Annotated in this window: 73 protein-coding genes, 3 tRNA genes and 1 pseudogene (1 of these 77 cut by a window edge); 42 read left to right on the plus strand and 35 right to left on the minus strand. The window is 71.2% G+C overall.

Annotated features, from left to right (window positions below; genetic code table 11):
* From ACFXJ5_RS16110 to ACFXJ5_RS16125, 4 genes are all read right to left on the minus strand, one after another.
* Positions 1-1091: the 5' portion of a Gfo/Idh/MocA family protein gene (locus ACFXJ5_RS16110; RefSeq protein WP_384631010.1), read on the minus strand. Its footprint begins 76 nt before the window's first position; 1091 of the gene's 1167 nt are visible here — the first part of the coding sequence; it begins with the start codon at positions 1089-1091; the stop codon falls past the left edge of the window.
* A 209-nt stretch (positions 1092-1300) separates the two neighbouring features.
* A complete protein-coding gene (locus tag ACFXJ5_RS16115; RefSeq protein ID WP_384631011.1) occupies positions 1301-2011 on the minus strand; it encodes a cupin in 711 nt (236 codons plus the stop codon).
* Positions 2005-2928, minus strand: coding sequence for a PmoA family protein (locus ACFXJ5_RS16120; protein WP_384631012.1), 924 nt, complete (start codon positions 2926-2928; stop codon positions 2005-2007). The genes ACFXJ5_RS16115 and ACFXJ5_RS16120 overlap by 7 nt, the downstream gene beginning before the upstream one ends.
* On the minus strand, positions 2925-4100 hold the full coding sequence (locus ACFXJ5_RS16125) for a Gfo/Idh/MocA family protein (RefSeq protein ID WP_384631013.1): 1176 nt from the start codon (positions 4098-4100) through the stop codon (positions 2925-2927). The genes ACFXJ5_RS16120 and ACFXJ5_RS16125 overlap by 4 nt, the downstream gene beginning before the upstream one ends.
* A gap of 155 nt (positions 4101-4255) precedes the next feature.
* Here ACFXJ5_RS16125 and ACFXJ5_RS16130 point away from each other — a divergent pair, with 155 nt between their 5' ends.
* The 3 genes and pseudogenes from ACFXJ5_RS16130 to ACFXJ5_RS16140 form a co-directional block, all read left to right on the plus strand.
* The gene (locus ACFXJ5_RS16130) at positions 4256-5323 is read left to right on the plus strand and encodes a LacI family DNA-binding transcriptional regulator (RefSeq protein WP_384631014.1); all 1068 of its coding nucleotides are present in this window, start codon (positions 4256-4258) and stop codon (positions 5321-5323) included.
* A 70-nt stretch (positions 5324-5393) separates the two neighbouring features.
* Positions 5394-6305, plus strand: coding sequence for a GNAT family N-acetyltransferase (locus tag ACFXJ5_RS16135; protein ID WP_384631075.1), 912 nt, complete (start codon positions 5394-5396; stop codon positions 6303-6305).
* A 10-nt stretch (positions 6306-6315) separates the two neighbouring features.
* Positions 6316-6987, plus strand: a pseudogene (locus tag ACFXJ5_RS16140) (sugar phosphate isomerase/epimerase family protein); the annotation flags it as partial.
* Here ACFXJ5_RS16140 and ACFXJ5_RS16145 read toward each other — a convergent pair.
* A complete protein-coding gene (locus ACFXJ5_RS16145) occupies positions 6974-7948 on the minus strand; it encodes an EamA family transporter (RefSeq protein WP_384631076.1) in 975 nt (324 codons plus the stop codon). The pseudogene ACFXJ5_RS16140 and the gene ACFXJ5_RS16145 overlap by 14 nt on opposite strands.
* A 160-nt stretch (positions 7949-8108) precedes the next feature.
* On the opposite strand from ACFXJ5_RS16145, the gene ACFXJ5_RS16150 reads away from it, so the two are divergent.
* The 3 genes from ACFXJ5_RS16150 (at position 8109) to ACFXJ5_RS16160 (ending at position 10704) form a co-directional block, all read left to right on the plus strand.
* Positions 8109-9014 carry a LysR family transcriptional regulator gene (locus ACFXJ5_RS16150; RefSeq protein ID WP_384631015.1) on the plus strand — a complete coding sequence of 302 codons (906 nt, stop codon included), beginning with the start codon at positions 8109-8111 and terminating at the stop codon, positions 9012-9014.
* Between the two features lie 17 nt (positions 9015-9031).
* Positions 9032-9970, plus strand: a complete 939-nt coding sequence (locus ACFXJ5_RS16155) for a hypothetical protein (RefSeq protein ID WP_384631016.1) — start codon at positions 9032-9034, stop codon at positions 9968-9970.
* 98 nt (positions 9971-10068) lie between these two features.
* A complete protein-coding gene (locus ACFXJ5_RS16160; RefSeq protein WP_384631017.1) occupies positions 10069-10704 on the plus strand; it encodes a hypothetical protein in 636 nt (211 codons plus the stop codon).
* A 25-nt stretch (positions 10705-10729) separates the two neighbouring features.
* On the opposite strand, the gene ACFXJ5_RS16165 is transcribed toward ACFXJ5_RS16160, so the two are convergent.
* The 5 genes from ACFXJ5_RS16165 to ACFXJ5_RS16185 all read right to left on the minus strand — a co-directional run bounded on the left by ACFXJ5_RS16165 (position 10730) and on the right by ACFXJ5_RS16185 (position 19897).
* A complete protein-coding gene (locus ACFXJ5_RS16165; protein ID WP_384631077.1) occupies positions 10730-14530 on the minus strand; it encodes an ABC transporter ATP-binding protein in 3801 nt (1266 codons plus the stop codon).
* Positions 14531-14673: 143 nt separating this feature from the next.
* Complete coding sequence (locus ACFXJ5_RS16170) at positions 14674-15708, minus strand: esterase-like activity of phytase family protein (RefSeq protein ID WP_384631018.1); 1035 nt, start codon at positions 15706-15708, stop codon at positions 14674-14676.
* Positions 15709-15758: 50 nt separating this feature from the next.
* Positions 15759-17372: a thiamine pyrophosphate-binding protein gene (locus tag ACFXJ5_RS16175; protein WP_384631019.1), complete on the minus strand. Its 1614-nt coding sequence runs from the start codon at positions 17370-17372 to the stop codon at positions 15759-15761.
* The gene (gene speB, locus ACFXJ5_RS16180) at positions 17369-18334 is read right to left on the minus strand and encodes an agmatinase (protein WP_384631020.1); all 966 of its coding nucleotides are present in this window, start codon (positions 18332-18334) and stop codon (positions 17369-17371) included. Before speB ends, ACFXJ5_RS16175 begins: the two co-directional genes overlap by 4 nt.
* Before the next feature lie 84 nt (positions 18335-18418).
* The gene (locus ACFXJ5_RS16185) at positions 18419-19897 is read right to left on the minus strand and encodes a sodium:solute symporter (RefSeq protein WP_384631021.1); all 1479 of its coding nucleotides are present in this window, start codon (positions 19895-19897) and stop codon (positions 18419-18421) included.
* 123 nt (positions 19898-20020) lie between these two features.
* Here ACFXJ5_RS16185 and ACFXJ5_RS16190 point away from each other — a divergent pair, with 123 nt between their 5' ends.
* A complete protein-coding gene (locus ACFXJ5_RS16190) occupies positions 20021-21490 on the plus strand; it encodes a helix-turn-helix domain-containing protein (protein WP_384631022.1) in 1470 nt (489 codons plus the stop codon).
* 90 nt (positions 21491-21580) lie between these two features.
* Positions 21581-22378: a phosphatase gene (locus ACFXJ5_RS16195; protein WP_384631023.1), complete on the plus strand. Its 798-nt coding sequence runs from the start codon at positions 21581-21583 to the stop codon at positions 22376-22378.
* Between the two features lie 40 nt (positions 22379-22418).
* Here ACFXJ5_RS16195 and ACFXJ5_RS16200 read toward each other — a convergent pair whose 3' ends face one another.
* Positions 22419-22706 carry a hypothetical protein gene (locus ACFXJ5_RS16200; protein ID WP_384631024.1) on the minus strand — a complete coding sequence of 96 codons (288 nt, stop codon included), beginning with the start codon at positions 22704-22706 and terminating at the stop codon, positions 22419-22421.
* Between the two features lie 263 nt (positions 22707-22969).
* Between ACFXJ5_RS16200 and ACFXJ5_RS16205 the strand changes: the two genes are divergently transcribed.
* The 3 genes from ACFXJ5_RS16205 to ACFXJ5_RS16215 are packed head-to-tail and all read left to right on the plus strand — an operon-like array spanning position 22970 to position 24728.
* Positions 22970-23242 (plus strand): LytR/AlgR family response regulator transcription factor, encoded by a 273-nt coding sequence (locus tag ACFXJ5_RS16205; RefSeq protein ID WP_384631025.1) that lies wholly within the window; start codon positions 22970-22972, stop codon positions 23240-23242.
* Positions 23239-23625: a response regulator transcription factor gene (locus ACFXJ5_RS16210; RefSeq protein WP_384631026.1), complete on the plus strand. Its 387-nt coding sequence runs from the start codon at positions 23239-23241 to the stop codon at positions 23623-23625. Before ACFXJ5_RS16205 ends, ACFXJ5_RS16210 begins: the two co-directional genes overlap by 4 nt.
* Entirely contained in the window at positions 23622-24728 is a 1107-nt protein-coding gene (locus ACFXJ5_RS16215; protein ID WP_384631027.1) for a sensor histidine kinase, read from the plus strand. Before ACFXJ5_RS16210 ends, ACFXJ5_RS16215 begins: the two co-directional genes overlap by 4 nt.
* A gap of 21 nt (positions 24729-24749) precedes the next feature.
* Here the strand turns inward: ACFXJ5_RS16215 and ACFXJ5_RS16220 are convergent, their stop codons facing one another.
* Genes ACFXJ5_RS16220 through ACFXJ5_RS16230 form a run of 3 tightly spaced genes read right to left on the minus strand, consistent with a single transcriptional unit; the run spans position 24750 to position 27465 of the window.
* A complete protein-coding gene (locus tag ACFXJ5_RS16220) occupies positions 24750-25634 on the minus strand; it encodes an acyl-CoA thioesterase (protein WP_384631028.1) in 885 nt (294 codons plus the stop codon).
* Between the two features lie 16 nt (positions 25635-25650).
* A complete protein-coding gene (locus ACFXJ5_RS16225; RefSeq protein WP_384631029.1) occupies positions 25651-26808 on the minus strand; it encodes an acyl-CoA dehydrogenase family protein in 1158 nt (385 codons plus the stop codon).
* 45 nt (positions 26809-26853) lie between these two features.
* Positions 26854-27465, minus strand: a complete 612-nt coding sequence (locus ACFXJ5_RS16230; protein WP_384631030.1) for an SACE_7040 family transcriptional regulator — start codon at positions 27463-27465, stop codon at positions 26854-26856.
* Positions 27466-27563: 98 nt separating this feature from the next.
* Between ACFXJ5_RS16230 and ACFXJ5_RS16235 the strand changes: the two genes are divergently transcribed.
* The 6 genes from ACFXJ5_RS16235 (at position 27564) to glmS (ending at position 35531) form a co-directional block, all read left to right on the plus strand.
* Positions 27564-29192 (plus strand): carboxyl transferase domain-containing protein, encoded by a 1629-nt coding sequence (locus tag ACFXJ5_RS16235; protein WP_384631031.1) that lies wholly within the window; start codon positions 27564-27566, stop codon positions 29190-29192.
* Between the two features lie 14 nt (positions 29193-29206).
* The gene (locus tag ACFXJ5_RS16240; protein ID WP_384631032.1) at positions 29207-31198 is read left to right on the plus strand and encodes an acetyl/propionyl/methylcrotonyl-CoA carboxylase subunit alpha; all 1992 of its coding nucleotides are present in this window, start codon (positions 29207-29209) and stop codon (positions 31196-31198) included.
* Entirely contained in the window at positions 31195-32127 is a 933-nt protein-coding gene (locus ACFXJ5_RS16245; protein ID WP_384631033.1) for a hydroxymethylglutaryl-CoA lyase, read from the plus strand. The genes ACFXJ5_RS16240 and ACFXJ5_RS16245 overlap by 4 nt, the downstream gene beginning before the upstream one ends.
* Positions 32128-32147: 20 nt before the next feature.
* The gene (locus ACFXJ5_RS16250) at positions 32148-33314 is read left to right on the plus strand and encodes an acyl-CoA dehydrogenase family protein (RefSeq protein WP_384631078.1); all 1167 of its coding nucleotides are present in this window, start codon (positions 32148-32150) and stop codon (positions 33312-33314) included.
* Between the two features lie 88 nt (positions 33315-33402).
* A complete protein-coding gene (locus ACFXJ5_RS16255; protein ID WP_127357974.1) occupies positions 33403-33678 on the plus strand; it encodes a hypothetical protein in 276 nt (91 codons plus the stop codon).
* Between the two features lie 38 nt (positions 33679-33716).
* On the plus strand, positions 33717-35531 hold the full coding sequence (gene glmS, locus ACFXJ5_RS16260) for a glutamine--fructose-6-phosphate transaminase (isomerizing) (RefSeq protein WP_384631034.1): 1815 nt from the start codon (positions 33717-33719) through the stop codon (positions 35529-35531).
* 108 nt (positions 35532-35639) lie between these two features.
* On the opposite strand, the gene ACFXJ5_RS16265 is transcribed toward glmS, so the two are convergent.
* Both ACFXJ5_RS16265 and ACFXJ5_RS16270 read right to left on the minus strand, forming a co-directional pair.
* Complete coding sequence (locus ACFXJ5_RS16265; protein ID WP_384631035.1) at positions 35640-36236, minus strand: acetate uptake transporter; 597 nt, start codon at positions 36234-36236, stop codon at positions 35640-35642.
* 178 nt (positions 36237-36414) lie between these two features.
* Positions 36415-36936, minus strand: a complete 522-nt coding sequence (locus ACFXJ5_RS16270; protein WP_384631036.1) for a universal stress protein — start codon at positions 36934-36936, stop codon at positions 36415-36417.
* Between the two features lie 832 nt (positions 36937-37768).
* On the opposite strand from ACFXJ5_RS16270, the gene ACFXJ5_RS16275 reads away from it, so the two are divergent.
* The 3 genes from ACFXJ5_RS16275 to ACFXJ5_RS16285 all read left to right on the plus strand — a co-directional run bounded on the left by ACFXJ5_RS16275 (position 37769) and on the right by ACFXJ5_RS16285 (position 39739).
* Entirely contained in the window at positions 37769-38992 is a 1224-nt protein-coding gene (locus tag ACFXJ5_RS16275; RefSeq protein ID WP_384631079.1) for a helix-turn-helix domain-containing protein, read from the plus strand.
* A gap of 5 nt (positions 38993-38997) precedes the next feature.
* On the plus strand, positions 38998-39600 hold the full coding sequence (orn, locus tag ACFXJ5_RS16280; protein ID WP_127357978.1) for an oligoribonuclease: 603 nt from the start codon (positions 38998-39000) through the stop codon (positions 39598-39600).
* 66 nt (positions 39601-39666) lie between these two features.
* Positions 39667-39739: transfer RNA gene (locus tag ACFXJ5_RS16285), tRNA-His, on the plus strand.
* Between the two features lie 47 nt (positions 39740-39786).
* On the opposite strand, the gene ACFXJ5_RS16290 is transcribed toward ACFXJ5_RS16285, so the two are convergent.
* Complete coding sequence (locus tag ACFXJ5_RS16290) at positions 39787-40257, minus strand: pyridoxamine 5'-phosphate oxidase family protein (RefSeq protein ID WP_384631037.1); 471 nt, start codon at positions 40255-40257, stop codon at positions 39787-39789.
* 66 nt (positions 40258-40323) lie between these two features.
* On the minus strand, positions 40324-41814 hold the full coding sequence (locus ACFXJ5_RS16295; RefSeq protein ID WP_384631038.1) for a cellulose binding domain-containing protein: 1491 nt from the start codon (positions 41812-41814) through the stop codon (positions 40324-40326).
* A gap of 230 nt (positions 41815-42044) precedes the next feature.
* Here ACFXJ5_RS16295 and ACFXJ5_RS16300 point away from each other — a divergent pair, with 230 nt between their 5' ends.
* Both ACFXJ5_RS16300 and ACFXJ5_RS16305 read left to right on the plus strand, forming a co-directional pair.
* Positions 42045-44957: a glycoside hydrolase family 48 protein gene (locus ACFXJ5_RS16300; protein WP_384631039.1), complete on the plus strand. Its 2913-nt coding sequence runs from the start codon at positions 42045-42047 to the stop codon at positions 44955-44957.
* 107 nt (positions 44958-45064) lie between these two features.
* The gene (locus ACFXJ5_RS16305) at positions 45065-45244 is read left to right on the plus strand and encodes a hypothetical protein (protein WP_384631040.1); all 180 of its coding nucleotides are present in this window, start codon (positions 45065-45067) and stop codon (positions 45242-45244) included.
* A 102-nt stretch (positions 45245-45346) separates the two neighbouring features.
* Here ACFXJ5_RS16305 and ACFXJ5_RS16310 read toward each other — a convergent pair whose 3' ends face one another.
* Positions 45347-46375, minus strand: a complete 1029-nt coding sequence (locus tag ACFXJ5_RS16310; RefSeq protein WP_384631041.1) for a LacI family DNA-binding transcriptional regulator — start codon at positions 46373-46375, stop codon at positions 45347-45349.
* A 169-nt stretch (positions 46376-46544) separates the two neighbouring features.
* Between ACFXJ5_RS16310 and ACFXJ5_RS16315 the strand changes: the two genes are divergently transcribed.
* The 4 genes from ACFXJ5_RS16315 (at position 46545) to ACFXJ5_RS16330 (ending at position 51357) form a co-directional block, all read left to right on the plus strand.
* Positions 46545-47888, plus strand: a complete 1344-nt coding sequence (locus ACFXJ5_RS16315) for an extracellular solute-binding protein (RefSeq protein ID WP_384631042.1) — start codon at positions 46545-46547, stop codon at positions 47886-47888.
* A 5-nt stretch (positions 47889-47893) separates the two neighbouring features.
* Positions 47894-48928 (plus strand): carbohydrate ABC transporter permease, encoded by a 1035-nt coding sequence (locus tag ACFXJ5_RS16320; protein WP_384631043.1) that lies wholly within the window; start codon positions 47894-47896, stop codon positions 48926-48928.
* Positions 48929-49023: 95 nt separating this feature from the next.
* Complete coding sequence (locus ACFXJ5_RS16325; protein WP_384631080.1) at positions 49024-49836, plus strand: carbohydrate ABC transporter permease; 813 nt, start codon at positions 49024-49026, stop codon at positions 49834-49836.
* Between the two features lie 54 nt (positions 49837-49890).
* Positions 49891-51357 (plus strand): GH1 family beta-glucosidase, encoded by a 1467-nt coding sequence (locus tag ACFXJ5_RS16330; protein ID WP_384631044.1) that lies wholly within the window; start codon positions 49891-49893, stop codon positions 51355-51357.
* A gap of 46 nt (positions 51358-51403) precedes the next feature.
* On the opposite strand, the gene ACFXJ5_RS16335 is transcribed toward ACFXJ5_RS16330, so the two are convergent.
* Positions 51404-52735 (minus strand): tetratricopeptide repeat protein, encoded by a 1332-nt coding sequence (locus ACFXJ5_RS16335; RefSeq protein ID WP_384631045.1) that lies wholly within the window; start codon positions 52733-52735, stop codon positions 51404-51406.
* 217 nt (positions 52736-52952) lie between these two features.
* On the opposite strand from ACFXJ5_RS16335, the gene ACFXJ5_RS16340 reads away from it, so the two are divergent.
* Both ACFXJ5_RS16340 and ACFXJ5_RS16345 read left to right on the plus strand, forming a co-directional pair.
* Positions 52953-53375, plus strand: coding sequence for a hypothetical protein (locus tag ACFXJ5_RS16340; protein ID WP_384631081.1), 423 nt, complete (start codon positions 52953-52955; stop codon positions 53373-53375).
* A gap of 95 nt (positions 53376-53470) precedes the next feature.
* Positions 53471-54331 carry a spermidine synthase gene (locus ACFXJ5_RS16345; protein WP_384631046.1) on the plus strand — a complete coding sequence of 287 codons (861 nt, stop codon included), beginning with the start codon at positions 53471-53473 and terminating at the stop codon, positions 54329-54331.
* Here ACFXJ5_RS16345 and ACFXJ5_RS16350 read toward each other — a convergent pair.
* The gene (locus ACFXJ5_RS16350) at positions 54328-54849 is read right to left on the minus strand and encodes a hypothetical protein (RefSeq protein ID WP_384631047.1); all 522 of its coding nucleotides are present in this window, start codon (positions 54847-54849) and stop codon (positions 54328-54330) included. The two genes, ACFXJ5_RS16345 and ACFXJ5_RS16350, sit on opposite strands and share 4 nt — an antisense overlap.
* Positions 54850-54910: 61 nt before the next feature.
* Here ACFXJ5_RS16350 and ACFXJ5_RS16355 point away from each other — a divergent pair, with 61 nt between their 5' ends.
* The 4 genes from ACFXJ5_RS16355 to ACFXJ5_RS16370 all read left to right on the plus strand — a co-directional run bounded on the left by ACFXJ5_RS16355 (position 54911) and on the right by ACFXJ5_RS16370 (position 59890).
* Positions 54911-55597 (plus strand): response regulator transcription factor, encoded by a 687-nt coding sequence (locus tag ACFXJ5_RS16355; protein ID WP_384631048.1) that lies wholly within the window; start codon positions 54911-54913, stop codon positions 55595-55597.
* On the plus strand, positions 55594-56973 hold the full coding sequence (locus ACFXJ5_RS16360) for an ATP-binding protein (protein ID WP_384631049.1): 1380 nt from the start codon (positions 55594-55596) through the stop codon (positions 56971-56973). Before ACFXJ5_RS16355 ends, ACFXJ5_RS16360 begins: the two co-directional genes overlap by 4 nt.
* A 164-nt stretch (positions 56974-57137) precedes the next feature.
* A complete protein-coding gene (locus ACFXJ5_RS16365) occupies positions 57138-58637 on the plus strand; it encodes a cellulose binding domain-containing protein (RefSeq protein ID WP_384631050.1) in 1500 nt (499 codons plus the stop codon).
* A gap of 251 nt (positions 58638-58888) precedes the next feature.
* A complete protein-coding gene (locus tag ACFXJ5_RS16370) occupies positions 58889-59890 on the plus strand; it encodes a phosphatidylserine/phosphatidylglycerophosphate/cardiolipin synthase family protein (protein ID WP_384631051.1) in 1002 nt (333 codons plus the stop codon).
* 17 nt (positions 59891-59907) lie between these two features.
* On the opposite strand, the gene ACFXJ5_RS16375 is transcribed toward ACFXJ5_RS16370, so the two are convergent.
* Both ACFXJ5_RS16375 and ACFXJ5_RS16380 read right to left on the minus strand, forming a co-directional pair.
* A complete protein-coding gene (locus ACFXJ5_RS16375; protein ID WP_384631052.1) occupies positions 59908-60507 on the minus strand; it encodes a histidine phosphatase family protein in 600 nt (199 codons plus the stop codon).
* 55 nt (positions 60508-60562) lie between these two features.
* Positions 60563-61255 (minus strand): TetR/AcrR family transcriptional regulator, encoded by a 693-nt coding sequence (locus ACFXJ5_RS16380; protein WP_384631053.1) that lies wholly within the window; start codon positions 61253-61255, stop codon positions 60563-60565.
* 329 nt (positions 61256-61584) lie between these two features.
* Here ACFXJ5_RS16380 and ACFXJ5_RS16385 point away from each other — a divergent pair, with 329 nt between their 5' ends.
* The gene (locus ACFXJ5_RS16385; protein WP_384631054.1) at positions 61585-62469 is read left to right on the plus strand and encodes a phosphatase PAP2 family protein; all 885 of its coding nucleotides are present in this window, start codon (positions 61585-61587) and stop codon (positions 62467-62469) included.
* 32 nt (positions 62470-62501) lie between these two features.
* Here ACFXJ5_RS16385 and ACFXJ5_RS16390 read toward each other — a convergent pair whose 3' ends face one another.
* Genes ACFXJ5_RS16390 through ACFXJ5_RS16400 form a run of 3 tightly spaced genes read right to left on the minus strand, consistent with a single transcriptional unit; the run spans position 62502 to position 66576 of the window.
* A complete protein-coding gene (locus ACFXJ5_RS16390) occupies positions 62502-63821 on the minus strand; it encodes an AAA domain-containing protein (protein WP_384631055.1) in 1320 nt (439 codons plus the stop codon).
* The gene (locus tag ACFXJ5_RS16395; RefSeq protein ID WP_384631056.1) at positions 63818-65392 is read right to left on the minus strand and encodes a hypothetical protein; all 1575 of its coding nucleotides are present in this window, start codon (positions 65390-65392) and stop codon (positions 63818-63820) included. The genes ACFXJ5_RS16390 and ACFXJ5_RS16395 overlap by 4 nt, the downstream gene beginning before the upstream one ends.
* Entirely contained in the window at positions 65383-66576 is a 1194-nt protein-coding gene (locus tag ACFXJ5_RS16400; protein ID WP_384631057.1) for a hypothetical protein, read from the minus strand. The genes ACFXJ5_RS16395 and ACFXJ5_RS16400 overlap by 10 nt, the downstream gene beginning before the upstream one ends.
* Here ACFXJ5_RS16400 and ACFXJ5_RS16405 point away from each other — a divergent pair.
* The 3 genes from ACFXJ5_RS16405 to ACFXJ5_RS16415 all read left to right on the plus strand — a co-directional run bounded on the left by ACFXJ5_RS16405 (position 66575) and on the right by ACFXJ5_RS16415 (position 67778).
* A complete protein-coding gene (locus tag ACFXJ5_RS16405; protein ID WP_384631058.1) occupies positions 66575-66955 on the plus strand; it encodes a hypothetical protein in 381 nt (126 codons plus the stop codon). The genes ACFXJ5_RS16400 and ACFXJ5_RS16405 overlap by 2 nt on opposite strands.
* 171 nt (positions 66956-67126) lie before the next feature.
* Complete coding sequence (locus ACFXJ5_RS16410; protein WP_384631059.1) at positions 67127-67687, plus strand: bifunctional DNA primase/polymerase; 561 nt, start codon at positions 67127-67129, stop codon at positions 67685-67687.
* Positions 67688-67705: 18 nt separating this feature from the next.
* Positions 67706-67778: transfer RNA gene (locus ACFXJ5_RS16415), tRNA-Lys, on the plus strand.
* Positions 67779-67861: 83 nt separating this feature from the next.
* Here ACFXJ5_RS16415 and ACFXJ5_RS16420 read toward each other — a convergent pair.
* The 4 genes from ACFXJ5_RS16420 to ACFXJ5_RS16435 all read right to left on the minus strand — a co-directional run bounded on the left by ACFXJ5_RS16420 (position 67862) and on the right by ACFXJ5_RS16435 (position 72597).
* Complete coding sequence (locus ACFXJ5_RS16420) at positions 67862-69508, minus strand: protease pro-enzyme activation domain-containing protein (protein ID WP_384631060.1); 1647 nt, start codon at positions 69506-69508, stop codon at positions 67862-67864.
* 194 nt (positions 69509-69702) lie between these two features.
* Positions 69703-70074 (minus strand): STAS domain-containing protein, encoded by a 372-nt coding sequence (locus tag ACFXJ5_RS16425; RefSeq protein WP_384631061.1) that lies wholly within the window; start codon positions 70072-70074, stop codon positions 69703-69705.
* Positions 70075-70180: 106 nt separating this feature from the next.
* Positions 70181-71401, minus strand: coding sequence for a M6 family metalloprotease domain-containing protein (locus ACFXJ5_RS16430; protein WP_384631062.1), 1221 nt, complete (start codon positions 71399-71401; stop codon positions 70181-70183).
* 2 nt (positions 71402-71403) lie between these two features.
* The gene (locus tag ACFXJ5_RS16435) at positions 71404-72597 is read right to left on the minus strand and encodes a M6 family metalloprotease domain-containing protein (RefSeq protein WP_384631063.1); all 1194 of its coding nucleotides are present in this window, start codon (positions 72595-72597) and stop codon (positions 71404-71406) included.
* A gap of 435 nt (positions 72598-73032) precedes the next feature.
* On the opposite strand from ACFXJ5_RS16435, the gene ACFXJ5_RS16440 reads away from it, so the two are divergent.
* Positions 73033-74778: a putative bifunctional diguanylate cyclase/phosphodiesterase gene (locus ACFXJ5_RS16440; protein ID WP_384631064.1), complete on the plus strand. Its 1746-nt coding sequence runs from the start codon at positions 73033-73035 to the stop codon at positions 74776-74778.
* Positions 74779-74781: 3 nt separating this feature from the next.
* On the opposite strand, the gene ACFXJ5_RS16445 is transcribed toward ACFXJ5_RS16440, so the two are convergent.
* The 3 genes from ACFXJ5_RS16445 to ACFXJ5_RS16455 form a co-directional block, all read right to left on the minus strand.
* Positions 74782-76476, minus strand: coding sequence for a glycosyl hydrolase family 18 protein (locus tag ACFXJ5_RS16445; protein ID WP_384631065.1), 1695 nt, complete (start codon positions 76474-76476; stop codon positions 74782-74784).
* A 216-nt stretch (positions 76477-76692) separates the two neighbouring features.
* Complete coding sequence (locus tag ACFXJ5_RS16450; RefSeq protein ID WP_384631066.1) at positions 76693-77757, minus strand: LLM class flavin-dependent oxidoreductase; 1065 nt, start codon at positions 77755-77757, stop codon at positions 76693-76695.
* A gap of 513 nt (positions 77758-78270) precedes the next feature.
* On the minus strand, positions 78271-79746 hold the full coding sequence (locus ACFXJ5_RS16455) for an NAD-dependent succinate-semialdehyde dehydrogenase (protein WP_384631067.1): 1476 nt from the start codon (positions 79744-79746) through the stop codon (positions 78271-78273).
* Positions 79747-79862: 116 nt separating this feature from the next.
* Here ACFXJ5_RS16455 and ehuB point away from each other — a divergent pair, with 116 nt between their 5' ends.
* From ehuB to ACFXJ5_RS16480, 5 genes are all read left to right on the plus strand, one after another.
* Positions 79863-80747 (plus strand): ectoine/hydroxyectoine ABC transporter substrate-binding protein EhuB, encoded by an 885-nt coding sequence (gene ehuB / locus ACFXJ5_RS16460; protein ID WP_384631068.1) that lies wholly within the window; start codon positions 79863-79865, stop codon positions 80745-80747.
* A 4-nt stretch (positions 80748-80751) separates the two neighbouring features.
* Positions 80752-81423: an ectoine/hydroxyectoine ABC transporter permease subunit EhuC gene (gene ehuC, locus ACFXJ5_RS16465; protein ID WP_384631069.1), complete on the plus strand. Its 672-nt coding sequence runs from the start codon at positions 80752-80754 to the stop codon at positions 81421-81423.
* Positions 81423-82058: an ectoine/hydroxyectoine ABC transporter permease subunit EhuD gene (gene ehuD / locus ACFXJ5_RS16470; protein WP_384631070.1), complete on the plus strand. Its 636-nt coding sequence runs from the start codon at positions 81423-81425 to the stop codon at positions 82056-82058. Before ehuC ends, ehuD begins: the two co-directional genes overlap by 1 nt.
* Before the next feature lie 22 nt (positions 82059-82080).
* Positions 82081-82830 carry an amino acid ABC transporter ATP-binding protein gene (locus ACFXJ5_RS16475; RefSeq protein WP_384631082.1) on the plus strand — a complete coding sequence of 250 codons (750 nt, stop codon included), beginning with the start codon at positions 82081-82083 and terminating at the stop codon, positions 82828-82830.
* Between the two features lie 216 nt (positions 82831-83046).
* Positions 83047-83802, plus strand: a complete 756-nt coding sequence (locus ACFXJ5_RS16480; RefSeq protein WP_384631071.1) for an IclR family transcriptional regulator — start codon at positions 83047-83049, stop codon at positions 83800-83802.
* A 66-nt stretch (positions 83803-83868) separates the two neighbouring features.
* Here the strand turns inward: ACFXJ5_RS16480 and ACFXJ5_RS16485 are convergent.
* Positions 83869-83941, minus strand: a tRNA-Lys gene (locus ACFXJ5_RS16485).
* The gene (locus tag ACFXJ5_RS16490) at positions 83904-85118 is read right to left on the minus strand and encodes a LuxR C-terminal-related transcriptional regulator (RefSeq protein WP_384631083.1); all 1215 of its coding nucleotides are present in this window, start codon (positions 85116-85118) and stop codon (positions 83904-83906) included. The genes ACFXJ5_RS16485 and ACFXJ5_RS16490 overlap by 38 nt, the downstream gene beginning before the upstream one ends.
* Between the last annotated feature and the right edge of the window lie 436 nt (positions 85119-85554).

Below are 85554 nucleotides of genomic sequence, written 5' to 3' on the forward strand. Positions count from 1 at the left end.
CCGCGGGCGCCGGCCAGCAGGTCCCAGGTGTAGGACTCGTCCAGGTAGACGTGCCGCAGGAAGAGCTCCCACTGCGCCTTGAAGCCGTTCGTGAAGCCGTCGTCGCCGGTGTTGTCCGGGACCTCCTGCCACTGGTCGCGGAACGCCTCGGTCGCCGGGATGTCCGGGTTCCAGACCGGCTTGGGGGTGGCGGAGCGGTGCTGCACGCGGCAGTTGCGCAGGCCTGCCACGGCCGAGCCGTGCGTGCCGTCGACCTGGAACTCGACGAGTTCGTCGCGGTTGACGCGGACGGCCCAGGAGGAGTTGATCTGGGCGACCGCGCCGCCCTCCAGCTCGAAGACGCCGTACGCGGAGTCGTCGGCGGTCGCGTCGTACGGCTTGCCCTGCTCGTCCCAGCGCTGCGGGATGTGCGTGGCGGTGAGCGCCTGCACGGTGCGGATCCGGCCGAACAGCTCGTTCAGCACGTACTCCCAGTGCGGGAACATGTCGACGACGATGCCGCCGCCGTCCTCGGCGCGGTAGTTCCAGGACGGGCGCTGCGCGGACTGCCAGTCGCCCTCGAAGACCCAGTAGCCGAACTCACCGCGGACGGAGAGGATCTGGCCGAAGAAGCCGCCGTCGATGAGCCGCTTGAGCTTGAGGAGGCCGGGGAGGAAGAGCTTGTCCTGTACGACGCCGTGCTTGATGCCTGCGGCGGTGGCGAGACGGGCGAGGTCGAGAGCGCCGTCGAGGCCGGTGGCGGTGGGCTTCTCGGTGTAGATGTGCTTGCCGGCGGCGATGGCCTTGCGGATCGCGTCCTCGCGGGCGGCGGTGGCCTGGGCGTCGAAGTAGATGTCGACGGTCGGGTCGGCGAGGACAGTGTCCAGGTCGGTGGAGACCAGGGACGGGTCGAGTGCGTGCTTGTCCGCGAGCGCGCGAAGGGCGTGTTCGCGTCGGCCGATGAGGATCGGCTCCGGCCACAGCGTCGTGCCGTCGCCCAGGTCCAGCCCGCCCTGCTCGCGGATCGCGAGGATCGACCGGACGAGGTGCTGGCGGTAGCCCATGCGGCCGGTCACGCCGTTCATGGCGATCCGCACTGTCTTGCGTGTCACGTGGGGTTCCTCTCGATCGACCGGCCTCGCGTGCCGTGATCTAGCCGATAGCAAGCGCTTTCTCGCTGCTCAGCGTAGCCGGAGTCGAACGAGTTCGACAAGAGCGCGGTAGGGGCGGCGTAAGCGCTTGCTGCCGCTGCGCGGGATGACCCGGGGCGCCCGAGGTTCGTGGTGGGGTCGGGGGCGTGTCGGGGTGGGTCGTGGAAGGTCTACTCGGTCCCGTCGAGGGCGTACTCGTCGCGTCGGCCGCACATGCCGTAGCCGGAGCGGCGGGAGGGGGTCGTGGCGGTGACGGTCGCCTCGGCGAGGTGGGCCGGGTCGGCGGCAGCGAGGGCTGTGAGGTGTTCGCCCGTGCGGTGGGCGGCGGCGAGGGGGCCGGCGCGCCAAGGGGCTTGCCAGGTCCGGGCCTTGGGGGCGACGAGGCGGGCGGCGGCGTGGTGGAAGGCGAGGAGGGGCTTGGGATCGCCGGCCGCCGAGGCGTCGCGGAGGGGGAGGTAGCCCTCCATGGCCAGGTCGCGGCGGCGGCGGGCGGCCGTGTCGTCGGCCGGGGATGCGGCGGCGCGGGCGTAGGCGTCCGGGTCGGCGAGGACGGCGGGCGGGAAGGTGAAGACGGCATCGCCTGCTTCGGGGAGGCCGGAGTTCTCCATGAGGACGGTGACGCGGAGGTCCGCGCCCTGCACCATGCGGTGGACGGTGCCGGGGGTGAACCACACCACGGCGCCCGGTTCCAGCGGAGTGTCGCGGTAGCCGTCGGCGACGGTCAGGGTCTGGACGGCTCCGCGGCCGCCGGTCACGACGTACGCCTCCGTACAGGCGAGATGCAGGTGCGGGCTGCCGCCGCAGAGGCCGTCGGCGGCCTCCCAGTCGTACGGGCGCAGGTGGGAGAGACCGATGGCGCCGGGCAGTGGCGGGGTCACCACGGGATGCCCTTGAGATGGCGTTCGGTGCGCTCGGCGTCCCAGGCGCCGTCGGCGATGATCACTCGATAGCGGTACGCGAAGCACTCGCCGGGCGGCAGTTCGAACTCGTCGTGGAAGGCCCAGGAGAAGGCGACGGTGGGCGTGGGCTGCTCGCGTACGAACCAGTGGGATGCGTGGATCGCGTCCACGTTCTCGGGCGCGTGCGCGAAGACGAGGGTGGAGGAGGCGTCGACCTCGTCGTGGAGCGTGCTGAAGGAGAGCCAGGGGGCTTGCTGCCCCATGGTGGCGCCCTCGCCGGTGAGGCCGCCACCCGCGAGGACGGTGCCCTCGTTGAAGTCGCGGGGGCCACGCCAGTGGAGACCGGTGTAACCGGCCAGTTCGCGGCCGGCGGTGGTGGGGCTGCCGAAGCGCAGGGGTTCGGCGCGGACGTTGGTGAGGTGGATGGACCAGTCCAGGGCCCAGGCGCCTGCGGTGGCGTCGACGGAGTGGGCGGTGATCTCGCGGCGTTCGTCGCACCAGTGCTCGCCGTGGTGGGAGAGCCAGCTGAGGCGTTCGGTGAAGCTCAGGCGCTCTGCGGTGACGTCGAGCTTCTCGAAGCCGTCGTGCCGCATCGAGCCGACCCTCTCCGGGACCCGCTGGTAGCCCTGGTCGGGACCGAGGTAGGAGTTGCCGCCCCAGAAGTTCTGCCCGGACAGGTGGCTGGCGGTCATCTGCAGACCCTTGTGCCAGCGGTGGTCGTTGGGGCGGTAGCCGGTGACGACATGTCCGGCGAGGGTGCGCAGCGGGTGGGCGTAGGGCTTGCGGGACTCGTACGGATCGGGATCGGGCCGGTAGACGTAGGCCAGCAGTTCGGTGCCGCCGGACGCGACGCGGATCCGGTCGCCGTGGACGTGGGTGACGGTGATCGGGTCGCTCATCCGGTCTCCTCTCCGGTCCTCTTCGGGGCCCACTGCGGGTGGTCGCCGTGCAGGTGGCTGTAGTACGGGTCGCCGGGGCCGATCTCGCCCGCGAACACGGGCTGTCCGGTGAAGGCGGACTTGTAGAGCGCGGACACGAACTCCAGGCTGGTGCGGCCGTCCGGGCCCGAGGCGCGGGGGCGGCGCCCCTCGGCCATGGCGTCGAGGAATTCACCTATCTGGGCGATGTGGGAACTCGGGACGTCGGTGGCCGGGTTGCGCCAGCGGTCCACGCGCCCGCTGTCGGTGATGTGGGCGGCCGGGGTGTAGCGCCAGTGGTGGTTCTCGTGGCCGTAGAGGTGGGTGAGCTCCAGGGTCGCTTCGGCGCAGTCGATACGAATGTGGCTCACCTCATCCGGCGAGTGGACGCTGTTGACGACCGTGCCGAGGGCGCCGCCGGGGAAGCGGACGGTGGCGACGGAGACGTCCTCGGTCTCGACGTCGTGGACCAGGCGGGCGGCCATCGCGCGGATCTCGGACCAGCCGCCGAGGAGGTCGAGCATCAGGTCGATCTGGTGGATGCCATGGCCCATGGCCGGGCCGCCGCCCTCGCTGGCCCAGGTGCCGCGCCACGGGACGGCGTAGTAGGCGGTGTCGCGGTACCAGGTCGTCTGGCAGTGGACGACCCGGGGCGCGCCCAGTTCACCGGAGGCGAGCAGTTCGCGGGCGTGGACGGCGCCCGAGCCGAAACGGTGCTGGAAGACGATGGCGGCGTACGGGCCTGATGCGGCGCCTTCGGCCGCCATGATCTCGTCGTACTCCTGGAGTGAGAGGCAGGGCGGCTTCTCGCACAGCACCCAGGCACCGGCGCGCAGCGCGGCCACGGTCTGGTCGCGGTGGAAGGCGGGCGGGGTACCGATGAGCACGAGGTCGGGGCGCTCGGCGGCGAGCATGGCGTCGAGGTCGGTGTAGCCGGTGACGTCGGGGCCGGCCGTCTCGCAGAAGGCCTTGAGCCGGTCGGTGTCGACGTCGACGGCGGCGACGAGCTCGACGCGGTCGCCGTGGGCGCGCAGCGCCGGGAGGTGGGATCCGGTGACGATGGCGCCGGTGCCGACCACGGCGGCGCGGAGGCGGGGGGCGGGGTCGGCGGCGGGCACGGGCGGCTCCTCGGCCTCGACAGTAAGCGCTTGCACGTAGACTGACCCTAGGCGCGGCGAGCCCGTCCGACAAGGCCCTTCCCGCCGGACCACTCATACGGAGATCGACCGGGCGGGCCCTAGGTGAGAGCATGTGCCGCTATACGGGCGGAGGGCCCGGGGGTGAGACCGACCCGGAGGAATCAGAACCGATGGCAGTGACCCTGGCCGATGTCGCGGCGCGCGCCGGAGTGTCGGCAGCGACCGTGTCCCGCGTGCTGAACGGCAACTATCCCGTGGCGGGCAGCACGAAGGAGCGGGTGCTCCGGGCCGTCGAGGACCTGGACTACGTGGTGAACGGACACGCGCGGGCCCTGGCCGCCTCGACCTCCGACCTGGTCGGCGTGCTGGTCAACGATGTCGCCGACCCGTTTTTCGGCCTCATCGCGAGCGCCGTGCAGGGCGAGATCAGCAACAGCGATGTGCCTGGCGGCGGCAAGCTCGCCGTCGTCTGCAACACGGGCGGCTCCGCCGAGGCCGAGCTCAACTACCTGACCCTGCTGGAGCGGCAGCGGGCGGCCGGTGTCGTACTGACCGGCGGCGCGGTCGAGGGCACCGAGCACACGGGGGCGGTCGCCGTGCGGCTGGCCCGGCTCGCCGCGTCCGGCACGCGGATCGTGCTGTGCGGGCGGCCCCCGCTGTCACCGCTGGCGGAGGCCGTCATAACCGTGGCCTTCGACAACCGCGGCGGCGCCCAGCGGCTCACCGAACATCTGCTGGCCCTCGGCCACCGCACGATCGGTTACGTCGCCGGCCCCGCCGAGCGGACCACCACCCGGCACCGCCTGGAAGGCCATCGGGCGGCGCTCACCGCCGCAGGCCTCGCCGGGTCCCCCCAGGAACTCGAACGCCTCACGGTGCACGGCTACTACGACCGCTCCTCCGGGTACGACGCCGCCCTCGAGCTCCTGCGCCGCGAACCCGGGCTCACCGCGGTCGTCGCCGCGAACGACTCTGTGGCGCTGGGCGTCTGCGCCGCCCTGCGGGACCAGGGGCTGCGGATTCCGGAGGATGTGTCGGTGGCCGGCTTCGACGATCTTCCCTTCAGCGTCGATGCCGTACCGGCGCTCACGACCGTACGGATTCCCCTGCACGAGGCGGGTGCCCGCGCGGGCCGGCTCGTCATGGGTCGCCAGGCGCCGCCGCCAGGTGGCCTGGCCACGATCCGTACGGAGTTGATGGTGCGGGCGTCCACGGGCGCGCCGCGCACAGGGCGCTAGCGGGACCCGGCCGGGAGGAATACCTTTGACGGAGTCAAAGGTATTCGGAGGTGGCCCGGTGCAGACGGAGATGAACCCCGTGCAGGAGGTCCGCGCGTTCAACCGGTTCTATACGAACCGCATCGGCGCGCTGGACTACAGCCGCCGGCTGCACACGCCGTACACGCTGACCGAGGCGCGCGTCCTCTACGAGCTGGCGCACACCGGCCACACGGACGCCGCCGATCTGCGGGCGGAGCTGTCCGTCGACGCGGGGCAGCTGAGCAGGATGCTGGCCAAGTTCGAGGAACGGGGACTGGTGAGCCGGGGCCCGTCGGACCGGGACGCGCGGCGGCAGCGGGTGGAGCTGACGGCCGGGGGGCGGGATGCGGCGGCGCTGCTGGAGGAGCGCGCCCGGGAGGCCGTCGGGGAGATGCTGAGCGGCGTGGCGGCGGAGGACCGGCGGCGGCTGACCGAGGCGATGCGCACGGTGCGGGACGTGCTGGGGCATGAACCTCGGGCTGAGGTCCGGCTGCGTGGGCCGCGCGCCGGGGATCTGGGCTGGGTGATCCAGCGCAACGCGCAGGTGTACGCGGCCGAGTTCGGCTGGAACGAGGAGTACGAGGCGCTGGTCGCCCGCATCGTTGCCGACTTCGCGGCCGGATTCGACCCGGAGCACGAGGCGGCGTGGGTGGCCGAGTTGAACGGCGAGCCCGTCGGCTGGGTCATGTGCGTCAAGGACGACGCGCCGGGGACGGCGAGGCTGCGGCTGCTGCTGGTCGAGCCGGGCGCTCGGGGCCACGGCATCGGCAGGCGGCTGGTGGACCAGTGCGTCGGCTTCGCGCGGGCCACCGGGTACCGGGAGCTGGTGCTGTGGACCAATGACGTGCTGGTGGCGGCCCGGAGGATCTACCAGGGGGCCGGTTTCGAGCTGGTGGGGCAGGAGCCGCACCACAGCTTCGGCAGGGACTTGGTGGGTCAGGACTGGCGCTTGCTGTTGTAGCGTCCGAAGGATGAAGCTCGCGTTCTCGACTCTCGGTGTGCCAGGCCTGCCCGTTCCGGAGGTGGTGCGGCTCGCCGCCGACCACGGCTTCCACGGCGTGGAGTTGCGGGCGGCGGCGGACGAGGAGCCCGTGCACACCGGTTTGACGGCGGATCGCAGAGCCGAGGTGGCCGACCGGTTCCGCGCGGCGGGCGTCGAGGTCGCGGGCATCGCGTCGTACGCGAAGGTGGCGGCGCCGGGCGCGGACGAGCCGGTGCTGGCCGACCTCCGCGCACACGTCGACCTCGCCGCCGACCTGGGGAGTTCGTACATCAGGGTGTTCCCCGGCGGCGACGGCCCCGAGGGGGACGTCATCGCCGCGCGCAGGCTGGCGGCAGCGGCGGAGTACGCCACGGACCGGCGCGTACGGGTGCTGCTGGAGACGCACGACTCGCACCGCACGGGCGCCGATGTGGCCCGGGTCCTCGGCCTGGTGGGGCACCACAACGCGGGGGCCCTGTGGGATGTGATGCACACCTGGCTCGGCGGCGAGCAGCCGTCGACCTCGTACAAGGTGCTGGCCCCCTACCTCGGATACGTGCAGGTCAAGGACATCGCGTCGGCCGGGGACACGACGCCCCTGCCGCTGGGGGCAGGGGCGCTGCCGCTGGCGGAGACGGTGGAGCTGCTCAGCCGAGCGGGCTGGGACGGCTGGCTGTGCTGGGAGTACGAGAAGCGGTGGTATCCGCAGGCCCAGGAGCTGCCGGAACTGCTGGGGCCGGGGCGGGAGTATCTGCTGCGGCTGCTCGACGACTCGGCGTGAGGGACGTGACGGCCACGCCGCCGACGAGAAGGACGGCCGCGCCCCAGCGCAGCGGGCTGACGGACTCGCCGAGGAGCAGGGCGGCGGACGACATCCCGAAGACCGGGACGAGGAGCGAGAAGGGGGCGACGGCGGAGGCGTCGTACGTCCGCAGCAGGAAGCCCCAGACGCCGAATCCGAAGACCGTGGTGACCCAGGCGACGTAGACGATGGCGCCGGCGCCGCTCCAGTCGAGGGCGCGCAGGGCGTCGAGGTCGGCGCCGGGGCCTTCGAAGAGCAACGAGAGGGCGAACAGGGGCAGCGGGGGCACGAGGCTGACCCAGACCATCCAGCTCAGCGCGTCGGGCGGGGCGGCCTTACGGGTGAGGATGTTGGACACGCCCCAGAAGACGGCGGCCACAATGACCAGCGCGAAGGCGCCGAGCGGGCCCGAGGCGCCTTCGTCGATGGCGGCGAGGACGATTCCGCCGAAGGCGACGGCCATGCCGATGAGGCGGGCCCGGCCCAGGCGTTCACCCAGCAGGGTGATCGCCAGCAGAGCGGTGAAGACGGCCTGGATCTGCAGGACGAGGGAGGAGAGCCCCGCGGGCATCCCCTGGTTCATCCCGATGAACAGCAGGCCGAACTTCGCGACGCCGAGCGTGAGTCCGACGGAGACGACCCAGCGCAGCGCCACCTTGGGGCGGCGGACGAAGAAGACGGCGGGCACGGCGGCGACGAGGAAGCGCAGAGCGCAGAAGAGCAGCGGCGGGAAGTGGTCGAGCCCGACGTCGATGACGACGAAGTTGACCCCCCAGAGGGCGGCGACGAGGACGGCGAGGGCGAGGTGGGAGGGGCGCATGGCGGCGGCTTGCGGTCGCATGTGACTCAGCTTCGGGGCCGCGTAGTGTTTAGCACCAGCGATGATTTCTTCATCGTCGGATTCATGTCTGCTACATGGTCTGCTTCACGGTCTACATGATCTACATGATCTAGATGGTCTACCTGGTGGTGATGAGCCGATGCTCGATCTGGCCCGGCTGCGTGCCCTGCACGCGGTGCACGCTCACGGATCGGTCGGCGCCGCCGCGGCCGCGCTGGGATACACGCCGTCCGCCGTCTCCCAGCAGATCTCCAAGCTGGAGCGCGAGACCCGGACCCGGTTGCTCGAGCGACAGGGGCGCGGGGTCGCGCTGACGGACGCCGCGCAGCTGTTGGTCGCGACCGCGCAGCAGCTGATGTCGCTGGTGGAGGAGGCGGAGGTGGCGCTGGAGGAGCAGCGCGGCCGGCCCGCCGGGCGGCTGACGGTGGCCGCCTTCCCGACGGCGGCGTGCGGGCTGCTGCCCGGGGTACTGGCCGAGCTGACGGCCGCTCATCCGACGCTGGAGCTGCGGCTGGTGGAGGTCGACCCGCATCTGTCGGTGGACCTGGTGGCGCGGGGCGTGGTGGACCTGGCCGTGGCCCACGACTGGGACATCGCCCCGCTGCCCGCCCCCGAGGGCCTGGAGCGGGCGGTCATCGGCGACGACCGGTGCGATGTACTGGTCCCGGCCGGGCATCGGCTGGCGGCGCACGATTCGGTGGGACGGGAGGATCTGGCCGACGCGAGGTGGATCTGCCAGCCGCCGGGGACGGTGTGCCACGACTGGCTGGTGCGAACGCTGCGCGAGTCCGGTTCGGAGCCGGAGCTGGCCTTCCAGGTGGCGGAGTACCGGACCCAGCTGGCGCTGGTGGCCGCCGGGCTGGGCATCGCGCTGGTGCCGAGGCTCGGGCGCGGGCCGGTGCCGGAGGGGGTCGTGGTGGTGCGGCTCGACCCGATGCCCGTGCGGCGGCTCTACGCCGTATGGCGTACAGGAGCGGCGAGGCGCCCGGCGATCACCGAGACGGTCCGCGTGTTGCGTGCCCACTGGGCGCCGGAAACCGTCTGATATCCGACCATGAGTACATGGAACCGACCAGGAGCCGCCCCCGTCCAACCGGCATGCTGCTGGTGAGTCTCCGCAGAGCGGTGTCGGTCGCGCTGCTGGCTGCGTCGCTGACAACCCTCTCCGCCGCCTGCGGCCGGCAGCAGTCCGCCACCGGCGCGCCCCCCTATGACGGCGCCGGTGGCGGCCCCTCTTCCTCGCAGGGCGCCTTCCGCCTGGTTCATCTGGCGGCGACGACGCGCAGTGTGCCCGATGTGCACACGGTGCTCGACAGCGAGGGTGATCTGGCCAGATTCCCGGGCTACTTCGCGAGATCCGCGCCGGAGATCGCCCAGCAGATCACAGCCAAGGCGGCGAGGACCGATTTCTCGCGCAGCGTGCTGGTGGGCTGGTCCAGGACCACCGGCTGCAGCGCGGCCACGGACGCCGTGTTGTCTCTCGACGCGGGCAGGCGGCTGCATCTCGGGGTGGTACAGCCCAGGCCGCCGGGCGAGTGCTTCGCGGCGAATCACGTCGTGACGCTCTTCGAAGTGCCGCGCGGCAGCCTGCCGGACCACCCGCGCTTCGCGCAGGAGGCGAGCGAGGAGGCCGATCCGCCGGGGCCGGGCACGACCCTGGCCTTCGTCCATCTGGACACGGTGCCCAAGGACGCGGCCGAGGGCGGCGCGGACGGCGACAGCACCGAGGTCACCCGGTCGAGTGAACTGGAGGCGTTCCTGGCCCAGTTGTCCCGGCATGGCGCGGCCACCGTGCGTAAGCAGCTCGCCGCACATCCCGTGCGGGCCGGTGAGCGGCGGTTCGGGTACATCCTGTCGGGCTGCAGGCCCACGGGAGCGGCACTGCTGATCAGTCCGGGGCAGGCGGCGGTGAACGCCGTGCCGACCGGGGACGAGAACATCCGCTGCATCCAGGCCCAGCACTACGTGGCCGTGGTCGGCGTCGCCGGGAGCCTGCTGTGATCACGTGATCACGTGACGGAGCCCGGCCGCGTCCCCTATCCTCGCGAATGGGGGCGCAGCAGCACATTTGGCTCCTGGGGATGCAATGGGGGACGGTCATGCGCATATATGCGGTTTCCGGGCGGCTGTTGGGGGCGGCGTGGCTGGCCGCGCTGTTGTTGACCGCCTGCACACCGGCGTCCGGCGGCACCGACCACTCCCGGGGCGCCACCAAGTTCCCGGGCAGCCCTTCGCGCACCACGGACGACGGAGTCTTCCTGGCCAGGGGCGAGTGCGCGACCGCGGATCCGGTCGGCGCCTACCGGGAGACCAGCTGCTCCGACCCGGCGGCGACCGCCCGCGTGGTGTCCCGGCTGTACGGACTGCTGCCCGCCTCGCCCACCCCCTCCGCCCCGGCCGCCATCGCCCGCGCGGGCGACCGGTGCCCGGCGAACACCGACTTCGTCCTCACCGTCTCCGCCGGCAGCCCCCAGGGCTACGCCTGCATGCGCAACCTCGGCCCCCCGCACCCCGGCGACCCCGGCGCGGGCGGCGGCCCGCGCACCGTCACCGGCGACTGCGTCTACACCTCCCGGGAGGGCGAGGTGCGGGAGACCTCCTGCGACGGCTCCCACAAGCACAAGCCGCAGTACCGAATCCTCGCGGTCGCCCGGAAGCGCTCCGGCTGCCCACCCGGGACGGCGCTCTACGTCGGCCTCGGACCGGCGGGCGTGGGCTGCGCCCGCCGGCTCTGACCTGCCTACGACAGCCGGGCTCCGCCTAGGCGACCGCCTCGCTGCTCTCGTCCTCGCCGACGAAGGCCCGCCAGAGCGAGGCGTAACGGCCGTCGCGTGCCAGCAGTTCCTCGTGCGTGCCGTCCTCGACGACGCGGCCGTGGTCGAGGACGACGACACGGTCGGCCCGGGCGGCCGTGGTGAGCCGGTGGGCGACGACGAGCGTCGTGCGGCGCGACGCGAGGCGGTCGGCGGCCTGGTTGACCAGGCCCTCGGTGGCGAGGTCGAGGGCGGCGGTGGCCTCGTCGAGCAGCAGGATGCCGGGGTCGACGAGCTCCGCGCGGGCGAGGGCGATCAACTGCCGTTGCCCGGCGGAGAGATTGCGGCCGCGTTCGGCGACGGTGTGGAGATAGCCGCCGTCGAGCGTCGCGATCATCTCGTGAGCGCCGACCGCCCGCGCGGCGGCCTCGACCTCCGCGTCGGTCGAGTCCATCCGCCCGTACGCGATGGCGTCGCGCACCGTCCCCGCGAACAGATACGGCTCCTGCGGTACGACGCCGAGCCTGCGCCGGAATCCCGTGAGGTCCAGGTCCCGCACGTCGTGGCCGTCGACGAGGACCGCGCCCTGGGTCGGGTCGTAGAAGCGGGCGACCAGCTTCACGAGGGTGGACTTGCCCGCGCCGGTCTCCCCGACGAAGGCGACGGTCTGCCCCGCGGGTATGCGGAGGTTGACCCCGGACAGCGCCTCGGCGCTGTCCTCGACGTACCGGAAGTGGACGTCGTCGAAGGCGATCTCACCGCGCAGCTCTCCGACGTCGCCCGGGTCGGCGGCGACCGGGGTCGTGGTCGGGGTGCGCAGCAGTTCGCGTATCCGGCCGAGGGACACCGCCGCCTGCTGGTAGCCGTCGAAGACCTGGGAGAGCTGCTGCACGGGCGAGAAGAACAGGTCGATGTAGAGCAGATACGCGACCAGGGCGCCCGCGCTGAGGGTGCCGGCGCTGACCCGGTTGGCGCCGACGATCAGCACCAGGGCGGCCGCCACGCTGGACAGGAACTGGACGAAGGGGAAGTAGACCGAGATCAGGAACTGCCCCCGGAGGCGGGCCTGCCGGTAGGCGTCGCTGCGGCCGGCGAAGCGCTCGGCGCCGCCCTCCTCACGACGGAAGGCCTGCACGATGCGCAGTCCGGCGACGTGCTCCTGCAGGTCCGCGTTGACGATACTGACCCGTTCGCGCGCGAGCTCGTACGCCTGGCGGGACTTGCGGCGGAAGACCCAGGTGGCGGCCAGGAGAACGGGCAGGGTCGCGAAGACCATCAGCGCGAGTTGGATGTCGATGGCGAGCAGCGCGACGAGGATGCCGAAGAAGGTCAGCAGGCTGACCAGGGCGGTGACGAGGCCGGTCTGCAGGAAAGTCGACAGGGCGTCCACGTCGGTGGTCATCCGGGTCATGATGCGGCCGCTCAACTCGCGCTCGTAGTAGTCGAGTCCGAGCCGGTGGAGGTGGGCGAAGATCTTGACGCGGAGGGTGTAGAGGACACGTTCGCCGGTGCGGCCGGTCAGCCGGGTGGAACCCCACTGCGCGGCCCACTGACCGATGACGATCAGCAGACCCAGGAGGGAGGCGGCCCAGACGGCGCCCAGCGCGGCCTGCCGTACGCCGGAGTCGATGCCGTGCCGGATCAGAACCGGTAGCAGCAGCCCGGCGAGGGCGTCGACAGCGACCAGGAGCAGGCTGAACACCAAGGGCCTGCGGAAGCCGCTGAGCAGGCTGCGCAGGCCGAAGTCACGGTCGGCGGTGCGGGCCGCAACGGCGTCCACCTCCGGGGTATCGGCGGCGGGCGGCAACGCGGCGACCTTGGCGAGCAGTTCGGGCGTGGCGGGCATGCCGGCCATGGCGGCGGCCATCCCGCCTCCTCCCGTCACGTTCGCGGCAGCAGCCGTCCCCTGGTCCTGGTCGGCCCCCGCCTCGCGGCGGTCGCGCGGCCACAGCTCAGGGGTGACGCCGCCGTCCGTCGTGGCCGGGGCGACGGCCAGTCCCGTCGCCGACGCCTCGCCGTCCCGGAAGCCGATCAGCCCGGCCGGGTCGTGGGTCACGACGTCCGCGCCCAGCTCGTCGGGGTCGGTGAGCAGCCGCCGGTAGAGCGAGCAGTGCGCCTCCAGCTCCTCATGGGTGCCGAAGTCCACCAGCCGTCCCGCCTCCATGACGGCAATCCGGTCCGCCAGGGCGAGCGTGGAGCGGCGGTGGGCGATCAGGAGGGTGGTGCGGCCGGCCATGACCTCGCGCAGGGCGTCATGGATGTCGGCCTCGACCTGGGCGTCGACGGCGGAGGTGGCGTCGTCGAGGAGCAGCAGGCGCGGGTCGGTGAGGATGGCACGGGCCAGGGCGATGCGCTGCCGCTGGCCGCCGGAGAGGGTGAGGCCCTGCTCCCCGACGACCGTCTCGTACCCGTCGGGCAGGGCGGTGATGAACTCGTGGGCCTGCGCGTGCCGGGTGGCGGTGAGGATCTGTTCGTCCGTGGCATCCGGGTGGCCGTAGGCGATGTTGGCGCGGACGGTGTCGGAGAAGAGGAAGCTGTCCTCGGGCACCAGCCCTATGGCGTCGCGCAGCGAGTCGAAGGTCAGCCCGCGGACGTCCTCGCCGCCGACCTTCACCGCGCCGCCCGTGGCGTCGTAGAAGCGCGGCAGCAGCAGCGAGACCGTCGACTTGCCACTGCCGGAGGCACCGACGACGGCGACGGTCTCGCCGGGTTCGATCCGCAGCGAGAAGTCGTCGAGCACGGGTCGTTCGGGGTCGTAGCCAAAGCTCACATGGTCGAACTCGACCGTCGCCGGGGCCTCGCGCGGCAGCTCCCGCAGGCCCTCGGCCAAGGTGGGCTCGGTGTCGATCAGCTCCAGCACGCGCTCGACGCCGGCCCTCGCCTGCTGTCCCAGGGTCAGCATCATCGTGAGCATCCGTACGGGCCCGGTGAGCTGCGCGAGATACGTCGAGAACGCGACGAAGGTGCCCAGGCTGATCTGGCCGCGTGTCGCCATCCAGCCACCCAGGGCGAGCATCCCGACCTGGCCGAGCGCCGGAACGGCCTGGAGGGCCGAGCTGTACCGGGCGTTCAGCCGGATGGTGCGCAGCCGGCCGGCGAACAGCTTGCCGCTGACGCCCTCGAGCTTCGCCATCTCCTGCTGTTCCTGCCCGAAGCCCTTCACGACCCGGACCCCGGTGACCGACCCCTCGACGATCCCGGCGACGGCGGCCGCCTGGCCCTGCGCGTGCCAGGTGGCGGGGAAGAGCTTGTCGCGGCTGCGGTCGGCCAGGAACCACAGGGCGGGGGCGACGGCCAGCGCTATCAGGGTGAGCAGCGGCGACAGGACCAGCATCACGACGAGCGACATCACGAAGAGCAGCAGATTGCCCAGCAGGACCGGCCACATCCACAGCAGCCCCTGGATCAGCTGCAGGTCGCTGGTGGCACGGCCGACGATCTGGCCGGTGTTGAGCTCGTCCTGCCGGGCCCCGTCCAGCCGCGTCAGCGACCGGAACATGTCGGTGCGCAGGTCGTGCTGCACGTCGAGGGCGAGCCGGCCGCCGTAGAAACGCCTCACGTAGGTGAGTCCGTAGACCACGACGGCGGCCGCCATCAGTGCGAAGGCCCAGGGCGCGAGCGGCTTGTCGTGAGCGAGGATCACATCATCGATGATCACCTTGGGCACCAGCGGTACGAGGGCGGTCACCGCCATGCCGCCGAGCGACGCCCCCAGCGCCAGCAGCACATTGCGCCGGTAATGCCAGCAGTAGCCGATCAGCCGCCTCAGCCAGCCGCTCTCTTTCTCGTCACTGCCCGTCCCCGCCACCCGGAACCTCCCGCTCTGTACGCCTGTCACCGCAGCATGTGGCAACGCGCTGGCGTGCGGATTTCATCCTGCTGCAACAAAGCTAGGGCAGAGGTCCGACAGAGGCCGGTCCATGGACCTAGGCCTGTGGATAACTTTGGCGGCTAGGGCAGCCGGGCGGTCAGCGAGTACAGCCGGGTGATCTGGACGGCGTTCTGGTTGTCGTCGCTGACCAGCAGCAGGCGCAGGCCGCCGCCCGGGGTGTGGCCGGTGACGGCGAGGCCCTCGATGTTGTCGAGGAGGGGGTTGGGCTGGGGCTGCTTGGCGGTGGCGCCCAGGGACGGGCAGTCGCCGATGTCGGCGAGGAGGGTCTTGCCGACCAGACGGATGCCGTCCTGGCCGGTGAGGTTCTCGGTGCCGCTGGTGTCGGTGGCGCGGGCGGGGTCGGCGAGGTAGAGGCGGACGGTGTTGCCGACGCCGGAGGTGTAGCCGCGCTCGAGGACGAGGAGGCGGCCGTCGCCTGTGGCGGTGATCTCCGAGACGCCGAGGCCGCTGTCGACGCGGTAGCCGTACTGCTCGGAGAGCCGGAAGTCCTGGCCCGAGCCGTGCCGGCGCCAGGTCTGGAACCGCACGATGTCGCTGCTGTCGCCGGAGAGCGCCCCCTCCATGGAGGCGATCAGGGTGCGGCCGCCGGGCTGGAGGGTCAGCCCTTCGAAGGTGAGGTTCTTCGTCGCGCGCCCGGCAGGGGCGACCAGCAGGGGGGCGGGCACGGGCAGGCGGCCGATGATGGTGCCTGAGCGGTCGTAGCGGCGGATGGCCGGGGTGGTCTCGTCGGTGATGAGCCGGGTGCCGTCGCGGTCGACGACCAGTGCCTCGGAGTCCAGCGCGGCTCCGGTCTCGTCGGCCAGTTGGACGACGCCGACCGGCTGGTGGGTCTTCGCGTCCAGGCTGAAGAGCGACGACCGGTCCGACAGCGCCGCTATCCGCCCGTCGGTGTCGACGGCGAGCGCCGACAGATTGCCCACGAAAGTGCCGTCGAAGGTCGTCTTGTCGAGGGCGTCGGAGAAGCCGTCGATGCTCACCGACGAGGAGCAGGCGTGCGAGACGCCCTCCTGTGCCGCCTCGGCCTGGACCGTGGTCAGGCAGGTGATCGCCGCGAGCCCGGCGCTGACGCTTGCAAGTGCAGTCCGCATACGCATGGCGTCACATTAGGCCCAGGCCTTCGCGGACCGTGTTGCCTTCCGGGGTCCTACCGGTGAACGTGCGTGGGCGCGAACATCCGCAGCAGCGCCGGGAGTACGACCACCGAAGGGCCCGGTGAGGCCAGCGCCTTGGCCAGGTCCTCGCGCAGCGCTTCCGGTGTCGTACGGACCGCCGGGACCCCGAAGGACTCGGCGAGGGCGGTGAAGTCCGGCCGGGCCAGCTCGGTGGCGGTGGCCTCACCGAAGGCGCCGGTCATGTACCCGCGGAGGATCCCGTAGCCGCCGTCGTCGACGATCAGCCAGGTGACAGGGAGTGCGTACTGCCTGGCGGTGGCCAGCTCCGCTATGGAGTACATCGCGCCGCCGTCGCCGGAGACGGCGAGCACGGGCTTCGTGGGGTCGGCGGCGGCCGCGCCAAGGGCGGCGGGGAAGCCGTAGCCGAGTCCGCCGGCGCCCTGGGCGGAGTGCATCGGGCCCGGCCAGGCGGACCAGGCCCAGTAGGCCAGGATCGTCATGTCCCAGAAGCTCGGGCTGTCCTCCGGAAGCGCCTCGCGGACGGCGGCGAGCACCTGCTGCTCCAGCGCGAGATCCTGGCCGTCGATACGGTCCCGGACCCGGGTCAGCAGCTCGGCGGCGGCTTCGGCGGCGGCGCCGTCGGAGCTGCGGGCGGCGGTCAGGTCGCAGAGGGCGGCCAGCGCGAGCCGGGCGTCGGAGTGGATGCCGAGCGCGGGGTGGTTGGACTCCAGCTTGCCGAGGTCGGCCTCGATCTGGATCACCCGGCCGCGCGGGCGGAAGGTGTGGTAATTCGAGCTCAGTTCGCCGAGGCCCGAGCCGACGACCAGCAGGACGTCGGCCTCTTCGAGGAAGTCGGTGGTGTGCCGGTCCTCCAGCCACGACCGGAGTGACAGCGGGTGCTCCCAGGGGAACGCCCCTTTGCCGCCGAAGGTCGAAGCCACCGGCGCGTCCAGCCGCTCGGCCAGCGCCCGGAGCTCCACCTCGGCCCCGGACCGTACGACACCGCCTCCCGCCAGGATCACCGGCCGCCGGGCATCCGACAGCAGCCGCGCGGCCTCGGTGATCAGCTCGGGGCGCGGCTCCAGGGGGCGCGGCGCGGCGCGCAGCGAGGTGACCGGCGGGACGGTGACCGGGCCCAGCAGGACGTCCTGCGGGATCTCGACCCACACGGGCCCGTACGGAACGGTGCTCGCGGATTCCCAGGCGGCGGCGATGGCCGAGGGGATCTGGGAGGCCGTACGGACCGTGTGCACGGACTTCACGATGTCGCGGAACGACGCCTTCTGGTCGGCGAGTTCATGCAGATAGCCGTGCCGCCCGCCGCCCAGGCCCGCCACCGGGACCTGGCTGCCGATGGCAAGCACCGGCGCCGACGCGGCGGCCGACTCCTGGAGCGCGGCCAGCGTCATCAGCGCCCCGGGCCCGGTGGACACCAGCAGCGGCGCCGGCTCGCCGGTCACCCGGGCGAAGGCGTCGGCGGCGAAGCCCGCGTTGTTCTCCACGCGCAGCCCGACATAGGTCAGCCGCGAGCGCCGCAGGGCGTCAAAGGCGCCGAGCGCGTGCTGCCCGGGCAGGCCGAAGACGGTCGACGCGCCCAGCGCGGTCAGCGACTCGACGACCAGATCGCCGCCGTTGCGCACACTCATGCGCGGGCCGCCGCGATCTGACGGGCCATGATCGTGGTGAGCTCGTACGCGGTGTGGGAGGCCGCGACCGAGGTGATCTCGGCGTGGTCGTACGCCGGGGCGACCTCGACGAGATCGGCGGAAACCAGGTTGCAGGAGGCGAGGCCGCGCAGGATCTCCAGCAGTTCGCGGGAGGTGAGGCCGCCGGCTTCGGGGGTGCCGGTGCCGGGGGCGTGGGCGGGGTCGAGGACGTCGATGTCGATGGAGATGTAGAGCGGGCGGTCGCCGACGCGCTCGCGCAGCTGCTGGGCGACCTCGTCGACGCCGCGCCGCATGACGTCGGCGGAGGTGACGATGCCGAAGCCCATCTTCTCGTCGTCGGTGAGGTCCTGCTTGCCGTACAGCGGGCCGCGCGTGCCGACGTGCGAGAGGGCGGAGGTGTCGAGGATGCCCTCCTCGACGGCGCGGCGGAACGGCGTGCCGTGGGTGTACTCGGCGCCGAAGTAGGTGTCCCAGGTGTCCAGGTGGGCGTCGAAGTGCAGCAGCGCGACCGGGCCGTGCTTGCGGGCGACGGAGCGCAGCAACGGCAGGGCGATGGTGTGGTCACCGCCGAGCGTCATCAGGCGGGCGCCGGTGTCGAGGAGGTCGTCGGCGGCGGCCTGGACGGTCTCGACGGCCTCGTTGATGTTGAACGGGTTGGCGGCGATGTCGCCGGCGTCCGCGACCTGGGCGAGCGCGAAGGGCGAGGCGTCCTGCGCCGGGTTGTACGGGCGCAGGAGGCGGCTGGCCTCGCGGATGGCGTTGCCGCCGAAGCGGGCGCCGGGCCGGTAGGACACGCCGCTGTCGAACGGGACGCCGACCACGGCCACGTCGGCGGTGCCGACCTCGTCGAGGCGGGGCAGCCGGGCGAACGTGGCGGGCCCGGCGTACCGCGGGATGCGGGAGGAGTCGACGGGGCCGCGCGGCTGCTCGGTGCTGCTCATGGTTACTGCCTTCTTTCGGTTACCGCGTGTTCTGCGTGTACTACGTGTTCTGCCGGGACTACGCGTTCTTCGTGATCAACGTTTTCAGATCTGGGCCGGGGCCGCGGCTTCCGCCGTGACTCCCGGGCGTCCCGCCAGCCGCTCGCGCCAGGCGGCGAGGACGGCGGCGTCGGTGGGACGGGTGGCCAGGCTCACGGCTACGTATGCCACGAGCGAGGCCAGCAGGCCGTAGTAGACGGGCTCGTTGGCCAGGATGCCCTTCCAGGCCATCAGGCCGACGACTGCCGCGCCGCCGACCACGACCGAGGACAGGGCACCGGCCGCGGTGCCGCGCTTCCAGAGCAGACCGCCGAGGATCGGGACCAGCAGCCCACCCACGAGGAGGTTGTACGCGACGGTCAGGGCCTCGACGACGTTGTTCAGGGCGATGGCCGTGCCGATCACGGCGACGCCCATGACCAGTATGAAGGCGCGGTTGCCGGACACCTCGTCACGGCCGCCGTCCTCCTCGTTCGTCGCATCGCCGCGGGTGAGGGCGCCGCGCAGCCGGGACCAGATGTCGTTGTTGGCGACCGTCGCGCAGGCGATCAGTGCGCCGGAGGAGGTCGACATGACCGCCGACAGCGCCGCCGCCAGCACCAGGCCGCGCACGCCCACCGGCAGCGCGTCCTTGACGATCGTCGCGAAGGCGTCGTCCGCCGCGGCCAGGTTCGGGTACAGCACCTTCGCCGCCGTGCCGATGACTGCTCCGGCCAGCGCATAGACGAGGCAGTAGACGCCTGCGACCGTGCCGCCGAGCTTGGCGACCTTGTCGCTGCGGGCGGTGAACACCCGCTGCCAGATGTCCTGCCCGATCAGCATGCCGAAGGTGTAGATCAGAACGTAGGTGAAGATCGTCTGGCCGCCGATGCCGAGCGGCGAGAAGTACTCGGTCGGCAGTTGCGCCTTCATCTCGGCGAAGCCGCCCGCCTTGACGACGGCGATCGGCAGCAGGAGCAGCAGCACGCCGATCGTCTTCACCACGAACTGCACCATGTCCGTCAGCGTGATCGACCACATGCCGCCGAGCGCGGAGTACGCGACCACGATCGCCCCGCCGAGGATGATCGCGAGGGTGCGGTCCAGGCCGAAGAGGACGTCGAAGATGGTCGCGTACGCGATCGTCGAGGTCACCGCGAGCATCAGTGTGTACGCCCACATGACCACGCCGGAGATGAGCCCGGCGGAGCCGCCGTAGCGCAGGTCGAGCATCTCGGAGACGGTGTAGACCTTCAGGCGGGCGATGCGTGCCGAGAAGAAGGCGCTGAGGGCCAGCAGACCGAGGCCGATGGTGAAGACCATCCAGGCGCCGGACAGGCCGTACTGGTAGCCGAGACCGACCCCTCCGATGGTGGAGGCGCCGCCGAGGACGATGGCCGCCATCGTGCCGGAGTACATGGCAGGGCCGAGGCGGCGGCCCGCGACCAGGAAGTCGCTCTTGGACTTGGCGCGGCGCATGCCCCACCAGCCCATGGCCAGCATTCCGGCCAGGTAGACCACGATCACCGCGTAGTCGACAGCCATGGGCTTCCTCCATTCCGCTCGGTCTCATTGGTGCCGTTCCGATTGCTGACCATAAGTTGCCGAAAGATGGCGCAGAAGTGTACGTTCCATCCACTCACCGCAGGCAGAGTGGATGGAACGCACATGCCTCACTCCGCACCTCCCGGGCCCCCGACGCCGGCTGTGCCACTGTCCGAACTCATCGGCCGCGCCGACCTCGGCCTGCGCCAGGTCGCCGGGCCCGAGGAAGACGTGCCGATCCACCTGGTGCACACCAGCGAGATGGAGGACCCGGTCCCCTATCTCCTGGGCGGCGAGCTGCTGCTCACCGCGGGGGTCCACTTCGAGTCGGCGGCGGGCTCCGGCGCCTACCTCGATCGCTATGTGGCCCGGACGGTGGAGGCAGGGGCGGCGGCGCTGGGCTTCGGCCTCGCCCCCGTGCACGACGAGACGCCGCGCGCCCTCATCGCCGCCTGCGACCGCTATGGCCTCCCCCTGGTCGAGGTGCCACCGCGCACGCCCTTCACCGCCGTGGCCCGCGCGGTCTGGCAGGCCATGGCCGAGGCCCGGCACCGCGAGCTGCGCCGGGTCACCGAGGCCCAGCAGTCCCTCGCGGCGGCCGCCGCCCGCCCGGAACCGGTACCGGCCGTACTCCGCAGGCTCGCCCAGCGCGTGGCGGGCTGGGCGGCGCTGGTCTCGCCCGGCGGCGAGGAGCTGTACGCGGCAGGGCCCGCCCCCGCCGCCGAGGTGCGCGCTGCCGCAGAGCGACTCGCCCGGGCCGTCCGGCCGGCTCCCGCTTCCGCCAGCGACACCGTCGCCGGGACGCAGCTCGTGGCGTACGCCCTCGCCGGCGGCGCCCCCGGCGAGCGGCCCGCGCTCGTGGTCGCCACTGAGCGGCGCGATCCCGCCGACCACACCATCGCCAACGTCGCCGCAGTCCTCCTTTCGCTGCTCACCGGCCCGCATCTGGGGACCGCCGAGGCCGGACGGTCGGCGGCCCTGGTGCGGCTGCTCCTCGGCGCGCCGCCCGAGGAAGCCGCCCCGCTCCTGGGGCCGCAGCCGCTGTGGACCGTGGTCCACGCCCTGCGCCGCGGCCCGGCGGCCGATCCCCTGGCGGCGGCCGCGCTCGGCGCCGCGCTGGGCACGGCCCTGATCGACGCCGAGGCCGACTCCGTACGGCTGCTGCTGCCCGCCGACCGTGAGATCACCGCCCAGCCCGGGTGGACGCTCGGGGTGAGCGGCACGGTGGGCGCGGCCGAGCTGCCGGCCGGCGATGCCCAGGCGGCGGGGGCGCTGCGCCGTGCGGTGGCCAAGCGGTCCCCGCTGGCCCGGCACCGCGGCGGCGAGGCGGGGGTGGCCGGCCTCGTGTCGCCGGACGAGGCACGGGGACATGCCCGCGCCGCCCTCGCGCCGATCGCGGACTCGGCCGCCCTCGTGGAGACCCTGCGCACCTGGCTCTCCCTGCACGGCAGTTGGGACCGCACAGCCGTCGCGCTCCAGGTGCACCGCAACACGGTGCGGCAACGGATCGCCCGGGCGGCGGCGCTCCTGGACATGGATCTCGACGACCCGGACACCCGTATGGAGTTGTGGTTCGCGCTGCGCTGGCTCTGACCGGGCCCTGCCGGTCCGGCAGCAGATCACACCTCGGCGTCGATCGGATACCGGCCGCACGCAGGTACGGAGGCACGGGACAATGGGGGCATGCCCTTTGCCACCACGCCGTCCCGCCAGTCCCTCACCGAGCATCTCGTGCGCACCCGGATAGCCGGCGATGTCGCGACCCCACGCGAGAACAACCGCTCCCACTACCGCAAGCTCTCCGAGGGCGACCGGTACTTCTGGTTCGGGCTTGAGCTGGGCGACCGCTGGACGGACGAGGAGGACGTGCTCGCGGTCATGGCCGAGCGCTGCGGGGTCGTCGCCGACCCGGCGCACCGCTCCGGGCAGGACACCATCGACCCCGAACTGACCGTCGACGCCCTCGACCGCGCCGCCACCCGGCTGCGCAAGGCCGCCGCCGGTGGGCAGCGCGTGCTCCTGGCCACCGGCCACCCGGGCGGTCTGCTCGATGTGCACCGCAGGACAGCCGCCGCCCTGCGCGCCGCGGGCTGCGAGATCGTCCTGATCCCCGGCGGACTGAGCGCTGACGAGGGCGGGGTCTTCCAGTTCTGCGACGTGGCCATGCTGGAGCGCGGTGCCACGCTCTGGCACACCCACTCCCCCGCCCCCATGGCGGCGATCCTGGACGCGCTCGAGGAGCGCGGGGAGCCGCTGCCGGACCTGGTCGTCGCCGACCACGGCTGGGCGGGATGCGCGGGCGAGCGCGGCATCGACGCGATCGGCTACGCCGACTGCAACGACCCGGCGCTCTTCATCGGGGAGGCGGAAGGCACCGTCTCCGTGACCATCCCGCTCGACGACCATGTGGTCGACCCGCGCTACTACGACCCGATGACCGCCTACCTCCTGGACGCGGCGGGCCTCGACCCGCAGCCCTGAGCCCGGCGGCGCGCCGCCGCCCTCAGCCGCGTGGCAGCCCTCAGCCGCGTATGAGATGCCATGCGGTGAACACGGAGCCGGCGCCCGCGCCCCAGCCCAGCCAGTCGGCGTCCGCCCGGCGGCGTACGGTCACAGCCGCCAGCGCCACGACCATGGCCGTGGCGACGGCCCACACCACCCAGGCAGCCGCCCGCAGCCCCGGCTCCTCCCCGCCCCCGCCGTCGGCCAACGCCAGGAAGGCCCTGGCCAGCAGCGTGAGCAGGAAGGCGATGCCCCAGGCGCCGCGCGAGACGCGCGGGCACGCCTCGGCACTCTCCTTGTGCGTCATGATTCCCCCGTTGATCCCCCGTTGATCCCCCGTCGGGTGCCCCCGTAAGGCCCCCCGTGGACCCCGTTCAAGCCCCCCGTTGGGCCCCCGTTCGATCCCCCGTTGTCCCCCGTGGTGACCGCGACATGCGGCGCATCGCGCCGCTCGTTACGATCACGGTCGATTCTGCCGGTCCGGCGCCTCCAGCGGAATCGACCCAGGGGTGGAGATCAGGCTCCACCCACGGGTGGAGATCAGGACGTCCGGAGAAAGGCGCGACAGCGGTGGTACGGGTAGCGATCGTCGATGACGAAGAGCTGGTCAGGATGGCTCTGCGGCAGATTCTGGAGTCCGCGGCCGATATCGCCGTGGTCGTCGACAGCGACAGCCGCGACGCCGTCGCCGCGATCGAGGCCGCCGCCCCGGACCTGGTGCTCCTCGACACCGTCATGCCCGCCCCGGACGGGCTCACGGTGCTGCGGGAGCTTCGGGCGCTGCCGGAGCCGCCGGCGGTCGCGATGCTCACGGCCTTCGACACCACAACGCCGCCGCGATGAGCGCGGGCGCGACCGGCTTCCTGCTCAAGGACACGGCGGTCGGCACGCTCATCCACGCCGTACGGGTACTTGCCTCCGGCGGCACCGTCTTCACGCCGACGGTGAGCCGCGCCGTCGTCGACGGCTACCTCGACAAGGCCCGGCCGACGTCACCGGCCGAGGACGTCACGGCGCTGGCCCGGCTCACCGACCGCGAGCGCGAAGTGCTGGTGCTGGTCGCCGGCGGCCTGCCGAACGCGGAGATCGCCGAGCGGCTGCACATCACGGTGGCCACGGTGAAGGACCACGTCCGCGCGACGCTGCGGAAGCTCGGCGCGCCCAACCGGGTCTCCGCCGCCGTCCTGGCCCACCGCGCCGGACTCGTCCCCGGGCGCCCCGGGTGAGGTGGCAGCCGATCGCGCTCGACGCCGCGATGGTCGCCGTCGCGACGGTCGAGGTGTGGGCCACGCGCTCCATGGGCGGGCCGTACGCGCTCGCCGCGTCCAGCCTCGCCGCAGGGGCGCTGGCGCTGCGCCGCCGCCTCCCCCTGCCGGTGTTCGCGGCGACGCTCCCCGCCCTCTCGCTGGGCTACATCTGGCTGGCCCCCATGGCCGCGCTCTACACCATCGCGGCCGGCGAACGACGGCGAAGGGTCACCGCCGCGTGCACGGCTGCCGTCGCCTTCGTGTCCTTCTACCCCTGGCCATGGCTCGGCCACGTCAACTGGGAGCCGGCCGCCACGGTCCTCGCCGTCCTGCTGTCGGCGCTCCTGGCCACCGCTCCCACGGCGCTCGGGCTGCTCGCGCAGTCCCGGCGCGAACTGACGGCGCGGCTGGCCGAGCTGGCCGCCGGCCGGGAGCGTGAGCGGCGGCTCGCGGCCGAGCAGGCGGTCGTACGGGAGCGGACCCGGCTGGCCCGGGAGATGCACGACACCGTCGCCCATCACATCAGCCTGATCGCGGTGCAGTCCGGCGCCCTCGAGGTGACCGCGCGGAGCGATGACGCCCGGGCCGCGGCCGGCGCCGTACGGGAGCTCAGCCGGGACGCACTGGACGAACTGCGGCGGATGGTCGGGCTGCTGCGGCTCCCCGTGGACGCCGGGCAGCCCGAGGACGGCCCCGGCCTCGCCGACCTCCCGGCGCTGCTCACCGCCGCGGGACCCGGTGTGCGCGGCGACCTCCCCGCGGTGGCTGACGGCGCCTGCCCGGCGCCGGTGCAGCACGCGGCGTACCGCACGGTGCAGGAGGCGCTGACGAACGTCCGCAAGCACGCGCCGGGCGCGGCCACCGACGTCGTCCTGCGGCTCGTCGGCGACGACCTGCTCGTCGCCGTACGCAACGGTCCCGCCGACGGCGCCCCGGGCCCCGCCCTCCCCTCCGGCGGCCACGGCCTGACCGGCCTGCGCGAGCGCGCCACTCACCTCGGCGGCACCCTCCTCGCGGAGCCCGAGCCGGACGGCGGCTTCCTGGTGCGGGCGGTCCTGCCGCTGGGCGAGGCCCGGCAGTAGCGCTGCGACGCCGCGCGCTGCCTACCGGCTGCGCGGCACCCGGACGACGCCCTCCTGGATGACGGAGACGGCGAGCCTGCCGTCGCGGGTGTAGATGCGGGCCGTGCCGAGTCCCCGGCCTCCCGACGCCGAGGGGCTCTGCTGGTCGTAGAGCAGCCATTCGTCGGCGCGGAAGGGGCGGTGGAACCACATGGCGTGGTCGAGGCTGGCGCCGACGACGTCGCCGAGGGCCCAGCCGCCGCGCCCGTGGGCGAGGAGGACGGAGTCGAGCAGCGTCATGTCGGAGACGTACGTGGCGAGGCAGACGTGCAGCAGCGGATCGTCGGCCAGCTTCCCGCGGGTGCGGAACCACACCTGGGAGCGGGGCTCGCGCGGGCCCTGGCCGGCGGTGAGGAAGGGCGGGTCGTCGACGTAGCGCAGGTCGACGGCGGCCCGTGCCTCGAGGATCCGCTCCACGACGCCGGGGTCGGGGAACTTGTCGGCGTGGGCCGGCAGCAGTTCTTCGGCGGTGGGCAGCGTCTCGGGGTCGGGGGCCGGGGGCATCGGCTCCTGGTGGTCGAGCCCGTCCTCATAGAGCTGGAAGGACGCCGAGAGGTGGAAGATCGGCTGGCCGTGCTGTACCGCCACCACCCTTCGGGTGGTGAAGGAGCGGCCGTCGCGGATCCGGTCGACCTCGTAGACGATCGGCACGCCCGGATCGCCGGTCCGGAGGAAGTACGCGTGCAGGGAGTGCGCCGCGCGGTCCTCGGGCACCGTACGGCCGGCCGCGACCAGCGCCTGGGCGGCGACCTGGCCGCCGAAGACGCGCGGCACTATGGCGAGGCGGCTGGCGCCGCGGAAGATGTCCCGCTCGATCCGCTCGAGGTCGAGCAGATCGAGCAGGGACGTCAGTGCTTCGTCGCTCACAGTGGCAGTGTCCTGGTCACAGGCCCAGCGACTTGGCGATGATCGAGCGCATGACCTCGCTCGTGCCGCCGTAGATGCGGTGCACGCGGTTGTCCGCGTACAGCCGGGCGATGGGGTACTCGAGCATGTAGCCGTAGCCGCCGTGCAGCTGCAGGCACTTGTCGATCACCTTGGCGGCGGTCTCGGTGCAGAAGAGCTTGGCGCGCGCGGCGTCGGCGGCCGTGAAGTCGCCCGTCTCGTGGGCCTCCAGGGCGCGGTCCACGACAGCCTGCATGGCGTCGACGTCGGAGGCGCAGTCGGCGAGCACGAACTTGGTGTTCTGGAACTCGGCGACGGCCTTGCCGAACACCTTGCGATCGCGGACGTACTGGGTCGCGAAGCGAACGGCGGCGTCGGCCTGCGCGTACGAGCCGACGGCGATGGCCAGCCGCTCGACGGGCAGGTTGTGGGCGAGGTACGAGAAGGCCTTGCCCTCCTCCCCGAGCAGGTCCTCGACCGGCACCTTGACGTCGGTGAAGGACAGCTCCGCGGTGTCGGAGGTGCGCAGGCCGATCTTGTCCAGCTTGCGCCCGACCGCGTACCCCTCGCTCTTGGTGTCGACGGCGAGGATGGACAGGCCGCCGCGGCGGTCCTCCGGAGTGGCCGGCGCGGTGCGGCAGACGACCAGGACGCGGTCGGCGACGACGCCGCCGGTGATGAAGGTCTTGGCGCCGTTGAGGACGTAGTGGCTGCCGTCCTCGGAGAGCTTGGCGTTGGTGGTCATACCGGCCAGGTCGGAGCCGGTGCCGGGCTCGGTCATGGCGATGGCGGTCATCATCTCGCCGCTGATGAAGGGCGGCAGCCAGCGCTTCTTCTGCTCCTCGTTGGCGAATTCGAGGATGTACGGCAGTACGAGACCGGTGTGCACGCCGCTGCTGCCGAAGCTGACGCCGGCCCGCGCGGACTCCTCGGTGACGACGGCGCTGAACTTCCAGCCGGTGACGCCCGCGCCGCCGTACTCCTCGGGAACCTCTATGCCGAATATGCCGAGCTCACCGAGCTTGAGGTAGAAGTCGCGGGGCGGGTAGCCGGTCTTCTCCCACTCGGGGTAGACCGGGACGACCTCGGCGGCGATGAAGTCCCGGATGGTCTCGCGGAACGCCTCGTGGTCCTCGTTGAATACCGTGCGACGCACTGGGCGCCTCCTCTGCCGGACGCTGGTGAGCAAGTAAGCAAGCGCTCAGTAAGTTACTTGCCGGTCCGCCGGAATGTCCAGAGCGGCAAATGCGCCGAGGGCGAGGCGGTGCAGCACCGCGGCGGTCGCCGCGCGGCCGGGCAGGCCGTTGTGCGGGCCGAGGTGCGGGGTGGAGTTCAGCAGTCCGAAGACCGCGTGGACGGCCGCCCGGACCTCGGGCGGGGGTGCGGCGGGATGGACCTGCCGGACCACCTCGACCCACTGCTCCACGTACTGCCGCTGCAGCTGCCGCACCAGCTTGCGGTCGGACTCGCGCAGCCGGTCCAGCTCGCGGTCATGGAGGGTGATCAGTGGACGGTCGTCGAGCGCGAAGTCGATATGGCCCCGGATCAGGGCGTCCACCGCGTCGGCGGGTGAGGCCGCCTCGGCGACCCGGAGCTTCCCGGCCGCCATCAGCCGGCCGCTGATCCCGACCAGCAACTCGGCGAGCATCGCGTCCTTGCCCGCGAAATGCCGGTAGAGGCCGGGCCCGCTGATGCCGACGGCGGCGCCTATCTCGTCCACACCGACGCCGTGGAAGCCCCGCTCGGCGAAGAGTCGAGCGGCTTCCCTGAGGATCTGCTCGCGCCGGTTCGAGGGGGCCTTCGTGGAGGTCATGAAATTGATTCTAGACAACCCGGTTAGCGGGCGTTAACGTGGTGGAGAACACGTTAACGATCGCTAACCGACCGAACGACCGACCGGGGGCCCGGGACATGGAAGCACCCGTGCTGCGCAGCGCAGCCGATCCCGCGAGCGACGCATATCGCGCCAATGCCGAGGCGCACGCGGAGCTCAATGCCCAGCTGCGCGAAAAGCTCGCCGCTGCCTGCCTCGGCGGTGGCGAGAAGGCCCGTTCCCGGCACACCTCGCGCGGCAAGCTGCTGCCCCGCGACCGCGTCGACGGCCTGTTGGACCCCGGCTCTCCCTTCCTGGAGCTGGCGCCGCTGGCCGCCGACGGGATGTACGAGGGGCAGGCTCCTGCCGCCGGGGTCGTCGCCGGCATCGGCCGGGTGTCGGGGCGCGAAGTGGTCGTTGTCGCGAACGACGCGACGGTCAAGGGCGGTACGTACTACCCGGTCACCGTCAAGAAGCATCTGCGCGCCCAGGAGGTCGCCCTCGACAACCGGCTGCCCTGCGTCTACCTGGTCGACTCCGGCGGCGCCTTCCTGCCCCGGCAGGACGAGGTCTTCCCGGACCGGGACCACTTCGGGCGGATCTTCTTCAACCAGGCGACGATGTCCGCGCGCGGCATCCCGCAGATCGCCGCCGTCATGGGGTCCTGCACGGCCGGCGGCGCCTACGTCCCGGCGATGAGCGACGAAGCGGTCATCGTCCGCAACCAGGGGACGATCTTCCTGGGCGGTCCGCCGCTGGTGAAAGCCGCCACCGGTGAGGTCGTCACCGCCGAGGAGCTGGGCGGCGGCGAGGTCCACTCCCGCATCTCCGGCGTCACCGACCACCTGGCCGAGGACGACGCCCACGCCCTGCGCATCGTCCGCAACATCGTCTCCACCCTTCCCCCGCGCGGCCCCCTCCCCTGGGCCGTGGAGCCCGCCGAGCCGCCCGCCGTCGACCCCGCCGGGCTCTACGGGGCCGTGCCCACCGACTCCCGCACTCCGTACGACGTGCGCGAGGTGATCGCGCGGATCGTGGACGGCAGCCGCTTCGCGGAGTTCAAGCCCGAATACGGCACGACCCTGGTCACCGGCTTCGCCCGTATTCAGGGCCACCCGGTCGGCGTCGTCGCCAACAACGGCATCCTGTTCTCCGAATCGGCCCAGAAGGGCGCGCATTTCATCGAGCTGTGCGACCAGCGCGGCATCCCGCTGCTGTTCCTCCAGAACATCTCCGGCTTCATGGTGGGCCGCCAGTACGAGGCGGGCGGCATCGCCAAGCACGGCGCCAAGATGGTCACGGCCGTCGCCACGACCCGGGTGCCGAAACTCACCGTGGTCATCGGCGGCTCGTACGGAGCGGGCAACTACTCGATGTGCGGCCGCGCCTATTCACCGCGATTCCTGTGGATGTGGCCCAACGCCAAGATCTCCGTAATGGGCGGGGAGCAGGCCGCCTCCGTCCTGGCCACCGTCAAGCGCGACCAGCTGGCGGCAGCGGGCGAGAAATGGTCCGAGCAGGCGGAGGAGGAGTTCAAGGCCCCCATCCGCGCCCAGTACGAAGCGCAGGGCAACGCCTACTACGCGACGGCCCGGCTCTGGGACGACGGCGTCATCGACCCGCTGGAGACCCGCACCGTGCTGGGGCTCGCGCTGACCGCGTGCGCCAACGCGCCCATTCCGCAACACGATCCGACGGCGCCCGGCTTCGGCGTCTTCCGGATGTAGGGGGAAGCCACACCATGTTCGACACCGTCCTGGTCGCCAACCGAGGCGAGATCGCCGTCCGAGTCATCCGCACCCTGCGGCGGCTCGGGGTGCGCTCGGTCGCCGTCTACAGCGACGCCGATGCCGGCGCCCGGCATGTCCGCGAGGCCGACACCGCCGTGCGGATCGGCCCGGCGGCCGCCGCCGAGAGTTACCTGTCCGTCGACCGGCTCCTGGCCGCCGCCGCCCGCACCGGCGCGCAGGCCGTCCACCCCGGCTATGGCTTCCTCGCCGAGAACGCGGCCTTCGCCCGGGCCTGCACCGATGCCGGGCTGGTCTTCATCGGGCCGCCGGCCACCGCCATCGACCTCATGGGCGACAAGATCCGCGCCAAGGAGACGGTTTTGGCCGCCGGCGTCCCGGTCGTGCCGGGCAGCACGGGCAGCGCGCTGGACGACGGCCAACTGATGGACGCGGCACGCGAGATCGGCGTCCCGGTGCTGCTCAAGCCATCGGCGGGCGGCGGCGGCAAGGGCATGCGGCTGGTCCGGGACGAGGCGCTGCTCGCCGAGGAGATCGCCGCCGCACGCCGGGAGGCCCGCGGTTCCTTCGGCGACGACACGCTGCTGCTGGAGCGGTGGATCGACCGCCCGCGCCATATCGAGATCCAGGTCCTGGCCGACGGCCACGGCCATGTCATCCATCTCGGCGAGCGCGAGTGCTCCCTGCAGCGCCGCCACCAGAAGGTGATCGAGGAAGCCCCCTCCGTCCTCCTCGACCCCGGCACCCGCGCCGCCATGGGCGCCGCCGCCGTCCAGGCCGCCCGCTCCTGCGGCTACGTCGGCGCCGGCACCGTCGAATTCATCGTCCCGGGGATGGACGACCAGGCGTACTTCTTCATGGAGATGAACACCCGCCTCCAGGTCGAACACCCCGTCACGGAGCTGGTCACCGGACTGGATCTGGTCGAGTGGCAGGTGAGGGTGGCCGCCGGTGAGCCCCTGCCGTTCGCGCAGGAGGACATCCGGCTCGACGGGCACGCGGTCGAAGCCCGCATCTGCGCGGAGGTCCCCTCCCGGGGCTTCCTGCCGTCCGCGGGGACGGTACTCGCGCTGCGCGAGCCGCAGGGCGAGGGCGTACGCGTCGACTCGGGGCTCGCGGCCGGCACCGGGATCAGCACGTCCTACGATCCGATGCTGGCGAAGGTCATCGCCCACGGCCCCGACCGGGCCACCGCCCTGCGCCGACTGCGGGCGGCCCTGGCCGACACCACCGTGCTGGGCCTGGACACCAACACCGGCTTCCTGCGGCGTCTTCTGGCCCACCCGGATGTCGTCTCCGGTGACCTGGACACCGGGCTGATCGACCGGGAGCTCGGCGGCCTGGTGTCCGGCGACATCCCGGACGAGGTCTACGCGACGGCTGCTCTGCTGCGCCAGGCGGCACTGGAGCCGGACGGGGCGGCCGGCGCGTGGGTGGACCCCTTCTCGGTACCGAGCGGGTGGCGGCTCGGCGGCGAGGCGGCGTGGACTCTGCACCATCTGCGGGTGCCGGGCCAGGAAGCGGTGACGGTACGGCTTCGGCACGGCGAGGCACGCGTCGGTGAGGGCGAGCCGGTCCCGGCCCGGCTCATCACGTCGGACGACGCTCTCGCGGTGCTGGAGTGGGCCGGCATCATCCACACCTTCCACCATGCCGGGGCGTGGCTGGGCCGGGACGGGGACAGCTGGCAGGTCGCCGGCCACGACCCGGTGGAGGCCGCGCTGCGCGGTGGCGCGGGAGCGGGCGGCGTGGACACGCTGGCCGCACCGATGCCGGGGACGGTGACCGTGGTCAAGGTGGCCCCGGGCGACACCGTGACCGCCGGGCAGAGCCTGCTGGTCGTGGAGGCGATGAAGATGGAGCACGTCATCACCGCCCCGCACGACGGCACGGTCACCGAGCTCGATGTGACGCCCGGCAGCACCGTGGCCATGGACCAGGTGCTCGCCGTGGTCACCCCGCACCAGGAGGAGGGCGCGTCATGACCGCCGCCGGACTGCCCATGTCCCTGCCCCTCGGGGGTCTCCCGCGGAGCATCCGCATCCACGAGGTCGGCGCACGCGACGGACTGCAGAACGAGAAAGCGACGGTGCCGACGGCCGTCAAGGCGGAGTTCGTCCACCGCCTGGCCGGGGCGGGGCTGCGCACCATCGAGGCGACCAGCTTTGTGCACCCCGCATGGGTGCCCCAACTGGCCGACGCGGAACAGCTGATGCCGCTGCTGGAGGACCTGCGGGGCGTACGGCTCCCGGTCCTGGTGCCGAACGAGCGCGGCCTGGACCGCGCGCTGGCCCTTGGCGTGCGGGAGGTCGCCGTCTTCGGCAGCGCGACGGAGTCGTTCGCGAAGGCCAATCTCAACCGGACGGTCGACGAGTCCCTGGCGATGTTCGAGCCGGTGGTCGCCAAGGCCCGGGCCGCCGGGGCGACGGTGCGCGGCTACCTCTCGATGTGCTTCGGCGACCCCTGGGAGGGCCCGGTGCCGGTCGCCGAGGTCGCGGGCGTCGCCCGGCGGCTGTTCGACCTCGGGTGCGACGAGCTGAGCCTGGGCGACACGATCGGGGTCGCGACCCCCGGCCATGTCGTGGCGCTGCTGGAGGCCCTGGACATCCCCGTCGACCGGATCGCCGTCCACTTCCACGACACGTACGGCCAGGCACTGTCCAACACCCTGGCCGCTCTCCAGCAGGGGGTGAGCATCGTGGACGCCTCCGCCGGCGGCCTCGGCGGCTGCCCGTACGCCAAGAGCGCGACCGGAAATCTCGCCACCGAGGACCTCGTCTGGATGCTGGACGGCCTCGGCATCGAGACCGGGGTCGACCTCAACCGCCTCACCGCCACCAGCGTGTGGATGGCGGAGCAACTGGGCCGACCGAGCCCGTCCCGCACCGTCCGCGCCCTCTCCCACGAGGAGTGAGTACAGCCATGACGACCACCATGACTCCCGCCCACCGGCTGCCCGCCGAGTACGAGGAACTCCGTCGCACCGTCGAGCAGTTCGCTCACGATGTCGTCGCGCCCAAGATCGGCGAGTTCTACGAGCACGACGAGTTCCCGTACGAGATCGTCCGCGAGATGGGCCGGATGGGGCTGTTCGGGCTGCCCTTCCCCGAGGAGTACGGCGGGATGGGCGGCGACTACTTCGCCCTCTGTCTCGCGCTCGAGGAGCTGGCCCGGGTCGATTCCTCCGTGGCGATCACCCTGGAGGCCGGGGTGTCGCTGGGCGCGATGCCGATCTTCCGCTTCGGCACGGAGGAGCAGAAGCGCGAGTGGCTGCCGCGGCTGACCTCCGGCGAGTCGCTGGGCGCGTTCGGGCTGACGGAGCCGGAGTGCGGCTCGGACGCGGGCGGCACCCGGACGACCGCCCGGCTGGACGAGGCGACGAACGAATGGGTGATCAACGGCACCAAGTGCTTCATCACCAACTCCGGCACCGACATAACGGCTCTGGTCACGGTCACCGCCGTCACCGGCCGCAAGGCCGACGGCCGCCCGGAGATCTCGTCGATCATCGTGCCGTCGGGCACCCCCGGCTTCACCGTCTCCAAGAAGTACAGCAAGGTCGGCTGGAACGCCTCGGACACCCGCGAGCTGTCCTTCGCCGACTGCCGCGTCCCAACCGCCAACCTGCTGGGCGAGGAGGGGCGGGGCTACGCCCAGTTCCTGCGGATCCTGGACGAGGGGCGGATCGCGATCTCCGCGCTGGGCACCGGCCTGGCACAGGGCTGCGTGGACGAGTCGCTGGCGTACGCCAAGCAGCGGGAGGCCTTCGGCCGGCCGATCGGGGCCAACCAGGCGATCCAGTTCAAGCTCGCCGACATGGAGATGCGGGCCCACACCGCCCGCCTCGCCTGGCGGGACGCGGCGTCGCGGCTGATCGCGGGCGAGGCGTTCAAGAAGGAGGCGGCACTCGCCAAGCTCTACTCGTCGGAGATCGCCGTGACCAATGCCCGCGAGGCCACCCAGATCCACGGCGGCTACGGCTTCATGAACGAGTATCCGGTGGCCCGGATGTGGCGGGACTCCAAGATCCTGGAGATCGGCGAGGGCACCAGCGAGGTACAGCGCATGCTGATCGCCCGGGAGCTCGGACTCCCCGTATAGGGCCGTTCCGGCTTGATTTTCCTCACCCACTGCCCGATTTCGGGCAGGATTCTTGCAAATGAGCCCCTCCCTCCCGCAGGATCGTCCGGTGCTCGAACGCCGTGCGGCCCATGACGATCTCATTGACCACCTGGTTCGGACCACGCCGCTGCACCGCGGCGAGGCCGCCAGGGTGGTTCTTGACGTCCTGGCGTACTTCGACGAGTCAGCCGAGGAATTCATCCGGCGACGCCATCGCGAGCTGCAGGCGAAAGGGCTGCTGAACGCGGAGATCTTCGACCGGATCACCGCCGAGCTGCCCGGCCGCCCGGTGACGGCGCCGGAGTACTCGCTGCGGCAGCTGCGCCGCATCGTCTACGGCTGAGCACACCATGAACACGATCGGGAGGGACGACTAGATCCATGTGCGGAATCGTCGGATACATCGGCAAGCGCGACGTGGCCCCGCTGCTACTGGAAGGCCTGCAGCGACTGGAGTACCGCGGGTATGACTCGGCCGGCATCGCCATCGCGGGCAAGTCCGGCGGGCTGAAGACCGTCAAGGCCAAGGGCCGGGTCCGCGAGCTGGAGGCCCGGGTGCCCAAGCGCTTCACGGGCACCACCGGCATCGCCCACACCCGCTGGGCGACGCATGGCGCGCCGAGCGACGAGAACGCCCACCCCCACCTGGACGCCGAGGGCAAGGTCGCGGTCGTCCACAACGGCATCATCGACAACGCCACCGAGCTGCGCGCCAAGCTCACGGCCGACGGTGTCGAGTTCCGCTCCGAGACCGACACCGAAGTGCTGACCCACCTCATCGGCCGCTCCCAGGCGGACACGCTGGAGGAGAAGGTCCGGCAGTCGCTGGCCCTGATCGAGGGCACGTACGGCATCGCCGTCCTGCACGCCGACTTCCCGGACCGGATCGTCGTCGCCCGCAACGGCTCCCCGGTGGTGCTCGGCATCGGCGAGAAGGAGATGTTCGTCGCCTCCGACGTCGCCGCGCTGGTCACCCACACCCGGCAGGTCGTCACCCTCGACGACGGCGAGATGGCCACCCTCAAGGCCGACGACTTCCGTACGTACACGACCGACGGCGCCCGTACGACGGCGTCCCCGACCACCGTGGAGTGGGAGGCCGAGTCGTATGACATGGGCGGCCACGACACGTACATGCACAAGGAGATGGCCGAGCAGGTCGAGGCGGTGGACCGGGTGCTGCGCGGTCGGATCGACGACCGCTTCTCCACCGTGCACCTGGGCGGCCTGAATCTGGACGCCCGGGAAGCACGGGCCGTGCGCCGGGTGAAGATCCTGGGCTGCGGCACCTCGTACCACGCGGGTCTGATCGGCGCCGGGCTGATCGAGGAGCTGGCCCGTATCCCGGCCGACGCCGAGCCGGCCTCCGAGTTCCGCTACCGCAACCCGGTCGTCGACCCCGACACCCTCTACGTCGCGGTCTCGCAGTCCGGTGAGACGTATGACGTCCTGGCCGCGGTGCAGGAGCTCAAGCGCAAGGGCGCCAGGGTGCTCGGCATGGTGAACGTCGTCGGTTCGGCGATCGCCCGCGAGACGGACGGCGGCGTGTACGTCCACGCGGGCCCGGAGGTCTGCGTGGTCTCCACGAAGTGCTTCACCAACACGGTGGTCGCCTTCGCCCTGCTGGCCCTGCACCTCGGCCGGATCCGGGATCTGTCGGTCGCGGACGGCAAGCGGCTGATCGCGGGCCTGCGCAGGCTGCCCGGGCAGATCGCCGAGATCCTGGAGCAGGAGCCGGAGATCAAGAAGCTCGCCGAGGAATACGCAAACGCGAAGTCGATGATGTTCATCGGCCGGGTGCGCGGCTACCCGGTGGCCCTCGAGGCCTCCCTGAAGCTCAAGGAGATCAGCTACATCCACGCCGAGGCGTACCCGGCCTCCGAGCTCAAGCACGGCCCGCTCGCCCTCATCGAGCCCGCCATGCCGACGGTCGCGATCGTGCCGGACGACGACCTGCTGGAGAAGAACCGGGCGGCGCTTGAGGAGATCAAGGCCCGCAGCGGACCGATCCTGGCGGTCGCGCACCGCGAGCAGGAGAAGGCCGACCACACCATCGTGGTGCCGAAGAGCGAGCACGAGCTGGACCCGATCCTGATGGGCATCCCGCTCCAACTGCTGGCGTACCACACGGCGCTGGCGCTCGGCCGCGACATCGACAAGCCGCGCAACCTGGCGAAGTCCGTCACCGTCGAATAGCCCCCGCAGAACCACAAGCGGCCCCCCGGCGCCCGACGCGCCGGGGGACCACTCACCAACTCACCGCTCACTCAACTCCGGCCCGTACAGGCCTCCTACGGGTGAGCCCTACGCGTGCCCGCGGTGCGGCACCGCCAAGCGCCACCCGTCCGACGGAAGCGCCCGCCGGCCCCACGTGGCGTTGGTCAGCAGCGCCGTGCCGCCGTACCAGGCGACCGCCCCGGCCGCCACGCCCACCCAGCCCGCGGTCTTGCCGAGACCGGAGTTGTCCGCGAACGCCGCGATGCCGAACAGCACCGTCGACACCGTCAGCAGCCCGAAGGCGGTCTGCGCCACGCCGCCCAGCTGCCAGGCGGCCACCGTCAGACTCAGCGCCAGCAGCGCCCACAGCAGGAAGAACAGCCCTGTGACCTCCTTGCCCGCGGGAGTGCCGGACGCGGCCGCCCAGGTGACCCAGAAGGCGCCCAGCGAGGCGAACGCGGTGCCGGCGAAGGCGCTGCCCCGGTAGAACTCCCACATACCGGCGACGAATTGGGTGAAGCCGCCTACGTAGAGGGCGAGCCGGGCCGCATCGCCCGCCGCCGTGTTGTCGATCACGCCGGTGCTGAAGAGCCCGAACGCCAGCAGCGTCAGGCCGAGTGCCAGGTATCCCAGAGGCGTGGCTCCGGCTCCTGCGGTGCGTGTCGTGGAGACGTCGTTGTCCACCGCGACCCCCTTCAAGTACGAGGTGTACGAGGGAAGAAACTGCAGGTGAGATACCCTTCACAAGGGCGCAAGCAACCTCGCAACCCCAGAAACCGGACCGTTGGCGGTCAAATCGTTATGGAATGACCACGACAGGCCTGGAAATGACCACGACAGGCCTGGGAATGCCGACAACAGGTCAGGGGATGACCACGACAGGCCGCTGGGCGCGCCGCGCCAGCCGTCCGGCCACCGAGCCGAAGATCTTCCCTATGAGGCCGTGCGTGCCGCCGACCACGATGGCGTCGGCCTCGTACTCCCGGCCGACCTCCTCCAGCTCGTGGCAGATGTCGCCGCCGCGCTCGACCAGGATCCAGGGCACCTCGGACAGGTGGTCGGCGCAGGCCAGCTCCAGCCCCAGCACCTCGGTGCGGTGGTCCGGGACGTCCACGAAGACCGGCGGCTCGCAGCCCGCCCAGACCGTGGCCGGGAGCCGGTTGGCGACATGCACGATGATCAGCGCGGAGCCCGAGCGCCGGGCCATGCCGATGGCGTACGCGAGGGCGCGTTCGCTCGATACGGAGCCGTCGAAGCCGACCACCACGCCGTGCCGGAACGCGGGGTCGCATGATGCGCGCAGCTCTGCTGCCGCCTCGGGTACCGCCGCCGCATCGGCGAGCGGTTTGCCTTCGGCGGGCTCGGGGAGCTCGTAACCGGCCATGATGTGATTCTCGGCAAGGTCGGTGCGGGTGGTGCACCGAAGGGCGGACAACAACGCTTGCGGGGGCCGCGGGACCGGCCGATATGACCGGTAAGGGGCTGCCCTTCCCGCTGACTCCAGAGTACGGCGGCGAAGCACCCGTGCACAGATGTGCCGGACCCTTCACAGCCACCCCTTACCCCGGAGTTTCCAGGAGAATGCCGTAGCCGGCCGCCGAGTGCAACGCCCCCTCACCAATCGGACAACTCGACCCTGAGCAGCCCTTCCCGCCCTGTCCGCCACCGGCCATATCCGGAATCGTCCTCAGCCCCCCGAAAAGGGGTGGGGGCGCACAGGTGCATCAGCCACCCCCTCGGCGTGCGCCGGTGCGCTGACCTGGGGCGCGCACAGGATTGCCGACATTTTTCGGCCAACTTCTCACCGTAGTACGCCTGTTGTCCACACAGACCCTCCACACCCCTGCCACCAGCGGAGAAGCCCTCACGGGGGGCGCACAACCGCTCTGCGCCCATGCGAGGGGGGAGAGGCACACTTCCCACCAGGCCCGGCGAGTGGAACGCTTCGTGATCGAATGCTTCACGCCAAGTTGCCATGTCGACATACAGCCAGGTGGTGAACTTGCCACTGCAGCCCCATGGGACACAGTAGATTCGATCTTGAGTAAAACGGCGGGGGAACAGTGCAGGACCGAGAGGACGAGACGACCGAGGGGGGCTTGAGCTCCATGAACCAGGAGTCCAGGACCGGCATGGCGACGGAGATCCCGTCGACCGCCGGCACGGCCACCACCGCACCGTCGGCACCATCGGCGACGGCGTCAGCGTCGTCGGCGATGTCTCCTCGCACCACCCGCAAACTCTCCGCGCGCCGCCGTCAGGAGGTCGTGGCGGTGCTGCTGTTCAGCGGCGGCCCGATCTTCGAGAGCTCCATCCCGCTGTCGGTCTTCGGCATCGACCGCCAGGACGCGGGCGTGCCCCGCTACCGCCTCCTGGTCGCCGCCGGCGAGGACGGACCGCTGCGGACCACCGGCGGCCTCGAGCTCACCGCTCCGTACGGTCTGGAAGCGCTCTCGCGAGCCGGCACCGTCGTCGTGCCCGCCTGGCGCTCGATCTCCCAGCCGCCGCCCGTGGAGGCCCTGGACGCACTGCGCCGGGCCCACGAGGAGGGCGCCAGGATCATCGGCCTGTGCACCGGGGCCTTCGTGCTGGCCGCCGCCGGACTGCTCGACGGCCGGCCCGCCACCACCCACTGGATGTACGCGCCCACCCTCGCCAAGCGCTACCCGTCCGTCCATGTCGACCCGCGCGAGCTGTTCGTCGACGACGGCGACGTCCTGACCTCGGCCGGCACCGCCGCCGGCATCGACCTGTGCCTGCACGTCGTACGGACCGACCACGGCACCGAGGCCGCCAACGCGCTGGCCCGCCGCCTGGTCGTACCGCCTCGCCGGGGCAGCGACTGGAGTGGTGGTCAGCAGCGCCATCTGGATCGATCTTTACCGGAGGAGATCGGCGGGGACCCGCTGGCCGAGGTCGTCGCGTGGGCGCTGGAGCACCTCCACGAGCAGTTCGACGTGGAGACCCTCGCCGCGCGCGCCTACATGAGCCGCCGCACCTTCGACCGCCGTTTCCGTACCCTCACCGGGAGCGCTCCCCTGCAGTGGCTGATCACCCAGCGGGTGCTGCAGGCCCAGCGGCTCCTGGAGACCTCCGACTACTCGGTCGACGAGGTCGCCGGCCGGTGCGGATTCAGGTCACCCGTCGCCCTGCGCGGCCACTTCCGCCGCCAGCTCGGCTCCTCCCCCGCCTCCTACCGGGCCGCCTACCGGGCCCGCCGCCCGCAGGACGAGACCGAACCGCCGGTGGCGGTGAAGGAGCCGCGTGCCGCCGCCGCGCCGTCGGCGCTGCCCGTGCAGCCCCCCGCGAAGGCCGTGAAGACCGAGAACGACACCTTCACGACCCGTATCCCGGAGCAGCCCGGGCGGCTTCGCGGGGACCGAGACGTACGCGGACGCAACGCGGCGGTGCCGGGTCCGAGGGATCGCCCCGTAGGGTGATACACATGAACGACCGGATGGTGTGGATCGACTGCGAGATGACCGGCCTCTCCTTGGCGCACGACGCGCTGATCGAGGTGGCCGCCCTTGTCACGGACTCGGAGCTGAACATCCTCGGCGAGGGCGTGGACATCGTGATCCGCCCGCCCGCCGAGTCGCTCGAGACGATGCCGGACGTCGTACGCACCATGCACACCGCCTCCGGTCTCCTCGACGAGCTCGACGGCGGCATGACCCTCGACGAGGCCGAGAAGCTGGTCCTCGCCTACGTACGCGAGCATGTCGCCGAGCCCCGCAAGGCGCCGCTGTGCGGCAACTCCGTCTCCACCGACCGCGGCTTCCTCGCCCGCGACATGCCCGCCCTGGAGCAGCACCTCCACTACCGCATCGTGGACGTCTCCTCCATCAAGGAGCTGGCCCGCCGCTGGTACCCGCGCGCGTACTTCAACAGCCCCGAGAAGAACGGCAACCACCGGGCGCTCGCCGACATCCGCGAGTCCATCGCCGAGCTGCGCTACTACCGCGAGGCCGTCTTCGTCCCCCAGCCTGGCCCCGACACGGACACGGCGCGCGCCATCGCCGCGAAGTACGTCCTGCCGACCGACTGAGCCTGCAGCGAGCACCCGCCCCGACCCTGTACACTTCTTCTGGCCGGTGCGAAAGCGCCGGTCATGGTGGGTATAGCTCAGCTGGTAGAGCACCTGGTTGTGGTCCAGGATGTCGCGGGTTCGAGTCCCGTTACTCACCCTTCTCGATCAAGGCCCGGTCTGTGTGAACAGGCCGGGCCTTGATCGTTACCGGCGCCGGTGTTCCCGCACGGGAACACCGGGGTGCCAGGTCTGCACGACCAGTTCGTCGTCCTCGACCCTGACCCGTACGACCTCGGTCAGCTCGGTCCGGAAGAGATGGAAGGGCTCGGGCGGCTTCACCTCGTCCACGTACGTCGCGATCACGGCGGCGTCGGTGATCTCGACGGCGCGGCCGCTGACCCGGACGTCGCCGCCGTCCATGGAGGTGTCCGGGCCCGGATTGGCGTGCAGCGCGAACCGGGGGTCGCGGCGCAGGTCCAGCGCCTTGCGCGAGCCGGCCATCATGCCGAGCCACAGCTCGCCGAAGCGGAAGTCCGCCTCGAGGCCGGTCAGGCGTGGCGAGCCGTCGTGCCGCAGGGTGCCGAGGACATGGTGCTTGTACTTCTGGAAGCGCGCCTGGACGGCGTCGGCGAGATCGGGTTCGGTTGCCCGGAAGCCGGACCAACTGGTGTTCATACGTCCATGGTGTCCGCGATTCCCGACACCTCCTGTCGGGAATCGCGGACGATCTGGCGAGCGGGTTCAGCCGAGTGCGAGCAGGTGATCGCGCAGCCCGGCGCCGTAGGCGGTGGCCGTGCCGTCGTAGGCGGTGATCAGGGACGGGCCCGACGAGCAGTCCCAGGTGTTCCAGGTCCACCCGAGGTACGAGGAGTGGTGGGCGTCGAGCCAGGCCATGAACTGGTCGATGAAGCCGTGCCCGCAGGTGTTCTCGCCGATCTCACCGGCGACGAGCGGGACCTGCGCGGCGACCGGCGCGAGGGTGCTGTCCCAGCAGGAGGCGGCGCTGCAGGTGTTGAAGTTGTAGACGTGGACGGCGGCCGCGAGATTGCCCGTGGAGTCGGTCGGACGGTACGTCAGCCATTGGCCGAGGTCGTTGGAGTACGCGACCCCGCCGAGCAGGATGACGTTCTGCGCGCCCGCGCCGCGTACGGCGTTGACCAGGGTCTGCATGCCGGCGACGGAGTAGCCGATGCCGGGGCAGGTGCCGCCGTCGCGCCAGCAGGTCCAGGCCTGGGTGAGGGTGGAGGTGGCGCGGTCCGGATAGGGCTCGTTGAAGAGGTCGAAGACGGCGGCCTGGTCGGCCTTGAAGGTGCCGGCGACCGAGGCCCAGAAGGACGGGGTGTACTCGGCGTCGGGCATCGGCTTCTGGCAGGAGGCGTAGAGGTCAGAGCAGCCGGCGGAGTTGCCGGTGTACTGGCCGTGGCTCCAGTGGAGTTCGAGGACCGGGGTGATGCCGTGCGCCTCCAGGCGGGTGACGTAGTCCTTGATCGCGTTGATGTAGGTGGTGCCGCTGTAGGCGCTGTCGATGTTGGACAGGCCGAGCCAGCACTCCTCGTTCAGCGGGATGCGTACGGTGTCGATGTGCCAGGTCTTCATGGCGGCGATGGCGGCGTCGTCGACCGGGCCGTCGAAGATGCCGCGGCCCTGGACGCACATGAACTCGGTGCCGGAACGATTCACCCCGTGGAGGAGGTGCTCGGTGCCGGACGAGTCGACGATCTTGTTGCCGGAGACGTGCAGCTTGGGCGGGGCGGTGTCGGCGGGTGTGGTGGAGGTGGCGGTCGGTGTCGGTGTTGGCGTCGTGGGTGAGGGCGAGGCGTCCGTGTTGCAGGTCGTGCCGTTGAGCTTGAAGGCGGTGGGCGCGGCGTTCGACCCGGACCAGCTCGCGAGGAAGCCGGCCGTGACGCTGCCGCCGGTGGCCAGCGCGCCGTTCCAGCTCTCGTTGGTGACGGTGACGGACGTGCCGGACTGGGACCACGTGCCGTTCCAGCCCTGGGTGACCTTCTGGGTGCCGGGGAAGTCGAAGGTCAGGGTCCAGGAGGTCGTCGGGGCGCTGCCGTTGGTGATGACAACGCTGCCTTGGAAACCGCTGCTCCACTGGTTCGTGACGGAGTAGTCGACCGAACAGGCCGTCGCCGCGGACGCCGTGACGGACGGCAGCAGGGCGATGCCGCCGGCTACGACGAGAACGGCGGCGGAGGCCAGGACTACAGGGCGCGGTGGTCGTCGCATGTGCGACTCCTCAATGGTGGGGGTCATTGCATGGGCGCGCTCCCACTGGTTCGCGGCAGACCATAGCGCCAGGCGCCTCCGACGCATAGAGAGTTGACGCCAACTCATGCCATCCACCCGGGGATTCACGGGAGCTGCTTCACCTCTTGACAGTCCGTCAGTCCCGCTCGACGCTTGGGAGCGCTCCCACTGGTTCACCGCACCCTCTCAGGTCACGAGGAGGATTCCGCATGCCCAGAGGACGACCAAGAAGGCTGTTGGTGGTGGGAGTCGCCGCGCTCGCGCTGCCGCTCGCCACCACCACCGCCGGAGGCACCACCCCGGCCCAGGCCGCCACCGTGCAGTGCAGCGTCGACTACACGACCAACGACTGGGGTTCCGGCTTCACCGCGAACGTCACGATCACCAATCGGGGCACCGACGCCATCTCCGGCTGGTCGCTGGCGTACGCGTACACCGGCAACCAGACGCTGACCAACGGCTGGAACGGCAGCTGGTCGCAGTCCGGCAAGAACGTCACCGTCACCAACCTCGACTGGAACCGCACCATCGCCGCCGGCGCCGCCGTCAGCGCGGGCGCCAACTTCGGCTACAGCGGTACGAACACCGCGCCCACCGCCTTCTCCGTCAACGGCACCACCTGCACCGGCGCCCACCAGCCGCCGGTCACCGCCCTGACCAGCCCGGCGCCCGGCGCGACGTATACGGCCGGGGCCACCGTTCCGCTGGCGGCGTCCGCGGCGGCCTCGGACGGGGCGACCGTCTCGAAGGTGGAGTTCTACAGCGACACCACCCTGCTGGCGACCGACACCACCTCCCCGTACACCGCCGACTGGACCGGGGTCGCGGCAGGCGACTACTCCCTCTACGCCAAGGCGTACGACAGCACCGGCGCCTCCGCCGAGTCCACCCCCGTCGGCATCCATGTCGCCGCCGGCCCCTCGCTGGTCGCCACCCCGGCCCAACTCGCCGTCCAGCAGGGCAAGACCGGCACCTTCGCGGTCAGCCTCTCCACCCAGCCCTCCGCGAACGTCACCGTCGCCGTCGCGCGCGGCTCCGGCAACGCCGGACTGTCGGTGACCGGCGGCGGCAGCCTGACCTTCACCCCGGCCAACTGGTCCACCGCGCAGAACGTGACCGTCACCGCCGACGCCGCCGGCACCGGCGCGGCGGTCTTCAGCGCGACCGCGACCGGCTACCTCAAGGCCGACGTCACCGTCACGGAACTGGCCGCGTCGAGCACGTACGACGCCCGGTTCCTGGACCTCTACGGCCGGATCACCGCCCCGGCCTCCGGCTACTTCTCGCCCGAGGGCATTCCGTACCACTCCGTCGAGACCCTGATCGTCGAGGCCCCGGACTACGGGCACGAGACGACCTCGGAGGCGTACTCGTATCTGATCTGGCTGCAGGCGATGTACGGCAAGGTCACCCAGGACTGGAGCAAGTTCAACGCCGCCTGGGCGACCATGGAGAAGTACATGATCCCCACCCACGCCGATCAGCCGACCAACAGCTTCTACAACGCCAGCAAGCCCGCGACCTACGCCGCCGAGCATCCGCTGCCCTCCGACTACCCGTCGCAGATCGACAGCAGCGTGCCCGTCGGCTCCGACCCGATCGCGAGCGAGCTGTCCTCCGCGTACGGGACGAGCGACATCTACGGCATGCACTGGCTGCAGGACGTCGACAACACCTACGGCTACGGCGACACCCCGGGCGGCGGCTGCGAGGCGGGCCCGAGCGCCGCCGGCCCGTCGTACATCAACACCTTCCAGCGCGGCGCCCAGGAGTCGGTCTGGGAGACCGTGCCGCAGCCGACCTGCGACAACTTCACCTACGGCGGTACGAACGGCTACCTGGACCTGTTCATCAAGGACTCGTCCTACGCCAAGCAGTGGAAGTACACCGACGCCCCGGACGCCGACGCGCGCGCCATCCAGGCCGCGTACTGGGCCGACACCTGGGCGAAGGCGCAGGGCAAGGCGAGCGATGTCGCGACCACCGTCGCCAAGGCGGGCAAGATGGGCGACTACCTGCGCTACTCCTTCTTCGACAAGTACTTCAAGAAGATCGGCAACTGCGTGGGCGCGAGCAGCTGCGCGGCCGGCACCGGCAAGGACAGCGAGCACTATCTGCTGTCCTGGTACTACGCCTGGGGTGGCGCCAACAGCTCCTCCGCCGGCTGGGCCTGGCGGATCGGCGACAGCGCGGCGCACTTCGGCTACCAGAACCCGATGGCCGCGTACGCCCTGACCACCGACACCGCGATGACCCCGAAGGCCACCACCGGCAAGTCCGACTGGCAGACCAGCCTGGGCCGCCAGCTGGAGTTCTACCGGTGGCTGCAGTCCAGCGAGGGCGCCATCGCCGGCGGCGCCACCAACAGCTGGGAGGGCGACTACGGGACACCGCCGAGCGGCACGCCGACCTTCTACGGGATGGCGTACGACCCGGCGCCCGTCTATCACGACCCGCCGTCCAACCAGTGGTTCGGCATGCAGGCCTGGTCGATGGAGCGGGTCGCCGAGTACTACCAGCAGACCGGCAACGCCGCCGCCAAGGCGATCCTCGACAAGTGGGTCACCTGGGCCCTGTCCAAGACCACCGTCAACCCCGACGGGACCTATCTGATCCCCTCCACGCTGACCTGGTCCGGACAGCCGGACACCTGGAACGCGGCCGCCCCCGGCGCCAACGCCGCACTGCACGTCACGGTCGCCGACTACACCAACGACGTCGGCGTCACGGCCGCGTACGCCAAGACCCTGTCCTACTACGCCCAGAAGTCCGGCTCCACGGCCGCCAAAACCATGGCCAAAGCCCTGCTCGACGGCATGTGGGCCAACTACCAGGACAGCCTCGGCATCGCCGTCCCCGAGACCCGAACGGACTACAACCGCTTCGACGACCCGGTCTACGTCCCCAGCGGCTGGACCGGCACCATGCCCAACGGCGACGCGGTCAACTCCTCGTCCACCTTCGGATCGCTGCGGTCCTTCTACGCGGACGACCCGGCTTACTCCAAGGTCAGCGGCTACCTGAACGGAGGAGCGGCACCGAGCTTCACCTACCACCGCTTCTGGGCACAGGCCGACATCGCCCTGGCCATGGCCTCGTACGGGGATCTCTTCGGCGAGTGAACCGAGTGAACCCGGCGATGCCAGTGAGCAGCCTCACTGTGTGACATGAGCCCCCGGAGCCCATTTTCCGGGGGCCTCTGTCACACCCCCCGCATAGAATCTTCACCATGTCCCCGACCGCTCTGAACCACCGGCACCACGCCCGGTCCCCCCGCTCAGTCGAAGCCGCCAACGAGGCGATACGGCAGTACGTCGCAGGTCGCCGCTCCTGGTCGAAGGCCGAGCTGGCGGAGCTGGACCGGCTGCGCGCGATCTGGCACGCGGCCCGCACGGCCGGCCGCCGCTAGTGCCGTGACCGGGCTGTCAGGGCGACATTCCGGGCTTCCCTGGACTTCCTGGGGCTTCCGGGCCTCCCGGGGCTTCCGAGGCTTCCAGGCCTCCCGGGCTTCCTAGGCGGACTCCCGCCGCACCAGCTCCGTCGCCAGCACCACATGCCGCCGGGTGGGCGACCTGGCGGCGATCTCCTCCAGCAGCACCCGGGCCATGGTCCGGCCCATCTCCTGCGTCGGCTGCCGCACACTCGTCAGCTGCGGATCCGTGTGCCGGGCGATCGCGGAGTCCTCGAAGCCGATGAGCGCCACGTCGTCCGGCACCCGCCGCCCCGCCTGCCGCAGCATCTGCAGGGCACCGGCCGCCATCAGATCCGAGGCCGCGAAGACGGCGTCCACGTCCGGCCGCAGCTCCAGCAGGGACCGCATGGCCGCGCGGCCGCCCTCCTCGGTGAAGTCGGCACGGGCGACCAGGGCCTCGTCGGCGCCGAGTCCGGCGGCCTCGATGGCCTGGTGGTATCCGTCGAGCCGGCAGCGGGCCACGTACATGTCCAGCGGCCCGGTGATGGTCGCGACCGAGCGCCGGCCACGGCCGAGCAGGTGCGCGACGGCGGACCTGGCACCACCGACATTGTCGGCGTCGACATACGACACCGACTCCAGATCGGAGCGCCGGCCGTTGAGCACGGCGGGCATCTCCAGCTGCTCCAGCAGATCGGGCAGCGGGTCGTTCTCGTGCACCGAGACCAGCAGCACCCCGTCCACCCGGTGGGCGCTGAGGTACTGGGCGAAGCGCTGGCGCTCCTTGGGCGTGCGTATGAGGGTCAGCAGCAGCTGCATGTCGGTGTCGGCCAGCTCGGCGCCCACGCCCCGGATGATGTCGGAGAAGTACGGCTCCGCGAAGAGCCTGGTCTCCGGCTCGGGGATGACCAGGGCGATGGCGTCCGTACGATTCCCGGCCAGGGCTCTGGCCGCCCGGTTCGGTACGTATCCCAGCTCGGCGATCGCGGCCTCGACGGCTGTCTTCGCGCGATCGCTGACCCGGGGCGAGCCGTTGATGACGCGTGAGACCGTGCCGCGGCCGACGCCGGCCCGCGCGGCGACCTCCTCCAGGGTCGGCCTACCGGTGTGCCGTCCGCTCACCGCCATCGCGGCCTCCCAATCGCTGCCATCACTTAGCCATCTGCGCCAACTTAGAGCGTCGGCTCCCTTGACACCCCACCGGGGAACGGCGACCCTTCAACACATCACGCATGGGAGCGCTCCCACAGTAGCGAACGCATACACATCCCGCACGCAGACCGTCCCGGAGGACCGAATGGGCACGACAACGAAGTCGCACCGGCACCGAAGCGGCCGGACCGCCGCAGTCGCCCTTGCGGCAGTGGCCGCGCTGGGCGCGAGCCTGCTCGCCGGCTGTTCGTCGGACAGCGGCAACACCTCGAGCCCCGGCTCCTCCGGCGGCAAGGGGAAGACCACGATCACCGTCGGCACCTTCGGGGTCTTCGGCTACAAGCAGGCCGGGCTGTACGACGAGTACGAGAAGGCGCATCCGAACATCACGATCAAGGAGAACGTGATCGAGCGGAACGACACCTACTACCCCCAGCTGCTCACCCACCTCGCCGCCGGCAGCGGCCTCAGCGACATCCAGGCCATCGAGGTCGGCAACATCAGCGAGGTCGTCTCCACCCAGGCGGCGAAGTTCGAGGACCTGTCCAAGGCCTCCGGCGTCGAGAAGTCGAACTTCCTGCCCTGGAAGTGGGCGCAGGCGACGACCGCCGACAACAAGACGGTGGCGCTCGGCACCGACATCGGCCCGATGGCGATCTGCTACCGCACGGACCTGTTCAAGAAGGCCGGGCTGCCGACCGACCGGACGAAGGTCGGCGCGCTGTGGGCGGGCGACTGGAGCAAGTACATCGCCGCCGGCCAGACGTACAAGAAGAACGCCCCCAAGGGCACGACCTTCATGGACTCGGCGGCCGGCCTCTACCAGGCGGTCAGCAACAGCTACTCCGAGCGCTACTACGACAGCAGCGGCAAGGTCGTCTACAAGACCAGCCCGTCGGTGAAGACGGCCTGGAACCTGGCCATGGAGGCGTCGACCAGCGGTCTGACCGGCAAGCTGAAGCTCTTCGACAAGGCCTGGGACCAGGCGTTCGCCAACGGCAAGTTCGCCAGCCTGCCCTGCCCGTCGTGGATGCTCGGCTACATCCAGGAGAAGTCCGGCGACTCCGGCAAGGGCAAGTGGGACGTGGCCGCCGCGCCGAAGCCCGCCAACTGGGGCGGCTCCTTCATCGGGGTTCCCTCGGCGGGCAAGAACAAGGCCGAGGCGGTCAAGCTCGCCGCCTGGCTGACCGCTCCCGAGCAGCAGGCCAAGGTCTTCGCCAAGCAGGCCAGCTTCCCCAGCGCCCCGGGCGCGTACGACCTGCCCGCGGTGAAGGACGCCAAGCACGCCTACTTCAACAACGCCCCGATCGGTGAGATCTTCGCAAGCGCGGCCAAGAGCATCCCGACGCTGGTGATCGGGCCCAAGGACCAGCAGATCTACACGGCCATCACCGACGTCGGCATCCTGCAGGTCGAGCAGCAGGGCAAGACCCCGGCGCAGGGCTGGGCCGCCGCCGTCAAGGAAATCAACAACGCACTGGACCAGTGACCGGCATGGTTTCGGAACTCTCCGACATCGCAGACGCGACCGCGTCCCCCACACAGGGGGGCGCGGCCCCGCGCGACGAGGCGGCGCGGCGCCGGCCTGCCGACCACGACCCGGCGGCGGCGCGTCGGCGCAAGTGGCGCAGCCGCCTCTACCGCTGGGACGTCAAGGGCAGCCCGTACGCCTTTGTCTCGCCCTTCTTCCTCTTCTTCGTCGCCTTCGGGCTCTTCCCGCTGATCTACACCGGCTGGTCGTCCTTCTACCGGGTGGAGCTGACCAACCTCGACGCGCGGGAGTTCGTCGGCTTCCACAACTACACCCGGCTCTTCCAGGACGAGTTCTTCTGGAACGCGCTGCGGAACACCTTCACCATCGGTGTGATCTCCACCGTCCCGCAGCTGCTCATGGCCCTGGGCCTGGCCCATCTGCTCAACTACCGGCTGCGCGGCTCCACCTTCTTCCGGGTCGCGATGCTCGTCCCGTACGCCACCTCGGTGGCCGCCGCGGCCCTGGTCTTCACGCTGATGTTCGGCACCGACTACGGCATGATCAACTGGGTCCTCGGCCATCTCGGCTTCGGGCACACGGACTGGCGGGCCGGCACCTGGTCCTCGCAGATCGCGGTCTCCTCGATCGTGATCTGGCGCTGGACCGGCTACAACACGCTGATCTATCTGGCCGCCATGCAGGCGGTGCCGAGCGACCTGTACGAGTCGGCGGCACTGGACGGCGCCTCGCGCTGGCAGCAGTTCCGCCATGTGACGGTGCCGATGCTGCGGCCGACGATACTTTTCACCATCGTGGTCTCGACGATCGGCGCGACCCAGCTCTTCGGTGAGCCGTATCTGTTCGGCGGCACCGGCGGTGAAAAGGGCGGCTCCGCCCACCAGTTCCAGACGCTGGGCCTGTATCTGTACGAGCAGGGCTGGACCAACTACCACCTCGGGCGGGCCTCGGCCATCGCCTGGACGATGTTCCTGCTCCTGCTGCTGATCGCCGCCGTCAACGGGCTGGCCGCCCGCTGGCTGCGCAAGAGCCAGTGAGGGTCCGAATGGCTGTCTTCTCCTCCACCCGCCAGGCGCGGACCAAGCCCAGGTCCAACGCCACCTTCACGACCAAATCCAAGGCCGGCAAGCAGATGCACGCCGGGCCGGTCACCTATGCCGTGCTGATCGTCTTCACCGCGGTCTCGCTCTTTCCGCTCATCTGGACGGCGATCGCGGCATCGCGCACCAGCGGCCGGTTGTCCCAGACGCCGCCGCCGCTCTGGTTCGGCGCGAACCTGTTCAAGAACCTGGGCACCGCCTGGACCGATGCCAACCTCAGCCAGGCGCTGCTCAATTCTGCGGTGGTGGCGGGCAGCATCACCATCGGCACGGTGCTGTTCTCGACGATCGCCGGCTTCGCCTTCGCCAAGCTGCGGTTCCGCTTCAAGACGGTGCTGCTGATGCTGGTGATCGCCACCATGATGGTGCCGCCGCAGCTCAGCGTCGTACCGATGTTCCTGTGGATCGCCAAGCTGGACTGGACGAACCATCTGCAGGCCGTGATCCTGCCGACCTTCGTGAGCGCCTTCGGGGTCTTCTTCATGCGGCAGTACCTGACGCAGGCGCTGCCGACCGAGCTGATCGAGGCGGCCAGGGTCGACGGGGCGAGCAGTATGCGGATCGTCTGGCATGTGGTCTTCCCGGTCGCGCGGCCCGCGATGGCCGTGCTGGGGATGCTGACCTTCGTCTTCGCCTGGAACGACTTCTTCTGGCCGATCATCGCGCTCACCCAGGAGAATCCGACCGTCCAGGTGGCTCTCACCAGCCTCGCCCATGGCTATGTCCCGGACGAGTCGGTGGTCATGGCCGGCGCGCTGCTGGGGACGCTTCCGCTGTTGCTGGTGTTCGTCGTGTTCGGCAAGCAGATCGTCGGGGGAATCATGCAAGGTGCCGTCAAGGGCTGAACCGGGGCTGCAAGGCCCGTACTTTCCGAACGATCCGATGGGAGCGCTCCCGTAATGACTGCGTCCGACACCCGGCCGGCCACCGCCACCGCCGCCACCACCAGCCGCCAGTTCCCCTCCGGCTTTCTGTGGGGCGCGGCCACCGCCGCGTACCAGATCGAGGGCGCGGCGGCCGAGGACGGCCGCACCCCGTCGATCTGGGACACCTTCAGCCGCACGCCCGGGAAGGTCTTCGAGGGCCAGACGGGCGATGTGGCCGCCGATCACTACCACCGCTTCCGTGACGATGTGCGGCTCATCGCCGACCTCGGGCTGAGCGCCTACCGCTTCTCGGTCTCCTGGTCCCGGGTGCAGCCGACCGGACGCGGGCCCGCCGTCCAGCGCGGCCTGGACTTCTACCGCGCGCTGGTCGACGAGCTGCTGGAGCACGGCATCCAGCCCGCCGTGACCCTCTACCACTGGGACCTCCCGCAGGAGCTGGAGGACGCGGGCGGCTGGCCGCAGCGCGACACGGCGGAGCGCTTCGGCGACTACGCACGCATCGTCGGCGAGGCGCTGGGCGACCGCGTCGAGCACTGGATCACCCTCAACGAGCCCTGGTGCAGCGCCTTCCTGGGCTACGGATCCGGCGTGCACGCGCCCGGGCGCACGGATCCGGTCGCCGCGCTGCGCGCCGCGCACCACCTCAACCTCGCCCATGGCCGGGCGGCGGCGGCGCTGCGCGACACCCTGCCCGCCCGCGCCCAGGTGGCGGCCACCCTGAATCTGCATCAGATCCGTCCGCTGACCGACTCCCCCGCCGACCTGGACGCGGCGCGCCGCATCGACGCGGTCGGCAACCGGGTCTTCACCGGCCCGCTGATCAAGGGCGCCTACCCGCAGGACCTGCTCCGCGACACCGAACGCCTCACCGACTGGCACTTCGTACGCGAAGGCGACCTGGCCGCCATTCACCGCCACCCCCTCGACTTCCTCGGCATCAACTACTACGCACCCACAGTGGTATCAGCGGCCACCGACAGTGACCCCGACAACGCCCGAAACGACGGCCACGGCGCCAGCGACCACTCCCCCTGGCCCGCCGCCGAGGACGTCGCCTTCCACCAGGCCGACGGCCCGCGCACCGCCATGGGCTGGTCCGTCGACGCCACCGGCCTGTCGGACCTGCTGCTGCGCTGCACCCGCGACTTCCCCGGCCTGCCGCTGCTCATCACCGAGAACGGCGCCGCGTACGAGGACATCCCCGGCCCGGACGGCAGCGTCCACGACCCCGAGCGGATCGCCTATCTGCACAGTCACCTCGACGCCGTCCTCAAGGCCGTCGACAACGGCGCCGATGTGCGCGGCTACTTCCTGTGGTCCCTGATGGACAACTTCGAGTGGGCGTACGGCTACAGCAAGCGCTTCGGCGCCGTGTTCATCGACTACGACACCCAGGCTCGTATCCCCAAGTCCAGCGCCCACTGGTACGCCCAGGTCGCCCGTACGGGTGAACTTCCGGCGCCTGAGGCGGGCGCGTAGAGCGCGGCCTGGCGCGGTGGAACGAGGGTGCCGCCGCGCCAGGCCGTCACCACCGCCCCCTGTGCAGGAAGTCCGCGACGCCGGCCTCGCGGCGGTACGGCCGCATGACCCGGGCGGCGCCGTCCAGCATGGAGCGGATGCGGGTGGAGTGCACCCGGCTGCCCAGCAGGTCCAGGACCCGTGACCCGGCGGCGGCCGCCTCGTCAGGGCGGCCGGCGGCGGCGAGGTCACCGGCGAGTTCGGCACCGTACAGGGCGGTGTTGCGGGCGAAGTGCGGGTCCTGCAGGCCGACGGCGCGGCGGGCCTGCTCGGCGGCGCGGCGGTGGTCGCCGAGGGCGGCCCAGGACTGGGCTTCCAGGCCGGCGAGTTCGGCCTCGCCGAAGAAGGACATCCACTCCGGGTCGGCGTCGCCGGTGCCGCGCCCGAAGAGCGACTGGGCCCGGACCAGGGCGCGTTCGCAGCCCGTACGGTCGCCGAGCCCGGCCCGGCCCCCCGCCTCGCGCAGCGCGAGCAGCGACAGCAGCCGGGGCGATCCCAGCCGCCGGGCCGCCTGCTGGGCGGCCTGCGCGGCGCGCACCGCCTCGCGGGGGCGGCCGGCGTCGCGGGCGAGGAAGGCGGCGTTGCAGAAGGCGTGCGCCTCCAGCGCCGGGTCGCCGGCCATGCGGGCGGTGGCCAGCGCCTCGGCATAGTACGAACGGGCGTCGGCGAAGCGGCCCGAGTCGTGCGCCAGCCAGCCGACGGAGATCGCGAGTTCGCCCGCCCCGGCCTGCAGGCCGTCGGCGACGGACTGGCTGTAGGAGCCCTCGTCCAGCAGCCGGTAAGCGGTACGCAGGGACTGGCCGGCCTGCTGGTAGAGGCCGTCGGCGCCGTGCCGGTCGTCGTGCAGCCGGATCGTGCGGACGGCCTCCTCGACGGCCCGCACCTCGGTCCTGCCCACCCGGTGCGCGGGCGCGGCCTGGGCGAGCGTGGGCGCCCCCAGGGCCAGGGTCGTTGCCACGGCGGCGGCCGGGCCGCCGGTCATGAACGCGCGACGCAGCACGTCGCTCTCCTCGTCGGTCGTGTCGTCGGTCGTGTCGTCGGTCTGATACGTCAGCGGGGCACTGCTTGTGCCGCGCCGCCCCCGGACCGCCTCGCGGGGTTCGAAGCCCAGGTCGCCGAGCGAGTACCCCGGGAACATGTGCCGGAACACCCGCTCGTAGGCGTAGTTGGGGCACCTGATCTCCCCGGACTCCACGCGCCCGATGTAACGGGCGTCGCAGCTGACCTGTTCGCCGATCTCGCGGGCCGCCCGGCGCACGGCGGCGGCGAACTCTCCGGGCGAGAGTCCGCCGCGCAGCTGCCGGAAGGCGGCGTTGGGAATGGAGGGTGACGACGCCATGGCCGAACTCCCGGTGCACGGTGCGGTGGTGCGGGTGGTTCGGAGACCGTACTCGCTGTCACCGGGCCATCACCGGGAGTTTGGCTACAAAAGGGATATCTCACCCTGCATTCGCCATGAAACGCCACCCCTTGCGGCGTTAGGAGGGCGTAGCCGTTGACGCGGCGGCGCGTTGAACAACGTATCCGTGGTCCGGCTCCGAGGAGGACGTGCCGTGTTGGACACCAGTGGGACGCAGAGGTCGGCTTCCACCGGCCGGCACAGCCCCGGCGAGGATCGGAGCGCGCTCCCGCCGGGCGAACCCGAGCCCTGCGATCTCGTCACCGTCCCCTCCCGCCAGGGCCTCGAGGCCGTCGACATCCTCCGCCTGCGCACCGGCGTCGGCCCCGTCCTCCACGACTCCTCCGGCGACAGCCTCGGCTTCCTCGTCCCTCCCGGCACCGCCGACGGCTGGGACATGCCCGGCAGCGCCTGCACCCAGACCAACGGCCGCGGCCTCTCCCTCGCCGGAGAGCCCCCCGTCGCCGGCACCGGCTGGCTCGTCCCCCCGCACACGGACACCCCGGTCACCGACCCGGCGGTGCTGCGCGCTGCGCTGGGCGAGGCGGCGCGCACCATCGAGCTGGTCGACGGCCTGTAGCCGGGGCCAGTAGCCCCGGACCCGCCGTCGGTGCGTTGGCAACCTCGCGTCCGTGGCCGGGTTGGGCCGGCCTCCCCAACCCGGATAATGGAGGCGTGGCAGGCAAGAGCAAGCGGCAGCGCACCCCCGACAGCGTCAGCACACCCGTCGGTGGCGGCGTTGCCGAGCTCGTGCCGGACCGCGAGCGGGCGCGGGGGTGGTCGCTGTTGATCGACGGGGCGCCGCAGTCGCATGTGGACCTGGACGACCCGGAGTATCTGGACTTCGCGTACCAGCGCAGGCTCGGCCACATCATCGACCTGGCCGCACCCCCGGGCCGCCCGTTGCAGGTGCTGCACCTCGGCGGAGGCGCGCTGACGCTCGCCCGGTACGTGGCGGCGACCCGGCCCCGGTCGACGCAGCAGGTCGTGGAGCCGGACACGGCGTTGGTGGAGCTGGTCCGGCGGGAGCTGCCGTGGGACCGTACATGGCGGATCAAGGTGCGCGGCGGTGACGCCCGGGCGGGGCTGGCGAAGGTGCCGGACGGCTGGGCGGACCTGGTGATCGCGGATGTGTTCAGCGGCGCCCGGACGCCGGCCCATCTGACCAGCACCGAATTCCTTGCCGAGGTACGGCGGGCGCTGCGGCCCGGCGGGCTCTATGCCGCGAACGCGGCGGACGGCGCCCCGCTGGCGTTCCTGCGGTCGCAAATAGCCACCGTACGGTCCGCCTTCCCGTACGCCTGCGTCGCCGCCGACCCGGCCATGCTGCGCGGCCGCCGTTTCGGCAACGCGATCCTGCTGGCCGGGGACACCGAGCTCCCGGTGGCCGAGCTGACCCGGCGGGTGGCCTCCGACCCGCACCCGGGGAGGGTCGAGCACGGGCGGGCGCTGGACGACTTCGCGGGTGGTGCGGCACCGGTCACGGACGCGACGGCCGCGGCGTCCCCGGCGCCGCCGGAGTCGGTGTTCCGTTAGCCCCCCGCAACGTACGTCTGGACCGTCGGCGGGTGGCCGTTCCAGGTGCAGAAGACCGAGGACACGGTGGTGCCCGAGGGCGAGGTGAAGTCGACCCGGATCCACTCGGTCTGCGTCCAGACCTTCATCTGCCAGCCGGCCTCCGGGGTTGCCGACACCAGCGAGGCCGAGGTGTCGCCGAGGTCCAAGGTGACCCGGCCGCCCTGCACCGGGTAGCTGTGCACGTTGCCCGTGGTGCCGGTCGACGCCGTCGCGGGTGAGCTGCTGCCCTTGGGCTGCTCCGGCGTGCTCGACACGGAGGCCGAGGCGGACGGCGAGGCCTTCTTCCGTTGCGCCGGGCGGCTGGTGGACGAGGCCGAGGGGGATGCCGAGGCCGCCACCTGCTCGGTTATGGGCAGGGCTCGGGGCGGGTCGTACGCGGTGCCGGCGAGCACGTGGTGCACGCCGAACCACGACATCGCCACGGCGGCGCTCGTCGCCATGGTCCACGCTCCGGCGTGCGCCAGTCCCTTCAACATTTGGCCTATGGTGCCTTACGCGCCCCGGTACGTGTCCCCCGAATGGGCTACCGTGCGGGCCATGGCAAGTGTGCTCGTCGTCGAGGACGACCAGTTCGTGCGGTCTGCGCTGATTCGTCATCTCTCAGAGGCCGCACACTCCGTACGCAGCGTGGGAACGGCACTGGAGGCGCTGCGCGAGGTCGCCCAGGTCGGCTTCGACGTGGTGATCCTGGACCTGGGACTGCCCGACCTCGACGGGGCCGAGGCCCTGAAGATGCTGCGGGGCATCACGGACGTGCCGGTGATCATCGCCACCGCGCGGGACGACGAGACCGAGGTCGTACGGCTCCTGAACGCGGGCGCCGACGACTACCTGATCAAACCCTTCTCCGTGGAACACCTTTCCGCGCGCATGTCGGCCGTACTGCGCCGGTCGCGGGTCCGCGAGGAGACCCAGGTCATGCGGGTCGGGGGGCTGCAGATCGACGTGCTGCGGCGGCAGGCCGCGCTGGACGGGGCCCGGCTGGACCTGACCCGGCGGGAGTTCGACCTGCTGTCCTTCCTGGCGGCACGCCCCGGGGTGGTGGTGGCGCGGCGCGAACTGCTGGCGGAGGTGTGGCAGCAGTCGTACGGCGACGACCAGACGATAGACGTCCACCTGTCCTGGCTTCGCCGGAAGCTGGGCGAAACGGCCGCGAGGCCCCGCTACCTGCACACTCTGCGGGGCGTGGGCGTGAAGCTGGAGCCACCGGAGCCGCAGGTATGAGATGGGCACTGGTCAAGGTGTGTGTGGCCGTGACCGCGATGGTCGTGGTGGCCTTCGCGGTGCCGCTGGCCCTGGTCGTGAAGGAGATGGCCCGCGACCGGGCCCTCACCAACGCAGAGCGCCAGGCGGCCGCGGTCGGCCCGGCGCTGGCGATCACCACGGACCGCACCGAGCTGGAGAAGGCCGTCGCCTCCACCCAGGCCGGGGCCGACGGGCGAATCGCTGTCCACATCCCCGCCACCGAGGGCTCCGCCGGGGTCGAGATCGGCAAGCCGCACGCCACGGACGCCGCGATGGACACCGCGTCCGCTCTCGGCCGGGCCTCGACCGTCTCCGTACCCGGCGGATACGCGCTGCTGCAGCCGACCGCCGTCAGCTCGGGGTCGGTGGCCGTGGTCGAGGTCTTCGTACCCGACGCGGACGTCACCCGGGGCGTCACCGCCTCGTGGCTCGTCCTGGGCGCGGTCGGCATCGGTCTGATCGTCGGCTCGGTCGCGGTCGCCGACCGGCTCGGCACGCGGATGGTCCGCCCGGCGAAGCGGCTCGCGGGCGCGGCCCACGACCTGGGACGCGGTGACCTCGCGGTCCGCGTGCCGGAGGAAGGGCCCACCGAACTGCGGTCGGCCGCCGTCGCCTTCAACGCCATGGCCGCCCAGGTCAACCAACTCCTCGCGAACGAGCGTGAGCTGGCCGCCGACCTCTCCCACCGGCTGCGTACGCCCCTGACCGTGCTCCGGCTCAACGCGGCCTCGCTCGGCGACGGCCCTGCGGGCGAGCAGACCCGGCAAGCGGTCGCCCAACTCGAGCGCGAGGTCGACCAGATCATCCGCACCGCGCGCGCCCAGCAGTCCGCGACCGGCGGCCCCCTGGCCGTCGGCTGCGACGCCGCCGAAGTCATCCGCGAGCGGATGGCCTTCTGGTCCGCCCTCGCGGAGGACCAGGGCCGTACGGCTCGTACGGCGGGCGTCGAGCGTCCGGTCCGCGTACCGGTCGCCCGCGCGGAGCTGGTCGCCGCGCTGGACGCCATGCTCGGCAACGTCTTCCGCCACACCCCGGAAGGCTCCGCCTTCGCGGTCGACGTCCACAGCAGCGACGACGCCGTCATCGTCCTCGTCTCCGACGCCGGCCCCGGCATCCGCGACCCCGCCGCCGCGCTCCGGCGTGGCCAGGGCGACGGCGGCGTCGGCTCCACCGGCCTCGGCCTCGACATCGTCCGCCGCGTCGCCGAATCCACCGGCGGCGACGTCCGCGTCGGCCCCTCCGTCCTCGGCGGCGCCGAAATCCGCGTCTGGCTCGCCCTCCGCGCCCCCGCCGGCGCCGGCCGGCGCGGCCACAAGCTCGCCCGCCGCCGCCGCGCCCGCCTCGTCCGGGCCTGACTCGACTGCCCGGTCCCACTTCGGGAGGAAGAAGCGGCCGGGACCGGGGCGGTGGTCTGAACCTTTAACCGGCTCCCATGGGTTCCTTAAGCGCGGCATAAGGAGTTCGGGGCCCGACCTGAACAGGACGTTTGTCCGAATCAGGCGCGCTAGCGTCCCGCCCCATGAGGAATTCACACCGTCACCGCACGGCCAACCGTAAGACAAAGCTCATCGCCGGCCTCACCGCGGGCGCGGCCGTCGTCGGTGGCGGGTTCGCGCTCGCGGGCACCGCGCAGGCCGCCTCGGTCGGGGCCGCGTACAGCAAGACGAGCGACTGGACGAGCGGTTACACGGGCCAGTACGAGATCACGAACTCCACGGGCTCGACGCTGTCCGGCTGGACGCTGAAGTTCGAGCTGCCGGCGGGCACCACGTTGAGCTCGCTGTGGAACGGGACCTACACGACCTCCGGTCAGCAGGTCACCGTCAAGGCGGAGAGCTGGAACAATGACATAGCCGCCGGAAAGTCGGTGAGCGTCGGGTTTGTGACGTCCGCGTCCACGAAGGCGGCCGATCCGGTCAACTGCCTGATCAACGACGTGAAGTGCTCGGTCGACAGCGGCCCGACCGCGACGCCGAGCAGCCGCCCGACCGCATCCGCGACGCCGACAGCCAGCGCCAGCGCCACTCCCACGGCGACCCCCACCGCCACCGCCTCGGCCACCCCCACCGCGTCGGCGACCCCCACCGCCACCGCGACCTCCACCTCGGGCTCGGGCTCCGCCTCCAACGCCGCGTTCGCCCCGTACGTGGACACGTCGCTCTACCCCGCCTTCGACCTGGTCGCCAACTCCAAGGCCACCGGCGTGAAGCAGTACAACCTGGCCTTCATCGTGGACGGCGGTAGCTGTACGCCGAAGTGGGGCGGGGTGACCGACCTGGCCAGCGACGCGGTGGCGGCGCAGATCGGGACGCTGCGGGCGGCCGGTGGTGACGTGCGGGTGTCGTTCGGCGGGGCGTCGGGCTCGGAGCTGGCGACGACGTGCTCGTCGGCCTCGGCGCTGGCGACGGCGTACGGCAAGGTGATCGACACGTACGGCCTGAAGAAGGTGGACTTCGACGTCGAGGGCGGCGCGATCGCGAACACCGCCGCCAACACGCTGCGCGCGAAGGCCATCGCGCAGCTGCAGGCGAGCCACAGCGGTCTCGACGTGTCGTACACGCTCCCGGCGATGCCAACCGGGCTGACGCAGGACGGCATCAACATCCTCTCCAACGCCAAGTCGAACGGCGTCGCCATCTCGGCCGTCAACATCATGGCGATGGACTACGGGGCCTCGTTCAGCGGGGACATGGGCGGCTACGCGATCGACGCCGCCACCGCGACGCAGGCGCAGGTGAAGAGCGTGCTCGGACTGTCGGACTCGGCGGCGTGGAAGGCCGTGGCGGTGACGCCGATGCTGGGTGTCAATGACGTGAGCAGCGAGATCTTCACGGTGAGCGACGCGACGCAGCTGGTGGACTTCGCCAAGTCGAAGGGCCTGGGCTGGCTTTCGATGTGGTCCGCGACCCGCGACAAGCAGTGCTCCGGCGGTGCGAAGAACTACGCCGACGCGACCTGCAGCTCGATCGTCCAGGACGCGAACGCCTTCTCGAAGGCATTCGCCGCCTACACCGGCTGACCCGGCCGGCCCGCCAAAAACCCGGCTGCTGACCTGGTACGCGATCGATGGGAGGGCACCCCACCCGGGGTGCCCTCCCCTTCTGTGCTCCACCTGTGCGAAACCTGTCTTTGCCAACTGATTCTACGCGTGTAACTCGGGCATTGCCCAGCAGACTTGTGACGGTTACATGACACGCGTATCACGTTCCCAGGAAGTCAACTCGCCGCCTTTCTACGCGCGTTGACGACATCCACTCCTAGGAGGAACCCGTGATTCGCTCCCCCCTCCGCCGGTTGGGCATCGCCGCCGGCACCGCGATCACCGCCGCACTCGCTCTCGTCGCCGGCAGCACCTCCGGAGCGTCGGCCGCCGCGAGTTACCGCCTCATCGTCCAGCCGGACACCAACGTCTCGGCGATCTACAGCTACATCACCTCGGCCACCAAGAGCATCGACCTCACAATGTACGAGCTGGTCGACACCACCGCCGAGCAGGACCTGGCCGCCGCCGAGGCGAAGGGCGTCACCGTCCGCGTCATCCTCGACGTACGGAAGAAGTCGACGAACCAGACCGCCTACACCTACCTCAAGGGCAAGAGCGTCGGCGTGGCGTGGTCCAGCTCGAAGTACTACTACACGCACGAGAAGTCGATGGTGGTCGACGGCACCACCGCCCTGGTGATGAGCGGCAACCTCACCTCCCAGTACTACTCGGCGGACCGCAACTACACCGTCGTCGACACCGACACCGCCGACATCACGGCCATCGAGACCGTCTTCACCGCCGACTACGCCGGCACCACCGTCACCCCCGGCGACGGCGACAACCTGGTCTGGAGCCCGACCGACGCCCAGAGCAAGCTTCTGGCCCTCATCAACAACGCCACCAGCAGCCTGTGGATCGAGGCCCAGGAGATGGGGTACAGCACGGTCGTCAACGCCCTGGTCTCCGCCGAGAACCGTGGTGTCGACGTCCGCGTCGTCATGACCAACAGCAGCGACGACTACGCGAGCGAGTTCGACACCCTCACCGCCGCCGGGGTGAAGGTCAGCACCTACGCCGACACCGCGTCGCTCTACATCCACGCCAAGGCCATCGTCGCGGACTACGGCCTCTCCACCGCCAAGGTCTTCGTCGGCTCCCAGAACTTCTCGAGCACCTCGCTCAACAGCAACCGCGAGCTCGGCATCATCCTCGCCGACACCACCATCGAGTCAGGTGTGAAGACCGTCATCGCGTCCGACTACGCGGGCGGCACGCTCTGGTCGTAACCGCCCCCCGCTGACGGTCAGTCCAGGTGCCCCGTGTCGTTCCAGCGCTCCACGGCCGGGGCACCGTACGCCCACCCCAGCACCGACAACGACGCCGGCTCGAGCCTGAACAGGCCGCCGGAGGCGGCCGGGAGGCCGAGCCAGCGGGCGGCGAGCATACGCAGGAAGTGGCCGTGGGCGAAGACGAGAACGTCGCGGTCGGCGGTGGAACGGGCCCAGTCGACGGCCTCGTCGGCGCGGGCGGCGAGGCCGTCGGGGGTCTCGCCGCCCGGGACGCCGTCCCGCCAGATGTTCCAGTCGGGACGGTCGGCGCGGATCTCGTCGGGCTTGAGGCCCTCGTACGCGCCGTAGTCCCACTCCATCAGCGTGTCCCACTCCTTGGCCCGGTCGCCGAAGCCGGCCAGTTCACAGGTCTCGCTCGCGCGCACCAGCGGGCTGGTCCGGACCTCGGCGTACGACAGCAGGTCCTCCCAGGGCGCGCGGTGCAGCCGCTCGCCGAGCCGTCGCACGGTGTCCCGTCCGGCGTCGGTGAGCGGGATGTCCGTACGGCCGGTGTGGCGGCCGGAGACCGACCACTCCGTCTGGCCGTGGCGGACGAGCAGGATGCGGGGAGCCATGCGGGAGTGCCTTCCGGGATTCCGGGTTTCCGGGACGAGGGCCCTCCATCATCCCCTACGCGGGCAGCAGGCCGCTCAAGAGGCCGTTGAGCCCGTGCTCGAACTGCGCGATGCCGGTGTCCTGGGCGGCGAGCAGCTCCGGCACGAGGCCCCTGAGCGACGGGTAGCGGTCCGGGGGCAGGTCGGAGAGCCGCTCGCGGAACTTCTCGCGTACGCCGTGTCCCTCGCACTCCCCGCTTTCCGCCTGCCGGCGGCGGACCGCCCAGAGCGCGGCACCGACCGTGTAGTGCATGATCGCGGTCTGCGCGCGGGCGGCGTCCGCCGGGCTGAGGCCGGCGGCCAGCAGGAGCCCGAGTTGGCGGTCGATGACGGCTATGGCCTCGTCGACCCGCATGGGGCGGCTGGTGAGCAGCGGCAGGGCGGCGGGGTGTTCGCTGAAAAGTCGGTAGACGCTGCGGCACAGCTCGCTAATCTGCTCGCGGGGGGTGCTGCCGGCGGGGGCCGGCAATTCGATCTCGCTGAGCAGGCGTTCGTTCACCGCGTCGTTGATCTCGTCCTTGTTGCGGAAGTGCGAGTAGACCGCCATGGTGCCGACGCCCAGCTCGTTGGCGAGGGCGCGCATGGTGAAGGCCTCGGGGCCGTCGCGGTCGAGCAGGGAGACGGCCGCGTCGAGGATGCGGTCGGGGTTGAGTGTGTTACGGGGGACGCGGCGTCGCCGCGGCGAGCGGGCCGGTTCGGTGACAGTCATGGGGGGTGTCCGGTCGATACGGGGACGTGGGCGGTTGGACAGTGGGCGGTTTGGACAGTGGGCAATTCGACGGTGGGCAATTCGACGGTGGGCGCTGTTCTGGCGGGGCGTTCCTCCTTCGATTCTCTCGCTTCCGGGAGCAACCCGGGCAATGCCCCGGGCGTCCTCCTGCTCACATGCCCAAGCCAACAGCTTGTTGAACTTGGCACCAATGGTCGGTTTCCAGGAATAACCGGGGCGGTTGAGCGGTTCCCTAGCGTACGGCGTACGGTAGAGCCTAGGACACCGTCGATCACCTTCCACTGAGGAAGAACGGGGAGAACGGTCGCATGACGATCACCGCCACCGCGCCTCGCGCCTCCGCGTACCGGGGCCGGCTCCGCTGGTGGACCGAGCTGCCGCTGATCGCGGTGGTCTACGGTCTCTACAGCACGGGCCGCCTGCTCGTACGCGGCGACGTGGACGACGCCCTCGCCCACGGCATCGACGTCCTTCACCTCGAGCAGGCCATCGACGTCGACCCGGAGCGGTGGCTCAACACCCTCTTCACCCAGTACCGGGCGCTCGGCCTGCCGGCCGACTTCTGGTATGCCTCGCTGCACTATCTGGTCACCCCGATCGTGCTGATCTGGCTCTGGCGGCGCCGCCCGACGGCCTACCGGTTCGCCCGCACCTGGCTCATGATCGCCACCCTCATGGGGCTCATCGGCTTCACCCTCATGCCCACCGCCCCACCGCGGCTGCTCTCCTCAGGGCACGGCTTCATCGACACCATGGCCCAGTACGGCTCGTACGGCTGGTGGGGCGACGACGCCAGCGCCCCGCGAGGGCTCGGCGGGCTCACCAACCAGTACGCGGCCATGCCCAGCCTCCATGTGGGCTGGGCCCTGTGGTGCGGCATCATGCTCTGGCGTTACGGGCGTTCGCCGCTGGTGCGGGCGCTCGGCGTCCTCTACCCGCTGGGCACCACCCTCGTCGTCATGGGCACCGCCAACCACTACCTGCTGGACGCGGTGGCCGGCGCCCTCGTCATGGGCATCGGCTACGCCCTCACCCGGCCCGTGCTCCGGCGCGTCGACCTCGCGCACGACGCGCTGCGGAGCCGCCGTTCCGCCCGGCCCGGATCGGGCTCCACGTCCGTGGTCGTCGCCAGCTCGCGCGACGTCGCCCCGGCGGACCCGGCCGACGCGCAGATCCTGCGGCGCAGGTCCTGAAGGCTTCGGACCGGAGGACGTAAAGCCTTGGCCTAGGGTCGCCAGCGCACCGCGTGCTCGGCCAGATGCGCCAGCACCGCGTGGTTCGCCTCCCAGCCGTCCGGGAACTTCACCGTCACCCCGAGCTGCACCGGCTCGGTCGACGGATGCTCGTCCAGCAGCTCGGCCACCCCCGCCCGGCAGACCACGATGCAGGCGTGCCGGTGCCGCGAGGCCAGGACGCACAGGCGGCCCGTCTCCAGGTGGAAGGCCGTCGCGTCGGGCCGCCCGGACAGCGGATGCAGGACGACGGTGACGTCGAACTCCCGCCCCTGGAGCCGGTTCGCGGTGTCCACGGCGACCCCGGCCACCCCCACCTCGGCCAGCGCCGCCCGGACCGCGGCCGCCTGGTCGCGGTGGGCGGTGCCGACGGCGACGCGGTCGGCGGTGAGCGGCGACGTACCGCGTTCGGAGACAGCGACGCCACCGCGGTCGAGGAGGCGGCGTACGACGAGGGCGACGGCCCGTACCGCCTCCGGATCCGTACGCGGGGTGTGCCGGGCCGGAAGCTCCAGCAGCCCCCAGCCGGAGACGGCGGCCTCGTCCAGGACCCGGTCGGGGCCCGAACCGTCCGAGGGGACGCCGAAGGACAGGCGGCGGTCCTCGGGCCCGGTGCCGCTGCGGAAGGGCGTGTACGGATAGAAGGCGTCGGAGACCAGCGGGGCCGCCGAGGCGGGGAGCCGCCAGGAGACGGGCAGCCGGTGCTGCGGGAGGCCGGGGTTGTGAGCGAGGAGCGTCACGACCGCGCTGGCCGACGGATCGTAGCTGAGTCCGGCCCACTGGTCGGCGCCCACGACGCTGAAGGGGTCGAGCTGCCCGGGGTCGCCGACGAACAGGGCGCGCTCGAACAGCCCGGCGACCTGCAACAACGCGTCCGACCGCATCTGGTAGGCCTCGTCGACGATGGCGTGCCGCCACGGCTCGACGTCCTTCACGAAGGCCCACTTCGCGGCGGTCGCGATCACCACCTTCTGCTGGGCCAGGTCCCCGGCCTTGGTCGACTTCACGACCGACGGATGGCCGTCCAGCACCTGGTCCGGGGGCGAGTCGCTGCCGTGCAGCCGCCCGATCGGCAGGTCGGGGTCGGCGGTGGCGAGCCGGTCGGCGAGGTCGTCGACCTGGGCGTTGGTCTGGGCGACCACCATCAGCGACTCGCCGGCCGCGACCAGTTCGCGGGCCGCGCGCACCACGAGGGTGGACTTGCCGGCGCCGGGCGGCGAGTCCACGACGACGCCGCGCGCCGTGCCGTACAGCGTGTCGTGGAGGATGCGCTCGGTAGCTGCGGCGGCGGCCTCGGCGGCGGCGGTCGTCACAGGTAGTCCTCCGCGGTCACGGGATCGGGGCTGTCCAGGGCGTTCAGGGTGTTCAGGGCCTCCAGTGTGTTCAGGGCGTTCGGAGTCTCCGGGGTCGCCTCACCCGGGGCCTGCGGCGGGCCCCCGTGCGTCCACGGCGTGTCCTCCGGGTCCGGCAGCTCGGCCCCACCGCGCGGGGCGTGCTCGAAGAGCGTCCAGCAGACCCGGTCGCCCTTCTCCGGGACGGACCCGGGCTCCGGCTCCCTGCCGCGCCCCATGCCGTTGACCAGCCGTACGACAGCCGCGCCGGGCCCGGCCCACTCCAAGAACTGCCCCTGCTGCGTCTTGCCTCCCGGCAGCGCGCGGAACAGCTTGGCGTCGGGGTCGAGGTGCGGGCGGTCGCCGGTCAGGACGGTCACCAGCGGGCGCGGCTTGGGGATCTTCCCCTCGCTGTACGCCATCTCCACCTCGGCGACCTCGCCCGCGAAGGCCTCGCCGGCCAGCCGCCGGCCAGCCATCACCAGCGGGTCGTCCAGCGCCTCCGCCGCGGCCAGGCGGGCCTGCGCCGTCTCGCGCCCGGCCAGTTTCTGCGCCGCCGCGACCGCGTTGTCCCGGCGCGGCTGCGGCGGCTCCCCGGCCCGGACCCGGTCCCGGTGGCCGGTGTACGACCAGCGGTCCCGCTTCCAGCGCTCCTCGACCCTGCCGCCCTCACCGAACGCCCGCAGCAGGTCGAGGCCCTGCCAGACGGCGTCCCAGGTGGGGCGGAGCTGGGAGGCGACCAGTTCCCGTATCCGCTGCTCGGCGCCGGTCAGCCCGGCGTCGTAGCGCTTCATGGCGGGGGCCAGGACCGTGTTGTCGAACACCGGGTCCGTGGCGGGGCCGGCGGGCGGGAAGAGCAGCAGGCCGTCCGCACCGCGCCCGGACTCGGCGCGGCGGGCGGCGGCCGCGCCGGTCAGGCCCTCGGGTGGGTCGATCCAGGCCAGCAGGGCGCCGAGGTGCTGGTCCTCCAGGTTGCTCTGGCCGGTCGCCCAGTGCCGGGTCAGCAGCTCGGTCATCGCCAGCAGCAGCGACGAGCCGGGGGTACGGGCCCGCTCGCCGTAATGCGTCAGCCACCGCCCGAGCAGCGGCACCCGGGCCGGCACCGGGAAGGGCGTTTCCGGGTCCTCCTCGGCGGTGCGGCGGAAGCGGGTGGAGCGGCCCAGCAGCCGCACGTAGTCGGCGGCCGCCGAATTCGGCACGATCAGCTGCGGGGCGTCGGCGCAGACCTCGGACTCTTCGCGGTTGCGGGTGGCCGGCTCGACCTCGACCTGGTCGGCGTACGCCTCGACGTACGGCAGCACCACCTGCGCCAGCTCGGACAGGAAGGCGAAGCGCAGGTCGCGGTCGCGCGGCTGCGGCACCACCAGCAGCCGGGGCTCCTCCCGTACGGTGCCGACCAGGGCCCCCAGCGGTGCGCCGACCTCGCCGGCCGTGGTCAGCGGGACGAGGACGAGCGGCCGTTCGGAGAGGTGGCGGTGCCGGACCGTGGCCAGCGGCGTGGCCCGTCCCGTCGCCACGGCCTCGGCCCGGGCCAGCGTGGTGATCAGCGACATTCCAGGGCCCCCTCGATGGCCTCGGCACGCAGCGCGGCCGCCCGGCGCAGCGCCTCCACCGCCGGGTCGGCCGGGTCACCGTCCGTGCCGAGGGCGGCCGCCAGCACCTGCTCGACCGTGGTCAGGGAGCCCAACTCGCCCCGCACCCCTCGGCCCAGCATCTCCACGGAGCCGCAGGCGCGGGCCCGGTCCCTGCAGTGGAAAGCCAGTTCGCACGCGGCCAGGCACTCCGGGGCATACGCAGCCGGGACCGCGTCCACCGCCTCGTACAGCCGGTCCTGGCCGACGCCGGGGTCGAAGGTCGTGCCCTCGGGAAGCGCGGCGGCGATCTCCTCGATCCGGGTCAGCCGGGACAACTGCCGCCGGGTCACGGACAGTTGCTTGCGGACGTCGACGAGCTGCGCGGTCGGCAGATTCGAGAAGTCCTTCGGGCAGACGAGCAGGATGTCGTGGGAGGGCCGAGCACCGCCGACCCCGAGCCCTTCCAGCGCCAGGACGTAGACGGCGGCCTGGCGGGCGGCGGCGCCGACCTTCACCGAGTCGGCCGAACCGTCCAGTATCGGGAAGGACTTGATCTCGACGACCGTCCATGTGCCGTCCGGCCGCACGGCGACCGCGTCCGGCTCCAGGTACGCCGGCGAGCCCGCCACCTCCAGCTTCAGGAGGGGGTGGTCCAGCAGCGCCCAGCGGCCCGCGGCGGTCGCCTCCTCCAGCGCCATCCGGGTACGGGCCACGCGGCCCTCGGGACCGGGTGCCGTCAGCTCGGGCAGCGCCACGTCGCCGCCTTCGGCCCGCAGCAGGCGCAACAGCTCGGCATAGCCGTCCGCCTTCACCCGCGCCTCGAAGGCGTGCCCCCGCGCGAAGGCGAACTGCGACTGCCCGAACGGCGCCGGATTGCCCAGCGCCTGTGCCACCGCGCCCTTGTCGACCCCCGCCGCGTCCAGCAGCGCGCGCCGCCGGCACCCGGGGTTCGCCGCCAGGGCTGCCAGGGCCCGCGCGTCCATCGCGCGCGGCGGCACCGCCGGGCCCCGTAGCCCGGCCAGCCGCTCCCGAAGATCCCGCGTATCGCTCACCCGGGAGAGTCTCGCATCCCGCGGTGACATTGCCTGTCCGAGCAGTGCTTTCCGCCTACTTGCGCGGGGCGGGACAATAGAAGGCGCTGACGAACCTGGAGGTACGTACATGTCCGAGCCGCACACGGCTCAAGGCGCCACCGGCGACCGCGCAGACCGCGCCGACCGCAGGATGAAACCGGCGCAGCTGCTCTTCGAGCCTGCCGCGACCGTCGAGGACGAGGAGCACTTCTTCAACCTGGAGTCGATGGACGACCCCCGGCAGCTGCTGACCCGGTCGACGGAGCTGGCGCTGGCCTTCCGCGCGGCGGCGGACCGGGCGAGCGAGTACCAGGCCATAGCGGCGGCGCAGCTCGCGGACCCCAAGCGCTTCGACCGGCTGACCCCGGCGACGATCGGCGAGCGGGCCGGGTGGACCGAGGACTACGCCCGGAAGATGGTGGAGTTCGGCCAGAGCCTGCTGCGTGACGGCGGCCCGTCCCAGGCGTAGAAGTCCGGGCCCGGTAGTCCGGGCGGAAAAGCGGCTCGCCGGCCCACAAGCCGGCGGAAACCCACCTCTGGCATATGCGTTCGGGTCAAGATACCCGCCTCTCGACCGCGGTGTACCGTATTCGTCCGATTCGCAGTGACGAATCCCTCACAGCCGGTAGTCGTATATGTCATGAGTGATTGGCAGTGGCACACATGGCCCGGTGACAGAACCGACTCCGATCCGCACCACACCGAGTACGTCACCCCGGAAGGCGCCGCCTGGCTGGCCTCCGCCAGCGCCTTCCCGCGCAGTGTCCAGGCGCTCTGGTCGGCTCGCCCCACGGCGCCGAGCGTGCTGCCCTGCGGTACGGCCTTCGACGTCGTGAACCTGCCCGTGCTCTTCGGACGCCGCGTCCTCGAAAAGCTCTGGGCGTCGGGCCCCGGCTCCGGCCCCGCCGCCGTGCACCGCGGCCGCGTCCTGCTGCTCGTCGCCCCGGGCACGGCCCAGCGGCTGCCCTCCCTGCTGACCTGGGAGGAATGGGGCCGCCGGGTGCCGCCCCTGATGTGCCACGGGTCCGGCGACGCGGTGACCATACCCCCGCTCCAGGGCGCCGAACGCTCCCGCTGGATCGTCGCCCCCGACACCCGCCACCCCTGGCTGCCGGGGCCCGACGTGCTGCTCTGGGCGTGCGTCCGGGCCGTCCGGGCCGAGGCGGAAACAGATTTTTCCCCCGCCGGGGCCGGATGCTAGGGTGTACGACGTCAGCGAGCGCCGCTAGCTCAACTGGCAGAGCAGCTGACTCTTAATCAGCGGGTTGGGGGTTCAAGTCCCTCGCGGCGCACTTACGGTGAACAAAGACCGTTGACCAGGGCGTTCTTCCTTTCGGGAAGAACGCCCTGGGTCGTTTGAAGAGAGGCTCGCGGATCAGCCGAGCTCTGCGGCGATGAAGTTGGCGCCGTTGTAGGAGCCCCAGCCGGTGACCTTGTCATAGCCGGTGGCGGCGCTGAAGGAGCCGTTGCTGCCGCTGGTCACGTCGTGGAAGGCCGAGCTGTAGCTGGACGACGACGCCAGGGTGTAGATGGTGGAGTTGGCGTAGCCGAAGGCCGTGGAGACCTCGCTGTTGTAGACGGCGGTGAAGGCCGCCCAGTTCGGGGCCGCGCCGCTGGTGCCGCCGATCACGCCCCAGGAGCCGCCGCTGTAGACCGCCCAGCCGGAGGCCGGGTCGGCGTCGGCGGCGACGTCGGGGACGGCGCGCTTGGTGCCGGTGTTCACCGAGGACTGGTAGCTGGGGGTGGCGAAGAGGGTGGAGACACCGCCGCCGCTGCCGGTCCAGCCGGTCTCCTTGGTGTACGTACCCGTGGAGGTGGTGGTGAGCTTGGTGCCGCCGGTGCCGGTGACGTAGGGGTCGGCGGCCGGGAAGTCGACCGACGTGCCGCCGGTGCCGGCGTCGTCGGAGCCGTTGTCGCCGGAGGCGGCGTAGACGGACTGGCCCTGGGCGGCGGCTTCCTTGAAGTCGGTGTTCAGGGCGGTGCGGTTGGAGCTGGTCTCGCCGGACTCGTTGATGCCCCAGCTGATCGAGATGACCGGCACGTTGTCGCTGACCAGCTTGGCGTAGACCGCGGTCTCACCGGCGTCGCTGTTCGGGGCCTCGTACACCTTGATGTCGGCGCCGGGGGCCAGGGCCTGGACGACCTCGATGTCCAGGTCGACCTCGTCCTGACCGGAGGTGTCGGTGGTGCCGCCCGCGGCGTTGACCACGGTCGGGGTGGACGGGCTCAGCGAGAACTGGCTGTCGTACGTGTCGACGTCCGACTGGTCGAAGGCGGAGAACTCCAGCAGGCCGACGGTGGAGCCGGTGCCGTCGTAGCCGGCGCTGATGGTGGAGGTCAGGTTGTACGCCTTGCGGGCCTTGGTGGGCGTGAGGCCGCTGACCGCCTTGCTGGAGGCGTGCGGGGCCTTCTGGGTGTTGTGGTGGTACTTCGCGTAGTCGTTGAGACCCGAGACGTCGGCGATCTCCGGGGCGAGGTCGGCCGGGAGCGTGGGGGCGGCGCTGTTGGCGAAGTAGGTGTGCTTGCCGCTGTTCTCACGGTACTTGGCGAGTGTGGTGCCGAAGGCCTTCTCGACCTTGGCCGCGCTGCCGCTGACGCCGAGGGAGAGGTGGTTGGCGCTGACCGTGCCGACGGTCAGGCCCTGGCCCTTGAGGTACTTCGTGGTCTTGGCGATGGTCGTGGCCGTGGCGCCGTAGCGGGAGGCGAACTGCTTGACCGTCAGGTAGTGCTTGTACTGGGTGGCCTTGGGGTCGGCCACCTTGGCTATGAAGGTGTCCAGCGCGGTCTGGTCGCGGGGCGTGAAGCTGACGGTGACGGCGACCTTCTTGGACGCGGCGACCTTGCCGGTCTCGGTGGAGTGGGCCACCGCCGCGACCACGTCGTGGCTCAGGGCCACCCGGGCGCTCACCGGGGCGGCGAAGGCGCTGCTGAAGGCGAAGGCCGCACCCGTGGCCGACACGGCCAGGGCCACCACCCCGGCCACGGCTTTCTTGCGGGACCTGCGGTGCTTACGGGTCGTCATGGCACTCTCCGTTTGGTGTGTGGGGGTGCTCAGGGCGTTGCTCTGTCCCCTGAGGTGCGCCAAACGTAGAAAACCGGACCCCTTGGCCGTAAGGGGGGAATCCCCTGCGGGAGTTGTTAATTCCGCTTACCGGACCCTGCGCCGCAGCGGCCGGGTTATCCCTCGGAACCGAAGAGACCCGGGAAGCGTCCCCCTCAGGCGATCGCGTCCTTCGGCTGCTGGGCGATCGCCGAGGCGAGGTCGTCGAAGAGCTCGAAGGTGCCGGCCAGCGCGGTCAGCCGGAGCAGCCGCCGGAAGGCGGGGTCGTGGCTGACGAGGCGCAGCCGGCCGCCGCTGCGGGCGGTGCGGGACTGGACCCGGCAGAGGACGGACAGGCCGCAGCAGTCGACGAAGGTGACCTGGCGGAGGTCGAGGACCAGATCGGGGCGCGGGGCCCGGGCGAGGGATTCGAGGTGGTCCGTGATCCGGGTCTTGGCAACGATGTCGAGCTCACCGCGCAGTTCGACCACCGTGATGGCGCCGACCAGTCTCTCGGCGACGACGAATCCCGGTTGGACATCGGACATGGCGGCCCCCACTCACGGCGCTGCGCGTATCTACGTGGCATACCCACTTGGCGCCGTCCGAGTCAACATCCGTTCATTCAAAGGCGATTCACAGGCCTCGGCCGTTTCAGGAGTCGCGGTGTATCCGTACCCTCCAGCCGCCCGCAGCGTCCCGGCCCAGCACCTCCACCGTGAGCCCGGCGTCGGGGGCCCGGAAGCGCTCGCCGGTGCGGAAGGGCGCGTCATTGAGGGAGTTGAAGGCGCCGCTGCTGAAGTCGCAGGCGGCGGTGCCCGGGTGGGCGTCCCGGACGGTGATCGGGCCCCGTCCGGTGGCGACGTCCGTACGCACCTCGTAGACGAGGACGCCCTCGCGGCAGGCCTCGCCGTCGTTGCCGCGGGCGGTCCGGGCCTCGAGCACGTAGGCGCGGGTGCGGCCGAAGGGGACGACGACGGCCTTACGGCCACCGCGGGTCTCTATCGGGCTGAGCGCGTAGGTCTGCTCGCGCGGGCCGGGCCGCAGGCAGGCGACCTGGGAGTCGAGCAGCCAGCCGAGGCGCCATTTGTGCCAGGCGAAGAGGTCGCCCTGCAGGCCCCAGTCGAGGGACATGCTGTCCCACTGGCCGGCGAGGTTGTCGGTGCGGGCGAAGTTGTCGACGGCGTAGAGGTCGGGCAGCCCGAAGACGTGGCCGTTCTCGTGGCTGAGGACACGGGCGCCGGACTGGTCGTGGCCGTAGATGACCGACACCCGGTCGAGCCGGGCACCCTCGTCGGTGGTGGCGGCCGACGCCCCGGTCCAGGTGACGGAGAGGACCGCCTCGTCGGCGGGCGGGCCCGCGTTGGGGGTGACCAGTATGTTGACGAGGTCGTAGCCCCGGAAGTCGATGCCCCGGTCGGCGGCGCGCAGCAGGTCCCGCATCATCGCGGTGTGCGCGCTCCATCCGTAGCCGCGCCGTCCTATTCCGTACGAGGAGAAGGGGCGCGGCATGCGTATGTAGTGCAACACCGGCGTGGACTCGTACCGCAGCCGGCCGTAGCTGGCGCGGGCGAACCAGTCGCGGACGGCGGGGAAGAACTCCCCGTACCGCTCGCGGGCGCTGTACGGGGCCGGGGCGTCGGGGAAGTCCACCATCAGGGTCAGCGCGCGTACGACCCCCGTGGACCGGGCGTACTCCCGGTCCCGCCCGTCGGTGAAACCCTCCGACATCGAGGTGCCCGGCGCGGCCCGCAGCGCGCACGGCCTGGTGACGGGCGGCGGGGCGGCGGCGGGTTTCCCGGGCCCGACGCCGTTGAGGCCGCCGGTCGCCACGAGGGTGACGGCCGCCAGGGCGGCCGCCTTGCGCCGGGCCACCGCTAGCCGCCGACCGTGACCTTGACGGTCCACGCGCCGTCGGGCGCGTGGTCGGTGACGGTGACCCGGACCGTGCTGCCGGGCCCGGCGTAGCCGTCGTACGAGAAGGTCTCGCCGAGGCCCAGCGGCGCGTCCGCCAGCGGTGGGAAGACCGAGGTGTTGAGGCAGGCCTCGGTGCGCGGGTGGGCGTCGAGGACGTCGATCGGGCCTTCCCCGGAACCGACGTCGGACCGCACGAGGTAGAGCAGCACCCCGTGTGTGCAGGCGAGCGCGTCGTTGCCCTGGCCGCCGCGCGCCTCGATGGCCAGGACGGAGTCGGCGCCGGTCGGGACGACGACCAGCTTGGTGCCGCCGCCCGGCACCTCGGACGGGCTCAGCTCGTGCCAGCTGGTGCCGGCCCGGGACACGCAGTGCACCTGGTCCGCGCCGAGCCAGCCGAGGCGCCATTTGTGCCAGGCGAAGGGATCGGGGGCGAGGCCGAACTGATTGCCCATGAGGTCCCAGTCGCCGACGTGGGTGTCCCAGTCGGCGGTGCTGCCGGCGGGCGGCCGGTAGTAGAGGTCGGGCAGGTCGAAGGCGTGGCCGGTCTCGTGGGCCAGCACATTGCGGTCCGGCGGGTGGTGTTCGAAGACGGTGACCAGCCGCCGCAGTGCCACTCCGTCGGCGTGGATGGGCGAGGCGAGGTTGACGACCTTGGTGGCGTCGGCGTCGACGCCGGGCGCGTCCGGGTCGGCGACCAGGTAGACGACCGAGTACTTCGTGAAGTCCACCGCGCCGTCCGCCGCCGCGACGGCGTCATGCAGATAGCGGCTGCGGCCGGCGTCGTTCCAGTCCCGGCTTATCCCGTACGAGGCCGAGGGCCGGGGCATCGGCAGCCAGCGCCGTACGGGGTGCACCCGCAGCCGGAACCGCCCGTAGGAGGCGCGCTCGAAGAACCGGGTGGTCGCCGGGAAGTGGTCGGCCATCACCTCACCGGTGCTCAGCCTGGGCGTGGAGTCGGGGAAGGAGAGGAAGACCATCACCGCGTCGAGGTCCTTGTGGGGGCGCGGATAGCCGGAGTCCCAGCTGTTGACGCCCTCGGAGTGGTGCACCGCGGTCCGGGTGAGCACACAGGGGCTGCCGGACGAGGCGGTGGCCGGGCCCATGACCAGGGTCCACGCCACGACGGCGGCGAAGACGGTCGCCGCCGCTGCCACGGCGCGCACGACACGCCGAGGAATCCGATGCGCACGTATGGGTACGCCTGGTCGCCGCACGTGGACCTCCCGGACGGAGTCGGGACACCCACATCACGTTGCTATGGTTCGCGGCGGTTTGCCCTGCTGTGCTGCTCCAGCCGGGTTACTCTCTGATCACCCTCCGATCACTACGGTACGTAATGAGCACCGAAGAATGATCCATTGGATTCAGAATGGGGCGCGAATCCGATCGTACGAAATCTCACGTGCCGAGAATCACCACTACGGCGGTGGTCCCGGCAATCCCCGAGCCTCTATGATCGGCGCATTTCCGGTATGAATACCGCCTCTTGGGCGGCCATTCGTTCCCTCGACGGCCAGGTGTACGAGACGACTTGTGATACGGGAGCAGCTATGGGCGGACCTATGGGCAGCCCTGGAGTGGGCCCCGAAATGCCGGTACCGACCGTCACTCACCGTAGCGCTACGGCCCCGGAAAGGACCGAAGGGACCGAGGCACGCGATTACCGTGCCGCCTTCGCCGTCGCCCGGCTGCCGATGGCCCTGGTCGGCCGCGACGGCCGCGTCCTGGAGGCCAACCCGGCGCTCGGCGCGCTCCTCGGCGCCGACCCGGTGCGGCTCACCGCCCTGGCCGCCGCCGAGCTGACCGGGATCTCCGGCGACGAACGACTCGGGGCCGAGTACGCCGACGTCCTGGACGGCCGGAGCGAACAGCTGCGCTGCACCCGGCCCGTACGCACCCGGGACGGCCGGACCGTGCGGGCCGAGGTGACCGTCACCCGGGTGCCCGGCACGGCCGGCGGGAATGTGCTGCTGTCCGTCGAGGACCTCGGCGAGCGCCACGAACTGCGCGAACAGCTACGGCACCTGCGGATGCACGACCCCGTGACCAAGCTCCCCAACCGGGCCCTGTTCTTCGAACGGCTGGCCGCCGCCCTGGAGCGGGCCGACGAGGGGACCGGCCGGGTCGGCCTGTGCTACCTGGACCTGGACGGCTTCAAAGCCATCAACGACACCCTCGGCCACCGCATCGGCGACCGGCTGCTGGCCGCCGTCGCCGGCCGGCTGGACGACTGCGCGGCCCGGCTCGGACGCGGCCGGCACCTCGTGGCCCGGCTCGGCGGCGACGAGTTCGCCATCCTGGTGGAGGGTTCCACCGGCACCGGCCAGGCCACCGCGCTCGCCGAGTCCGTACTCGCCGCCCTGCAGCGCCCCTTCGACCTCTCCGGGCAGCGGCTCACCGTCTCCGCCAGCATCGGCGTCGTCGAGCGGGAGGCCTCCGGGACCACGGCCACCGGCGTCATGCAGGCCGCCGACACGACCCTGTACTGGGCCAAGGCCGACGGCAAGGCCCGCTGGACGCTCTTCGACCCCGAGCGCAACGCCCACCGGATGACCCGACAGGCCCTGTCCAGCACCCTGCGACAGGCCGTCGAACGCGGGGAGTTCGTGCTGGAGTACCAGCCACTCGTCGCGATGGGCAGCGGGAGCGTACGGGGCGTCGAAGCGCTCGTACGGTGGCACCATCCGCACTTCGGACTGCTCGGGCCGAATCGGTTCATCTCCCTTGCGGAGGAGAACGGTTCCATCGTCCAGCTCGGGCGCTGGGTCCTTGCCGAATCGTGCCGCCAGGCCCGGCAGTGGCAGAAGGACTACCCCGACGACCCGCTGTTCGTGAGCGTCAACGTCGCCGTCCGCCAGGTCTGGGACTCCGACCTGGTGGCCGATGTCGCCGAGATCCTCGACGACACCGGCCTCCCGCCCGAACTGCTCCAGCTCGAACTCACCGAGTCCGCCGTCATGGGCTCCGCAGGCCGGCCTCTGCAGGCACTGCACGCCCTGCACGAGATGGGCGTACGGATCGCCATCGACGACTTCGGCACCGGCTACTCCAACCTGGCCTACCTCAGCCGCCTCCCGGTCTCCACGCTCAAGCTCGACGGCTCCTTCGTCCACGGCTTCCGGGCCGACCAGCACCCGAATCCGGCCGACGAGACGATCGTGGAAGCCCTGGTCCAGCTCGCCCACCGGCTCGGCCTGACCGTGACGGCGGAGTGCGTCGAGAACGCCGAACAGGCCGAGCGACTACGCCGCATCGGCTGCGACACGGGCCAGGGATGGTTGTACTCCCGCCCGGTCGCAGCCGAACGCATCGCGGCGCTGCGGCGTGACCGCTAGGGGCTAGCCGCAGGCCCCCAGGTCCTGCCAGACGCCCCATTCACCGGTGGTGCCGGGGACCTCGTTCTGAGTCCACCACTTGGCGTTCCAGTTGTGGCCCGCGTAGGAGACGTGGTTGCCCGCGACGTAGATGGCCGAGCTGCTCCAGGCGGCGGCGCAGGTCCCGCCGGTGGCCGTGGCGGTGGGGGTCGGCGTCGGCGTGGCGGTGGGGGTCGCCGTCGGGGTCGGGGTGGGGGTCGCCGTCGGAGTGGCAGTCGGCGTGGACGTCGAGCCGGAGCAGCTGGACGCGGAGCCCTTGACGGCGGTGTTGATGGCGTTGAGCAGGGTCGTGCCGGTGTCCAGGTCGAGCAGCGAGTACATCATCGCGCCGCCGAGCCCGTGGCAGTGCGCGTAATCAGCCCGCGCCTGGATGGACTGGGCGTTGAGGCCGGTCCAGAACTCGGTGCCGTTGTAGAAGTACGAGGCCTTGGCCGTGTCGTCCCAGTAGGTGTAACTCGGATTGTCGACAAGGCCGGTGAGTTCCTTGTAGTAGGCGATGCCTGCGGTCGCGCTGAGGCTTCTCGCCGGCGCTGGGCCGGTCGCGGACTGGGCGAGGCCGTGGTTGCTGCCCGCCGAAACGCCGGTCCAGCCGCGGTAGTAGAGCTCATAGCCGAGCGTCATCTTGGATGGCGCCAGCCCGCCGTTCGTATAGGCGGTGACAGCGGCGTCGATGTTGTACTTCGTGGTCGTCGGGTCGCCCGCCGAGGCGTAGAGCGGCGACTGGTGGTAGGTCGGACCGGTCGCGGCCCAGGCGCCGTTCATGTCGTACGTCATGAGGTTCGCGTAGTCGAGGTAGGAACCGATCTGGCTGGTCTCGAGGTTCGCGATCTTGTCCCCGCCGGCCGGGAGGGCGGCGGTGAGGAGCATCTTGCGGCCGTTGGCGGAGCCGTACGCGTCGAGCTGCTTCCTGAACTCCGCGAGCAGGAGCGTGAAGTTGGCCTTGTCGGCGGTGCTGTAGTGGTTGCCGGTGTGGCCACCGGCGGAGCCTGGGTACTCCCAGTCGATGTCGACGCCGTCGAAGAGGCCGGCCGCGGAGCCGGTGCCGCCGAAGCCGTTGGCGACCGGCAGGTTGCCCTTGATGAAGGTGTCGATACAGGAGGTGACGAACTTCGTACGGGAGGTGGCGCTGGCGGCGACGTCCGAGAAGTACTTGGAGTACGTCCAGCCGCCGATGGAGATGTTGATCTTCAGGTTCGGGTACTTGGCCTTCAGCTTCTTCAGCTGGTTGAAGTTGCCCACCAGCGGCTGGTTCCAGGTGTCGGCGACCCCGTCGACGCTGTCGGCGGCCGCGTAGCTCTTGCCGTAGTCCGCGTAGGCGTCACCGGCTCCGTCGCCCGCGCTCGCGTTGGTCTCGTCCTGCGAGGCGGCCTTGTCGACGCCCTCGAGGCAGGTGAGGTTCGTCGGGTCGATGTTCGCGAACGAGTAGTTGAGGACGTCGAGCTTGCCCGCGATGCCCCGGGTGTCCAGCTGCTTGGGGTAGAAGGCGTTGCCGTACGTGCTCCACTGGTCGTAGTACGCGATGTTGACACCGCCGGTGGAGGTGGCGGCCTCGGCCGTGTCCGGGCCGACGCCCGCCAGCCCGGTGAACGCGCCGATGGCCAGGGCGGCGCTGGCGAGTGCCGCGACTATGGGTCTATGGCTGAACCTGATGAACTGCACGCGGCCCTCCGGTGGGGTCTGCGGGAGAAGCAGGGGGTCGCTGCATGAATAGCGCCGCGATCATGGGCAGGTCAATGGTCTGTACCAAAATCAGGACTAGACCAATTTCCCGCGCCCGGCTCCGCCCGGCAGCGCAAAGCCGCTCGCCACGGGTGTGACGAGCGGCTTTGCGCCGGTCCGGGGCGAACGAACCACTCCCGGCCGGGTAACGAGGCTTTAACCGGCGGAGCCGAGCCCGTACACGTCCGCGATCAACTCATAGGAGCGCAACCGGGCCTGCGGCGTATGACCGTTGGCGGTCAGCATCAGCTCATCGGCGCCGGTGCGGGCCGCGAGAGCGTCCAGGCCCTCCCGTACCGCGTCGGGCGTCCCATGAACGACATTCGCCATCCACGACTCCACGAAATCCTGCTCCGCCGGGCTGAATTCGTACGCCTCCGCCTCCTCCGGCGAAGGGATCAGCCCCGGCCGGCCGGTGCGCAGCCGCAGCATCGCCAGCGCCCCGCTGAGCACCTGACGGCGCGCGTCCTTCTCCTCGTCGGCGGCCAGCGCCGATACCCCGATGAGCGCGTACGGCTCCGCCAGCACGTCCGAGGGGCGGAACGACTCCCGGTAGAGCTCAAGGGCGGGGAGCGTGTTCACCGCGCTGAAGTGATGCGCGAAGGCGAACGGCAGACCCAGCACCCCGGCCAGCCGCGCGCTGAAGCCGCTCGACCCCAGAAGCCAGATCGCCGGCCGCGCCGCGCTCTGCACCCCGCCCGGCACACTCCCCTGGATCGGGCCCGGCACCGCGTGAATACGGCCGTACGGGTGCCCGTCCGGGAAGTCGTCGTCCAGGAACCGCGTCAGCTCCGCCAACTGCTGCGGGAAGTCCTCCGCCCCCTCCGCCCGCTCACTGCGCCGCAGCGCCGCCGCCGTCGCCCCGTCCGTCCCCGGCGCCCGCCCCAGCCCCAGGTCGATCCGCCCCGGCGCGAGCGCCTCCAGCGTGCCGAACTGCTCCGCGATCACCAGCGGCGCGTGGTTCGGCAGCATCACGCCGCCCGAGCCGAGCCGGATCCGGTCGGTATGCGCCGCGATATGCGCCAGGATCACCGCCGGCGACGAGCTCGCCACCCCCGGCATCGAATGGTGCTCCGCCACCCAATACCGGCGAAACCCCCGCCCCTCCGCCAGCCTCGCCAGCTCCACACTCGCGCGCAGCGCGTCGCTCGCCGTCAGCCCGCTTCCCACTTGCGCCAGGTCCAGCACGGACAGCGTCGGCGGCGTGGTCTCGTTGCCCACTCGGAGTTCCTCCTCGGTTTTTCGTTCTCCTCCACCAAAACCGAACCGGAGCCACTCTCCGCTTATTCCCGATCCCGGCCACCAGGCGGGGGCGGATCTCTCCCCCACCCCGCCCCTTCCCGAAACCAGGAGGCCAGCCCCCCGGACCCCCGAACGCCCTTCTGGGGGTGCCCCCTCTGGGGAGTGTCCTCAAACGCCGGACGGGCTGAATTTCGGCCCCCGGGTTGGGGGTAGGCCGTCCTCCCCCAGCTAGACGCTGGGAGGTGCCCCCAAGGCGAGCGAAGCGAGGTGGGGGTCCCCCCGGCCGAAGGCTGGGGGAGGGCTGGCCCAACCCGGCCACGGACCCGCACCCAACGACGCACCCGGACGGGGTCCAGGGGCAGCGCCACGGGACGGCGGACGGAGTCCGGCGCAGCCGTCCCGAAGCCTGTGAGGCCCCCTGGGGCCGAGCAGTGCGAGGGCGGCGTCCAGGAATCGGCAGGGGCGGGGTGGGGGAACGGACGCCGGGCCCTGTCAGACGTCGAGGGCGACGTATTTGACCTCGAGGTATTCGTCGATGCCGACGGTGCCGCCCTCCCGGCCGAGGCCGGACTGCTTGACGCCGCCGAAGGGCGCAGCAGGAGTGGAGACGACGCCCTTGTTGAGGCCGAGCATGCCGGCTTCGAGGGACTCGGCGTAGCGGACACCCCGCCGGAGGCTCTCCGTGAAGACGTAGGCGACGAGCCCGAAGACGGTGTCGTTGGCGAGGGCGATCGCCTGGTCGTCGTCGTCGAAGGTGACGACGGGGGCGACGGGCCCGAAGATCTCCTCCTTGAGGAGCCGCGCGGTGAGCGGGACGTCGGCCAGGACGGTCGGCGGGTAGAAGTACCCGGGCCGGTCGTCGAGCGGGGCGCCGCCGATGACGGCGCGGGCGCCCGCGCCGACCGCGTCGCGGACGAGCTGGTCGACCTTGGAGCGACCGGCCTCATCGATGAGGGGACCGACCTGGACGCCGTCCTCGGATCCACGGCCGACGACCATGGAGCCGAGCTTTTCGGCGAGGCGCCCGGTGAAGGCCTCGGCGAGCGAGGAGTGGACGTAGATGCGGTTGGCGGCGGTGCAGGCTTCGCCGATGTTGCGCATCTTGGCGATGGCGGCGCCCTCGACGGCCCGCTCGAGGTCCGCGTCCTGGCACACGATGAGCGGGGCGTTGCCGCCGAGCTCCATGGACGTCCGCAGGACGTTGCCCGCGCTCTGCTCGATGAGCTTGCGCCCGACCTGCGTGGACCCGGTGAAGGAGAGCTTGCGCAGCCGCTCGTCCGACAGCAGCGGCCCGCACACATCTCCCGGCCGGGTCGTGGTGAGGATGTTGAGGACGCCGTCCGGGAGCCCGGCCTGGCCGAGGATCTCGCCCAGCGCCAGCATGGACAGCGGGGTCTGGTGGGCGGGCTTGACGATCATCGTGCAGCCGGCGGCCACCGCCGGGCCGATCTTGCGCGTGCCCATGGCCATGGGGAAGTTCCACGGGGTGATCAGCAGCGCAGGCCCGACCGGCTGCCGCATGATCCAGATGCGGCCGTTGCCGTCGGGCGCGGTCTTCCAGCCGCCGTCGATACGGACGGCCTCCTCCGCGAACCAGCGGAAGAACTCGGCGGCGTAAAGGATCTCGGTGCGCGATTCGGCGACCGGCTTGCCCATTTCCAGGGTCATCAGCAGCGCGAGGTCGTCCTGCCGCTCGACCAGCAGCTCGAAGGCGTTGCGCAGGATCTCGCCGCGCTCGCGCGGGGCGGTGGCGGCCCAGGCGGCCTGGGCGCCGGCGGCGGCGTCCATCGCGGCGTGGGCGTCCTCGGCCCCGGCGTCCGGCACGGCGCACAGTGCCTGGGCGGTCGAGGGGTCCTCGACCTCGTACTCGCGGCCGCCGCTCGCCGGGCGCCACTTTCCGCCGATCAGGAGCCCCTTGGGCGCACGTTCGACGACCAGTTGCTCACGCTTGTCCATCAAGTCGCTCATGGCAGCTCCCTGCCTGTCGCGGACATTCCCACCCTCCAGATTCGCATGAATGGCTTCGGAGCGCCGGGGTAGGCGCGGCCCTCGTATGCGAACCGCACCACCGGAGGACTGGTTTTATGACGACGCTCTCCCGCAGGGGATTCCTCGCCGCCGCGGCCGTGGCAGCGGCCACCGGCTGCAGCCGTACCGAGGTGGGGACCGGTGCCCCGACGGGGGACTCCGACCTCCTCGCGAAGCTGCGGAAGCAGGGGTACGTACGGGTCGGCTTCGCCGGCGAGGCACCGTACGGCTTCAAGGACGGCAACACGCTCGCGGGCGAGGCGCCGACCCTGCACAAGGAGATCTTCAAGGCGCTCGGCGTGCCGGAACTGCGGCCCACGCTCACCGATTTCAGCTCGCTCATACCCGGCCTGTCGGCCGACCGCTTCGACGTGGTCAGCGCGGGGATGGCGATCACCCCGGAACGCTGCGCGAAGGTGATCTTCTCGGAGCCGGAGTTCGTGTCGCCGACCGCGCTGATGGTGCGCAAGGGCAATCCGAAGCAGCTCACCGACCTGAAGTCGGCCGCCGCCAAGGGCAGCACCGTCGGCGTGCTGACGGCGGCCGTCGAGGCGGACTACGCCGCCGCCGCGGGCGTGCCCGGCGCGAAGGTGAAGGCGCTGGCCAAGCAGCAGGACGGGCTGGACGCGCTGGTCGCCGGGCGGATCGACGCCTTCGCGCTGACCAGCATCTCGCTGCGCTGGCTGGCGAAGACCAACAGCGGCGCCGACGTGCAGGTCCTGGACCCCTTCCTGCCGGTCCTGCACGGTACGAAGCAGTACAGCCCGGGCGGGGCGGTCTTCCGCAAGGACGCCGACTCCCTCCGGGACGCCTTCAACACCCAGCTGAAGAAGATCACCGCCGATCCGGCCCACTACACCTCGCTGATCGGCAAGTACGGCTTCACCAAGGCCGAGGTCCCGCCGGCATCCCTCAGGACGGCCGAGCTGTGCAAGGCGTGAGCGCATGAGCTTCCTCTCCGCGTTCATCCGTTACCTGCCCAGCGTGTGGGACGGCATGCAGATCACCGTCCTGGCCACCGTCCTGGGCGCGCTCCTCGCCCTGGTCCTCGCCTTCGTCCTCGGGCTGGCGGCGCGCTCCCGCCACCTCCTCGTACGCGGGCTGACGCGGGCCGTCGTCGAGTTCTTCCGGGGCACCTCCCTGTACGTACAGCTCTTCTGGCTGTTCTTCGCGCTGCCCATCCTCGGCTTCAAGCTGGTGCCGATGGCCTGCGCGGTGCTGGCCTTCGGGCTCAACTACGGGGCGTACGGCTCGGAGGTCGTACGCGGTGCGGTGGCCGCGGTGCCGCGCGCGCAGTGGGAGGCGGCGGTGGCGCTCAACATGACGTCGTGGCAGCGGATGCGGAAGGTGATCCTGCCGCAGGCGTGGCCGCAGATGATCCCGCCGTTCAACAACCTCCTGATCCAGCTCCTGAAGTGCACTCCCCTGCTGTCGCTGATCACGGTCTCCGACATCACCTTCCAGATGGACCAGTTGCGCTCGGCGACCGGTGACACCAAGGACGCGTACCTCGTCCTGCTGGTCATCTACTTCGTCCTCGCCTACGCGCTGACGCTGTGCATGAACGGCCTCGAGGCGCTGGGCAAGGCCCGCCTGGGGCAGGGGCGTGCTGCCTGATGTGGGACTGGCACACCGCACGCGAGGGCCTGCCGCTCATCCTCCACGGCTTCGGCATCACCCTCCTGGCCACCGCCCTCGGCTCGCTGGTCGCGATCGTCCTCGGGCTGGTGATCGCGGTCCTGGGCCGTACGCCGACCCGCTGGGTGCGGCTCCCGCTGCGCGCGGTGGTGGAATTCGTACGCTCCACGCCGGTGATGATCCAGCTCTTCGCGGTCTGGGTGCTGGCGCCCGGGCTCGATCCGCTGACCATCGGCATCGTGGTGCTCGGCGTCCACTACGCGATGTACACCTCCGAGGTGTACCGGGCCGGCATCGACGCCGTGCCCAGGGGGCAGTGGGAGGCGGCCGTCGCGCTGTCCCTGCCGCCGGCCCGTACCTGGTGGGGGGTGGTGCTGCCGCAGGCGGTGCGGAAGGTGGTTCCGGCGCTGGGCAATTACGTGATCTCGATGTTCAAGGAGACGCCGTTCCTCTCGGTGATCACGGTGAACGAGATGGTCCACGCGGCGAACCAGTTCGGCAGCGACAACTTCGCCTACCTGGAGGCCTTCACCATCGCCGCGGCCATCTTCCTGATCGCGAGTTACCCGACGTCCATGCTGATGAGGAAGCTGGAGAAGCGCCTTGCTCACTGACAACCCCGGCCGGAAGACCTCCGTGTCGTCCGACGTATCGGCCGCCGTGACCTTCGACCAGGTCGTCAAGCGCTACGGCGACCACACCGTCCTGGACCATCTCGACTTCGAGGTCCGCCAGGGCGAACGCGTCACCCTCATCGGCCCCAGCGGCTCCGGCAAGACCACCATCCTGCGGCTGCTGATGACCCTGGAACGCGTCACCGAGGGCGCCATCCACATCAACGGGCAGCCCTTCTCCGGGCTGCCCGACAAGCAGCTCCGCCGCGCCCGCCGCCATATCGGCATGGTCTTCCAGCAGTTCAACCTCTTCCCCAACATGAAGGTCCTCGAGAACATCACCGAGGCCCCGGTCCACGTCCTCGGCCTCAGCCGTGACGAAGCCGTCGGGCATGCCCGCGATCTCCTCGACCTGGTGGGCCTCGCCGACAAGGCCGACGTCCACCCCACCCGGCTCTCCGGCGGCCAGCAGCAGCGCGTCGCGATCGCCCGCGCGCTGGCGATGCGGCCCGACATCCTGCTGCTGGACGAGGTCACCTCCGCCCTCGACCCCGAACTGGTGCAGGGCGTCCTGGACGTACTGCGGGACATCGCCCAGGCCACCGACATCACCATGCTGTGCGTCACGCACGAGATGGGCTTCGCCCGGGACATCTCCGACCAGGTCCTGATGTTCGACGGGGGCCGGGTGATCGAGTCCGGGCCCCCGGAGCGAATGTTCAGCGAACCCGAGCACGAAAGGACCCGGGATTTCCTCGGCGCGGTGCTCTGAAAGAAATTGGGCCGTGCCGTGGGCATATGCCAGTGTGGCGCGTTCCTGCATATACGCCTGAAGGGCCCCACTTAAGTCCTCAACTCGCTCTACCTGAAAGCCTATCCGAGCTATCGTTGATTCCGGCCCTGCTGCCGGGCCCGGTCCGCTGTGTTCGACGACCGTGACCAGCAGCTACAGCAAGGACGCAAACGGTCACACCTGTAGGGGGACACCGTGGCGCTTGAGCACGGACAGATCGCGCCGGTCTACGCGGTCCAGTACGCCTTGCGCGTGCTGGAAGCCGTCGACAGTCATCGGCACGGCGTCACCGCCCAACAGCTCGCCCGTGAAATCGGCGTGCCGATCGAATATCTCACCCAGCTCCTGACCATGCTCAAGCGGGAACGCTATCTGCACTCACTGCCGGGCGGTGGGTACGCGGTCGGGGAGTCGCTCGTCCTGCTCGGCAGCGCCAGCCGGGACAAGGCGCTCGGCGACAAGATCAAGACCGTGCTGATGGCGCTGCGCGACGAGGTCGGCGCGGCGGTCTACTTCAGCCGTTACGACGAGGGCGAGGTCAAGATCGTCGACTTCGCCGACAGCCCGAACGCGCCGAAGGTGAACGAGTGGGTCGACTTCCGCTCCGCCGCCCACGCCAGCGCGGTCGGCAAGTGCCTGCTCACCCAGCTCGACCACGACGGCCGCCGCGACCACCTCTCCCGGCACAAGGTCGTACGGCTCACCTCCCGCACGACCATCAGCGAGAAGGTGCTCCTCACCAAGCTGGAGAGCCAGCCGGCCTCCTCGCCCACCCTGGACCTCCAGGAGTACGCGGTGGGCACGGTCTGCGCCGCCATCCCCATCACCGTCGGCAAGACGGTCGGCTGCCTCGCGCTGTCGCTCCCGGTCACCGAGGCGCATCGCCTGCGCCCGGCGGCCGACACCCTCAACGAGCGGGCGGCGCCGGTGCTGCTGTCCCTGGCCATCTGACGCTTTCCGCGCCGTGGGCATGGAGAAGGGCCCCTCACCGAAGTGAGGGGCCCTTTCCTACGCCTGTGCGCCGCGAGGGACTTGAACCCCCAACCCGCTGATTAAGAGTCAGCTGCTCTGCCAGTTGAGCTAGCGGCGCTCACCGACAGAGAAGATCCTACCTGACCTGCGTGGGTGTTCCCGACCACGTCGTCGAAGGGCCCCGGATCGTCGTCCAGCCACCCCAGCCGCACCATCTTCACCCCGGCCTGGAAACGGCTCTCGGCGCCGATCTGCTGCATCAGTTCCGCGACGATGCGGCGGACCGTGCGGTCGGACAGGCCGAGCTTGCGGGCGATCGCCTCGTCCGTCAGGCCGGAGGCGAGCAGGCGTACGACCTCACGGTGGCGGGTCCCGGCAACCGTTGCTCCACCCTCGTCGGAGACCAGGTCGGAGGACGTGGCCCAGAAGTGTTCGAAGAACTGGCGGAGCACCGCCACCATCGCGGGGCTGCGAAGCACCATCGCGGGAGGCGCGGCTTCCTCACCCGAAGTCGTGTCCGAGTCGAAGGAGGGCACCACGGCCACGTTGTGGTCGATGATGATCAGCCGCATCGGAAGCGTGGTGGCGGTGCGCACCTCGGCGCCGTCGCGGACCAGCTGCCTGAGGTGCGCGCGCATGTGCGGGACCGCCGCAGACGTGGCGAGCTGAATCGAACGCATCGCCACTCCACGCCGCAGCGTGTCGCGGTTGCGTGCGTCGCCGGCGGTGAGCCGCTCCGCGGGCAGCGGACGTCCTGGGTGCATCGAGAGGATCTCGACCCTGGAACTACGGGAGGCCTCGTCCAGGATCGACGCGATCTGGGCAGGCTGAACCGCGACCTCGATCCGGCCCTCGGCGAGCTGCCGGAAGTGCACTGGCTGGAACTCGGTCACCACCTGCGCCAGGGCTGTGTGCGCGCGGTTGACGTCGGCCAGCAACTCCTCGGTTCCGCGCCGGCTGGCCTCGAGCATCTGGGCCATGGCGGTGGCCGGCGAATGAACCGACCAGCCGCTGATCACCCCGGGGAACGCGGCCGCCAGGCCCAGTTCCTCGAGCCGGCCTATCGCATCGGCGAGTTCCTGGCTGGTCCAGCCAAGGCGGACACAGACCTCTTCCGGGACCCAGTCGGCATCGCCGAGCGCCAGCGCATAAAGTTCCCTCGCTCGCCCGCGCACCAGGTCGTCGCTCACTCCGCACCCCCTGCGCTCATCATGTCCACCCCGGCCTCGCTCAGAGTAAACGCCGCAGCTGGACAATGGACCCTTCGGGTCCCATCCGGTCCCATGTGTCCGCATAGGGCCATGTCCGTTTCCGGACCTCGGAATCTGAAGACCACTGCCTTGTTGTCCGACAGAATTCAGTCAGTCGTACGGTTCCTGGAGCCGCTGCGGCGAACCAGATCCGTCGCATCCCTGCTCACACCCCCGGACAGGTCGGTCATGACTTCGATACGCCGCACTGCCCTCCGCATTCTGGTGGGTTTCGCCGCTGCCACCTTCGTGGCTCTCGGCGGCGCGTCCGCTGCTTCGGCACACGCTGCCCCTGCAGTGTCGTCCCAGGCCACAGCCTCACCTAGCGACATCGTCTGGTAGGTACCCCAAAGACCACTCCCCTCCCCCCACGCTGACGGGCCCGGCATCCTCCCCCCCTCTTGCCGGGCCCCTCAGCATGCCCGCGTATCGGCGGGCACCGGGCCGCGGCGGGAAGCCGCCCGCTAGCCGGCACCCCCCC

The organism is Streptomyces sp. NPDC059373 (genome assembly GCF_042751495.1).
In the GTDB taxonomy this organism is placed as follows: domain Bacteria; phylum Actinomycetota; class Actinomycetes; order Streptomycetales; family Streptomycetaceae; genus Actinacidiphila.

Bases quoted from the DNA above. Each gene is read 5' to 3' on its own strand.
- ACFXJ5_RS16120 (WP_384631012.1), bottom strand. From the start codon at position 2,928: ATGAGCGACCCGATCACCGTCACCCACGTCCACGGCGACCGGATCCGC.
- ACFXJ5_RS16130 (WP_384631014.1), top strand. From the start codon at position 4,256: ATGGCAGTGACCCTGGCCGATGTCGCGGCGCGCGCCGGAGTGTCGGCA.
- ACFXJ5_RS16135 (WP_384631075.1), top strand. From the start codon at position 5,394: ATGAACCCCGTGCAGGAGGTCCGCGCGTTCAACCGGTTCTATACGAAC.
- ACFXJ5_RS16145 (WP_384631076.1), bottom strand. From the start codon at position 7,948: ATGCGCCCCTCCCACCTCGCCCTCGCCGTCCTCGTCGCCGCCCTCTGG.
- ACFXJ5_RS16150 (WP_384631015.1), top strand. From the start codon at position 8,109: ATGCTCGATCTGGCCCGGCTGCGTGCCCTGCACGCGGTGCACGCTCAC.
- ACFXJ5_RS16155 (WP_384631016.1), top strand. From the start codon at position 9,032: ATGGAACCGACCAGGAGCCGCCCCCGTCCAACCGGCATGCTGCTGGTG.
- ACFXJ5_RS16160 (WP_384631017.1), top strand. From the start codon at position 10,069: ATGCGCATATATGCGGTTTCCGGGCGGCTGTTGGGGGCGGCGTGGCTG.
- ACFXJ5_RS16170 (WP_384631018.1), bottom strand. From the start codon at position 15,708: ATGCGTATGCGGACTGCACTTGCAAGCGTCAGCGCCGGGCTCGCGGCG.
- ACFXJ5_RS16175 (WP_384631019.1), bottom strand. From the start codon at position 17,372: ATGAGTGTGCGCAACGGCGGCGATCTGGTCGTCGAGTCGCTGACCGCG.
- speB (WP_384631020.1), bottom strand. From the start codon at position 18,334: ATGAGCAGCACCGAGCAGCCGCGCGGCCCCGTCGACTCCTCCCGCATC.
- ACFXJ5_RS16185 (WP_384631021.1), bottom strand. From the start codon at position 19,897: ATGGCTGTCGACTACGCGGTGATCGTGGTCTACCTGGCCGGAATGCTG.
- ACFXJ5_RS16190 (WP_384631022.1), top strand. From the start codon at position 20,021: ATGCCTCACTCCGCACCTCCCGGGCCCCCGACGCCGGCTGTGCCACTG.
- ACFXJ5_RS16195 (WP_384631023.1), top strand. From the start codon at position 21,581: ATGCCCTTTGCCACCACGCCGTCCCGCCAGTCCCTCACCGAGCATCTC.
- ACFXJ5_RS16200 (WP_384631024.1), bottom strand. From the start codon at position 22,706: ATGACGCACAAGGAGAGTGCCGAGGCGTGCCCGCGCGTCTCGCGCGGC.
- ACFXJ5_RS16210 (WP_384631026.1), top strand. From the start codon at position 23,239: ATGAGCGCGGGCGCGACCGGCTTCCTGCTCAAGGACACGGCGGTCGGC.
- ACFXJ5_RS16230 (WP_384631030.1), bottom strand. From the start codon at position 27,465: ATGACCTCCACGAAGGCCCCCTCGAACCGGCGCGAGCAGATCCTCAGG.
- ACFXJ5_RS16235 (WP_384631031.1), top strand. From the start codon at position 27,564: ATGGAAGCACCCGTGCTGCGCAGCGCAGCCGATCCCGCGAGCGACGCA.
- ACFXJ5_RS16240 (WP_384631032.1), top strand. From the start codon at position 29,207: ATGTTCGACACCGTCCTGGTCGCCAACCGAGGCGAGATCGCCGTCCGA.
- ACFXJ5_RS16245 (WP_384631033.1), top strand. From the start codon at position 31,195: ATGACCGCCGCCGGACTGCCCATGTCCCTGCCCCTCGGGGGTCTCCCG.
- ACFXJ5_RS16250 (WP_384631078.1), top strand. From the start codon at position 32,148: ATGACTCCCGCCCACCGGCTGCCCGCCGAGTACGAGGAACTCCGTCGC.
- glmS (WP_384631034.1), top strand. From the start codon at position 33,717: ATGTGCGGAATCGTCGGATACATCGGCAAGCGCGACGTGGCCCCGCTG.
- ACFXJ5_RS16270 (WP_384631036.1), bottom strand. From the start codon at position 36,936: ATGGCCGGTTACGAGCTCCCCGAGCCCGCCGAAGGCAAACCGCTCGCC.
- ACFXJ5_RS16275 (WP_384631079.1), top strand. From the start codon at position 37,769: ATGTCTCCTCGCACCACCCGCAAACTCTCCGCGCGCCGCCGTCAGGAG.
- orn (WP_127357978.1), top strand. From the start codon at position 38,998: ATGAACGACCGGATGGTGTGGATCGACTGCGAGATGACCGGCCTCTCC.
- ACFXJ5_RS16290 (WP_384631037.1), bottom strand. From the start codon at position 40,257: ATGAACACCAGTTGGTCCGGCTTCCGGGCAACCGAACCCGATCTCGCC.
- ACFXJ5_RS16295 (WP_384631038.1), bottom strand. From the start codon at position 41,814: ATGCGACGACCACCGCGCCCTGTAGTCCTGGCCTCCGCCGCCGTTCTC.
- ACFXJ5_RS16300 (WP_384631039.1), top strand. From the start codon at position 42,045: ATGCCCAGAGGACGACCAAGAAGGCTGTTGGTGGTGGGAGTCGCCGCG.
- ACFXJ5_RS16305 (WP_384631040.1), top strand. From the start codon at position 45,065: ATGTCCCCGACCGCTCTGAACCACCGGCACCACGCCCGGTCCCCCCGC.
- ACFXJ5_RS16310 (WP_384631041.1), bottom strand. From the start codon at position 46,375: ATGGCGGTGAGCGGACGGCACACCGGTAGGCCGACCCTGGAGGAGGTC.
- ACFXJ5_RS16315 (WP_384631042.1), top strand. From the start codon at position 46,545: ATGGGCACGACAACGAAGTCGCACCGGCACCGAAGCGGCCGGACCGCC.
- ACFXJ5_RS16320 (WP_384631043.1), top strand. From the start codon at position 47,894: ATGGTTTCGGAACTCTCCGACATCGCAGACGCGACCGCGTCCCCCACA.
- ACFXJ5_RS16325 (WP_384631080.1), top strand. From the start codon at position 49,024: ATGCACGCCGGGCCGGTCACCTATGCCGTGCTGATCGTCTTCACCGCG.
- ACFXJ5_RS16330 (WP_384631044.1), top strand. From the start codon at position 49,891: ATGACTGCGTCCGACACCCGGCCGGCCACCGCCACCGCCGCCACCACC.
- ACFXJ5_RS16335 (WP_384631045.1), bottom strand. From the start codon at position 52,735: ATGGCGTCGTCACCCTCCATTCCCAACGCCGCCTTCCGGCAGCTGCGC.
- ACFXJ5_RS16350 (WP_384631047.1), bottom strand. From the start codon at position 54,849: ATGTTGAAGGGACTGGCGCACGCCGGAGCGTGGACCATGGCGACGAGC.
- ACFXJ5_RS16355 (WP_384631048.1), top strand. From the start codon at position 54,911: ATGGCAAGTGTGCTCGTCGTCGAGGACGACCAGTTCGTGCGGTCTGCG.
- ACFXJ5_RS16360 (WP_384631049.1), top strand. From the start codon at position 55,594: ATGAGATGGGCACTGGTCAAGGTGTGTGTGGCCGTGACCGCGATGGTC.
- ACFXJ5_RS16365 (WP_384631050.1), top strand. From the start codon at position 57,138: ATGAGGAATTCACACCGTCACCGCACGGCCAACCGTAAGACAAAGCTC.
- ACFXJ5_RS16375 (WP_384631052.1), bottom strand. From the start codon at position 60,507: ATGGCTCCCCGCATCCTGCTCGTCCGCCACGGCCAGACGGAGTGGTCG.
- ACFXJ5_RS16380 (WP_384631053.1), bottom strand. From the start codon at position 61,255: ATGACTGTCACCGAACCGGCCCGCTCGCCGCGGCGACGCCGCGTCCCC.
- ACFXJ5_RS16385 (WP_384631054.1), top strand. From the start codon at position 61,585: ATGACGATCACCGCCACCGCGCCTCGCGCCTCCGCGTACCGGGGCCGG.
- ACFXJ5_RS16395 (WP_384631056.1), bottom strand. From the start codon at position 65,392: ATGTCGCTGATCACCACGCTGGCCCGGGCCGAGGCCGTGGCGACGGGA.
- ACFXJ5_RS16405 (WP_384631058.1), top strand. From the start codon at position 66,575: ATGTCCGAGCCGCACACGGCTCAAGGCGCCACCGGCGACCGCGCAGAC.
- ACFXJ5_RS16400 (WP_384631057.1), bottom strand. From the start codon at position 66,576: ATGTACGTACCTCCAGGTTCGTCAGCGCCTTCTATTGTCCCGCCCCGC.
- ACFXJ5_RS16410 (WP_384631059.1), top strand. From the start codon at position 67,127: ATGAGTGATTGGCAGTGGCACACATGGCCCGGTGACAGAACCGACTCC.
- ACFXJ5_RS16420 (WP_384631060.1), bottom strand. From the start codon at position 69,508: ATGACGACCCGTAAGCACCGCAGGTCCCGCAAGAAAGCCGTGGCCGGG.
- ACFXJ5_RS16425 (WP_384631061.1), bottom strand. From the start codon at position 70,074: ATGTCCGATGTCCAACCGGGATTCGTCGTCGCCGAGAGACTGGTCGGC.
- ACFXJ5_RS16440 (WP_384631064.1), top strand. From the start codon at position 73,033: ATGCCGGTACCGACCGTCACTCACCGTAGCGCTACGGCCCCGGAAAGG.
- ACFXJ5_RS16455 (WP_384631067.1), bottom strand. From the start codon at position 79,746: ATGAGCGACTTGATGGACAAGCGTGAGCAACTGGTCGTCGAACGTGCG.
- ehuB (WP_384631068.1), top strand. From the start codon at position 79,863: ATGACGACGCTCTCCCGCAGGGGATTCCTCGCCGCCGCGGCCGTGGCA.
- ehuC (WP_384631069.1), top strand. From the start codon at position 80,752: ATGAGCTTCCTCTCCGCGTTCATCCGTTACCTGCCCAGCGTGTGGGAC.
- ehuD (WP_384631070.1), top strand. From the start codon at position 81,423: ATGTGGGACTGGCACACCGCACGCGAGGGCCTGCCGCTCATCCTCCAC.
- ACFXJ5_RS16490 (WP_384631083.1), bottom strand. From the start codon at position 85,118: ATGCGGACACATGGGACCGGATGGGACCCGAAGGGTCCATTGTCCAGC.